We start from the raw sequence: 115,343 nt of genomic DNA on the forward strand, positions 1-115,343 counted from the left end.
CCTCTGCAGGTTCGGGTGGGACGCCCCCCGGCCCGGCATGGGTGAGGCGTCGAGGGGTCGATACCTGCAGACCCCCCGGGCCCGGGGATGTGCAGATGATGACCTGTCGATGCCCCCGGGGGGGGTGAATCGTGGACGAGCCGCAGCTGGTCCATTCCTGGGGGCTGGTGTGCGGGCTGGCCGGCCGGCCGCTGCGGCTGCCACGGGTGTGGGTTTCGGGGGATGTGAAACACCCCCTCGGGCAGACCCATTACTGGGTCACCCGAGGGGGTGTTGATAAGTCCGGCGGCGTCCTAGTCTCCCACAGGATCCCTCCTGCAGTACCATCGGCGCTGAAAGGCTTAACTTCCGGGTTCGGAATGGAGCCGGGTGTTTCCCTTTCGCCATGGCCACCGAAACACTATTGAGATATCAGCGGAACCATCACCCGCACCCAACCCCGCCAGGGGGTGGTGCAGGGAATGTCTGGTTCCCGACCGTATCCCGGGAACCTCACAGTGGACGCGTAGCATCTTTGTAGTAGACAAGCCCTCGGCCTATTAGTATCGGTCAGCTCCATGCCTCACAGCACTTCCACATCCGACCTATCACCCGGTGGTCTGCCGGGGGCCTTACCAGATTAATCTGTGGGAACCCTCATCTTGAAGCGTGCTTCCCGCTTAGATGCTTTCAGCGGTTATCACTTCCCAACGTAGCCAACCAGCCGTGCTCTTGGCAGAACAACTGGCACACCAGAGGTTAGTCCGTCCCGGTCCTCTCGTACTAAGGACAGCTCTTCTCAAGATTCCTACGCGCGCAGCGGATAGGGACCGAACTGTCTCACGACGTTCTGAACCCAGCTCGCGTGCCGCTTTAATGGGCGAACAGCCCAACCCTTGGGACCGACTACAGCCCCAGGATGCGACGAGCCGACATCGAGGTGCCAAACCATGCCGTCGCTGTGAGCGCTCGGGCAAGATCAGCCTGTTATCCCCGGGGTACCTTTTATCCGTTGAGCGACGGCGCTTCCACATGCCACCGTCGGATCACTAGTCCCGACTTTCGTCCCTGCTCGAGGTGTCCCTCTCACAGTCAAGCTCCCTTGTGCACTTACACTCAACACCTGATTGCCAACCAGGCTGAGGGAACCTTTGGGCGCCTCCGTTACCTTTTGGGAGGCGACCGCCCCAGTCAAACTACCCATCAGGCACTGTCCCTGATCCAGATAATGGACCTAGGTTAGATAACCAGAACGACCAGAGTGGTATTTCAACGATGACTCCACGAACACTGGCGTGCCCGCTTCAAAGTCTCCCACCTATCCTACACAAGTCGTACCGATCACCAATACCAAACTATAGTAAAGGTCCCGGGGTCTTTCCGTCCTGCTGCGCGTAACGAGCATCTTTACTCGTAATGCAATTTCGCCGAGTTCGTGGTGGAGACAGCGCCCAAGTCGTTACTCCATTCGTGCAGGTCGGAACTTACCCGACAAGGAATTTCGCTACCTTAGGATGGTTATAGTTACCACCGCCGTTTACTGGGGCTTAAGTTCAGTGCTTCGCTTGCGCTGACACTTCCCCTTAACCTTCCAGCACCGGGCAGGAGTCAGTCCGTATACATCGTCTTTCGACTTGGCACGGACCTGTGTTTTTGGTAAACAGTCGCTTGGGCCTGGTCTCTGCGACTTTCAGTGCTCAGCCAGCAAGTGGCATCACACGTCCAGTCCCCCTTATCCCGAAGTTACGGGGGCATTTTGCCGAGTTCCTTCACCACGATTGTCTCGATCGCCTTGGTATTCTCTACCTATCCACCTGTGTCGGTTTGGGGTACGGGCGGCTAAGCAATACTCACGAAGCTTTTCTAGGCAGCATAGGATCACCCACTCACAGACCGAAATCTGCTCCCCACGAGTGTCTCAGGCTATATGAGTGGCGGATTTGCCTACCACTCGCCCTACACACCTGGCCCGGGACAACCATCGCCCGGGTTGGGCTACCTTCCTGCGTCCCTCCGCAGCTTACCTACTAGAGACTTGGGTCGCAGAGTCACCGATCTCAGTCCGAAGACCTCCACCAGCTTCCGTGCTCAGCATCATCCCATTCAGTATTGGCTCACTTTCGCCGGTACGGGAATATCAACCCGTTGTCCATCGACTACGCCTGTCGGCCTCGCCTTAGGTCCCGACTTACCCAGGGCAGATTAGCTTGACCCTGGAACCCTTGGATATTCGGCGGACGGGTTTCTCACCCGTCATTCGCTACTCATGCCTGCATTCTCACTCGTGTGCTCTCCACGGCTGGGTCACCCCGCCGCTTCACCGCGCACACGACGCTCCCCTACCCATCCACACAAAATGTGAATGCCATAGCTTCGGCGGATAACTTGAGCCCCGCTAAATTGTCGGCGCAGAATCACTTGACCAGTGAGCTATTACGCACTCTTTCAAGGGTGGCTGCTTCCAAGCCAACCTCCTGGTTGTCTCCGCAACTCCACATCCTTTTCCACTTAGTTATCGCTTAGGGGCCTTAGCTGATGATCTGGGCTGTTTCCCTCTCGACTACGAACCTTATCGCCCGCAGTCTCACTGCTGCGCTCTCACTTACCGGCATTCGGAGTTTGATTGATTTCGGTAAGCTTGTGGGCCCCCTAGACCATTCAGTGCTCTACCTCCGGCAAGAAACACGCAACGCTGCACCTATATGCATTTCGGGGAGAACCAGCTATCACGTAGTTTGATTGGCCTTTCACCCCTATCCACAGCTCATCCCCTCGGTTTTCAACCCAAGTGGGTTCGGTCCTCCACGACGTCTTACCGTCGCTTCAACCTGGCCATGGATAGATCACTACGCTTCGGGTCTAGAGCATGCGACTCAACGCCCTGTTCGGACTCGCTTTCGCTACGGCTCCCCCACACGGGTTAACCTCGCCACATACCACTAACTCGCAGGCTCATTCTTCAAAAGGCACGCCGTCACCCCGAAAGGCTCCGACGGATTGTATGCGACCGGTTTCAGGTACTATTTCACTCCCCTCCCGGGGTACTTTTCACCTTTCCCTCACGGTACTTGTCCGCTATCGGTCACCAAGGAGTATTTAGGCTTAGCGGGTGGTCCCGCCAGATTCACACGGAATTTCAGGGGTTCCGTACTACTTGGGAACACACTCAGGAGTGAACGTCTTACGCCTACGGGAGTCTCACCCTCTGCGCTATGCCTTCCCAGACACTTCGACTTCAACGCTCATTTTTGACTCCTCGCCAGGATGACAGCCCTGGCCGAATGGTCCCACAACCCCGCATGTGAAACACCTGTCAGCTATCACACACATGCGGTTTGGCCTCTTCCGCTTTCGCTCGCCACTACTCACGGAATCACTATTGTTTTCTATTCCTACGGGTACTGAGATGTTTCACTTCCCCGCGTTCCCTCCAACTGCCCTATACATTCAGGCAGAGGTTGCCGGACATGACTCCGGTATTCAAGGTTTCCCTATTCGGAAATCCTCGGATCAAAGCTCGTTTACCAGCTCCCCGAGGCTTATCGCAGGTTACAACGTCCTTCATCGGCTCTTGGTGCCTAGGCATCCACCGATCGCACTTAGTAGCTTGTCAAAAATCTACAAAGATGCTCGCGTCCACTGTGAAGTTCTCAACATACGGGCGAACACACAACCCCAACACCCCAACAAGGGCACCAGGACCATGGCCGCAAAGAAGACCCACCCACACAAACCGTGCAAGCGACCCCTCAGGACCCAACAGCGTGCCCAAGACCCCCACCAGAACCCACCGACTTCCACACCAACCCAAAAGGCCAGCAGTACTGAACGATGAACCCCACCAAGGATCCGCAGGTCAATGCTCCACAAGTTGCCTGCGCCAGCCAGGAACAGGTGCCCTGGAACCAGCAGCTGGACCGTCACCCCACAAGGGCGCCGGCCACACAGACTCCTTAGAAAGGAGGTGATCCAGCCGCACCTTCCGGTACGGCTACCTTGTTACGACTTAGTCCTAATTACCAGTCCCACCTTCGACAGCTCCCCCCAAACGGTTGGGCCACTGGCTTCGGGTGTTACCGACTTTCATGACTTGACGGGCGGTGTGTACAAGCCCCGGGAACGTATTCACCGCAGCGTTGCTGATCTGCGATTACTAGCGACTCCGACTTCATGGGGTCGAGTTGCAGACCCCAATCCGAACTGAGACTGGCTTTTTGGGATTCGCTCACCCTTGCAGGTTCGCAGCCCTTTGTACCAGCCATTGTAGCATGCGTGAAGCCCTGGACATAAGGGGCATGATGACTTGACCTCATCCCCACCTTCCTCCGAGTTGGCCCCGGCGGTCTCCCATGAGTCCCCGGCATTACCCGCTGGCAACATAGGACGAGGGTTGCGCTCGTTGCGGGACTTAACCCAACATCTCACGACACGAGCTGACGACAGCCATGCACCACCTGTGTACCGACCAAAAAGGGGCGCCTGTCTCCAGACGTTACCGGTACATGTCAAACCCAGGTAAGGTTCTTCGCGTTGCATCGAATTAATCCGCATGCTCCGCCGCTTGTGCGGGGCCCCGTCAATTCCTTTGAGTTTTAGCCTTGCGGCCGTACTCCCCAGGCGGGGTACTTAATGCGTTAGCTACGGCACGGAGAACGTGGAAGTCCCCCACACCTAGTACCCACCGTTTACGGCGTGGACTACCAGGGTATCTAAGCCTGTTTGCTCCCCACGCTTTCGCTTCTCAGCGTCAGGAAAAGTCCAGAGAACCGCCTTCGCCACCGGTGTTCCTCCTGATATCTGCGCATTCCACCGCTCCACCAGGAATTCCGTTCTCCCCTACTTCCCTCTAGTCGACCCGTATCAGAAGCAGGCTCAGGGTTAAGCCCTGAGTTTTCACTTCTGACGCAATCAACCGCCTACAAGCTCTTTACGCCCAATAATTCCGGACAACGCTCGCACCCTACGTATCACCGCGGCTGCTGGCACGTAGTTGGCCGGTGCTTCTTCTCCTACTACCGTCACTTTCGCTTCGTCATAGGTGAAAGCGGTTTACAACCCGAAGGCCGTCATCCCGCACGCGGCGTTGCTGCATCAGGCTTGCGCCCATTGTGCAATATTCCCCACTGCTGCCTCCCGTAGGAGTCTGGGCCGTATCTCAGTCCCAGTGTGGCCGGTCGCCCTCTCAGGCCGGCTACCCGTCGAAGCCTTGGTGAGCCACTACCTCACCAACAAGCTGATAGGCCGCGAGTTGATCCAAGACCGCCAGAGCTTTCCACCCAACCCCATGCAGGGCCAGGTCATATCCGGTATTAGCAGCTGTTTCCAACTGTTATCCCAGAGTCAAGGGTACATTACTCACGTGTTACTCACCCGTTCGCCACTCGTGTACCCCGAAGGGCCTTACCGTTCGACTTGCATGTGTTAAGCACGCCGCCAGCGTTCGTCCTGAGCCAGGATCAAACTCTCCGTTGAAAAATATCGCCACACCCCGTCCAAAAACAGGATGAACAGCGTCAACAAGTTCGATGCCCAGCAAAAGACCAGCACTAGCTGATCAAAATGTTGTCCATCAAAGGAATTTCACCCAACCCCAAAAGGGCCGGGCACGGGCCACACCAAAATGGTGTGAACCAAAAAAATTTGCATTGACTTTAGACACGCTGTTGAGTTCTCAAGTTTCGCTTGCAACCCGCACATCAACCTCTCGGCATCCGCTTGGGGCAACCCGCCTAACTTTACTGATCCGCTCCCCGACTGTCAAACCGGAGACCCAGCTCAGCACCCCCACCCAGAAGACCCACCCGAAAGCGTTTCCCCTAGCCAGAGACCAGTTCCGCTGTCTTGCGACAACCTCACCAACACTACCCGGCCAGCCCCTCGGAGTCAAATCCTCGGCACCAGCCACACCAACCGCGCACACAGAGATACCAGGACCTTCAGTGGGTTCTCGCTGAACGCACACCTCGTCCTGCACTGCGTTGGGGTGGTGGCCCCGGGTCCGTCCTGGCCTCTCGGCTCGTCCGTCACACCCTCAGGGCTCGGTAAACATTAGTGACCCGCCCACCAATCGTCAAATCGAGTCGCCGTGATGCTGCTCACAACGACGAAAGCCCTAGTCACCACGACTATGGCGGTCACCAGGGCTTTCGTCCGGCATTCCTCGCGACGTCAACCGCGCCGCAGCACCCCCACAGTCTTCTTGCCGCGACGCAGTACGGCGAACTGGCCATGGATGAAGTCCTCGGCGCCCAATCGCGCCTCGACATCGGTCACCTTCACGTTGTTGACGTAGGCGCCACCCTCTTCGATCGCCCGCCGGCCGGCCGAACGGGACGTCACGACGCCCGACAGCTGCAGCGCCTCAGCGACGTCCGGAAGCTCATCGGCACCCGCCGGCACCTCTGCCCCACCGACCTCACGGGCCACATGCGCCAGGGTCGATGCCGGCAGGTCTGCCAGCTCACCGCGTCCGAACAGGGCAGATGCCGCCAGGGTCGCGGCCTCTCGTTCCGACACCCCGTGCACCAGGTCGGTGATGTCGTCTGCGAGCGCCCGCTGTGCGGGCCTGCGGAACGGCTCTGCTTTCGTCTGCGCCTCCAGGGCCTCGATCTCGTCACGCCCCCGGGGGCTGAAGACCTTGAGGTAGTCGATGACCTTCTCGTCCTCGGCGTTCAGGAAGAACTGGTGGAACGCGTAGGGCGAGGTCATCTCGGGGTCGATCCACACCGCCCCGCCTTCGGTCTTGCCGAACTTGGTGCCATCCGCCTTCGTCAGCAGCGGCGTCGCCAGGGCATGCACGTGCGCCCCCTCGACGCGCCTGATCAGGTCGGCGCCGGCGGTGATGTTGCCCCACTGGTCCGACCCACCCGTCTGCAGCACCACCCGGTGGCGCCTGTACAACTCCAGGAAGTCCATCGACTGCAGCAGCACATAGCTGAACTCCGTGTACGAGATGCCCTGCTCGAGTCTCTTGGCCACGATGTCGCGGGCCAGCATGCGGTTGACCGGGAAGTGCTTGCCGATGTCCCTCAGGAACTCCACGACGTTCATCTCGCCGGTCCAGTCGAGGTTGTTCACCACGATGGCGGCGTTCTCGCCCTCGAACGAGACGAACCGACTCACCTGCCCACGCAGCCGGTCGACCCAACCGGCCACCACGACCGGCGAATTCATCACCCGCTCGCCGGCTTCTTTCGGGTCACCGATCAGGCCGGTTGCCCCGCCCACGAGCAGCACCGGACGATGCCCAGCCTCCTGCAGTCGACGGGCCGTGACGAGCTGGATCAGGTGGCCGATGTGCAGGCTCGGTGCCGTCGGGTCGAAGCCCACATAGAACCGGACGGGCCCCTTGTCCATCTCGGCCCCGAGCGCCTCGAGGTCGGTGGAATGCGCGATCAACCCGCGCCAGGTCAGCTCGTCCAGCATGGAATTCATGCCCATCACCCTAGCGATCCGGGCACACTCGCCGCGAAGGCATCCGCCCGCGCGAGCGCAGCCTCGACCTCGGCCAGCTGCGATCGCACCTGGTCGGGAGCCGTGCCGCCCCGGCCATTGCGTGAGGCCACCGACCCCTCTGCCGTGAGCACCCCCAGCACGTCCGACGTCAGCGCCGGGTCAATCCCTGCCAGCTGCTCCGGGGTCAGGTCCGAGAGTTCGATGGCTGCCGATTCACAGAAGCGGACGGCGTGGCCGGCGATCTCGTGGGCCTTGCTGAACGGCACCCGCTGGCGCACGAGCCAGTCCGCCATGTCGGTGGCCAGCGAGAATCCCCGCGGCGCCAACGAGGCCATCCGCTCGGCGTGGAAGGTGAGCGTGCCCACCATGCCCGCCACTGCCGGCAGCAGCACCAGCAACTGGTCAACGCCGTCGAACAGGGGCTCCTTGTCCTCCTGCAGGTCGCGGTTGTAGGCCAGCGGCAGTCCCTTGAAGGTGGCCAGCAGCCCTGCCAGGTTGCCGATCAGTCGCCCCGCCTTGCCCCTTGCCAGCTCAGCCACGTCCGGGTTCTTCTTCTGCGGCATGATGCTCGAACCGGTCGACCACGCATCGTCGAGGGTGGCGAAGCCGAACTCGTGGGTGCACCACAGGATCACGTCTTCGCTGAGGCGCGACAGGTCGACACCGATCTGGGCGATGACATAGGCCGCCTCGCTGACCAGGTCGCGGGCTGCGGTGCCATCGATCGAGTTGGGCACCGAGTCGCTGAACCCCAGTTCGCGGGCCACCAGCTGCGGGTCGAGACCCAATGAGGTGCCCGCCAGCGCGCCCGAGCCGTAGGGGCTGATGGCCAGCCGCTCGTCCAGCCCCATCAACCTCTGCTGGTCACGCAACAGCGGCCAGGCGTGGGCCAGCAGGTGGTGCGAGAGCAGCACCGGCTGGGCCGACTGCAGGTGGGTACGGCCGGGCATGATCACCCCGACGTGGTCGGCGGCCTGCCGTTGCAGCGCCCGGACGACTCCCGAGAGCTCGAGCGCCAGCAGCCGCACCTGCTCGCGCAGCCACGACCGGATCAGCGTGGCGATCTGGTCATTGCGCGAACGGCCCGCCCGCAGCCGACCACCCAGTTCAGCCCCGACGATCTCGGTCAGCCCGCGTTCGAGGGCACCGTGGACGTCCTCATCGGTGGCCGCCGGGGTGAACCGACCGTCAGCCACCCGGGCGTCCAGCTCGGCGATGCCGGCATGCATGCGCTGCAGTTCGTGATCGGTGAGCAGCCCGGCGGCATGCAGTGCCAGCGCGTGGGCCCGTGAACCGGCCAGGTCGTGGCGCGCCAGGCGCCAGTCGAACTGGGTCGACTTCGACAGGGCGAACATCGCCTCGGCCGGGCCGCCCTCGAACCGGCCGCCCCACAGCTTGCCCTCGTGATCGCTCATCTTGTCCTTCTCCGTTGTGCTGTCGTGTATACCCGTTCAGCGCGGGCGCACACCCGCAGCGTAGGCCCTCAGTGTCCTGGCCACGTCTTCGCCGCCGACGCTGTCGTGGGCAATCAGCAGCACCGTGTCATCCCCGGCGATCGTGCCCAGCACGCCGTCGAGCCCCGACCTGTCGAGCGCCGAGGCGAAGTATTGCGCCGCCCCGGCGGGGGTGTGCACCACCACCAGATTGCCGGACGGCACCACGTCGAGCAGCATCTCGGTGCACAGCTTCGACAGGCGCAGCAGGTGGCTCTGCTCGCCCGTCGGTTCGTCGTCGGGCACCACGTAGCGCATGGTGCCGTCGGCGTCGCGCTGGCGCACGGCGCGCAGTTCGAGCAGGTCCTTCGAGATCGTGCCCTGGGTCACCTGCACACCCTCAACCGCCAGCAAGTCGGCCAGTTCGGTCTGGGACGAGACAGGGCGCGACTCGATCAGGCTCTGCACCAGTGCCCGCCTGGCGGCCCGCGACAGCGGGCGCTCGGCCACCTCGTCGGCGCTGCCCTCAGACATGGCTCACTCCGCCCGTTCGATGCCCGCCAGCACCTCGGCGAGCGCGTCGACGAAGACCAGCGCCTGCTCGGGGGTGAGGATCAGCGGGGGCGCCACCCGGATGACCGAGGGACGCGGTGCATTGGCGATGAACCCGCGCTCGAGCAACTGGGCCACCACCTGTGCGGCGATGTCACTGTCGAGCACCACCCCACGCAGCAGACCAGCACCACGCACGTGGTCGACATGCGGCAGGCCGGTGATCTTCTCGGCGAGCAGGTCGCCCACGCGCTGCACATTCCCGAGCAGTCCGTCACGTTCGATGACCGCCATCACGGCAAGGCCGGCGATGGCTGCGACCGGGTTGCCGCCGAAGGTGGTGCCGTGCTGCCCCGGCTGCAGCAGGTCACCAGCCGCGCCACGGGCCAGCAGCGCCCCGATCGGGAAGCCGTTGCCGAGCCCCTTCGCCAGGGTGACGAGGTCGGCGTCGATGTCGCGGGCGCCGAGCCACTCGCCCGTGCGCCCCATGCCTGTCTGCACTTCGTCGAGCCACAGCAGGGCACCATGTTCGCGGGTGATGTCGCGGGCTGCCTGCAGGTAACCCGCTGGCGGCACCACGATGCCGTTCTCGCCCTGGATCGGCTCGAGCACGACCGCAGCAGTGGTCTCGTCCACGGCGGCGCGCAGCGCGTCGACGTCGCCGTAGGGCACGAACGTGACGTCACCGGGCAGGGGCTCGAACGGCTCGCGGTACTTGGGGTTGTGGGTGATCGCCAGGGCAGCTGCGGTGCGGCCGTGGAAGCTGCCCTCCATGGCGATGATCCGGGTGCGCCCGGTGCGCCGGGTCGCCTTGAATGCTGCCTCGTTGGCCTCGGTGCCCGAGTTGGCGAAGAACACCTTGGCGGTGCCCAGCTCGGCGCCCAGCACCGTGGTCACCAGTCGCTCGGCGAGTGCCACCTGCGCGGGCGTGGCGAAGAAGTTCGAGACATGGCCGAGCGTCGAGAGCTGGCTGGTGATCGCGGACAGGACGGCCGGGTGGGCATGCCCCAGTGCGGTGACCGCCAGCCCGGACAGCATGTCCTGGTAGCGGTTGCCGTCGGCGTCCCAGACGTGGACGCCCTCGCCACGCACGAAGACGCGCTGTGGCCCCCCGAAGGTGTTCATCATGACCTGCTGGTAGCGCGAGGCCAACTCTGCCTGGGCGCCGGTGCCGTGATGGGCCTGGGTGAGCTCGCGAAGGTGGGTCAGTTCGTTGGTGGTGAAGGTGGTGGTCACGTCGTTCACGAGGGTTCCTTCAGGATGCCTGCGAGGGTGCAGGTTGGTTCGGGGTGGTCGGGTCGGGTTCGGGCACCGCAGGGGCATCGGCATCGCCGTACACCATGGTGCCGACGCCGTCGTCGGTGAAGATCTCGAGCAGCAGGCAGTGCTTCACCCTGCCGTCGATGATGGTGGCGCGCGGCACCCCGCTCGTGACGGCCCGCAGGCAGGCCTCCATCTTGGGCACCATGCCGGACGAGAGGGTGGGCAGCATCTGCGCGAGTTCGTCGGCGCTGATCTGGGTGATCACGTCATCGGAGTTCGGCCAGTCGGCATACAGACCCGCCACATCGGTCAGCATGACCAGGCGTTCGGCACCCAGTGCGCTCGCCAGCGCCGCGGCGGCGGTGTCGGCATTGATGTTGTGGATCTGCCCGGTCTCGTCGGGGGCGACCGAGGCAATCACCGGGATGCGGCCGGCGTGCAGCAGGTCGAGGATCGCGCCGGGGTTGACCCTGGTGACGTCGCCGACCAGGCCGATGTCAAGGTCTTCACCATCGACCCTGACGCTGCGGCGGGTCGCCGTGAACAGGCCGCCGTCCTCGCCGGACATGCCGATCGCCAGCGGGCCATGGGCGTTGATCAGCCCGACCAGGTCGCGGCCGACCTTGCCGACGAGCACCATGCGCACCACGTCCATGGTCTCTTCGTCGGTGACCCGGAAGCCGCCCTTGAACTCGGAATTGATGTCGAGTCGGCCGAGCATGGTCGAGATCTGGGGGCCACCGCCGTGCACGACGACGGGCAGCACGCCGCAACGGCGCAGGAAGACCATGTCTTCGGCGAAGGCCCGCTTGAGGTCGTCGTCGATCATCGCGTTGCCGCCGTACTTGATCACCACGACCTTGCCGGCGTATTCGGTGAGCCAGGGCAGCGCCTCGATGAGGATGCTCGCCTTGTTGATCAGTTTGGCCTGGTCGTCCTTGCGAATGGTGCTCATGAGGAGTAGTCCGCGTTCTCGGTCACGTAACCGTGGGTGAGGTCATTGGTCAGGATGGTGGCGGTCTCGTTGCCGGCGTGCAGGTCAACCCGGACGAGCACCTTGCGGCCGGTCAGGTCACAGTTCTCGCGGGGCTCGCCAATGGCCCCGCCCTGGCACACCATGACGCCGTTGAAGCTGACGTCGAGCATGGTGGGGTCGAACTCAGCCCCGGTGGTGCCGATGGCCGCGAGCACTCGACCCCAGTTGGGGTCGTTGCCGGCCACGGCGGTCTTGAACAGGTTGCTGCGGCTGATGGTGCGGCCCACCTCGATCGCATCCTCGATGGACGCGGCGCGCACCACCTCGATGGCGATCTCGTGCTCGGCGCCCTCGGCATCGGCCAGCAGTTGGCGGGCCAGGTCGCCACAGAGGGCGACCAGCACATCGGTCAGCTCCGGTTCGTCCACCGCGATGCCCGAGGCGCCCGAGGCGAGCGCGACCACGGTGTCATTGGTCGACATGCAGCCATCGGAATCGAGCCGGTCAAAGGTGAGCCGGCACGCGGTGGCCAGGGCGCGGTCGAGCTCATCGGGCCTGACAACCGCATCGGTGGTGATCGCCACGAGCATCGTCGCCAGTCCGGGGGCCAACATGCCGGCGCCCTTGGCCATGCCGCCGACGGTCCAGCCATCGTCGGTGGTGATGTCGCAGGTCTTCGCGACGGTATCGGTGGTCATGATGGCCCGCGCGGCCTCGGGGCCACCCCCGGGCGAGAGCGCCGCCGCCGCCGCCGTGATGCCCGCGCGCACCTTGTGCATGGGCAGTTGGACGCCGATCAGGCCCGTGGACGCCACGACGACGTCGTCCGGGTGCAGACCCATCGCCTCGGCAGCGACCGCACCCATCTCGCGCGCATCACCCAGGCCCGCCGACCCGGTGCAGGCGTTGGCCCCGCCGGAGTTGTAGACCAACCCGCGGGCCACGTTGTTGACCAGCACCGCACGGCTGTGCACGACTGGCGCCGCGGTGACCCGGTTGGTCGTGAAGACCCCGGCGGCGTGGGCATCGGGGCCGAGGTTGCGCACCATCGCCAGGTCGGGCTTGCCCGATGCCTTGATGCCGGCGGCCACTCCCGCCGCCTCGAAGCCCTGCGCGGCAGTCACGCCCTGGCCGTCACGGACGAGGTAGTAGCCGGTCACGGTGCGACCCCCACAGTCGTCAGGCCCGTGGTCTCGTCGAGGCCCAGGGCGATGTTCATGGACTGGATGGCACCGCCGGCGGTGCCCTTGGTGAGGTTGTCGAGCGTGGCGACTGCCACGAGCCGGTTGACCGACGCATCGACGGTGACCTGCACCTGCACGGCATTCGAACCGATGACCGACTGACTCATCGGCCACTGGCCCTCGGGCAGCAGGTGCACGAACGGCTCGTCGGCATAGGCCTGCTCATAGGTGGCGCGCACCCGGGCGATGTCGATCCCGGGGTTCAGCGGTGCGGTCACGATCGCCAGGATTCCCCGCGACATCGGCACCAGCATCGGGGTGAAGCTGATCGAGGGTGCCGTGGCACCCAGCACGCGCAGGTTCTGCAGCATTTCGGGGGTGTGACGGTGCATGCCGCCCACACCATAAGCGCTGGCCGAGCCGAACAGCTCGGCACCCAGCAGGTTCGGCTTGGGCGACTTGCCGGCCCCGGACGAGCCACTCGCGGCGGCCACGGTGATGTCGTGGCCGTCGATCAGGCCGCCGGCCACCGCGGGCATGAACGCCAGGGTGGCGGTGGTGGGATAGCACCCCGGCACGGCGACGCGCCGGGTCTCGGCCAGCACCTCGCGCTGGCCGGGAAGCTCTGGCAACCCGTACGGCCAGGTGCCGGCGTGGGGGCTGTGGTAGAACGCCTCCCAGTCGTCGCTGCTGCTCAACCGGTGGTCGGCGCCCGCGTCGATGACGAGCACGTCGTCACCGAGCTGGGCGGCGATCTCGCCGCTGGCCCCGTGCGGCAGGGCCAGGAAGACCACGTCGTGGCCCGAGAGGTTCTCGGCCGTGGTGGCGATGACCTCGCGGTCGGCCAGCGGCACCAGGTGCGGGTGGTGCAGTCCCAACCGCGAACCGGCATTCGAATGCGCCGTCAGGGCACCGATGCTCACCTGCGGGTGGCCCAACAGCAACCGCAGCACCTCACCCCCGGCGTAGCCGGTGCATCCGGCCACAGCAACACTGATCATGGAATAACTATGTCACACCCGGAATAGTTATTCCACCGGGATCACCACACGGCGTCGACTTCAGGACCTCAGGACGGCCCCGAACCGCTCCGCGGCCACGGCCACCGCTGCGTCCCGGGCCTCGGCAGCCTGGGTGTCGGTGAGCGTGGCGGCACCGCGGAAGCGCATGGCGAATGCGAGCGACTTCTTGCCCTCGGGCACCTGCGGGCCGGTGTAGATGTCGAACAGGTGCACCTCTTCGAGCAACTCCCCCGCCCCGTCGACCAGTGCCTGGCGCACGGGCTCGACCGCCACGTCGGCGTCGACCACCAGGGCGACGTCCTCTTTGGCGACCGGGAACGGGCTGAGCGGTGCGATGGTGCCGGGCCCGGGGGCGGCGGCAACCAGCGCGTCGAGGTCGAGTTCGAGGGCAGCAGTGCGCGCGGGCAGGTCATGGCTGTCGATGACCCCGGGGTGCAGTTCACCCACGACGCCGATCACCTCGCCGTTGACGAGCAGTTCTGCGCAGCGGCCGGGGTGCCAGGGCGCCACCGACGCCGTGCGTCGCTCGATGGTGACGCCGACGGCGTTGGCCAGGTGCTCGGTGAGCGCGACCACCTGGGGCCAGCCCGCAGCTTCGCCGGCGCTGATGGCGCCATCAGACCACGCCGGCTGGTGCCACTGGCCGGTCACCACAGCCGCCAGCAGCCGCGGCTGGTCGGGCAGTGCGGCCTGCATGGCCGCCAGGTCGTCGTCGCCGGGACGCTGCGCGACGCCCGGGTTCGGCGCGACCGGCAGGTCGCCACCGATGAACACCCGACCGGCCTCGAACAGGGCGAGGTCGTCATTCGAGCGGCTCGTGTTGCGGGTCACGGCGGCTAACAGTCCCGGCAGCAGGGTGGTGCGCAGGTACGGGTGGGTGTCGTCGAGCGGGTTGGCCAGCTTCACCATGGCGTGGCGCGGGTCGCCCTGGGGCACGCCGAGCTTGTCGACCTCGTGCTCGGCCAGGAACGGCAGGCTGATCTGCTCGACGAACCCGGCGCCGACCGCTGCCGCCAGCGCGGCGCGGCGGTTGCGCTGTTCGCCGGTGAGGCCCGAGCCGACCGTGGTGGGCGGGGTGGCCGACGGGATGTTTTCGTAGCCGAGCTTGGTGCCGACCTCTTCGACGTAGTCATAGGCGTCGACCAGGTCAGGGCGCCAGGTGGGCGGCACGACGGTGAGAACGTCGCCGATCGCGGTGACATGCACCCCCGAGGCCTCGAGCGTGCTGATCACCTGCTCGCGGCCGATCGGGAAGCCCATGATGGTCTGCGGCAGGTCTGCCTGCAGCGTCTGGCGCGGCATCGGGGCGATGCCACCCGCGATGGTCACGCCCGCGCCCACCTCGCCACCCGCCAGTTCGGCGATCAGTTCGGCGGCGCGTCGTCCGGCGGCCTGCGGCAGCGCGACGTCGACGCCGCGGTCGAACCGCTTGGACGCCTCGGAGGGCAGCCGGTGGCGACGGAACCCGCGACCGATCGTGTTGGCGTCGAAATGGGCGCTTTCGAGCACGATGTTGGCGGTCTGGTCGCTGACCTCGGTGGTCTGGCCGCCCATCACGCCCGCGAGCCCGATCGGCCCGGAGTCGTCGGTGATCAGCAGGTCGTCGTCGGCCAGGGTGCGCTCGACGTCGTCGAGGGTGGTGAGCTTCTCGCCCGCGCGTGCCTTGCGGACGACGATCGCGCCCGACAGGCGGTCGGCATCATAGGCGTGCAGCGGCTGCCCTGATTCGAGCATCACGTAGTTGGTGACGTCGACGACCACCGAAATCGAGCGCATGCCGGCCTGCTCGAGGCGGCGGCTCATCCATGCCGGGGTCGGGGCCGTGGGGTCGACACCGGTGATGGTGTGGGTCACGAACAGCGGGCAGGCCGGGTCGTCGAGCACCACGGGGTGACCGCCCTCGCCGCTGACCTCGGCGTCGGTGGGCAGCACCCTGTAGGGGTCGTTGAACCGGACTCCGTAGGCCTGGGCGGCCTCGCGGGCCAACCCCCGGGCCGACAGGCAGTAGCCCATGTCAGTGGTGACCTCGAGGTCGAACACCTCACCGCGGGCACCCAGCACGTCGAGCGCGTCGGCGCCCGGTTCGGCACCCGGGGTGTCGCGGGCGACGACGATGATGCCGTCGTGGTCATCACCAATGCCCAGTTCGTCAGCCGCGCAGATCATGCCGTCGGAGACATGGCCATAGGTCTTGCGCGCGGCGATGGCGAAGTCGCCGGGCAGCACCGCGCCGGGCAGTGCCACGACGACCAGGTCACCGGCCTCGAAATTGTCGGCACCGCAGATCACGCCGCGGCCCTCGACGCCGTCCTCGTGGTTGCGGGGGTCCTGGGCGGCGACGTGGTCAGGGCCAACGTCGACGCGGCACCAGTTGATGGTCTTGCCGTTCTTCTGCGGCTCGGGCTGCTTCGAGAGCACCCGGCCGATGACGACGGGCCCGGTGACGTCGCCGCCCACGGTGTGGACCTTCTCGACGGTCACGCCGGCCGCCGTCAGGCGATCCGCGAGGGCGGCGGTGGTGGCCTCTTCAGGCAGCGTCACCAGCGAGCGCAGCCATTCGACGGGGAGCTTCATCGGGCGCCTCCAACAAGTGAGCGGCTGAAACGGATGTCGCCCTCGACGAAGTCGCGCAGGTCGGTGGCGTTGTTGCGGTTCATGACGGTGCGGTCGACACCCATGCCGAAGGCGAAGCCGGTGTAGACGTCGGGGTCGACACCCGCGGCGGCGAGCACGCGCGGGTTGACGACGCCGCAGCCGCCCCACTCGATCCACCCTTCCGAGCGGCAGGTCGAGCATGGGCGGGCGGGGTTGCCCACCGACTCGCCGTGACAGACGAAGCATTCGAGGTCGACCTCGGCGCTGGGCTCTGTGAACGGGAAGTAGTGCGGGCGCATGCGGGTGCGCACATCGCCGAACATCTCGCGGGCGAAGTGGTCGAGCGTGCCGCGCAGGTGGGCCATGGTGATGCCCTTGTCGACGCAGAGCCCCTCGATCTGGTGGAACACCGGCAGGTGGGTGGAATCGTACTCATCGGCGCGGAACACCTTGCCGGGGCTGACGACATAGACGGGCAGGTCGCGGTTCAGCAGCGTGCGCACCTGCACCGGTGAGGTCGCGGTGCGCAGGCACAGGCCCTGCTCGACGGGGTCGACCCACAGGGTGTCCTGCAGTGCGCGGGCGGGATGGTCGGGACCGAGGTTGAGCGCATCGAAGTTGTACCACTCGGTCTCGAGTTCGGGGCCCTCGGCGACCTCCCAGCCCATGGCGATGAACACGTCCGACATGCGGTCCATCAGCGCGGTGACGGGGTGCGGGGCCCCCACCGGCTGGGTCAGCACCGGCACTGTCAGGTCAAGCGTCTCGGCGGCGAGGCGCTGTTCGAGTTCGAGGGCGCTGAGCTCGGCCTCGCGGTCGGCGATGGCCTTGTTGACGGCGCCGCGCGCCTGGCCGATGCGCTGCCCCACCTCTTTGCGGGCCTGCGGGGGCAGCGCACCGATCTCGCGGTTGGCCAGTGCCAGGGGCGAACGGTCGCCGTTGTGGGCCAGTCGGGCAGCCTTGAGGTCTGCTGTGGTCCCGGCGGCCGAGATCGCCTCGAGCGCGCGGGCGACCATCTGCTCGACCTCGTCGGCGTTCAGCGGCGTCACCTGCACCGGGTCATAGTTCTTGTTCGGCCCGCTCATGGGCTCCCCTCCAGCTCACAACTTCAGAATTCTCACGCCACCCGACGGACGCTCCGCCGCGCAAACATTCCCAGTCTAGGAAGGGGCGCGACGGCGAGCGAATCGATTGCCCGTCGTGGGATCGGGGTCGCGCGTGCCCAGGCGCTGTACGACTCAGATCCTGTACTCGGGGCCGGACTGGGCCGGACCACGCTGCGCGCTGGCCGTGGCGTACAGGCACACAGCAGCGGCGGTCGACAGGTTCAACGATTCGGCCTGGCCCCACATCGGCACACCGACGACCCGGTCGGCCAGCGAGCGTTCCAGCTCGGGCAGGCCCCAGGCCTCGTTGCCCATGATCCAGGCAGTGGGCCGGTTCAGCTGGTCGAGCTTGGCCAGTTCGTCAAGATTGTCGCCCCCGCCGTCGGCCGCCAGCACCTGCAGACCGCGGTCCTTGAGCCAGCCCACGGCGTCGGCGAGTTCGACACCGGTCACCACGGGCAGGTGGAAGATGCTGCCGACGCTTGCGCGCACCGTCTTGGGGTTGTGCAGTTCGACCGACCCCTTGGTCAGGATCACGGCATCGGCGCCGAACGCGTCAGCGCAGCGGATCACGGTGCCGGCGTTGCCCGGGTCGCGCACCTGGGCGCAGATCACGACGAGTTTGGGGTCGACCACGTCGTCCCAGGTCGCCTGCACCTGGTCGGCGACGGCAAAGACGCCCTGGCTGGTGACGGTGTCGCTCAACTGGGCGGCATCCTCGTCGTCGACCTGCCACACGACGGCCGGGTTGCCCACGGTCAGCAGGTCGGCGTGGCGCTGGGGGTCGGTGGTGATGAGGGATTCGACCCTGCCGTGCAGCAGCGCCTCGCGGACGGCCTGCACACCCTCGACGAGGAATCGTCCGGATTCATCGCGCCCACGGCGCTGCAATAGACGACGGGCCGTCCTCAGCTGGGCGCGCGGGATGAACTCGATGTCATCCGCGCCGCCCGCTGGGATCGGCCCGTCCGTGGTCACGTGCAACAGCTCAGGCCGCTGCGACGGTCTGGTTGTCCTTGGCGGTCTGCACCAGCGCCGCGAAGGTCGCCTGGTCGTTGACAGCCAGGTCAGCCAGGATCTTGCGGTCGACCTCGATGCCGGCATTCTTCAGGCCGCTGATGAAGCGGTTGTAGGTCATGCCCTCGGCGCGGGCGGCCGCGTTGATGCGCTGGATCCAGAGCGCACGGAAGTCGCCCTTCTTGGCGCGACGGTCGCGGTAGGCGTAGGTCATCGAGTGGAGCATCTGCTCCTTCGCCTTGCGGTACAGCCGCGAGCGCTGGCCGCGGTAGCCGCTGGCGAGTTCGAGCACCTCGCGGCGCTTCTTCTGGGCATTCACAGAACGCTTGACGCGTGCCATGGTGGTTCTCCTTGTGTGGGGCGCGGCCGGGGGCCGCAGGACGAGTGGGGGTCAGCGGGCCTGGTGCAACAGGCCTGGTCAGCGGGCCTTGTAGGGGCCCAGGAGCTTGAGGACCTTCTTCTCGTCGCCCTTCTCCATCGTGGTGTCGCCGGCGAGGCGGCGGGTGCGGTTCGAGGTCTTGTGCTCGAGGAGGTGCTTGCGACCTGCCTTGCGATGCATGACCTTGCCCGAACCGGTCACGCGGAAGCGCTTCTTGGCGCCCGAGTGGCTCTTCATCTTCGGCATGTTGCCGCTCCTTAGTGTTCGCAGTCGAACGTGTTGGCTGGTGGAACCCCACTTTGTGAGGGGCGGGGCGGGGTCGCTGGGCGGCCCCTGCTGAGTTCCGAACGGGTTCGGGCTCAGAGGTCGATGTCGGGGTCCATGTTGTCGGCTGGCCCCTTCTTCTTCTTGACCGGCGACGGCTGGTGTGACGCGCGCAGCTCTGCCTCGGCGGCACGGTCGGCGTCCTGGCTGGCCTTGCGCTCGGCCATCTTGCGTTCCCGCTCGGCGGCCTGGTCGACGCGGGCGTCGGTCTTCTTGCGGGTCGGCCCCAGCACCATGAGCATGTTGCGCCCATCCAGCTTGGGTGCCGACTCGACGAAACCGAACTCGGCAACGTCCTCGGCGAGCTTGTTCAGCAGGTTGACACCCAGTTCAGGGCGCGACTGCTCGCGACCACGGAACATGATGGTGATCTTGACCTTGTCGCCGGCCTTGAGGAAGCGGACGACGTGGCCCTTCTTCGTCTCGTAGTCGTGATCGTCGATCTTGGGACGAAGCTTCATCTCCTTGATGACGGTGTTGGTCTGGTTGCGACGGGAATCACGCGCCTTCTGGGCGTTCTCGTACTTGTACTTCCCGTAGTCCATGAGCTTGGCGACAGGCGGACGTGCCTGCGGCGCGACCTCGACCAGATCCAGGTCATGTTCCCGCGCAAGCTGCAGGGCCTGCTCGATCTTGACGATGCCCACCTGTTCGCCGGCAGGGCCGACCAGACGGACTTCGGGAACCCGGATCCGTTCGTTGATGCGCTCTTCGGTGCTGATGGTGCCTCCCATGTTGGTACTGATGTCACTGGTGTCACTGGACGAGGCAGGCTCGGGCCGGTCTGCCCCCGGAAACAACAAAGGCCCCCGCGGGACGCGAAGGCCTGACGAATCCCCCGGGCGAACCCGGGCACACATGCCTGACGGCATGGACGGCGCCACCCTGCATGCCCCATGATGGGCACGCCGCAGCGCGGAAATACCGACCCGTCGAGCGTTCCCGAACGGGTGGGAGGTCAGGCCTCCACTTGACCGAACCGGGTTGCCCCGATCACGAACGGACACTTTACCTGATCACACCCGCCCGCGCGAAATCCAGCAGTTCTGCCAGTCCCCTGCTCACTCGTCGCGCTGCACGAACATCCAGCCGAAGCCACCGTCCTCGAGTTCGACGAGCCGACGTCCCTGGGCCAACTGCTCGACCACGTCGCCGCCGACCACCAGTGGCGCCGGGCCCGCGGCGTCAACCAGCAGCAGGTCGCAGCCGGCCTCGCCCACCGTCGCCGCCACCTCGGACAGGTCGCCGGGCACTGGACGGGCACCGGTCTGCCACAGGTTCATGGCGTCCGCGCCGGTGAACGCCAGCAACGCCTGTTGCCCCGCCGCGTTGCGCACGCTGACGGCAGCCATCTCGGCGTGCCGGTCGGGGTCCGGCCCGTCCATCGACTCATCGCCCGACGCGACAATCGGCATCAGCAACCGGGCCCCGCCGAGCGCGGCGACCGCGCGCAGGTACGCGGTGGTCGGGTTGGGGTCGTCCACGGCCGCCTTCGCGAGGGCTGCCCGGACGGCGGGGTCCGCCTCGCCACGGTCGCCGAGCCAGCGCTGGTTGGGCTGGGCAAGCGTGCGTCCCGGGGTCTGCGCTGCGGTGTTGTCGTGGGTGTGTTCGGCCATGGGACCACGCTATCGCCCGCCCGCACCGGTCGGACGCGGGGACAACCGGGGTGGCGTTCAGGGGTGTGTGGCCGCAATTCCGGACGCCAGGCTGACCCTGCTGTGGAAAGCTGGGGTCATGGACAACGCCACCCTCGCCATCATCGTCACGGCCGTACTGTCGGTCGCCGCGCTCGCCTGGACCATGCTCGGGGTGAAGCGCCTGCGCGGCAACCGGCACCTGCTGCAGGGCGCGGGTGCGGTGCTGATCCCCATCGGGCTGTGGCTGACCGGGATCATGGAACTGCTCGTTGAGGGCGCCAAGGCCATCTACCGGTTCTTCACCGACAACCCGCTGGACGCCATGACCATCGCGGGCATCATCGTCGGCGGCCTCGGGGTGCTGCTGGTGCTGGCGGCCCTGGTGGTCAAGCCCGTGACGCGCGCCGAGTCGAAGCAGCGCCGCCTGGCTGCCCGTCAGTCGCAGCCGACCGGTGCCCCCGGTGGGGCGTCGAAGGGTGCCGCCACCCCGCAGGTCGGACGAGGCCCGGCCGCAGGCAGCGCTGCGCAGAAGTCGGGCGCACCGGCCCCCACGACGCAGACCCCCGCCGTGGCCCCGAAGGGTGGCGGCAAGGGCCTGAGTGATGAAGACCTCGAGATCGAGGCGCTGCTCAAGAAGCGCGGTATCGAGTGAGGACTACCCGCCGTAGAGGTTGATGTATTCCCGCACCTCGCGCACGCGGCGGATCGCCTCGTCACCCTCGGTGCTCTGGATGCCGAGCACCATCTGGTTGCGACCCTCGGGGTGGTCCGGGGTGGCGCTGAGCTGCAGGTAGGGCCAGGAGTCGCCCGGGCCGTAGCTGATGCCCTTGACCTCTGCCCACGGGTAGTGCCGGGTGATGACCAGCGTGCGCACCGTGACGCCCTCGTTGGTGATGGTGAGCTGCGACAGCCCCACCGCCATGATGCCGACGATCATGAAGACCAGGAAGAAGATCAGCGTGCCGAGCTGGGGCCAGGTGAACAGCTGGCGCAGCTCGGTGTCCAGCAGCAACCACAGGCCGACGAACACGACGAGCAACCCGGTGCTGCCAGAGATGGCCATGCGCAGCACCGGCCCGGAGCGGTAGACCACCTTCTCACCCTCGGCGAGCGGCTCCACGACAGACGGGTCGTTCTGCGGGTTCTGGTCGTTCTGCGGGTTCTGGTCCTCAGTCACCGGGTGCACCTCACAACCTCGCTGCGGCGACTTCGGTCAGCAGGATGCCCCGGGCGCCGACGGCGTACAGGTCATCGAGCAGGCGCTGGCTGCCCTTGCGCGGCACCAGCGAGCGCACGGCCACCCAGCCCTGCCTGGCCAGCGACGAGATGGTGGGACCGGACAGGCCGGGGGTCAGCTCAGTCGCGGCCGCGAGGTCGGACTCGGCGACGTTGTAGTCGACCATCACGTAGTCACGGGCCACCAGCACGCCGTCGAGGCGGTGCAACAGCTGGGTGACAGCGGACGAATTGAGGTCGACATGGCCATTGCTGATGATGATGGCCTCCGACTCGCAGATGGCCTCGCCGAACACCTCGAGCCCCGCCTTGCGCAGGGTCGACCCGGTCTCGACGACGTCGGCGATGGCGTCAGCCACGCCGAGGCGGATGGCCGACTCGACCGCACCGTCCAGGTGGATGAGTCGGGCCTCGATGCCCTTGCCCTGCAGGTACTGGCCCACCAGGCCCGGGTACGAGGTGGCGATCCGCCGACCGGCGAGCGCCGACAGCTGGTCGATGCCACCACCCGCGGGGGCGGCGAAGCGGAACCGTGATCGTCCGAAACCGAGCGCCTTCACCTCAGCCGCGCTGGCACCCGAATCGATCAGCATGTCGCGGCCGGTGATGCCCAGCCCGAGCGTGCCCTCGCCGACGTAGACGGCGATGTCGCGGGGACGCAGGTAGTAGAACTCGACGCCGTTCTCTTCGTCGGCGAGCACCAGCTCTTTGGGATCGGTGCGCTGCCGGTAGCCGGCCTCGCGCAGCATCAGGGCCGCAGCCTCGCTCAGTGCACCCTTGTTGGGCAGGGCGATCTTCAACAGGCCGTTCGACGGGCTGGTGGTTGACAGGTCAGTCATGCGGGGCCTCACAGGTACTTGTAGACATCGTCGAGGTCGAGGTCGAGCGCGAGCATCATGACCTGCAGGTGGTAGAGCAGCTGGCTGATCTCTTCAGCGGCAGCTTCCCTGGATTCGTATTCGGCGGCCATCCAGACCTCGGCGGCCTCTTCGACCACCTTCTTGCCGATGCCATGGACCCCGGCGTCGAGGCGGGCGACGGTCCCGGAGCCCTCGGGCCGGGTACGGGCGGTCTCGGTCAGCTGCTCAAACAGCTCTTCGAACGACTTGCTCACCCGACAACCCTAGCGCCGCCGCGAGGGTGTGCTGCGACGCGCGGTGGCGCCGGACGCCGTGGGCCCGACGTCGACCCGGCCCGGGTGCGTCCGCCCACAGGGGATCGAGAGGTCACTATCTGCAGAACCCGACGCCGGGAATTGCAGATATCGACCTCTCGACGCGGCGGCTCGTGTGACCCCACCCGGGCGGGGTGGGGTCCCACGGGTTGGGCTGTTCAGGACAGCGCGGCCGGTTCAGCCGTGCGCTGGTCGTCGCTGGGCTGGTCGACGGCGGCTGCCTTCTCGTCCTTCTGGATCTTGACCCACTTCGTGAAGCCCCAGATCACGAACGCGGCATAGATCGCGTACATGATGGCCGACGGGTAGTAGCCCGCCATCAGCAGCAACGGCACGCCGACGATGTCGACGCCGACCCAGATGAGCCAGAACTCCGTCCAGCCGCGGGCCATGCCATAGGTGGCCAGGATCGAGCCGGTCAGGATCCAGGCATCAGCCGCCGGACCCCACGACCCGAGGGCCTTGAGCACGAAGTAGAACACCACGAACATCACGACGCCGCCGATCAGCAGCGTGAGGCGTCCGTTGCGTCCGGCCCACTTGGGCTGGACGCCGACGTTCTCGTCACGGTGGCTGTTGCGATAACGGGCCCAGACGACCCAGCCGTAGAGGCTGGTGATCAGGAAGAAGACCTGGCGGCCGGCCTGGCCCCACAGGTCGAGGTTCTGCGGCGTGTGGAACACGCCGCCCAGGAACACGGTGAACAGGATGACGTTGCCGGCGATGCCAATCGGCCAGGCCCAGACCTTGCGCTGGGCCCCAAGGATGGCGGATGCGAGCCCAAAGCCGTTGCCAATGATTTCGCGCCACAGGATGGGCGCACCGAAACCAAGGTCGAGCTGGGCGTTGAGCAACCGGGTGAGAAGGTCGAGCACGTGCGTGCCTCTCTTTCGAGTCGGTCGCCCAGACCCGGGGTGTTGAGGCACGCGCCACTCACGACCCCACGGCAGGGGCACGCCAATGGCACGCGTCGTGTTCCTCCCATCCGGACTTTAACCGTCGGTCCTGGAATTCCACCAGGTCAACCACCGGCCTGGTTCCCGTGGGAACCGCTGGCCGCTGGGTCGCGGACTGTCACCGCCGGTTCGGACTTTCACCGACCCCGGAACACTGAGCTTGCTGTGTGGCAGCTTCTGCTGCCGATGGGCAGTCTAGTCCTGCTGCGCCGCTGCCGCGAGCGTGGCCCCCGGCGGTTGGCCCCGCTTCGCTCAGAGCTGATGGTTCGCTTCGCTCAGAGCTTGATGCCGAGCAGGGAGTCCGTGAGCCTGGTGAACACCGCTGCGCCTTCGGCGTCGTCGCCCTCGATGCTCAGGCTCGCGCCCACCCAGGCGTCGATGGCCGCGATGGCGGCGGGTGCGTCCAGGTCGGTGCGCATGGCCCTGCGCACCTCGGTGACCAGCGCCGTCACGTCGAGCGTCGCCGCAAGGGACGCCGCTGCGCGCCAGGCGGCGAGGCGTTCGGTGGCGGCAGTCAGCTGGTCGGGGGTCCATTCCCAGTTCTCACGCCAGTGGTGGCCCAGCATCGCGAGCCGGATGGCAGCCGGGTCGGCTCCCCCACGTCGCAGGCGCGAGACCAGCTCGAGGTTGCCCTTCGACTTGCTCATCTTCTCGCCGTCCAGTGCCACCAACCCGGAATGCAGGTAGGTGCGGGCGAACGGCGCACCGGTCAGGGCATGGCCCTGCGCCGCACACATCTCGTGGTGCGGGAACACCAGGTCGGCTCCCCCGGCCTGGACGTCGAACGTGGCGCCAAGGGTGTCCAGCGCAATGGCGGTGCACTCGATGTGCCAGCCGGGCCGACCGGTGCCCAGCGGGCTCGGCCACGACGGTTCACCGGGGCGTGCCTGCATCCAGACCAGGCAGTCCATGGGGTTGCGCTTGCCGGCACGGTCCGGGTCGCCGCCGAACTCGACGAACCGGGCCAGGGCGGCGTCGTCCGAGAGCCCGGAGACGTCCATGAACGTGGGGTCCATGCTGACGTCGAAGTACCAGTCGGGGTACTGCGGGTCGTCCAACTGGTAGACGTAGCCGGTGGCCTGCAGCTTCTCGATGACCCCCGCGACCAGGTCGATGGTCTCTGTGGCCCCGACGTAGGCGTCTGGCGGCAGCACCTGCAGGGCGGTCATGTCCTCGCGGAACAGGTCAACCTGCGATGCGGCCAGGTCGCGCCAGTCGAGGCCGTCGCGCGCCGCCCGTTCGAGCAGCGGGTCGTCGACGTCGGTGATGTTCTGGGTGTAGTTGACCTGCAGGCCCAGGTCGCGCCACACGCGGTTGACCAGGTCGAAGCTCAGGTAGGTGTTGGCGTGGCCCAGGTGGGTGGCGTCATAGGGAGTGATGCCGCAGACGTACATGGTCGCGGTGCCTTCGGCGGGCCCCGCGGTCACGAGCCCACCGGTGGCGGTGTCGTGGACCGTCAGCGCACTGGGTGCCTCTGGCGTGTCGACATCAATGGCAGGGACGGCAGGGACAGGCCACGATTGCATGCGCACACGCTATCGGCACTGTTCAAGCCCGGCGCGCGCGGTCCATGCGGTGACAACGGTCACAGCGGTGGCCAGGGGATGACCGGCCAGCGGTCGCCCGGCTCGGGCAGCGTGCCTGCCTCGAGCAGCAGTTCGGCCCGCAGCCGGGTGGCCACCACCTCGGCCTCGTCGAGCCACTCGCCCAGCACGCCAACATGCTCGATCGCAGCGCTGACCAGGGCAACCTCGCCATCGGTCAGCGGCTCACCGGCCCAGCCCCACAACACCGTGCGCAGCTTGTCGTCGATGTGGAACGTCAGGCCGTGGTCGACACCCAGCACCCGTTCGGGCTCATCCGTGCCGGCCTGCGCATGCAGGATGTGGGCACCCTTGCGGTCGGCATTGTTGGCGATCACGTCGAACAGTGCCAGCCGGCGCAACGGCGCCGCATCGGCGTGCACCAGTGCCACGTCACGCTCGTCCTCGTCGACGCCGACCACGATGCCGAACCAGCCCTCGGGCACGTCGTCGGCCAGCACAAGGTTGACGAGGTCGGTGGCCGAACCGTCGACCCACTGTTGCACCGAGCCGGGGCCGGCGGGTCCGTCGAGGTACCAGGTGGGTGGGACGACGCCGAAGCCCGCGGCCTCGGACAGTGCACGCGCGGCGACCTCACGTCGTCCAAGGGTCTGGTCGGGAAAGTCCCAGAGGGGGCGTTCACCGGCGACGGGTTTGTAGATGAAGCGGGCGCCTGCCTCGTCCTCGGCAAGGAACGTGGCATTGCTGGCCTGCACCAGGCGCCCGACCAGCCGCAGGTCACCGGAGGGACCGGTGTGCATGTCAGTCAAGCGCTTCAGGCTCGTCGAACAGCGGCTTGCGGTAACCGTTGGCGCGCGGGCACAGGTGGCCCTCGGGGTTGATCGGCTGCTCGCAGAACGGGCACTCGGGGCGCCCCGAAACGATCAGGGCGCGGGCCCGGCTGATGAACTCGCGGGTGGCCTGCGGGGTGAGGTGCACGTGCATCGAGAACTCGGCGTCGTCGGCGGTCTGGCGCAACGGGTCGACCATCTCGTCGTCATCCTCGAGCTCGACCACGCTGAACAGTTCGAGCGAGACGCAGTCCTGGGCGTTGTCCCAAGCCAATGTCATGGTGCCGACGCGGAAATCCTCGTCGAGGGGTTGTTCCAGCGGGGCCAGGTCGCCTGCCCGGTCGACATGCGCGGGGATGCCGGGGGTGCCCAGCTTGGCCAGCTCGTCGAGCATGCGCTCGAGGTGGTCGACCAGCGTGCCCAACTGCTGTTTCTCGCACACGACGCTGGTGAGCCGGTTGCCGTCGCGCGCCTGCACATAGAACGTGCGCTGGCCGGGCATGCCGATGGTGCCGGCGACGAATCGGCCGGGGAATGAGTACCGGTGTGTGATGCGGGGCATGGTGACCAGCCTAGTCGTCGGTCGCGGGGGTGCCGGTCCCCGTGCTGCCGCCGACGGTCTGTTCGGACGGTGGCGCCAGCCAGCGCGCCAGCGAGCCTTCGACGGAGTTCATGGTGATGATGCGCGGGTGGGGCAGCTGCTCACCGGGCAACACGATGATGCTGGCCGAGGCGGGGTCGACGCCGAGCCGCTGCACATGCCGGAACTCGGCACCGCTCGCCCAGTTCAGCAGCGCCGCGAGTGGGTCGCCATGGCTGGCCATGACCCACACGTCGGTCGGGGCGAGGCGCCGGTTCCAGTCGAGCACGGCGTCAACAACGCGGTCACGCACCGCGAGCATGGACTCACCGCCTGGGAACACGGCCTCGTCGGGACGCTGCTGCACGACCTTCCAGAGCGGCTCGTCGGCGAGGTCTTTGAGCAGGCGCCCCGACCACTGGCCGTAGTCGGTCTCGACGAGCCGGTCGTCGATCTGCGACGTCAGGTCGCTGCTGGCGGCGTCGAGCAGCAGGTCCATCGTCTGTTCGCAGCGCAGCATGGGTGAGGTGACCGCGGCCGCCAGCGTCACGCCGCGAAGGCGCTCACCGAGTGCGACGGCCTGCTGCACACCCGTCTCGTCCAGGGCGATGCCCGGGGTGCGTCCGGCGAGCGTGCCCGCAGCGTTCGAGGTGCTACGCCCGTGGCGGACGGCGATGAGGATGCTCACCCGGCAAGGCTAGCCGGGGCACAAGCTGGTCAAGGCACAATGGGGCCCGTGACCCCCGACCTGCGCGACGACGCCGCCAAACCCGTGGCGGTCATCGTGCGGTCCGCGACGCCCGAGGACGCCGAGCGCATCGCCGCGCTGCACACCCAGGGCTGGCTGAACTACCGCGGCCTGCTGCCCGATCGCTTTCTCGATGACCCCGAACGACCCGGACGCGCGTTGGCGCGGTGGCGCAGCCAGCTGGCAGCGACGACCGACGGCACCGGCACGCGCGAGCCGGTGATGCAGGTCGCAGTCGCCGAAGCGGCCGGCCGGGTGGTGGGCTTCGCCAGCTGGGGGCCGTGCTTCGACCCGGGGCTGCGCGACCACGACGAGATGGTCGACCTGTGGGTCGATGCCGACGAGCGGGGCCGGGGCATCGGGTCGGCGCTGCTGCGCCACGGGCTGGCGTCGTGCCGGCGTCCGGTGGCGTTCTGGGTGCTGCGCGGCAACGACCGGGCCGCAGCGTTGTACCGGCGCTTCGGGGCGGTGGACGGGCGGCTGGACCGCCGCCAACCGCTGGCCACGGGTGCGGGTGGCGAAGACCTCGTCGGCGACATGGTCGACCACCTGTGGGTGATCAGGTGACCCAGCCGCCCAGCCCCAGCTTCACCGGCGTGCTGCGCAAGCTGGCCCTGCCGGTCTATGCCCCCACCCTGCTGCAGGCCTCGGCGCTGACGGCGATCGCGCCGGTGCTGCCGTTGATCGCACTCGACCTGGGCTTCTCGGTCGCCGCGGCGGCGGCGCTGGGCCTGATCACCGGAGTGCTCGGGGTGCTCGGCCCGGTGCCTGCCGGGCGCCTGATCACCGGCCTTGGCGAACGCAGCGCCATGATCATCACCGGCGTGGTGCTCGTGGCCGTGTTCGCCGGCGGCTGGTGGACCGTGCACGATGCCGCAACCCATGGGGCCGGCGGCGCCCACCGGGTCGGACTGGTCGCGACGCTGCTCGGTGCCGGGGTGGGCCAACAGGTCTGGAACCTTGGCCGGCAGTCATATGTCGGCTCGGCGGTCGACCCGCGGTTGCGGGCCAGGGCGATGTCAACATTCGGCGGCATGATGCGCATCGGGCAGGTCATTGGCCCGGTGCTGGGCGCTGGTGCCACCGCCTGGTTCGGTGACGCGTCGGTGTTCGCACTGGCGGGGATGCTGATGGCGGCGGCGACCATGACGGTGACGGTGTTCCTGGTGCCGGTGCCCCGCGGTGGGCTGCCGGGGGGTGGCCGGGCGCCGGGCGCCGCGTCGGCCGCCGACAAGCCGGCGCGACCGTCGTCCCGTGCCTTGCTGCGCGACCCACGGGTGCGGGCCATGGCGAAGGTCGCCCTGGGGGCTGCGCCACTGCAGATGGCCAGGGTGTCGCGACCGATGGTGTTGCCGCTGGTGGGTGCCGGCCTGGGGGTCCCGGCCGAAGTGATCTCGCTGATCTTCGCGGCGGCGGCGCTGGTCGAGATCGCGTTGTTCATTCCGGCGGGCACTTTCATGGACCGCTACGGGCGCGCCGCAGTGCTGGTGCCGTGCCTGCTGATGCTCGGCTTCGGTTATGTGGGGCTGGCGGTGCTGGCCACGGGTGTGGGCACCCGCTCGCCCGCGACGGGGGCGGTCGTGCTGGCGGTCACCGCGGCGTGGCTGGCGCTCGGCAACGGGCTCGGCGCAGGCATCGTGATGACCCTGGGGCTCGACCTGACCCCTGAACAGGACCGAGCCCGCCACCTCGCGGTCTGGATGACCATGACCGGGGTCGGACCGCTCGCCGGGCCGGCGCTGGTGAGCGGCATCAGCCTGGTCGCTCCGGTCGCCGTGGCGGGTGCGGCGATCGGTGTGCTGTGCCTGGGCGGGGGGCTGTGGATGCTGCGGGTGCTGCCCGCGCTGACACCCAACCCGCCGCGTGGGCCTTTCCACCGCGCTGCGCCCATGCAGCCTGCCCCCGGCACGACGACTGACTAGGCTGGTGCATCGCCAGTCCCCCGCCCCGACCCACAGGAGCCCATCATGCGAACCCGCCGCGTCGGTGCCAGCGGACTGCAGGTGTCCCAGTTGGGGCTCGGCACCCTGACGTGGGGTCGCGACACGCCCGTCGCCGAGGCGAAGGCGCTGGTGCGCCGCTTCCACGAGGCCGGGGGCACGCTGGTCGACACCGCTCCCGCGTACGGCAACGGGGTGGCCGAGAAGATCATCGGCCAGCTGATCCACACCGACCTGCAGCGTTCCGACCTGGTGATCGCCACCAAGGGCGGGTTCGGCGTCAAGGACGGCCGCCGCGTCGTCGACACCTCGCGCTCGGCACTGCTGGACGACCTCGCGGCCTCATTGCGCCGGTTGCACACCGACCATGTCGACCTGTGGCAGGTGCATGCCTGGGGTGAGGCGCCGATCGAAGAAACCCTCGAGGCCCTCGACCACGCGGTGCGGGCCGGCATGGCGCGCTACGTGGGCGTGTCGAACTACGTCGGCTGGCAGACCGCGCGAGCCGCGACCTGGCAGGAGGCCGTTCCCGGGCGCACCCCGCTGGTGAGCTCGCAGGTGGAGTACTCACTGCTGGCGCGCCGGTCCGAGATCGAGGTGATCCCGGCCCTGCGGTCGCTGGGCATGGGCCTGTTCCCGTGGTCGCCGTTGGGGCGCGGCGTGCTGACGGGCAAGTACCGCGGCGGGGTGACCCCGCGCGGCAGCCGCGGCGCAGCCGACCACTTCTCGTGGTTCGTGGAGCCCTACCTGGAGGACAAGTCACGGGCCATCACCGATGCCGTGGCCAAGGCGGCCGAAGGACTCGACCTGCTGCCCCACCAGGTCGCGCTGCTGTGGGTGCGCGATGCCCCGGGGGTCACCGCCCCCCTGCTGGGACCGCGCACGGTCGAACAGTTGGACGAACTGCTGGGGCTCGACGACGTGAGCCTGCCGGCACAGATCACCGCGGCGCTCGACGATGTGTCCGGTGGGCCCAACGTGGGCCGCACGAGCACGCCCTGACACGCTGTGCCGTGCTGCTGCCGGCGGCGTCCGGCTCGATTGGTACTGCCCGTTCGAGTGGTGCTATAGTCCAATGGCTGTCCGAGCGAGTCGGACAACACCCTGTCCGGGTGGCGGAATAGGTAGACGCGCTAGCTTGAGGTGCTAGTGGCCGTTAAGGCTGTGGAGGTTCAAGTCCTCTCTCGGACACCAGCAGAACCCCGATCTGACAAGGCGAAATGCCGGTCAGGTCGGGGTTCTTCACATCCCACTGCTCCTCACATCCCACTGCTCCTCACATCCCACTGCTCCTCACATCCCTCTGCTCCTCATCTCCCACTGGCTGCCGAACCCCCACCCCGGCCCTGCCTACACTGGGGCCATGTCCTCGCCCCCTCCGCCCTGGGGCGCTCCCGGAGGTGCCCACGCCGCTCCGCTGAGCCGCCCGGCACCGCGTGTGTCACCGGCGATGGTGACGTCCTGGGTGCTCATGGTCGTGGCCCTTGTCGCGGCGCTCGCCTCTGACATCATCACGCGCCCCTACCGTCCCGTGTTCCTCGGCCAGCCCCCCTGCGTGCCGGGCTGCACCTCGCAGCAGATCGACGCCGCCCAGGACCGGGCCGACTGGGTGATGTTCGTGGCCCTGGTGCTGGCGGTGGTGGGGATGGTGCTCAACCTGGTCGCCACCCCGGGCCGCCGGACACGCCACGGGCTCAGCCTGCAGAGGCCGTGGCTCACCTCAATCGGTGCGGCCTGCATCACGGCATTGCTGTGCCTGGGCGTCGGCACCCTGGCGCTCATGCTGGTCTTCTTGTCGTACGTCGCCACCGTGCTGGTGGCAGCACCGCTGGCGTTGTACGGCGCGGCCCATGTGGCGGGCCTGTTGCACCGCCGGTACTGGACCAGGCCCAGGCTCAACGCGTTCCTGCTGTGCTTCTCGGTACCGCTGGGGTTGGCGGTGACCTTCGTGGTGATGACGACGGTGTCGACCGCCGCCGACAAGGACGTGGTCGTGGAATCCATCGGCACGCTGCTCGGTATTGTCGCCGGGCTGTTGGCGGTGACGCTGCTGCATCGGGGCGTGATCGCCATCGGCACGCCGGCGGCAACCCAATCCGTCGCGTCCCCGCAGCCCGGTGGCGGCCCGCCGGGTTCATACCCCTACCCTGAAGCATGACCTCTTCGTCGGCCACCGAAGTCCCAAGCACAACCCCCGGGGCGCCTGCCCGGGTGTCCGGGTGGACGTACGCCTCATGGCTGGTCATCAGCGCGGGTGTCGCGCTGGCACTGGTCGGAGACTTCTGGGGTGCGCCCTATCGCGCCCGGGGGTTCGAGTCGACACCGGACTGCCTGCCCGGTTGCACACCGGGCGAGATCCTCGCAGCCGAACAACGCTCAACGGTGCTGCTGGTCATTGGTGCCGTGCTGCTGGCGGCAGGTCTGGTCATCAACCTCATCGCCACCCCGGCCAGTCGCCGCCCGACGGTTTCCCGGCCCCATCACCCCTGGCTGGTCGCGCTGGCCTCGGGCCTGATTGCCACCGTGCTGCTCGTTGTTGCAGCAGTGCCCGCCCTGTACTTCTACATGCTGCACCTGCCGGCAGCCGCCATCCTGGCACTGCCGACCGTGGCAGGCATCGGCTGGGTCGCCGCGCTGCCACACCGGCGTTGGTGGACGAGACCACGGCTCAGCACCCTGCTGGCCTGGGCCTCGGTGCCGCTGGCAGTGGCGGGGTACCTCTTGGTGGGCAGGCTGTCCCCGGGCCCCGGCACCTTCACCGGAATGCCGGGCTACGTCGCAAGCCTCGTCACATTCTTCGTGGCCCTGGTGCTCGTGGACTGGGCGATCATCGCCCTGAGCACCCGGCCCAGGGCTGCAGCGCCGCCGCCAGCACCGACCGGCTGGCCCGCTCAGGCGCCCGCCGACAGGTAGGCCAGCGCCGCCGCCAGCTGCGCACGTACCCCCGTGGCGAGCGTCGGGTCGACCACCGGCGCGAACCGCGGCGAATGGTTGCCGGGGAGTGCGTCCACGCTGTCCGATTCCACTGCGATCCGGTAGGTCTCGGGCTCGGTGCTGCCGTAGGCCCAGTAGGTGTAGGGGATGCCGAATGCATCGGGAATGCGGCTGAAATCCTCCGAGGCGGTGTAGCGACCCGCGGTCCGCGCCCGGTCGCCGAACTCCGCGACGAAGGCGTCGTGCACCCGCTGCGTCACCCCAGCGTCGGTGCAGGTGAGCGGGAACGGGGTCGACCATTCGATCTGCGGGGGCCGCACCGCCCCACCGGCGTCGCATTCACCCCGCACGATGCGTTCGACCGCCGACACCATCACGTCGCGCACGGAGTCGCTGTAGGCGCGCAGGTTGAGCTTCAGCTCGGCCGTGTCGGGGATCGTGTTCGGGCTGGTGCCAGCCTGCAGGGCACCGACCGTGACCACGGCGAAGTCGTCCGGCGAGACCTCACGCGCAGCCACCGTCTGCAGCCGCATCACGATGGCGGCGGCGATCACCACAGGGTCGATGACCAGATGCGGAGAGGCACCGTGCCCGCCCCGACCATGGACGGTGACCGTGGCGGTGACACTGGTCGACAGCATCGGCCCACTTGTGGTGTCGAGCGTGCCAGCGGGGGTGGCCATCACATGGCCGCCTATGGCGACATCGGGTCGGGGGACGACACTCGCCAGACCGGCCTCAACCATGGCCAGGGCGCCTGCACCGGTCTCCTCACCCGGCTGGAACACGGCGATGTGCGTGCCTGACCACCTGTCGCGGTGGGAAGCCAGCAGCCGCGAGGCCGCCAGCAGCGCCGTGGTGTGCACGTCGTGGCCACAGGCATGCATCCAGCCCTCATTGGTCGAGGCGTAGTCAAGCCCGGTCGCCTCGGTGATCGGCAACGCATCCATGTCTGCGCGGGCCAGCACCGTTGCCCCCGGCCCGTTGGCCAGCACCCCAACCACGCCGGTGCCCGCGAGTCGCGTCACGTCGTAGCCGAAATCGACCAGGTGCTGGGCGACAAGCGCCGACGTGCGGTGTTCGGCCATGCTCGGCTCGGGGTGGCGGTGCAGGTCGCGGTAGACGTCGCGCGCCCAGACCATCACGTCGTCGAATCCAGCAAGGTCGAGTGCCATGGGTTCCCCTGTCCATCGGTGTCCCACCGACCCTAGACACCACCGGGTCGGGCGCGTGCACATCAGGTGGTGGTGACCACAGCGGCTGCCCCCTTCGGCCTGGCCAGTGCCCACGACCCGTCCGGACGACGCCTGGCCAGGCCCCCGGCTTCCAGCGACGTGAGCGAGCCGAGCACTTCGGGGACGGCGAACCCAGTGCGGGCCGCGAGGTCGTCCACGCTGCGCGACCCCCTTCCCGGCAGTGCCTCACGCACCGCCAGCTCGGTCGGGTCGAGCAGGTCGAGCAGCCGCGGTGCCGCTGCGGGTGGCACCAACTCGGGTTGCAGGCTGCCGACTTGGTCGAGCACGTCGGCTGCGCCGGTCACCAGCACCGCCAGCCCGTCGCGCACCTGCCGGTGCGGGCCCAGCGACAGCGCCGAGGTCACCGGTCCGGGCACGGCCATGACCTGGCGTAGCAGCTTGTGCGCCCACGCCACCGTGTTGAGCGCACCCGAACGCTGGGCCGCCTCAACCAGAACAGTGCCGGTACTCACGGCCGCGAGCAGGCGGTTGCGTCCCAGGAACCCGACCTTGGTGGGCGTGCCACCGGGAGCCACCTCGCTGCAGGCGATGCCCAGGCGCGACACCTGTTCGAGCAGTTGGTGGTTGCCCCGGGGGTACCACTGGTCCAGGCCGTGGGCGAGGATGGCTGCGGTCGTGCCGGGGCCGACGAGGGCCCCCGTGTGGGCGGCCGCGTCGATGCCGTAGGCACCGCCTGAGACCACCGTGCGACCAGCAGCCGACAGTTCGGCACCAAGTGCTGCCGCCACCTGCTGGCCGTAGTGCGTGGCTGCCCGCGAACCGACCACCGCCACCGATCCCGCGAGCACTTCGTCGGGGCGCTGCGGCCCGAGCACCCACAGGCCGAGCGGTGCACCCCCGAGCCCCTCATGCTCAACGTGGGCCAGCGCCTGCAGGCCGGCGGGCCAGTCCTCGTCGGTGGGCACCACGTACCTCAGGTCGTCCCTGGGGCACAGGGCCAGGCTGGCGCGCAGGTCGAACCCGCCCGCGAGTCTCGACCACCGCGACTTGCCGGCATCGCCGCGCTGCAGCGCACCCCAGACGTGGGTGGCCCCGTGGTCGGCGACGAGTCGGGCCAGGTCGAGGCTGGCAGGCTCGACCACGCCGGACAGGTGTGCCCGTGCCAGCCGGTCGTCGTCCCAGGTTGCCCGCACATGCCCGGGGTGGTCGTCAATGTGGGGCGTGTCATGGTCGTTCATGCGGCGGCTCCTGTCTGGTGTTGGCGCATGGCCAGTGCGGTGGCGAGGTGGGATCGACGAATGGTGTCGCTGCCGGCCAGGTCGGCGATGGTCCAGGCCACCTTCCAGACCTTGTCGATGCCGCGCAGGCTCAGCTGGCCACGTTTCAGGGCACCATCGAGCATCTCGAGGCCCTGGGGTATCGGCAGGGTGCGCAGCAGCGGCCCCGGCAGTTCGCCGTTGGTGGTGCAGCCGGTGTGCCGCAGTCGCCGCGCCTGCCGGTCGCGCGCCTCGGCCACCCGGGCCCGGATCACCAGTGAGGACTCCCCCTGTGCCCGCTGTCGCGCGACGGTCGGCGCCTGTTGGTGCAGCGTCTGGTGGATGTCGATGCGGTCGATGACCGGCCCGCTCAGGCGCTGCTGGTAGGTGCGCACCGCGTGGGGTGTGCACCGGCACCGCTGCTGGGTCGAGCCGAAGAAGCCGCAGGGGCACGGGTTGGCTGCCATCACCAGTTGGAACCGTGCCGGGAACCGTGCCCTGGCCTCGGCGCGGGCGATGTAGACCTCGCCGGCTTCGAGGGGGGTGCGCAGTGCCTCGAGCACCCGCGGCGAGAACTCGGGTGCCTCGTCCAGGAACAGCACCCCACGATGCGCCAACGAGATGGCCCCGGGACGAATGCTGCGCGAGCCGCCGCCGACCATCGCGGCCATCGACGCCGCGCGGTGTGGGTCGGCGAACGGCGGGGTGCGCACCAGTCCGTCGATGGCGATGCCGGCCAGGGAGTGGATCGCCGAAACTTCGAGCGCCTCGGAATGCGCCAGCGGCGGCAGGATGCCGGGCAACCGTGAGGCCAGCATCGTCTTGCCCACCCCGGGTGGGCCCTGCAACAGCACGTGGTGGCGCCCCGCGGCCGCGACCTCGAGTGCCCAGCGGGCCTCGGGCTGGCCACTCACCTCGGCGAAATCCGCCACCGGCGCCAGCGGCGTGGCTTCGGCGGTCGGCGGCAGGGGCGGTGCGGTGACCCCCGAGCCACCCTTCAGCACGTCGACGAGGTCAGCCAGCGAGCCCACACCGAACAACTCCAGCCCGTCGACCAGTCGCGCCTCGGCCACCTGTTCAGCGGGCACGATGGCGCGGGTGAACCCTGCCTCGACGGCGGCCAGCAGGGCCGGGAGCACGCCGCGGACGGGTCGCACCACGCCCGAGAGCCCGACCTCGCCGAGCATCACGGTGTCGCGCGTCATCGCATCGGGTGCGGTTCCCTGGCACACCATCACCGCGGCCACGATCGCGATGTCGTAGTGGCTGCCCGACTTGGGAAGGGTCGCCGGGCTCAGGTTGATGGTGAGCAGTTGGTCGGGCCAGACCAGCCCCGAGCCCTTGACCGCGGCCTTGCACCGGTCGCGCGCCTCGTACAGCGAGGCGTCCGGAAGCCCGACCAGCACCGTGCGGGGCAGGCCACCACCCACGTGGGCCTCGACCTGCACGACGGCACCGTCGACACCCACCAGTGCCACGGAATGCGTGATACCGGTCATGCCACACCCCGGACGTGGGTGAGGTGCACGCCGTCGCGGGTGCGCAGCACGCCGATCGCGTCGACGCGCACCCGCCGGGTGCCGCGGTGTTCACGCCACCACCTGATCGCCAGCTCGCGCAGCTTGGCCTGTTTGGCGCGTGTGATTGATTCGAGCGGGTGGCCGTAACCGAGCCCGCTGCGGGTCTTGACCTCGACGAGCACGACTGTGCCCTCGGGGTCGCGCACGACCAGGTCGATCTCGCCCTGGCGGCAGCGCCAGTTGCGGTCCAGCACCTGCCAGCCCAGGGCCTCCAGGTGCGCGGCCGCCCTGGCCTCGCCCCATGCGCCCACCGTGCCGCGGCGCCTGCCTGTGATTGCCATCTCGCACATCACCTCCGCCCCGACCATGGGGCGATATCGGCGATCGGTGCGGTTGTCCACAGGACTTTCTTTTTCGGGGCCGTCGTCCACAATTACGACACAGCCCCTTGACACGCGCCCGACACATGGTTCGCGCTAGGTTGACCCTCATGGAGGCTCTCTACGACGGTTACCCCGTGCGCGACGACGTCTATGACGAGATGGTCGCCGACGCCGACGGCTCGATCCGCGCGCCCTATGAGGGGCTGCGCCGGGCACTCCAGTCATTGAGCCTTGAGGAGTTGCAGCAGCGCTCCGAGTACGTGTCGAACGCCTACCGCAACCAGGGCGTCACGTTCGACATCGGTGGTGAGGAGCGACCCTTCCCGCTCGACATCGTGCCCCGCGTCATCGCCGAGAAGGATTGGCGTGTGGCCGAGGCCGGCGTCAAGCAACGGGTCAAGGCGCTCGAGTTGTTCCTCGACGACATCTACGGCGCGGGCCGCTGCTTCATCGACGGCGTGCTGCCGCGTCACGTCGTGGTCACGTCGCGCTACTTCTACCGGCAGGCCTTCGGCATCAATGCCCACAACGGCGTGCGCATCCACGTCGCGGGCATCGACCTCGTCCGTGACGCCGAGGGCACGTTCAGGGTGCTCGAAGACAACATCCGCATTCCCTCGGGCGTCTCGTACGTGCTGACCAACCGGCGCGCGATGGGTTCGGGCATGCCTGAACTCACCAGCAACCATGCGATCCGCCCCGTCAGCGACTACCCGCAGAAACTGCTGGCTGCCCTGATCGCGGCGGCACCGGGCGGTGAGCGCAACCCGACCGTTGCGGTGCTCACCCCCGGCCCCTACAACTCCGCCTACTTCGAGCATTCCCTGCTCGCGCGCATGATGGGCTGCGAACTCGTCGAGGGTCGCGACCTGGTGGCCCGCGGTGGTCGCGTGATGATCCGCACCACCCGCGGCCTGCGCCCCGTCCATGTCATCTATCGCCGGGTCGATGACGACTACCTCGACCCGGTCTACTTCCGCCACGATTCACTGCTGGGTTGCCCGGGCATCCTCAACGCCGCACGCGCGGGCAACGTGACGATCGCCAACGCCGTCGGCAACGGGGTCGCCGATGACAAGCTGCTCTACACCTATGTGCCCGACCTGATCCGCTACTACCTGGGCGAAGAGCCCATCGTGCCCAATGTCGACACGTGGCGCCTCGAAGACCCCGAATCACGTGAAGAGGTGCTCGACCGGTTGGACGAGCTGGTGCTCAAGCCAGTGGACGGCTCCGGCGGCAAGGGCATCGTCATCGGGCCGAAGGCCACCCCGGCCGAGCTCGATGCGCTGCGCGAGACGATCACGGCCAAGCCCCGCGGCTGGATCGCCCAGCCCGTGGTGCAACTGTCGACCGTGCCCACGATGACTGACGATGGCCTGCGCCCCCGGCACGTCGACCTGCGCCCGTTCGCGATCAACTCCGGCGAGGATGTCTGGGTACTGCCCGGCGGTCTGACGCGGGTGGCGCTGCAGGAGGGGCAGCTCATCGTCAACTCCAGCCAGGGCGGCGGGTCGAAGGACACGTGGGTGCTGCGCGGCGATGGGCGCCGGGTGCGCGTCGAGGTGCGCAGGCCGACAGGTCCCACGACCGTGTCCGAGCCGCAGGTGCAACAGCGCCGCGGCGTCGCCGAGAAGCAGGAGCAGAAGCAGCCACAGCAGCAGGCCGTCTGGGCAGGGAGTGATGAGCGATGCTGAGCCGGATTGCCGAGTCGATGTACTGGATCGGCCGCTACCTGGAGCGCGCCGAGGTCACCGCGCGGCTGCTCGAGGTGCACGTGCAGACGCTGCTCGAAGACCCCGTGACCGATGAGGGCGTGGCCAACGCCAACCTGCTCGCAGTGCTCGGGGTCGAGTCCGGTGATGACATCGACACCGATGCGCTGTTCAAGCTGCTGGGCTGGGACGGCGGCTCACCGGTCTCGATGGTGAGCTCGTTCTGGGGTGCCCGCGAGAGTGCCCGCCGGTCGCGCGAAGTCGTCTCGGTGGAACTCTGGGAAGCCATCAACACCACCTGGAACATGGTGCGCAACAACCGCCTGCAGCGCCAGCGCCCCGCCGACGCGTGCCACATCATCCGTGAACGCTGCGCCACCATCGCCGGGCTCGTCGAGGCCACCATGCCCCACGACCAGGGCTGGCAGTTCCTGGTGCTGGGCCGCAACCTCGAGCGCATCGACATGACCTCGCGCATCATCGAGTCGGCGCTGTTCATGCCGAACGAGGACGCCGCGTGGACCCTGTCGCTGAGGTCATGCTCGGCCTACCATGCGTTCAGGTTGACCCACCAGGGCGCCGAGGCACCCACTGATGCCGCGGAATTCCTGCTTCTCGACCGGCTGTTCCCACGCTCGGTGGTCTTCTGCCTCGACCAGTGCGAGCGGATCGTCAGCCGGCTCGAGCCGGGTGAGGCGATCTCGCAGTTGAACGACATCCTGCGGGTGCTGGGTGCGGCCAGGGCAGAACTTGAGTACCGGCCCCGCAAGCTCATCCTCGAAGGGGTGCGCACCCGCATGAAGTCGTTGCAGAAGACCTGCCTCGACGTCAACGATGCCGTCGCCAGTCGCTACTTCGACGGCTCCGAAGAACTCATCCGCCAGGCAGGAGCGCGCTGATGTTGCTGCGAATCACCCACCGCACCGGCTACCAGTACGAGGGTGGCGCCATGTCGAGCTTCAACGAGGCCCGCATGGCACCCCGGTCGACCCGCGACCAGCAGGTGCTGCACACCAAGCTCGACGTCTCGCCCACCGCGTGGAGCCTGAACTGGACCGACTACTGGGGCACCTCGGTCACCACCTTCGAGGTGCACGAGTTGCACCATGAGCTGTCGGTCACCACCTCGTCCACCGTCGACGTGCGCCGCACCCCCGTCGAGGGCATGGCCATCACCTGGACCGACATGCGCGACGCCGACGTCGTCGACCGTTTTGCTGAGTACCTCGAGCTGGCGCCGAGCGTGCGGCCGCCGGCCGACCTGTCGGCACGCGTGGACGACCTCATCGTCGCCACGTCGACGCCCGGCGAGGTCGCCCGCAGCATCGTCGAGCTGATCACCGCCGAGGTGCGTTACATGCCCGGCTCGACCGAGGTCAACACCCTGGCCGCCGACTCGTGGAATGCGCGCGCCGGTGTCTGCCAGGACATGGCGCACCTGGTGATCGGCTGTCTGCGCCACGCCGGCATCCCGGCCGCGTACGTGTCGGGGTACCTCATGCCACACCAGGACCCTGAGGTCGGCACCGCCTACATGGGCGAGTCGCATGCGTGGGTGCGCTACTGGGACGGGGAATGGGTCGATGTCGACCCGGCCAACGGCAGCCAGCCGGGCGACCGGCACATCGAGGTGGCCCGGGGGCGCGAATACGCCGATGTGGCACCGCTGCGTGGCCTGTTCACAGGATCGACGGACTCGACGATGTTCGTCGAGGTCGAGCTGACCCGCCTAGTCTGAGCCCCGCCTGGTCTGAGCGCCCGACGAGGCAGGGTGCGGCCCCTACTTGCTGTCAGGCACCTGCAGGTCGGAATGGACGATCTCTTCGATCGAGACGTCGCGGAACGTGAGCACCTTCGCTGACTTGACGAAGCGCGCGGGGCGGTACATGTCCCACACCCAGGCGTCGCCCATCGAGACCTCGTAGTACACGTCACCGCCCTCGGTGCGCACCTTGAGGTCGACCTGGTTGCACAGGTAGAACCTGCGCTCGGTCTCGACGGCATAGGTGAAGATGCTGACGACGTCCTTGTACTCGCGGTAGAGCTCCAGCTCCAGGCGCGATTCGTATGCCTCAAGGTCTTCGGTGCTCATGGTGAGAGACTCTAGCCGTTCGCGCGCGACTCGGCCCGCCGCACCAGCTCGAAGCGGCGGCGATGGATCGGGCAGGGCCCGTACTGGGCGAGTTTCGCCTGGTGTTCGGCGGTCACGTAACCCTTGTGCACCTCGAAATCGTAGTGCGGCCACTGCGCTGCCAGTTCGGTCATGATCCGGTCGCGGGTGACCTTGGCGATCACGCTGGCGGCCGCCACGCACGCCGCCACCCGGTCGCCCTTCCACATGGCCAGCCCCGGGGTCTGCAGTCCATCGACGCTGAAGCCGTCCGTGAGGACGAACCCGGGCGGGGTGTGCAGGCGGGCCACGGCACGACGCAGGGCCTGCAGGTCGGCCACGTGCATGCCGAGCCGGTCGCACTCGTCGGCTTCGATGCTGACCACCGCGACGTCGACGGCCTTGGCCATCACCTCGTCGTAGACCCGCTCACGCTGCCTGGCCGTCAGCAGCTTGGAGTCGTTCAACCCCTCGATGCGCCGCGCCGGCGTGTCGGCAAGGATCACCGCCGCCGCGACCAGTGGCCCGGCGCACGCCCCGCGCCCGGCCTCGTCGGCGCCTGCCACCGGCCCCAGCCCGGCCCGCACCAGCGCACGTTCATAGCCGTAGATGCCCTTGCCGGGGCGGATGGTCCGGTCGTCGGTCAGCACCCCACGCCCACAGGTTCGATGACGGGTTTCGCGGGTGCCGGAGCCGTGGGTACCGGCACGCTGTCGAAGACCGCCGGCCGTTTCAGCGTGCCGACCCGGTCGAGCGGGGCCACCCGCAACAGTGCGGGACCGACCACGTCGGACAGGGGCACGAAGGCACCCATGCCCTGCGGCTGGCCGTTGTTCGAGATGTCGCTGAGGTGGCAGCGCGAGTCGCGCGAGGCGTTGCGGTTGTCGCCCAGCACGAAGATGCGATCGGCCGGCACCACGACCTTGAACGGGATGGTGGCCGGGTCGGACCCCGGCCGCAGGTAGCTGGACTCGTCCATCGAGTAGCCGTTGATGGTCAGTCGGCCCTGGGCGTCGCAGCAGACGATGGTGTCGCCCGGCATGCCGATCACCCGCTTGAGCAGGTGGTTGGTCGAGGTGTCGGGCAGCACCCCGATGAACTGGGCAACCTTGCGCATCCCTGTGGGCGGTTCGGCCTGCATGTCGAGCCAGCCACCGGGGTCACGGAAGACGATGATGTCGCCCCGCTGGATGTCGACGAGCTTCACTGCGACCACGCGGTCGCCGACCAGCACCGTGTCCTCCATTGACGCCGACGGGATGACGAACACCTGCCCGATGAAGGCGCGCACACCTGCGGAGATGATCAGCGCCAGCACGACGATGATGACCAGTTCACGCAACCCGCGTGCGAGCCGACGGCCGGCGCTGACCGGTTCGGCGCGGTGTTGGGCGTCGTCCGCTGCCGGCGGGTCATCAGGGGTGGGCCCGGATCGGGGTGCGTCCTCGGGGGGCATGCCTTCGGCGGTCAACAGGACGGGTCCTTCCCAGCTTCAATGATCGGTGCGGGCGGGGCAGCCTGACCGGGGATGCCCTGGAACGGTACACCGCTCGCAGAGATGTCGGTGCGTCGCCAGGGCCACCCCACTCTATCGACGTGGTCGGTGATCCGGTGCCGCGGCACCAGCGCCTCGACACCGAGGGAGGCGAGGTAGCAGTGCGAACTGCCCACACTCGGGGTGTCAGTGCCGACGAAATACCGCTCACCCGGCACGACCACCCGGAAGGTCGTGTCCATGCCCCGGATCGGCACCTGCCGACCATTGACCAACAGGTTGCCCCCCTCGCAGCAGCGCACCTCGTCGCCGGGCAGGCCCACGATGCGCACGAGCATGGTCGAGTTCTGCGGGGGACGATCCAGGCGCACCCAGCGCAACAGCTTGGTCACGGCCCCCGGGTTGTCGGCGACGACGCCGCTCCAGCGGGAATCGGGGGCGATGACGACCACGTCGCCACGTTCCACGTCCGTGACCCCGGTGAGCCACAGTCTGGAGCCTTGAGGGATGGTCGGTTGCATCGCTGCGCTGGCCCGTGCGGGGTAGCCATTCACCGTTGCCAGCACGCCCACGAGCACCAGCGTCAGCAGCACCGCCCCCGCCGACTCGAACACGCCCCAACGGCGCCGCGCCCCAGGGCGTTTCGTCGTCGTCGGCTGTGCCATGCCGTCAGCCTAGCCCCGAGCGTGCACGGATCAGACCAACACGGGCACCCGTAGACGACACGAACCCCGGCCGGGGCCGGGGTTCGTGGGGTGTGCTGGGCAGCAGCTGCGCTCAGTTGGCGCGCTTCTCCTTGATCTTGGCGGCCTTGCCGCGCAGACCGCGCAGGTAGTACAGCTTGGCGCGGCGCACGTCACCGTGACGCTCGACCTCGATCTTCTCGATGATCGGCGAGTGCAGCGGGAAGGTGCGCTCGACGCCGGTGCCGAACGACACCTTGCGCACGACGAACGACTCACGGATGCCGCCACCGGTGCGGGCCAGCACGACGCCGGCGAACACCTGCACACGGGAGCGGTTGCCCTCGACGACGCGCACGTGAACCTTCACGGAGTCGCCGGGACGGAAGCTGGGGATGTCGTCGCGCAGCGAAGCGGCGTCAACGACGTCAAGAACGTGGTTCATGGTGGGTCCTCGTCAGTGCCACAGGTCACCTCGGGTCAATGCGGATTCCGTCCACGAACCCGAACGTTCCCCCTGTGGCAGGTGTCGGGTGGTGTGGCGGGTTGCGTCACACGCAACAGCGCACAATTTTGCCACACGGCATCGCCCCGGCGCCAATCCGGCGCCGGGGCGAGCTGGTGGGGTGCCACGGTCATTCGGCGAGCAGTGCCGCCAGGTCGGCGGCCTTCATGGGGAAGTCGCACATCTCGATCTCTGGGTTGGGCTCGGTCGCGCAGTTGTAGTCCATTCCCCGCACCTGCATGCCCACATACAGGATGCGGTTGCCGGACTTGATCAGCAGGGCGTCATTGAACCAGCCGTCATCTGTGCCGTTGATCAACATGCTCATCCAGTAGTAGGTGCCGACCGCGCTGTTCGGCAGCCCCGTCAGCGGGCGCGACGACCCACCCGGCCGCGAGAACTCATCACTGGTTTCATAGCGCTTGGCGCAGTTGGCCAGCTCGGCCGACAACTGGGCGTAGGCCGCGTCAGCATCGGCCGTGGTGGTGTAGCCACGCACGACGGCGAACTTGGTCGGGGTGTCGACCTCGGCCGAGACGTAGCCGTACTGCCGGACGAGCACCGTGGCGGGCTTGGCATCGGGGCCGGGGTCGCAGAAGCCGAGGGCCGCCTGGCCGAAGCCTTCATGCTGCTCGAACACCTTGCCGAGCTGGGGGTTGTTGCCGAACATCAGGTTGACCGGGGGCACGTTGTCCCAGGTGGGCTGCTGCGCGCCCGCCGGCACGGTGACCGTCGTCGCGGGCGCTGTCGTGATGGCCGAGCTCGTGACCGGCGCGGTGGGGCTCGGCTCACCCGTCGTGGTGGGCTGACTGGTCGTCGAGGGCACCGTGGTGATGTCCGGCGTGCTGGTCGAGTGCACCGGGGTGCCGGCGATGTCTGGACGAAGGCCGGTGTTGGGGCCGCCGCCGAACAGGGACACCGCCCCCACTGCGACGGCCACCACTGCGGCGACGCCCGAGCCGATGGCCACGCGGCGGTTGGTGCGTCGACGGTCGCCCAGTCGACGGATCTCGGTGGCGGGCAGCTTGTTCACGGACCGGGCCTCCTTCTCGAAGCTCTCAAACGGGTTGTTCTGGAAATCAGGCATGGCGCACCTCGGGAACGTCGATCAAGAAGGGGGCGAGCGCTGCTCGTCCACGGGACAGGCGGGCCTTGACGGTGCCCTGCGGGGCACCGATTTCGTGGGCAATCTCGGCGACGCTCATGTCGCACAGGTGGTGCAGCACGACCACCCGGCGCTGCTCGGGCGAGATCTGGGCCAGGGCGGCGTCGATGGCGACGCGGTCGGGGCCGGGTTCATAGGTCCTGATGGGCTCGACGGCACGGTCGGCGTCGCGCCGTGCCCGGCTGTTCCTGCGCCAGCGGCTGACCGACAGGCGGTAGGCCACGGTGCGCACCCAGGCCTCGGGCGACTGCGCCTTGTCGAGCTGGCGACGCTTGTCCCAGGCGCGGATGAAGGCCTCCTGGACGCAGTCCTGCGCTTCTGTGATGTTGCCGCACATGGCATAGATCTGCGCGACAAGCCGGTTGAACGACGTCTGGTAGAACTCGTCGAAGCTTGCCTCGTCCATGGCACCTCGCTTTCGGGTCCGGTCCGCTGGCACGCTGCCCGGCGGTTCATCATGTCTACGCCCGCGGGCACTGTCCCGGTTGCATGCGCTCGTGAAATCTTTGCGCACACACAACGACCCACAGACACAACGGTGCCCCGGGGCGAACCCCGGGGCACCGTCAGTGTGGCAGTTGCGTCAGCGCAACCCTCAGGCTTCTTCCTTGCCGTCACCCTTGAACAGCGACTTGATCAGGTCGCGGTTCAGCTGGCTGATCGACGAGAGCGGGATGCCCTTCGGGCAGACCTGGGCGCATTCGCCGATGTTGGTGCACGCGCCGAATCCTTCGTCATCGTGCTGGGCCACCATCGACTTCACACGGCTGTAACGCTCGGGCTGGCCCTGCGGCAGCATCGCCAGGTGGGTGATCTTCGCCGAGGTGAACAGCATGGCCGAACCGTTCGGGCATGCCGCCACACAGGCACCACAGCCGATGCACGTCGCGTTGTCGAACGCGACGTCGGCCTCACGCTTCGGGGCCGGGGTCGCGTGCGCGTCCGGCGCCGAACCCGTGTTCGCCGAGATGAACCCACCCGCCTGGATGATGCGGTCGAACGCACCGCGGTCGACGACGAGGTCCTTGATGACGGGGAAAGCGCCGGCCTTCCACGGCTCGATGTCGATGGTGGCACCATCGGCGAACGAGCGCATGTGCAGCTGGCAGGTGGTGGTGTGCTGGCCACCGTGGGCGATGCCGTTGATCACCACGCCACACGCACCACAGATGCCCTCGCGGCAGTCGTGGTCGAAGGCCACCGGCTCTTCGTTGCGTTCGGTGAGGTGCTCGTTGAGCATGTCGAGCATTTCGAGGAACGACATGTCCTCGCTGACGCCGTCAAGTGGGTAGCTGACCATCTTGCCGGCGGTCTTGGCGTTTGGCTGGCGCCAGATGCGCAGTGTGACCTTCACTTGTAACTCCGTTGCTTCAGCTCGATGGCCTTGTAGTTGAGGGGCTCCTTGTGCAGCACGGGCGTGTTGCCCTCGCCGGTCCATTCCCAGGCCGCGACGTAGAGGAACTGGTCGTCGTGACGCAGCGCCTCGCCCTCTTCGGTCTGCGACTCGCCGCGGAAGTGGCCACCACAGGACTCGCGACGATGCAGGGCGTCGATGCACATGAGCTCACCCAGTTCGAGGAAGTCGGCCACGCGACCGGCCCGCTCGAGTGCCTGGTTGAAGTCCTCGTTGACACCGGTGACCTTGACGTTGGTCCAGAACTCCTGCTTGAGCGCGCGGATCTTCTCGATCGCGGTCTTCAGGCCGTCCTCCCAACGCTCCATGCCGCAGTACTCCCACATGATGTTGCCGAGTTCCTTGTGGATGGAGTCGACACTGCGGGTGCCGTTGATCGACAGCATCTTGTCGATGCGTGCCTTGGACGACTCCAGCGCCTCGACCACCGCCGGATGCGAAGCGTCAAGCTTGTCGAACGGCGCGCCGGCCAGGTAGTCGTTGATGGTGTTCGGCAGCACGAAGTAGCCGTCGGCCAGGCCCTGCATCAGTGCCGAGGCACCCAGGCGGTTCGCGCCGTGGTCGCTGAAGTTGGCCTCACCCGCGACGTACAGGCCCGTGATCGAGGACTGCAGGTCGTAGTCAACCCACAGGCCACCCATGGTGTAGTGCACCGCCGGGTAGATGCGCATCGGGGTCTCGTACGGGTTCTCGCCGGTGATCTGCGCGTACATGTCGAACAGGTTGCCGTACTTCTTCTCGACAGCCTTGCGGCCCAGACGGCCGATGGCCTCGGCGAAGTCCAGGTAGACACCGCGGCGCCGCTGCTGCGGGTTGCCGTTGTGGTCGACCTCGTTGACCAGCGGTCCGACACCGCGACCCTCGTCGCACATGTACTTGGCCTGGCGTGACGCGATGTCACGGGGCACCAGGTTGCCGAACGACGGGTAGATGCGCTCCAGGTAGTAGTCGCGATCCTCTTCGGGGATCTGACGGGGGTCCTTGGCGCAGTCCTCGGCGTTCTTGGGCACCCAGATGCGGCCGTCATTGCGCAGCGACTCCGACATCAGGGTCAGCTTCGACTGGCCCTCACCGTGCACCGGGATGCAAGTCGGGTGGATCTGCGTATAGCAAGGGTTGCCGAAGTAGGCACCCTTGCGGTGTGCACGCCAGGCGGCGGTCACGTTGCAGCCCATGGCATTGGTCGACAGGAAGAAGACGTTGCCGTAGCCACCCGTGGCGAGCACGACGGCGTCGGCCGTGTGCGCCTCGATCTTGCCGGTGACCATGTCACGGGTGACGATGCCGCGGGCGCGGTCGTCCACCATGATCAGCTCGATCATCTCGTGGCGGGTATGCATCTTCACGGTGCCGGCAGCCACCTGGCGCTCGAGCGCCTGGTAGGCACCGATCAACAGCTGCTGGCCCGTCTGGCCGCGCGCATAGAACGTGCGCTGCACCTGCACACCACCGAACGAGCGGGTGTCGAGCAGGCCACCGTACTCGCGGGCGAAGGGCACGCCCTGGGCCACGCACTGGTCGATGATGTTGGCGCTGACCTCGGCCAGTCGGTAGACGTTGGTCTCGCGGGCGCGGTAGTCGCCGCCCTTGACGGTGTCGTAGAACAGCCGGTAGGTCGAGTCACCGTCATTGCGGTAGTTCTTGGCCGCGTTGATGCCACCCTGGGCAGCGATCGAGTGGGCGCGACGCGGGCTGTCCTGGTAGCAGAAGTTCAGCACGTTGTAGCCCGCCTCGCCCAGCGTGGCGGCGGCAGCGCCACCGGCCAGGCCGGTGCCCACCACGATGACGGTGAGCTTGCGACGGTTGGCGGGGTTGACCAGCTTGGCCGAGAAGACCCGGTTCTTCCAGATCTCGTCGATGGGCAGGTCGAGATTGGCCTTGGTGTCGGCGATCTCCTGGCCGACCTCCCAGTAGCCGCCCACAGTGGTCTCGTTGAGGGTGTCGGTCACGGGATGACTCCAATCAGGATCAGCACGGGCGGGATCATGAAGCCCACGAACAGCAGGACGGCGATGAACTGCGCCAGGCCGCGCAGCAGTCGACGGGCGCCCTTGCTGGTGTTGGCGCCGAGGGTGGCGAAGGCGCTGTAGAAGCCGTGCGAGATGTGCAGGCAGACAGCGACCATCGCGACCGCATAGGCCAGCACGACCCACCACTCGCCAAAGCCGGCCAGCACGCGGTCATAGGGGGCCAGGTTCGTGACGCCCTCGTCGTAGCCGAACCGCAGCACCTGGGCCGTGTACTGCAGGATGTGCATGATCACGAACAGGACGATGATGATGCCACCCCAGATCATGGTGCGAGCGGCATAGCTCGACTCCATGCGACGGACGGTGTTGTAGCGCTGGCCGCCAACGTTGGCGGAGTTGCGCGAGCGCAGGCGGAACGCCGAGACGAGGTGGAGGATGACCGCGGCCAGCAGGACGATCCGGAAGATCCACAGGAACAAGCCGTGCGGCAGGGCTGGGTAGCCCAGCGTCCGCAGCCAGTGCGAGTAGTCGTTGAACTCCAGACCATCGTCAGGCAGCAGCATCTTGAAGTTGCCGAACATGTGCGCAAGCAGGAACGCGACCAGGATCAGGCCCGTGATCGCCATGGTGGCCTTCATTGCCACCGTGGACCGCGTCGCTCGCTGATGATTAGTGAGTGTTGTTGCCACAGACGACACACTAGCCATCTGCTGCCCGAAGTGGCCCACCGGACCCGACGAAGTGGACAAGATACCGATCTCGAATCGATATCACAACATTCAGCTTGTGTTAATGGGGTCGAATTTGGGACGAATGTCACAGCCGGTGCGGTACTGGCCGTGACGGCAGCCCTGCTGGCTGCCACTGGCACTCACGAGCCGCAGCCGTGCTTGGCCACCGCCGGGGACTTGCAGAACGGACGGCCGAACCGGTAGTCCTGCGGCGCGAGTTCAGCCAGGGTCACGAGGGTGTAGCCCTCGGCCTGGAGCGCGTCGATGACCGCCGGCGCCGATGCCCGGCTGTTGGCGTGGATGTCGTGCATCAGCACGACGGCGCCGTTGCCACCCTGCGCGCGGATGTTGCGCAGGATCTCTGCCTGCGCGGCGTCCTGGGACTTGGTCGAGAACTTCCAGTCCAGCGTGTCGACGCTCCACAGCGCCACGGCCATGCCGTGCTTGCCCACGACTGCATCAGAGGCCTTGTTGTGCGCGCCGTAGGGTGGGCGCAGGAACAGCGGGTCCTGGCCGGTGAGCCTGCGCAGCGTCGTGGCGCTGCGGCTCACCTGGGCGTCGAGCTTCGCGCCCGACGTGGCGCTCATCTGGTGGTGCACCTGGTTGTGTGACGCGACCTGCATGCCCATGGCTGCCGTGGTGGTCACCACGTCGGGGTAGTTGTCGGCAGAGGTGCCCAGCACGAAGAATGTGGCCGGTACCTTGCGCTCGTTGAGCACCTTGAGCAGGTCGACCGTCTGGGGCACCGGCCCGTCGTCGTAAGTGATCGCCACGCACTTCTTGACCTCACAGTCGACGCCGAGCACCAACTGCGGACGCGCGTCGGTGACCGGGGTCGATGACGGGGTAGTTGACGGTGCAGGCGTCGTGGGCTCCGTCGACTTCTTCTTCCCGTGCTTGTGGTCCGGTGCCGGCGGCCGGCCCACCAGGGTCGGGTCGGGGTCAGCGAACTTCTGCGGCGCCGTGGCTGGTGTCGGGTAGCGCGAGGCGGCGCGCGCACGGGTACCGAACTCGGTCAGCATGGGCTGGGCCTCGTCCCCGGCGATGAGCACCGGGGTGAGTGCCAGGCCATCAATCGTCTGGAACTGCACCACCAGGTCGCCCGAGGCATTGAACGCGATCGCCGGGCCGTTGCCGTTGGGCCAGCTGGGCTCGGCCAGCTGGGCGAGCGCCGCGTCCTTCTGGTCGCCGCTCAGCGCGGCCACCGCCGCCGTGAGTGCCTGCCACTGGGCAGGGGCCACCAGCACGGGCGATGCCCACGGTGAGTTGGTGGTGGGGTCGTACCAGACGACAGCGGTGTGCCTGCCTGCGTCGCCGTCGGCGCACAGGGCGACACCGACCGCCTTGCCCGAGCTCGCCACCAGTTCGGGGGTCACTGTGAGGTTGCCGCCGCCTGCCCACGCGCGTTGCCGCAACACCTGGCCGCGGACGATGTCCAGGCCCATGGCCAGGCCCGGCAGTTCGTGGGTGACCAGCAGGCTGGTGACCGACAGGCCATCGACGTTCAGCTGGGCGCTCTGCGAGGCGAGCAGCTTGGGGTCCGGCCGGGCGAACACCGCATCAGGTGCGGGCGTCGGGGCCGCGCTGGTCGGCTGCGCGACGCTCGTCCCGGTCGGGCGCGGCGTGGTCGTACCGACCTTCGAACAGGCGGTCAGGCCGACGACCAGCACCAGTGCCGTGACCACCGCCCCGATTGAGCGAAAACGACGTGCGTGACGTGCACTGCGCATGTGCCACTTCTCCCATGGATCGCCTGGACGCTGCCAAAGATACGTCCGTTACGGGTCAGCGGTTGCATGCCCTTGCGGCGTGGGGTGTGGCTCAGTCCTGTCGGGGCAGCAGGTCGGGGCGACGCCTGCGGGTGAGTTCGAGTGCCTGTTGCCTGCGCCAGGAGGCGATCTGGGCATGGTGGCCGCTGAACAGCACCGGCGGCACCTCGAGACCGCGCCACAGCGGCGGTTTGGTGTAGACGGGGTATTCCAGCAACCCCTCGTTGCCCTCGGAATGTGATTCTTCCGACAGCGATTCGGGGTTGCCGATCACGCCGGGGATGAGCCGCACGATGGCCTCGACCATCGCCAGGGTGGCCACCTCTCCCCCGTTCAGCACGTAGTCGCCCAGGCTCAACTCGCGCACCTGCACCCGGGTGCGGGCGTGTTCGATGACGCGGCGGTCGATGCCCTCGTAGCGACCGCAGGCGAAGATGAGCCGCGACTTCTGCGACAGGTCCTGTGCGATGGGCTGGCTGAACCGGTGGCCGCTGGGCGTGGGCACGACGAGCACGGTGTCGTCGAGTGCGGTGTCGTCGCGGCCCCCGTCGCCGCGGTTGTCGTCGGGGTTGTCGTCGGACGACAGCAGCGCATCCAGCGCCTCGCCCCACGGTTCGGGCTTCATCACCATGCCTGCGCCGCCGCCATAGGGGGTGTCGTCGACGGTGTGGTGGCGGTCATGGGTCCAGTGGCGCAGGTCGTGCACGGCCACGTGCAGCAGTCCTGCGCTGATGGCCTTGCCCACCAGCGACAACTGCAGCGGGGCGAAGTAGTCGGGAAAGATCGAGACGACATCAATCCGCATCGCGGCGTCGCCAGTTCGCGGGTCGGCGCTCATTCCTGGCCCTCCGGCGTGGGGTCGACCACGTCTGCCTCGTCATCGAGCAGCCCTGGCACCGGCGCGATCTCGATGGTGCCGGCGCCCAGGTCAACGTGGGGCACGAGTTCGTGGACGAATGGCACGAGGCGTTCGGTGCCGTCGACATCGATCGCGAGCAGGTCCTGCGCGGGCAGGTGGATCACCTGGGCAACCACCCCCACCGGCGTGCCGTCAGCCAGCACGGCCTTGAGCCCCACCAGTTGCCGGTCGAAGTACTCGTCCTCGTCAGAGGGCAGTTCGTCGACTGGCACATCGCAGACGAGCACCCAGCCGCGGGCCCCCTCGACGGCCGTGCGGTCGGGCAGTTCGGCGAAGTTCACGACGAGGCGCCCCGAATGCCAGTACGAACGCGCGACGGTCAGTGTGCGGCGGGTTCCCTCGATGCGCACGGACGCCCCCGCCTCGAAGCGGCGGTCGGGTTCATCGGTGCGCGGCTCGACCAGCACGTCGCCTCGCAGGCCGTGGGCGCGGCCGATCACGCCCACGGTCACCTCGACCAGGTCGTTCTTCGCTGGCATGGGTTCCTCCTGGAATCAACGAAACACCCCGCCCGGTGGTGCCGAACGGGGTGCCTCGAGGGTGGTGTTGTCAGTTGCGGCCACCGCGGCGGTCGACATCGACGAAGTCGACGCGCACCTGCTCGCGGCCGGCGAGGGCACCGATGACGGTGCGCAGCGCCTGCGCGGTGCGACCCTGACGGCCGATGACCTTGCCGACGTCCTCGGGGTGAACGCGCACCTCGAGCATGCGTCCGCGGCGCAGGTCCTTGTCACGCACCCGTACGTCGTCGGGGTGCAGCACAATGCCACGCACCAGGTGCTCGAGTGCCTCGCCCAGCACGATCAGGCCTCGTCGGCCGGGGCCTCGGCGGCCTCGTCAGCGGCGGGGGCCTCGTCCGCAGCCTCGTCGGCAGCGGGTGCCTCGTCAGCGGCAGCCTCGGCCTTCTTGGTGGTGATGGCCGATGCCTTGGGGGCATCGTCCTCTTCGGCCAGGGCAGCGTTGAACAGGTCGAGCTTGTTCGGCTTCTCGGCCTGCTCGGTCACGCCCGACGGCGAGGTGTCGCCCGAGAACTTCTGCCAGTCGCCAGTGCGCTTGAGGATCGCCACGACGGCCTCGGTGGGCTGGGCGCCGACGCCGAGCCAGTACTGCACGCGCTCCGAGTCCACCCGGATGACCGAGGGGTCATTCTTCGGGTGGTAGATGCCGACCTCTTCGATCGCCTTGCCGTCGCGCTTGGCGCGCTCGTCGATGACGATGATGCGGTAGTGGGGCGAGCGAATCTTGCCGAGGCGCTTCAAACGAATCTTGGTTGCCACGTTTGTGGTATCTCCTGTTGGAATGTCCGGGAGTGCTCCCGGCACGAGCGGGTGGTGACTCGGGTCATGTGTGGGGCACATGCCGTTGGCACCGGATGAATCATCGCCCGGCACGGTGAGAGGGCATGCCAAGGCAGAAGACGCATCGTCCAGTGTGCCAGAAAACCTGCCCCGGATGCGAACCGACCGTTCAGGCGCGGCTGCCTGCCACGACCCGCCCACGCAGCACGACCAGCGCGGGCTGCTGCACCGCGGTGATGTCGTCGAGCGGGTTGGTGTCATAGACCACCAGGTCGGCGCTGGCGCCGGTCTCGAGTCCCGGGGCACCCAGCCAGGCGCGCGTCCGCCATGATGCGGCACCCAGGGCAAATGCGTTGTCGCCGATGGTCGCCAGGCGTTCGATCTCGTCGGGCAGGCTTCCGTGGACGACCACACTGCCCGCATCGGTGCCGGCATACATGGGCACGCCGGCCTCGCGGGCCTTGCGCAGCACGTCGAGACGCCCGGCGTGCAGGGCACGCATGTGGGCGCCATAGCGCGGGAACTTCGCCTCGCCGGCCGCCGCATAGGTCGGGAAGTTCTCGAGGTTGATCATGGTCGGCACGAGCGCGACCTGGCGGGCGGCCATCTGGTCGATGACGTCGTCGCTGATGCCGGTGCCGTGCTCGATGCAGTCGATGCCTGCGCCGACGAGTTCGGCGACCGACTGCTCGCCGAAGCAGTGCGCGGTGACGCGGGCGCCGAGTTCATGGACCCGTTCGATGGCCTGCCGCGCGATGTCGACCGGCCACAGGGGGGCCAGGTCGCCGAGGTCGCGGTCGATCCAGTCGCCGATCAGTTTGATCCAGCCATCGCCGCGGGCCACCTGCTTTTCGACGGTGGCGACCAGGTCGGAGGGGTCGATCTCGTCGGCGAAGTAGCGGATGTAGCGCTTCGGCCGGGCGATGTGCTGGCCGGCACGCACGATGCGGGGCAGGTCGGGGCGGTCATCGATCCAGTGGGTGTCGATCGGCGAGCCGGCGTCACGGATGAGTAGGGTGCCCCGGTCGCGGTCGGTGAGGGCCTGGGCCTCGGCCTCGTCCGGGGTGGCGGCGCCGGTCTCGACCAGGCCGATGTGGCAGTGCACGTCGACCAGGCCGGGCACGATCGCACCGCCCTCGCTGATGGTCAGCGCGCCGTCAACGGGTTCGTCGTGCAGCACTCCCCCGCTGATCCACAGGTCGCGCTCGTCGTCGTCGGGAAGGACGAGACCGCGCAGGTGCAGGGGCTGGTCAGTGCTCATGGGAATGATTCAACCGCTGGTCGGCTCAGCGTGGGCCCTTGTTCTGCTGGTTGAACATCTGCTGCAGCTGCGGGGGCAGCTCGAAGTTGGCCATGGCCTTCTGCATGTCGGCTTCGCTGGGCTGGTCGCCCAGGCCCAGGCCGAACGCGTTGGCCCCGTCGAGCGGTGCGGCTTCAACAGCGGGCTGGCCCTTGGCGGCCGCGGCGCGCTTGGCCGGGTTGCCCGACTGGCCCTTCTTGTTCTTGGCCGACTTCTTGGCCTGCTGCTTCTTGGGACGACCGCCGCCCATGCCCGGCATACCGGGCAGGCCACCGCCCATCATGCCGCCGGCCATCGACTGCATCATCTTGCGGGCCTCGACGAAGCGGGTCACGAGCTGGTTGACATCGCTGACCTGCACCCCAGCGCCGCGGGCGATGCGGGCACGGCGCGAGCCGTTGAGGATCGCCACGTCGGCACGCTCGGCCGGCGTCATCGAATAGATGATCGCCTCGATGTGGTCGATCTCCTTCTCATCAATGTTGGCGATCTGGTCCTTCATCTGGCCCATGCCCGGCAGCATGCCGAAGATCTTCGACAGCGGGCCCATCTTGCGCATCTGCTGCATCTGGGCCAGGAAGTCACCCAGGGTGAACTGGTTCTTGCCCGCCAGCAGCTTCTCGGCGGCGAGCTTCGACTGTTCCTGGTCGAACGTCTTCTCGGCCTGCTCGATGAGCGTGAGCATGTCGCCCATGCCCAGGATGCGGCTGGCCATGCGCTCGGGGTGGAAGACGTCGAAGTCCTTCAGGCCCTCGCCCGAGCTGGCGAACATGATGGGCTTGCCGACGACCTTGGCGATCGACAGCGCAGCGCCGCCGCGGGCGTCGCCATCAAGCTTGGTGAGAACGACGCCGTCAAAGCCGACGCCCTCCTGGAAAGCGATGGCGGTGTTGACGGCGTCCTGGCCGATCATCGCGTCGACGACGAACAGCACCTCGTCGGGGTTGACGGCGGCCTTGATGTCGGCGGCCTGGGCCATCAGCTCCTGGTCGATGCCGAGGCGCCCGGCGGTGTCGACGATGACCACGTCATAGAGCCGTTGGTGGGCCACCTGGATGGCTGACCGGGCCGTCTCGACGGGGTCGCCGACGCCGTTGCCGGGGAACGGTGCATGCACGTGCACACCGGCGCGCTGACCCACGACCTGTAGCTGGTTGACGGCATTGGGGCGCTGCAGGTCGGCGGCGACCAGCAGCGGGGAATGTCCCTCGGACTTCAGCCAGTGCGCCAGCTTGCCCGCCAGGGTGGTCTTGCCGGCACCCTGCAGGCCCGCGAGCATGATCACGGTCGGCGGGGTCTTGGCATAGCGGATGGTGCGGGTCTCACCGCCGAGGATCTCGATGAGTTCCTCGTTGACGATCTTGATGATCTGCTGCGACGGGTTCAGCGCCTGGGACAGTTCTGCACCCTGGCACCGGGCCCGCACCTTGGCGATGAACTCCTTGACGACACCGAGGTTGACGTCGGCCTCGAGCAGGGCGATGCGGATCTCGCGCATGGTCGCGTCGATGTCGGCATCGGTCAGCCGGGTCTTGCCACGCAGTCCCTTGAACGTGGCGGCAAGACGGTCCTGGAGTGTGTCGAACACTGGTCATCCTTCGGTCGGGGGCGCACCCATCGTCCAAGGATAGTGGGTGGGCGGACGTGGGCGGTCACGCCTGTGGATGGTGCCCGTCTGCTGCCCCCTCGTCCCGGGGCTGACGGCGTGCCCCCGCAGGGTGACGCCGCTCCCCCACAAATGCACCACGCACCCCTTCGGTGCACGACGCACCGCTTGGATCCGGCCCCACAGGGAGCGGCATGGCCCCAAAGGGTGCTGCGTGCCCTTGACGGGGAGCGACGTGCCCCCGAGGGGTGCGTGGCCCCGCCCGAAGGCCCAGCCACCGCCCGCCACGGCGCTATTCGCCCAGGATGCCCGCCACGAACCCCTCGGTCTCGAACGGCGCCAGGTCGTCCACGCCCTCGCCCAGGCCGATCAGCTTCACCGGCACCCCGAGCTCGCGCTGCACCTGCACCACGATGCCGCCCTTGGCCGAGCCGTCCAGTTTGGTCAGCACGATGCCGGTCACCTCGACGACCTCGCTGAAGATGCGCGCCTGGGTCAGCCCGTTCTGGCCGGTCGTCGCATCGAGCACGAGCAGCACCTCGGTCACGGGCGCCTTGCGCTCGATCACGCGCTTGACCTTGCCGAGTTCGTCCATCAGGCCCGTCTTGGTGTGCAGTCGTCCGGCGGTGTCAACAATCACGACGTCGACGCCCCGGTTGACGCCCTCTTCGACCGTCTGGAACGCCACCGACGCCGGGTCTGCCCCCTCAACGCCACGGATCGTGTCAACCCCGACCCGCTCACCCCAGGTCGTCAGCTGCTCGGCGGCCGCCGCCCGGAACGTGTCCGCGGCACCCAGCAGCACCGTCCTGCCCTCGGCCACCAGCACCCGGGCCAGCTTGCCCACGGTGGTCGTCTTGCCGGTGCCATTGACGCCGACGACCAGCACCACGGCCGGCAGCCCGTTCCCACCGGTCAGGTTGAGCTTGCGGTCGTGGTCGGGGTTGACCAGCTTCACCAGTTCGGTGCGCAGCACACCCTTCGCTGCGGTGGGGTCGCTGACGCCGTCGACGGCGAGTTCCTTGCGCAGGGTGGTCACCAGCTCGGTGGACGGCCCCACGCCAAGGTCCGAACTGATCAGTGTGGCCTCGAAGTCGTCCCAGGTGTCGGCGTCGATGCGGTCACTCGAGAGCAGTTCAGCCAGCCCGCGGGCCAGCGCATTGTTCGAGTTCGCCAGCCGCCGGCGCAGTCGTCCCAGTCGCGAGCTGGCCGATTCGGGCACGTCGAGCGCGGTGATCGTGGGTTCGGCGGTGGGCTCGGCGGTGACGGTGGGTTCCGCGGTGGTCGTTCCGGGGGTGGACGGCGCCTCGCCCTCGACCGGCAGCTGCGGGGTCTGGTCCGACGGCGGCAGCTCACGGCCGCGTCGTGCGACGACGAAGGCCACCGCCGTGGTGACCAGGATCAGCCCGAGGATGACCCAGAAGACAATGGCCCAGACGTTCGCAGGATCGAAAAGGTTCACGGGCTCATCCTAGGCAAAGCCGGTGATGAGCCCGAACACGCCCCACTCAGCGCTGGTCGCTGGTGGCGGGGTGGCGGCGTGCGGCGACCTGGCGCATCCGCTCGGTGCCCTTGTCGTACATCTGCACGAACTGCTCGGGCGCCTCGGCCTCGCCGTTCAGGTGTTTGCCGAGCACACCCAGGCGGTCGGCGACATCGGGGTTGCGGTCGCTCCATTTGCCCCGCATGCCCACGGCCACGACGGCGGTCACGAGCGCCGCGAGGGCGACGATGATGAGCATGGTGATGATGATGGCGGGCATGGGTTGGGCCTCCTCGGGCAATGGCTTCGGATTCGTACCCTTGCGGCCCCCATTATTCCACTCCCGCCCCGCACAGCCCCCGACACGCCGGGTGACAAGGGCAGCCGATCAGCCGATCAGCCGGCAGCCGACTCCCGCAGTCGCTGCGAGACCACCGTCGAGACGCCGTCGCCGCGCATCGTCACGCCATAGAGCGCGTCCGCGATCTCCATCGTCCGTTTCTGGTGGGTGATGACCAGCAGTTGCGAGCGTTCGCGCAGCTCTTCGTAGATGCCCAGCAATCGCCCCAGATTGGTGTCGTCCAACGCTGCCTCGACCTCGTCGAGGATGTAGAACGGGCTCGGCCTGGCCATGAACAGGCTCACCAGGAATGCCACCGCCACCAACGACCGTTCGCCGCCCGACAGCAGCGACAACCGCTTCACCTTCTTGCCGGCCGGGCGTGCCTCGACGTCAACGCCGGTCGTCAGCCACTCCCCCGGGTCGGTGAGCACCAGCCGTCCCTCACCACCCGGGAACAGCCGCGAGAAGACATGCGCGAACATCTGTTCCACGTCGGCGTAGGCCGCCGCGAACACCTCTTCGACGCGCCTGTCGACCTCGGCGATGATGTCGACCAGGTCTTTGCGGGTGCGCTTGAGGTCCTCGAGCTGTTCGGCCAGGAAGGCATGCCGCTCCTGCATCGCGTCGAACTCCTCGAGCGCGAGCGGGTTGACCCGTCCCAACACCTGCAGGTTCTTCTCGGCGGTGCGCAGCCGCTTGTCCTGCTGCTCGCGGACGAACGCCACCGGTTCGGGCTTCTCGTCATCGTCCTCGGCCACGGGGCGACCATCGGCATGCACCAGCACCGGCACCAGCTGGTCCGGCCCGTACTCACGCATCAGCACCTCGGGCGCAAGCCCCAGCTCGGTCATCGCCTTTTCCTGCAATTGCTCAATGCGCATGCGCTGCTCGATGCGGGCCATCTCGTCGCGGTGCGCGCCCTCGACGATCTTCTCGAGCTCGCGGGCGCTGTCCCGGGCCTCCTTGCGCGCCACCCCGAGTTCGGCCTCTGCCTCTTGGCGTGCCTGTTCTGCTGCGGCACGCTCGGACGACGCGATGGCGCGCGCGGCCTCGACCTGCCCCAGCAGCCACACGGCCGCGGTCTGCACCGCCCTGGCCGTCTCGGCCTCACGACGCAACTGCTCTGCCCGGGCGGCGGCCTTCTGCCGCTGGGCCCGCTCATGCGCCGCGGCCCGCAGCAGCGAATCGGCCTTGCCGGCCACCGCCTTCACCCGCTCCTCCGCGGTGCGCAGCGCCAGCCTGGCGTCCATCTCACGCTGGCGGGCCAGCCGCGCCTGCACCTGGCCCTCATCGCGTTCGGTGGGGTCGGGATCGGCCAGGTCGGTCTCGTCCGAGGCGCGCTGCAGCCGGGCCGCCAGTTCGTCCAGGGAGGCCTGGTCGTCGGTGCGCTTCTGCTGGGCCTGTTGGGCGGTCTGTTCCAGCCGTTCGGCCTCGGCCCGTGCCGACCGCGCCGTTTCGGACAGCTGGCCCAACCGCTCCGACAGCGCCGCCCATTCGGCATCCGAGGCGTGCAGCTTCGCCAGCGCCGCCTCTGCGCGCTGGTGGGCCTCATCGCGCGATGCCCCCAGCTGCGCCGACGTGAACCGGCAGCGTTCGAGCTCGTGGTCGGTCTGCTGCAGCTGCGCCCTGGCCTCGTCCACGGCGGCCTGCACCTCGATGAGGCTCGCCGACCCGCCGTTGCCGGCGCTGGCGAACCACTGTGAGAGCAGGTCGCCCTCGCGGGTGACGGCGGTGACCTCAGGCAGTGCGGCCACCAGGTCGGCCGCGGCGGTGAAGTCGTCGACCAATGCCACCTTGTGCAGCACCCGGGTCAGCGACCCGGACAGCCCGGCGTCGACATCGACCACGTCCAGCGCCCACACCGCCGACGCGGGCAGGGTCGGCCAGCCGTCACGCGTCGCGTCGGCCCCACCCAACAACAGCCCCGCGCGTCCAAGGTCTTCGTCACGCACATGCCCCACCGCGGCCAGCGCCGCATCGAGGTCGGCCACCGCCACCGCCTCAGCCGCGGACCCCAGCGCCGACGCCACGGCCGCCTGCCAGCCGTCGCGCACCGCGACCAACGCCGCGACCTGGCCGAGCAGGCCACCGACCTTGTCGCCCGCCGAGAGCAGCGCGGCGTTGGCGTCCTTGCGTTCGAGCCCCAGTGACAGCGCCTCGATGCGCGCCGCGAGCGAGGCCCGGGTCTGCGCGAGTTGCGACTGCTGCGAGGCCACCCCGGCCAGCTTCTCCTCGAACTGGACGACCTCTGCTGCGGCGGTCTCGTAGGCCTCGTCGAGGCCCTCTTCACCGGCATCGAAGCCGGCCATGCTCGACTCGACCCTGGTGAACTCGGCGGTGGCGGCATTGGCGCGGGCCAGGGCATCGTCACGACGCGCCGCCAGCCGTGCGGCCTCTTCGTCGGCGGCCTCGAGGCGTGAGCGCAGCGAGTTGACCTGGCCGTTCAACCGGGCGAGGCCCTCGCGCCGGTCGGCGATGGCCCGCAGGTGCGACGAATAGGCCTGCTCGGCGGCGGCCAGCCGGTTCTCGGCCTCGGCGCGCTGCTCTGACTGACTGGCCAACGCGTCGGCCTTGCGCGTGACGTCGTCGCCGAGCTGGGTTTCCTGTTCCCGCACCAGCTCGGCCTCGCGCTCGAGGGCCTCGGGGTCGCGGCCCTGCTGCCCGGTCGCGGGTTGTGCGTCGGCGTGGCGCATGCGTTCGGCGGCGATCGAGCGGGTCGTGCCGACCCGTTCGGCCAGCGCCGACAGCGCGTACCAGTTCTCCTGGGCGGCATCCAGGCGTGGACGAGCGTCTGCCACGAACTGCTCGGCCTCGTGTTCGCGGCGTCGGGCGGACTCAAGCGCAGCCTCGGCGCGGGCCTTCGCGGCGGCCTGGGCACGCTCATCGGCGAGGTCTGATTCGAGCGCGAGCACCGCCTGGGTCAGGTCGTCGGCCAGCAGCCGCGCCTTGGCGTCGCGCAGTTCGGCCTGGATGACCGCCGCCTTGCGGGCGACCTCGGCCTGGCGCCCCAGCGGTTTGAGCTGGCGGCGGATCTCGCTGATCAGGTCGTTGAGCCGGTCGAGGTTCGCCGCGGTCGACTCGAGCTTGCGCTGGGCCTTCTCTTTGCGCTTGCGGTGCTTCAGCACGCCGGCCGCCTCTTCGATGAAGCCGCGGCGGATCTCGGGGGTCGCCTGCAGGATCGTGTCGAGCTGCCCCTGGCCCACGATGACGTGCATCTCGCGGCCGATGCCCGAGTCGCTCAGCAGTTCCTGCACGTCGAGCAGTCGGGCCGGGTTGCCGTTGATCTGGTATTCGGAGCCGCCGGTGCGGAACATCGTCCGGCTGATGGTGACCTCGGTGTAGTCAATGGGCAGCGCGCCATCGGTGTTGTCGATGGTCAGCACGACCTCGGCGCGCCCCAGCGGGGCACGGCCAGACGTGCCGGCGAAGATGACGTCCTCCATCTTTCCGCCACGCAGGCTCTTGGCCCCCTGCTCGCCCATGACCCAGCTGAGCGCGTCGACGACGTTCGACTTGCCCGACCCGTTGGGGCCGACGATGCAGGTGACGCCGGGCTCGAAGCTCATCGTCGTGGCCGACGCGAACGACTTGAAGCCGCGCAGGGTCAGGGACTTCAGGTACACCGGGTTACTCCCGGGGGGCGGCGCCCGCAGACGCTGACGGACGGGTCGTGGGCTCCTGCGTGGTCGTCGTGCCCGGCTCCGAAGGATCAGCGCCGGTGTCGACCGACTTGCGGAACCGTGCCGAGCGGAAGGTCCACAGCTTGTTGACGACGAAGTTGATCGGCATCGTCACGGCGATCTGGACGAGGGTGGCCCAGTAGAGCTTCGTCCGGAACCCGTTGGCGTCGTCCAGCCAGGAAATCTTGCCGAGGTAGAGCGGCGAATCGACCTTGAGCAGCAGCGTCTGGATGCCGAGGCCGACCACCAGCGCCACCAGCCCCACACTCATGAAGGACGCCAACCCCTTGAGCCACGGCGTGTGGTGCGCGGTGCTCTTGAAGGTCCATGACCGGTTGAGCTGGTAGTTCCAGGTGTTCGCGACGACGAAGGCGGCGACGGCGATCACGTGGTACCAGTACACGCCGAAGGGGGTGCCCGGGATCGGGAACACCCGTTGCTGGTAGCTCGGCACCAGCCACTTCAGCACGATGGTGACCGCGAGGTTGACCAGGATGCCGGACCCGCCGACGACGCCGAACTGGATGAACTGGCGCAGGTGGCGACGGCTGCGCTGAAGGTTGGACTCACTCACAATAGGTCGACTCTAGTCGGGAGCGACCCGCGTGCGGGGTCACCGCGCCTGTTCGCCGCTGACGCGGGGACGGCGCTGGAACCTCGCGGGCTCCACGACTCGACGACGACGGCTTGACGAGCTTGGGGATGCGACCAAGGGTCCGTCCCTCCAACTGGTCCCGCCGCTTGCTTGTAACGACTGACCGGTTCATGACCCTTGACCGCCCCCACCAGAAAAATGTCAGTGGCGTTCACTATGGTGAGCGCATAGTTTCGGAACGAAGCAACAGTGCCGGAGGAGACGACATGCCCAAGGGGCTCTTCATTACGCTGCTGATAGCAGCCCCCATCATTCTCGGTGGAGCGACAGGCAACATCGTCGTCGCGATCGTCTCCATCGTGTTGGTACTGATCGCAAACCCGATCATCTGGAAGGTCCGCAAGGACCGCTACTTCAACTCTGAGCAGTTTCAGACGCTGCGTGCCCACGTCGCCTCGCTCGTGGCCGAGCACAACGACGTCGTCAACTACGTGGCCGAGATCCGCGGCCAGGGTGCGTTCGAGCTGGGTGCGTCCTCCACAGGACAGCACGCCCATCTGGCGACGTTTGAGAACACGTCGGCATGGAACAACCGCCGAGACCGCAACATGGCCGAGTATGCACCACACGTTCACAACGCGTCGCTTCAGGTCGTGCGCAATGCAAGCGTGGAGCCGATCAAGTACCTGATGAAGTACTTCGACATCAAGGCGAACAGGGAGACGCTGGCGGACGTGCAGCGGGTGGCCCAGGATGTCTCGCGTCTGGAGGAGGCCGTCACCAACCTGCAACGTCGCGAGGCGGAAATCGTCGCGATGATCAATCCGCCTGCGTTCATCCTCCATCGGTACGCGGACGAGTTCTGGGGTCTGGTGGGTGTGCACTTGTCCCCCATCACCGTGCCCTATCCCAACTACAAGTTCCAGTACACCTCGGCGGGCGGTAACAGTGGCCAGACCGTCAACATCAACCTGGACACGCAAACGCTCGACGCGCTCTCTGAGACGTTGGCAGAGAAGATTCGCTGGGCCAAGTCCGCCGCAGGGCAGCGCGCGCTCATGACAGCCCGACTTCGCGGCTGGGTCAAGGATCGTGACGGCCACGCCTGCTTGCAGTGTGGCGTGTCGGTGGCGGCCGAGCCTCACCTCTTGCTGGAAGTCGACCACATCATCCCTGTATCCAAGGGTGGTCTCAGCGTGCCCGAGAACCTTCAAACGCTCTGCTGGCGATGCAACCGCGCCAAGGGCGCTCGGATGCCCGCGAACTGACTATCACCAGGGCACCCATCCTCATCCAACCGTGGTAGCCTGAGATCACTACATCCCCCACGCCTCTCCAGGAAGCGCACTTGGGGGATTTTTTCTGCCCGCGCCAGGAGGACACGATGCCTCGATCACCACGGCCTCGAGGCTCGCTCGTCTTCAACAAGCCGCCGCTGAGTCTTGATGATCTCGTGGCACGCCTCGCCGGGCGAGGGCTCGACCTGCCCGACCGCGCCAGAGCCCGAAGGTACCTACGTCACATCGGCTACTACCGACTGTCCCCGTACACGATTCCCTTCCAGCAGTGCGGGTCCGATCACCAACTGCGCCCCGGCACGTCATTCGATGACATCCTCGACCTGTACGTGTTCGATCGTGCCCTGCGGCTCCTGGTGGTGGATGCCCTTGAGCGGATCGAAGTGGCGGTGCGGGCCGCCCTGACGGACCACATGGCGACGACCTACGACGATGCACACTGGTATCTGGCCGCCGCACACTTTCGCGACAGCGGCAGGCACGCGGGACTCCTGAAGATCGTCCGAGACACCTGCAACGAAAGGCTCCGCGGAGCCCCGGACGCGGGCGAGGACTTCCTGGTCCACCGCTCAGCGCTCGAGCACTACCTCACGACCTATGCCTCTCCCGAGCTACCGCCCAGCTGGCTCATGGCGGAAATGCTTACCATCGGACAACTCACAAGCGCCTACCGCAATCTGAACCTACGCGCCGACCGGACCGCCATCGCGAAGAGCGTTGGATTGACCGCACCGGTGCTCGAGTCATGGCTGACGACTTACGTCCGCGTACGCAACATCTGTGCCCACCACGGCCGGCTCTGGAACGTCGGCCTCGGCGTCTACCCGGCAATCCCGAGTTCGCCCTCGATCTCCTGGCTCGAGGGTGACGACGCATTGCCGGAGCGTTCGAAGCGGCAGCTGTATCCCGTACTGGTATCACTGCAGTCGATCCTTGACTCTGTCTCGCCTCGCAGCGGCTGGGCGAAACGGCTCCAGCGGCTGCTCAGCACCCGACCTGCGATGAATCTGCGCGGCATGGGCATCCCCTCGGCATGGGCTGATGACCCATTCTGGCGCCGACACCTGGACTGAGCGAAGGATCAGCCGCAGCGCTTCGAGCCACCGCTCTGGGCCGACTCGTTCATGCCTTCCGTGCGCGCGGCCGTGGCTGGCACCTCGGGCACCGGAACGAACTGCGGTTCATGAACGCCTCCCGCACCATCGCCTCGCCGCACCGCCCACACGGCAGGTCTTCCCGGCCGTAGGCCTGCAACTCCCGCGCGAAATACCCGGACTCACCGTTCACATGCACGTACAGGTCATCGAAGCTCGTGCCACCCACCTCGAGGGCCTCGCCCATCACGTCGTGGCCGTGCTGCAGCACGTCGAGCGCCTTCGCCCGGCTCAGTCGCGCACCCGGCACGTCATAGTGCAGCCGCGCGCGCCACAGCGTCTCGTCCGCATAGATGTTGCCGTAGCCGCTGACCACGGTCTGGTTGAGCAGCAGCCGCTTGATGCCCGCCTGGCTACGCCTGATGCGCGCCGCGACCCGGTCGGGGTCGTAGTCGTCCTCGAACGGGTCGGGGGCGATGTGGGCGACCTCGGACGGCAGCACGGCACCGCCTGGGCTGATCGTCAACCCGCCGAACATGCGCTGGTCGACGAAGCGCAGCTGGGTGCCATCGGACAAGTCGAACAGCACGCGGGTGCTGCGCAGCAGCTCATCGCCCGTGTGGTTGATGCGGAACTGCCCGCTCATGCCCAGGTGCGCCAGCATGGCGTCGCCGTCGTCGAACGCGAACCACAGGTACTTGCCGCGCCGGCGCGGCTCGGCGAACGCCCGTCCCGTGGTGTCGACAGCGAACCCGTCCGGGCCGGTGGCGTGGCTGCGCACCGGACGAGGGTGCAGCACCTGCGTGCGCATGATCGTCCGACCGGTGACGGCCGTGGCCAGACCACGCCGGACCGACTCGACCTCAGGAAGTTCAGGCATCAGTCGCGCACATCAATCGTGCAGCGCGCGGTAGCCGGCCTCGGCGGCCGCGGTCTCGGCATGCCGCTTGGACGAGCCCTCACCGGTGGCCAGGGGCTGGTCGCCGACCATCACGGTGGCGGTGAAGTGGCGCAGGTGGTCCGGCCCGGTCGCCTCGATCACGTACAGGGGCGCGGGGCGCCCGGCGGCGGCGAGCGCCTCTTGCAGCGAGGTCTTCCAGTCCAACCCGGGGCCGAGCGCTGCGGCCTGCTCGACGAGCGGCAGGAACAGGTGGCGCACAAACCGGGACGAGGCCTCCGCACCACCTGCGGACAGGTGGATGGCCCCGATGACAGCCTCCATGGTGTCGGCGAGGATCGAGACCTTTTCGGCGCCGCGGGTGTTGATCTCACCCTGGCCGAGCTTGAGCATGGTGCCCAGGTCGAGGCTGCGGGCGACGTCGGCGCAGCTGTGCGCGTTCACGACGGCGGCACGCATCTTGGCCAGTTGCCCCTCGGGCAGGTCGGGGTAGGCCACATAGAGGTGCTCGGTGATCACGATCTCGAGCACGGCATCACCCAGGAACTCCAGGCGCTCGTTGTGCGGGCCGTTGCCGTTCTCGTACGCCCAGGACCGGTGGGTGACGGCAAGCTCAACGAGCTGGGCGTCCGCAGGGACGCCCAGCTCGTCAAGCAGGGTATGAAGAGTGGTCAGCGCACTCAGGCGTCGAGCACCTGGCGGCGGTCAGCCTTGGGGCCGTACTGGCCGCAGGCCGGGCACGCGGTGTGCTGCAGGTGCTTCTGGCGGCAGGCGGGGTTGACGCACACGACGGTGTTCGCCAGGGTCGCCTTCCACTGCGAGCGGCGGTGACGGGTGTTGCTGCGGGACATCTTCCGCTTCGGGACGGCCACGATTATCTCCTCGGTGACGGGGTGTCAGTCAGTTGGTGCGCCCTGGTCCTCGGCCAGATCCAGGAGCTTGCCCCAGCGGGGGTCGATCCTGTCACCGTGACCGTGGTCAGGGTCGTCGTTCAGGTTGGCGCCACAGACTGGGCACAGACCCGCACAATCTTGCCTGCACAAGGGGGTGAACGGCAAATCGAGCACCACGGCGTCACGGATGAGCGGCTCCAGGTCGACCCGCTCGTCAATGACGAGGAAGGCGTCCTCTTCGGCGTCCTGGTCGTCGTAGAAGTACAGCTCCTGCAGGTCCAGGTCGAGGCCATCCTCGATCGGGCGCAGGCAGCGCGAGCACTCCCCCACCAGGTCCACCTCGGCCGTTCCCGAGACATACACCCCTTCAATCACCGATTCGAGCTTGATGTCGAGGGTGATGTCAGAGCCTTGTGGCACTCGGATCATCTCCAGTCCGAGGCCGTCAGGGGCAGGGGCGGTCCGGGTGACCTGCTTCATCGCCCCGGCACGACGACCCAGCTCATGCACCTCGAAGACGAGGGGCGAGCGGGCATCAATGCTGTGTTGCGACGAGTTCATGTTCCAGACCTTCTGCACCAACGGTTCAGGGGTGTTGATGACCGACGCACAAGTTTACGACGTCGACCCGGCTTCCCCAAATCGGCGCGTTGACTCACCTCAGATGCCCGCGTGGGTGGGCCAGGGCTCCACGACCGCCTCGCCAGGTGCGCGCCGACACCTTTGTGTACACCCCGACACCTGTACAGCGGTGTTAGCGTGCACCCAAGGGTGTCAACGGGCACCAAACTGAGCGCGAGACGACGTCATGACAACCGCGGTCTCCACGTCTTGCCCGGGCGCCTACTGTGCCCCCCGCAGTTCTGCCATGCGCGCCACGATCGCCTCGTTCACCACCGGCGTCAGGAACGTCGACACGTCCCCGCCGTAGTGGGCGATCTGGCGCATCATCGTCGACGACAGCGTGCCCAGCGTGGGGCTCGCCGGCAGGAAGATCGTCTCGACCTTGCCCGCGTGGCTGTTCATGTGCGCCATCTGCAGTTCGTAGTCGAAGTCCGAGGCGAACCTCAGCCCCTTCACGATCGCCGTCGCCCCCACCTCGTGGCAGAAGTTCACCAGCAGGTCGTCGATGATGCCGACGCTCACGCCCTCAAGGTCTGCCACCGACTGCCGCACCAGGTCGACCCGTTCGTCGACGCTGAAGATGTGCTTCTTGGTCGAGTTGCGCCCGACGGCGACCACGACCTCACCGAACAGGTCACGCGAGCGGGTGATCACATCGAGATGCCCCAGCGTGATCGGGTCGAACGATCCCGGGCAGACGACCTTCACAGCTCCTCCTGTCCTGCGGGGCTGCCCGCAGGGTTGTCGTGGGTGGCGTCGGCAGCATTGCCGTCCCCACCACCAGCCTCGCCGTCCGGCGCGAACCAGAACAGCGTGGTCTCACCGTATCGCCGTGACCACGACTCGGCGCCCGGCAGGTCGGGCGCGTCGCCGCGACCCGATCGTTCCAGGATGATCACGCCGTCGTCACGCACCCAGCCGTTCGCGACGATGTTGGCCAGTATCGGGTTGATCGACTCGACGGCCAGCCCATAGGGCGGGTCGAGCCAGACCACGTCATAGGCCGGGTCGGGGTTGCGCGCCGCCACCAGCGTCTCGGCCCGCGCTGCGCGGCTGGTCGCCGGCAGGCCCGTCGTGGCGATGTTGCGCCTGATCAGGTCGTGCGTGCGCCCGTCCTGTTCGACCAACAACACCGGACGCGCGCCGCGGCTGGCAGCCTCGAGCCCCACGGCGCCCGACCCCGCATACAGGTCCAGGAACGACAGCCCCGCCAACTGGTCGTCGGCAGCACGGTCGCCCGTGCCGTTCCAACTGGCCAGCACCGAGAAGAACGCCTCACGCACCCGGTCGGTGGTGGGCCGGGTGTTGGCCCCGGCGGGGGTCTCCAGACGGCGTCCACCGGCGCGTCCGGCCACAATCCTGCTCACGGGGACAGCGTAACAATCCGAGCATGTGAATCCTGTCACAAACCCCTTCCGCAAGCGTCACGGCGGTGTTTGAATGGGGACATGCACCACATTGAGACTGATACAGACCACCCCATCACCGAGCTCGAAGAAGACACGGCGTGGGGCTACCTCGACAGCTCCGAGGTCGGTCGCCTGGCCACCGCGCTGGGCGGACAGCCCGATGTCTTCCCCGTGAACTACGTCGTCGATGGCCAGTCGGTCGTCTTCCGCACCGCCGAGGGCACCAAACTGGCAGAGGTCGTGCTCAACCAGCGTGTCGCCTTCGAGGCTGACGGTTGGGACGAGAGCGCCGGCTGGAGCGTGGTGCTGCGCGGCAACGCCGAGCGCATCACCGACGCCGACGAACTGGCCCTGGCCGAGAAGATGCCGCTGCGCCCGTGGACCAACACGGTCAAGGCCCACTTCGTGCGCATCGTTCCCGACACCATCACCGGGCGGTACTTCCGCTTCGGCAGCTGACCTGACAGCTCAGGCCTTCTCGAGCCAGTCGCCCGCGGCGAGCAGTTCGGTCTGGGCGACCATGTCGGCCAGGTAGGGGTTGCGCCGCTCGGGGTCATCGGCCACGAGCCGCTCGGCAATGTCGCGGGCGATGCCGATGGTCTCGGCATGCTCGAGCACGCGCAGCAGTCTCAGCGTCGACCGGGTGCCCGCCTGGGCGCTGCCCAGGATGTTGCCCTCGCGGCGCGCCTCGAGGTCTGCATCAGCGAGGACGAAGCCGTCGCGGGTTGAGGCCACCGCCTTGAGCCGGTCCGCGGCCGCCTTGCCCGCCGGGGCATGCGAGACCAGCAGGCACAGTCCGGGGTGGGCGCCACGGCCGATGCGGCCGCGCAGCTGGTGCAGCTGCGAGACCCCGAACCGGTCGGCGTCCATCACGACCATCACCGACGCGTTCGGCACGTTGACGCCGACCTCGACGACCGTGGTCGCCACGACGACGTCGATGGACCCAGCCGCGAATGCCGTCATCACCTCGTCCTTGTCGGCGGCCGACATGCGGCCGTGCAACGGGGCCAGCCGCAGCCCGGCCAGCGGGCCGGTGGCGAGATGTTCGGCGAGGTCTTCGACCGTGACCGCCGGCGGCATGCCCTCGTCCGACTCGAACTCGGCCTCAGCGTCGGTCTGGCTGGTGCTGATGCGTGAGCAGACCACGAAGGCCTGCCGGCCCGCGTCCACCTCTTCACGCACGCGCTGCCAGGCCCGGTCGAGCCAGGCAGGGTTCGTGCTGGGGTTGACGATGGTCGTCTGCACCTCGGAACGCCCGGCAGGAACCTCGCGCAGCGTCGAGGTCTCCAGGTCGCCGAAGGCGGTCATCGCCACCGTGCGCGGGATCGGCGTCGCCGTCATGACGAGCGTGTGCGGGCGCAGTTCGGCCTTGTCATTCAGCGCAGAACGTTGCTCGACGCCGAAGCGGTGCTGCTCGTCGATGACGACCAGCCCCAGCGAGGCGAACTGCACCCGGTCGGCCAGCACGGCGTGGGTGCCGACGACGATGCCGGCCTCGCCACTGGCGGCCTTGAGCATGGCGGCCTTCTTCGCGCCGGCGTTCATCGAGCCCGTCAGCAGCACCACCTCGGTGGCCTGGTCGGGGGCGCCGAGGGTGCGTCCGCCGCCCAGGTCGCCCAACAGTTCGCGCAACGATTCCAGGTGCTGGGCGGCGAGCACTTCGGTGGGGGCGAGCAGCACCGCCTGGTGGCCAGAGTCGATCGCCCTCGCCATGGCCCGCAGCGCCACGACCGTCTTGCCCGAGCCGACCTCGCCCTGCAGCAGGCGCATCATCGGGTGGGGCCTGGCCAGGTCGTCGAACAGTTCTGCCGAGACCTGGTGCTGGCCCTCGGTCAGGGCGAAGGGCAGGCGGGCATCGAGGGCCGCCAGCAGGCCGTCGTCCCTGCCCTGCATCGCCCACGCGGCCGCATGGGCGGTGTCGGCGCGGCGATAGGCCATCGTCAGCTGCAGGGCCAGAGCCTCGTCGAAGCGCAGCCGTTCGAGCCCGTTGTCGACCCTTTGGCGGGTCTCGGGCAGGTGCACGTCGTGCCAGGCATCAACCATGCCGGGCAGGTCGAGTTCGTCGAGCACCCACTGCGGCATGGGGTCGGTCAGGTCACCGAGTTGTTCGAGGACGAACTGCACGGTGCCGCTGATGGTCCACGTCGGCAGGCTCTTGGACTGGGGGTAGAAGCCGATCAGGCCGGACCGGGAGACGGCCTCGACCATGTCCTGCATGTCCTCCTTGCCCGTGATGGCACCCTTGGGGCCGATCATCACGAACTTGGGGTGGGCCATCTGCGGGCGGCCGTTGAACTCCTTGACCTTGCCGACGAAGATTCCGGTGCGCCTGTCGTCCTCGGTGCCGAGCGCCTTGTTCCAGTAGGTCAACAGCTGGGCCTTGCCGAAGAAGGTGGCGTTCAGGAACCCGCGGCCGTCGGTCAGCACGACCTCGAGGCGACGCCGCGGTTCGGCGCCCACGATGTTGATCTTGTGCACCTGGGCGAGCACTGCTGCGTCCTCGCCCACTTCGAGGCTGGTCAGGTCGGAATCGCCGATGCCCGACAGGTAGCGGCGCGGCACGTGGCGCAGCAGGTCGCCCACGGTTTGCACCCTGATCCTCTCGAACCGCTTGGCCGAACGATCGCCGATGAACCGGTCCAGCGGGGTGTTCAGCTGGGTGAAGGTCTCGGTCTGCCATCGGTACGCCACCCCAGCAGGCTACCGGGTGGGTATGACACACGGAGCCCACCAGCAGGTGGGCTCCGTGTGAAGAGTCAGGCGAACTGCGCCAGCAGGGTCAGCGCGAGACCTTGCCGGCCTTGAGGCACGAGGTGCACACGTTGACACGCTTGGCGGTGCCGTTGATGGTGGCACGCACGCGCTGGATGTTCGGGTCCCAGCGACGGTTGGTCTTCTTCTTCGACCAGGGCACGTTGTGGCCGAAGCTCGGGCGCTTGGCGCAGACGTCGCACACGGCAGCCATGTGGGTCTCCTTGTGTTGGTCCGCGGTGATGCCGCGGCAAGCGGGTGTATGAAACGGGCTGGGCCGATGAACGGCCGCCCAGCAACCTGAAAAGAATAGCCGCAGGGGCCGGGGATCACCAAACCGGGGTGGTCGGAGGCCTGCCGTCAGCGTTTGCCTGCCCACGGGAACTTTGCACACCGGCGCCGCAGGGCAAAGTTCCCGCCGGGCGGCAAAGTTGCTGCTAGCCCCCGGAACCCTCCTCAGACCGTGATGACCACCGGCACGATCATCGGCCGTCGGCCATGCGTCTTCGACACCCACCGCCCCACGGTGCGCCGCACCACCTGCTGCAGCCGGTAGCCGTCGTCGGCGCCCTCGGCCACGGCGTTCAGCAACGCCCGGCGCACCTCGTCGGTGATGTCGTGGAAGTCGACCTCGCCGAAGCCGCGCCCGGTGATGTCAGGACCCGTGACGATGGTGCCGTCATGCAGGTTCACGGCCGCGACCACCGAGATGAAGCCCTCTTCGCCCAGGATCTTGCGGTCGGTCAGCTCACTCTCGCTGATGTCACCGACCGCCGAGCCGTCCACGAAGATGTAGCTGGCGTCGATCTTGCCGACGAGCTTGGCCTGACCCCTGGCGAGGTCGACCACTCCCCCGTCCTCGGTGATGATGACCCGCTCGGGCGCGATGCCGGTCTTGATCGCCAGCGCGCCGTTGGCCACCAGGTGACGCACCTCGCCATGCACCGGCATCACGTTGCGCGGCCGCAGGATGTTGTAGACGTAGAGCAGCTCGCCGGCCGAGGCGTGCCCCGAGACGTGCACCATCGCATTGCCCTTGTGGACGACGTTTGCGCCGAGTCTGGTCAGGCCGTTGATGACGCGCCCGACGGAGTTCTCATTGCCCGGGATCAACGATGACGCCAGCAGCACGGTGTCACCGGGGGCCAGCTTGATGACGGGGTGCTCGTGGTTGGCCATACGGGCCAGCGCCGACAGCGGCTCGCCCTGTGAACCGGTCGAGATGATCACGACCTGGTCGTCGCGGTAGTTGTCGATCTGCTTGAGGTCGATCAAGGTGTCCTCGGGCACGTGCAGGTAGCCCAGGTCGCGGGCCACACCCATGTTGCGCATCATCGACCGGCCGACGTAGACCACCTTGCGGCCATACTTCACCGCGGCATCCATCACCTGCTGCACGCGGTGCACGTGCGAGGCGAAGCACGCCACGACCAGCTTCTGGGTCGAGGTGGCGAACACCCGCTCCATGGACGGCGCGATGTCACGCTCGGCGGTGGTGAAGCCCGGCACCTCGGCATTGGTCGAGTCGACCAGGAACAGGTCGACGCCCTCTGCGCCCAATCGCGCGAACGAACGCAGGTCGGTGATGCGGCCGTCGAGCGGCAGCTGGTCCATCTTGAAGTCGCCCGTGTGCAGCAACGTGCCGCCCTTGGTGCGCACGAACACGGCCAGGGCATCGGGGATCGAGTGGTTGACGGCGATGAATTCGCAGTCGAATGCGCCCGCCGTGATGCGCTGGCCCTCGGCCACCACGCGCAGGTCTGGATTGCGGATGCGGTGCTCACGCAACTTGCCCTCGAGCAGGGCCAGCGTCAGGCGCGAGCCGAAGACGGGGATGTCGGGGCGGCGGCGCAGCAGGTAGGGCACCGCACCAATGTGGTCCTCATGCCCATGGGTGAGCACCAGGCCCTGCACGTCGTCGAGTCGGTCGGTGATGGCATCCAGCCCCGGAAGGATCAGGTCGACACCGGGGTGGTCGTCCTCGGGGAACAGCACACCGCAGTCGATCAGCAGCAGTTGGCCGTTGATCTCAAGACTGGCCATGTTGCGCCCGACGTCGCCGAGCCCGCCGAGCGGGATCACCCGCAGCGTGTCGTCGGCGAGCTTTCGGGGGGTATGCAAAATAGTTGAAGCCACCCCACCACACTAGTGGGTGACGACGCGGGTGTGGCGCGTGCGCGGGCTGCCACTAGGCTCGGGGCCCATGAGCCATGACCGTCCGTTGACGCCGCAGCTGCCCAGCACGCCCCCCGGGCAGACGCCTGCCTCGGTGCGGTTGGCGATGCCGGTAGAGGCGCTGCAGATCGCCGAGATCCAGCGGCGGGCGTGGCTGGCCGACCCTGCCCAGAAGCCGTTCCTGGCCCAGGTCAGCCTCGACGAGATGGCCGAGGTCTGGCATGCCGCGATCGTGCGCCCGCCGCTCGCCCACTTTCGCGTGCTGGTCGCCACCGAACCGACCGGACGACCTGAGGCCACGGATGCCCCCGACCAGACGAGGCTCGCGCAGCGGGTGGTGGGCTTCGCGGCCATCGGGCCGTCCGACGACCCCGACGCCGGCCCCCGCGACGCCGAGGTGGCCGAGTTCATCATTGACGCCATGGGCCGCGACCGCGGGCACGGGTCACGGTTGATGAATGCCGTGGTCGACACGATGCGTGCCGACGGCTACCTGCGGGCGGTGTGGTGGCTGCGGACCACCGACGACGGCCTGCGCGGGTTCCTGGAGGGTGCGGGCTGGGCCCCGGACGGCGCACACCGGGAGTTGTCGACCGATGACGAGTCGGTGACGATCAAGCAGGTGCGCCTGCACAGTGATATTTCAGAGCACAGTGACATTTCAGAGCCGGGCGCGCACTGACTCAGCCAAGGTCTTTCAGCGGAACATTCGTGCCCGTCACCTGCAGGCTGATGCCTGCGTCGGTGACCTTGAGCTGCTGGTAGGTGATGTGCGGCAGTTCGGGCAGCACCAGCTGCTGGGTCGCCTTGGCGATCGTGTCGTTGATCAGCGCCGCCGGAATGCTCACCTGCGCCGCCCTGGCCTTCGGGTCCTGCAGCACGATGCGCCGCGTGCCGGCATCGATGACCGGCACTGCGGTGACCTGCACACCGATGTCGGCGCCGAAGATGCTGATGGTGCGGTCGACCTGAACGCTTCCGCCCTCGGCCGGCCTGATGTCGACGCCCGAGAGCGTGCGCAGTTCGTCCCACGACATCACGACGGTGGCGTCGAGGCCACCGATGACGGTCTTGTCGGGGTTGGTCGGGTCGGTGATGTTGGTGGCGGTGCCGTCGATGCTCTTGAAGGTGATCGTCTGTTTGTCGCGTGTGATGCGCGAGTCGGGGGCGGCGATGGTGATCTTGCCGAGCCGTCCGCGGGCGAGTGACCAGAGCGCCACGTCGTCGTGCAGCGTGGCGGTGGCGGTGGTGTTGAAGGCCTGCGAGAGCGCCCCGGCGACCCGTCCGTTGACCTCACGTCGGGCGATGACCTCGGCCGAGACGGCGACCACGGCCCCGATCAGCAGCAGCACCAGCAGGCCGATGAACACCACCAGCCCCCAGCGGTGGCGCGTGCGGGCGGGCTTGGCAGCCCTGGACGACAACACGGCGTCACGGTTGAGGTCGACCAGCGTCGCCTCGCCCTCGTCCGGCTCGTCGAACCCGGGGTCTGGCATGGTCACGTCGAGGTAGGGACGCGTGCCCGTCGCGGGGTCGTCGAACTCCTGGGTGGTGATGTCGTCGATGGGGATCTGTTCGGTGGCGTCCGGTTCGACGAAGGGGTTGCCCTCGTCGCGGGAGACCAGGAACCCCTCGCGACCGCGGTCGTGCTGTGTGTTCTGGCCGGGCACCGTGATCAGTCCAGGCCGAGGATCGGCTCGATGCCCAGCGTCAGCCCCGGCCGCTGCGGCACCGCCCGCACCGCGGTGACGACGCCGGGCATGAACGAGACGCGGTCGAACGAGTCGTGGCGGATGGTCAGCTGCTCACCCTGGGTGCCGAGCAGCACCTCCTGGTGGGCGACGAGCCCGGCGAGTCGGACGCTGTGCACGTGGACACCCTCGATGGTGGCTCCGCGGGCCCCGTCGACCTCGTGACGGGTGGCGTCGGGGACGGCACCAAGACCGGCATCGGCGCGGGCGGCGGCGACCTTCTGCGCGGTGGTGGTGGCGGTGCCCGAAGGGGCGTCGGCCTTGTTGGGGTGGTGCAGCTCGATGATCTCGACCGACTCATAGAAGGCGGCGGCGCGGCGGGCGAAGTCCATCATCAGCACGGCACCGACGGAGAAGTTCGGGGCGATGACCACCCCCACGTTCGGGTTGGCAGCGAGCCAGTCCTTGACCTGGGCGAGCCGCTCATCGGTGAAACCGGTGGTGCCGACCACGCAGTGGATGCCCTTGCCGATGGCCCATTCGAGGGTGTCCATGACGGCGTCGGGGTGGGTGAAGTCGATGATCACCTCGGCATCGGCTGCTGCCCCACGGTCGACACCCTCGTCGATTTCGGCGACCAGCTGCATGCCGGCGTTCTTCACCGCCCGGCACGACTCGGCGCCCATGCGCCCCTTGGCTCCGAACACTGCGACGCGGGTCATCCCGGGCCCCCTTCTGGCTGCGAAAGTGTGACGCCTCGAGGTTACCGGGTGGTCAGGGCAGTGGCCGGGTGGTCCCGCCCGGGGCGGGAGTATTCGATGAGCCGGTCAGCTGCCGGCGCTCGACCCAGTCGTCAAACCGTCGTCCGAGCGCTGGCCAGATCACAAACCGCATGGCCAGGCACACCGCCCACACCAGCCCGACAAAGCGCTCACCCGTGTCGTCATGATGACCGTCATCGCGGTCATCATCGGTATCGTCTCTCCCTGGCTTCGACTGACTGTCGGGTCCGAGCCCCATGGCTTGGCAGGGACCCAGAACGGGATTGGGCGGGTGTCCAGTGACTGGAGCGCGGCATTGTCGGGGTACGGTCTGCGCAACAACGTGGGCTGGTTGATGCTCGCATGTGTGCTGATCGGCGCAGCCGTTTTCGCGGCGCGCTTACGTCGCCAGCGCCGCCTCGGTGCTGCTATTGCCGCGCTGTGGACCGCAGCGCTCCTTGTTTTGCTCGGGATCTGCGGAGTTGTGCGAAACGTCGTGATCATCGCTCGCGCCAGCGAGGCCATCGGAAGCCCCCCTGAGGCTGCATTCGGATGGGGTCTCTGGTTTGTGCTCGCCAGCGCGTTGCTCTTAGCGGTGTCGGCCGCCATCACTGTGTCGGGGCATGCTCGGGCGGCAGACTGAACCATCAACGCAGCACCGAGCGTCATGGCTGCAACATGTCAGACTCCGCCGTGGCCCTCAGTGCAGGGCGGCCCGGACGAAGCTGATCGCGCAGCTGACTCACGATCTCTGGTGTGATGGGAGTGCCAGCACTCCCGAGAAGCAGCAATCGCTCCAGGGCGGCAGGCCACACCCACTTTTGCCCCGGGTTGGGCCACACGAACGCCGACAGGCCTGCGAGCCACAAGCCATCGAAACACCGCAGCGAGAACGCTCCGCGGCAGACGACACGCCCACCATACACCGAAATATATAATCAGATCACCCGCGCTCTGCCCAAGAGCTGCGTAAACGTGGCATTGGATGCTACTTGGACCACAAACTCCACAAACGCGACACCAGGGACACTGATGTCCCCCCATCAACCCAGCACAGCAATCAACTGCGCCAGACGGCCGCATTAGAAGCAAGCCTAGGGCATTCGGCACCGCCCTGACCGGATCCGCTGCGTCACTAACGCACAACTATGGACCATCACCCTCGATTAGTTGCGTGGCCTCGCGATCGGTTCCAAGCTGAACGAACGCGCGCACCACCATCACCCAGGCGCGCGGGCTGTGCACGCTCATGATGGGCGCCTCGGCGCTGCTGCCGATGTTCCTTGAACCGCTGGTCTCTGCCTGCCGGGCTGTTCCAACGTTCCTGCAGGCGGTCCCGAGGGTGCGGCGACGGGTTCGGGAGGAATTCTTACCCGATACCGGCGGCTTGATCCCGACCCACGAGCCCAGCACTGAGGTGATATCAGCAGGCTGCCTTGAAGCCGGTCTACAGGCTCCTAATGCCGACGACCCAGGAGCGCCGACAAACGACTTCTCGCCTTCACCGCCGGGGAAGACAACTCGAAAACGGTCCGAGATACTCGAAGACGCCTGGACGAAGTGCATCCCATTCCCAATGTTTCCGCCGATGCTGCGCCGAGTAATCCGCACCACCAACGCGAAGGCCGCCTCGTCGAAGGACAGATGACTGCAAAGTGGAAACAGCCCCGACGCAGCTCGCTATTGCATCGCCCCAAGCACCAACTCGGCAGTTGCGAACTCTTCCTCATCCAACTGCTCAAGAAGATCCGAAGAAGCCGACTCGAACACTTCCCGACCGCGCAACGCACACGCCATAGCAAAATACTCATCTGAATCAGATCCGGAATCCAAACGCAGCCGACGCACAAACGCCTTGAACAACTTCTTCCATCGATTTCGCAATTCCATCCGCTTGCCGCAGCTCAGGCTAGCGATATAGACTATGGGATCAGCCTCACCGATCACCGACCACCACAACTTCAGCGGTGCAACCACCTCCGCCCTGACCACGTCCTCGAAACCACGGCCCCACTTGACATCAATAGCCAAAGCCTCCACATCAGCCAATCGCTCACGACGGGTCATCCGAAACCTGGGCGGAACCCCCAGGCCCAACTCACGAGCCGCCTGATCAACAACCTGCTGAGCCAACAACACCAAAGCCCACGACTGCTCCGCCTCAGAACCCCACACTCCAAATACCACCTGAACCAGAACGAAGATCGACTCGTCATCGGCGTTCACATAATCACACGTCGCCGACGCAAACTCCGGTTCCAACGTCAAATCCACCGACATCATAAAGCGATATGGAGCAGGATTCCAGATCACCCAATCCGGTTCACCAGACTGCCTGCACAAGTCATCACAACGGCCATGCATCTGCATGATTGCAGGATGCTTCTTGTTCTCACAAGCACCACGATCCACCTCCACATAAAAGCTCGTACTTATCATGACATCCCCATCAACCCAGCACAGCAACCAACTGCGCCAGACGGCCGCATTGCCCCACAACCTAGAGCACCCACCCCCCACCCGACACCCCACAAACATCACGATCAGATAACAAACCGCTGCGGGCATCCCCGGCAAGTGCCCACCACCAGCCACCCGTAGCACCCGCACCCACGAAAACCCGACAGGACCAGAAACCCAGCACGCGCAGCCCCTACAGTTGCGCCATGCAGCATGCCACCGCCCCGGCTCCACCAACCGGCGCCTACGACGGGCAGGGGATGCCCAACGGGCAGGCCGGCGTCACTGGCGTGCTGGGCGCCACCGTGGTCGCCTCTGACCGGCACTACAGCTACGACCCGGCCGGACGACTCACCCGGGTGCAGGACTGGACCGGGAACCCCGTTGCTGGGGCTGCGGTGCCGTGCACGGTGCGGACCTACGGCTTCGACACCAACGGCAACCGCACCAGCCAGGGCAGCACCACCGCCGTCGACGGGACTTGTTCCACCCCTGCCCCGACGACGACCACCAGGGTCTATGACGTGGCTGATCGCCCGACCACCGGCGCCAACGGGCAGGGCAGCTACACTTATGACCAGTTCGGACGCCAAACCAGCCTCCCGGCCATCGACAGCCCGGAACCAGCGGGCGGGCCGGTCACACTGGGCTACCACGACAACGACAGCATCGCCTCGATCAACCAGGGCACCACCAGCATCAGCTTCACCCTCGACACGGCGCTGCGCCGCAAGACGCAAACCACCACCACCACGGCTGGTTCCACGACATTGGTGCGGCACTACACCGATGGTTCGGACAACTCGGCCTGGTCGGTGACCACCACCGGCGGACACACCTCGACCACCCGCTACACCGAACTGATCGGCGGTGACCTCGGGCTGAGCATCACCACCACCAGCACCGGCACCACCGCGCAATTGGCCGTCTCCGGGCCCCGCGGCGACATGGTCTCCGAAATCACCCTGCCCACTGACGCGACCACACCAGACACCGGCAGCACCACAACCGGGCTGGACTGGTGGCACGACTACGACGAATACGGACAACCCAAACACCCCACCACCCCCACCACCAGCGGCACCAGCGGGATCGGCTACGGCTGGCTCGGCACCAAACAACGCGCCACCACCACCATCGGCCTCACCCTCATGGGCGCACGCCTCTACAACCCCACCACCGCCACCTTCACCAGCCCCGACCCCATCCACGGCGGCAACGACACAACTTACGGCTACCCCAACGACCCCATCAACCACACCGACCTCAACGGACAGGAAAGCTCTACGAACAAGGCAATTCGCCACGCGGTCACCGTCAAGACCTGTCGCTCTTTCGGGTGGAGAGAATGCGCCCAAATTGTTGCCATCACCGCGCTGGCCGCCCGTCTCGTACCTGCGTCGTTCGGCGGTTCCTCCAACCAGAGCAATGCCGTCCGACACTTTGTATGGATGGGATTGCTCTATCTTGCTGTTGGAGCACGGGCTGCGTCTGCAATGGGCTGGGCACACGAATATAGTCTGGAGTCACGAGGGAGTCCCGCCGAGCGAGCCGATTCACGCCGTGATCGGTTGAATAATGCTCGCAGCCTGCAATACATGTCGCAGACGTTCCCCTATGGGCAAGGCACCTTGAAGTGGAACGTGCACCTGATCGCTCTCGTCCTGCGATCAATCGGCAGCAATCTCTATAATCACCACTATTTCGTGCGTCTATGATGAATGGACTACATGTGGCCACATGCCCCGGTTTTGCGAACCATCACCATTGCGTCCTTGTTTGCTGCCGGCGCCATTGTTGGCGGTTGCTCGGCCGAACTGCCAAGAAGTTGCTCGGATGCAGGGCAGCGCGAGGTGGGCATGGCTGCTCTCTGGGTGCAACATCAAGATGCAAGTTTCGTGGACCTCGGACCGATTTCGGACTGCGACTCAGGTGGCGAGTACATCTGGGTGTTTCGGAGCGCCAGGTCGCCCGCGGAGTTCATGGCGGAGCTTGATCCGGCCGTTTGCACGCTGGTGCACACTCGGCGAGCGACATGTCGACTCCCCTCGAATAGCATAGCTTTCAGGATCGTTGTGGATGCTCAATTCCCCGACGAACATGAATGGCACATCGAAGTGGCCCTGTCGGACGAATGACAGTCTCAACGACGTGATGGGCGCACGCCTCCTTACCTACAAACCATCATGAGAATGGCTGAAAACTTTCGGAGGCGGGACTTGGCTGCGAGCACGGGCGTCTCGTACCGATAGCAAAGACCGGCCACATGATTCACTCCCACCCTTTCCCACGCCTACTGACCAGTGCTCTCGCATCCTGGCTACTACTGATGTCATGGCCACTCGGGCTAAAGGATCGGCGCCACGGCGACCTGGCAGAAGTAGGTCCCGCCGCCTTGATGGCCGTCACCGAAGTGTTGATGTCCATACGCACATGGGTCCGCAAGGGTTGCCCTACGCCCAGGCCGATGGGGGCGCTGGGCAGCTACAGTCACTCTGTGCCAGCTTCGGGTGATCATTGACCTCACCGCCCAGATCGAAGCTTCAGGGTTGGTGGGCCCGCCGCATCCTGGCGGCGGAAGAGTCCGCTCCCCCGGGCGCTGAGGGGCCAGCGACGTGAGGGCACCCTCACCAGCGCAGCGCCGACCTCTCCAACCGCATGAGCGGTGTCTGCGCGCCCGCCAACGCCAGCCGTGGCGGCCTCGACAGCACCTGCCGGGCCACCTCGGTCGCTTCGTCGGGGGTCACCGCCATCAAGTCGTCGATCGCGTCGTCAACGCTGCGGTCATCACCCCGCAGCCCGGCGAGCCCCCAGTGCCCCATCAGGTTGGCGGGCTGGTCCAGGTGCAACAGCAACTGGCCCCGCACCTGCCGTTGCGCGGTCGCCAGCGAGGCCTCGTCCACGCCGCCGTCAAGCAGGTCATGGACGACGCCACGCACCTGTGTGAAGATCTTGCCGGTGCGGCCCGGCAGCGACTGCCACTCGATCAGCGCGGAGCCCGCGCCGTCCCAGCAGTTGTCGCCGGCGTCGATGGTGTAGGCCAGCGCGAGTTCTTCGCGCACCCGCTGGAACAGCAGCGAACTCATGCCACCGCCCAGCATGGTGAGCACCAGCGACAGGGCGTGCCTGCGCGGGTCGTGCCACCCGAATCCTGGCCAGACCAGCGCAGTGGTGGTTTGTTGCATGCCCCAGAACCGACTGGTCGGGGCACCCGGGACGACCTCGCGCACGCTTGCCGGCCCATTGCTGGGTGAATCGGCCACAGGTGCCCCGGGCCAGTCCACGGCCGCCAACTGCTCGGCCAGCTGGTCGTGGTCGACGTCACCCGCGGCGACCACCACGATGTTGTCGCCGCGGTAGTGCCGCCGCCAGAAACCCTCGATGTCGTCGCGGCCCAGCCCCCGGATCGAGGCCTCGGTGCCAATGACGCTGCGCCCCAGCGGCTGGTCACCGAACAGGGCCTGCTGCGCCAGGTCGGCGCACACGTCGACGGGGTCGTCGTCGTGCATGGCGATCTCGTCGAGCACGACCTGGGCCTCGCTCGCCACGTCGTCAGTGCGCAGCAGCGAGTCGGTGAGCATGTCGGCGATCACGGACGCTGCGCCGGGGGCGTCCTCGGGCAGCACCTGGGCGTGGAAGCAGGTGTGGTCGCGGGCGGTCCAGGCGTTGAGGTCTCCCCCGGCCTGTTCGACCTGCGCCGAGATCTGGCGCGCGTCGCGGCTGCGGGTGCCCTTGAACAGCAGGTGTTCGAGCATGTGCGAGCTGCCGTGCTCGTCCGCCGTTTCGTGGCGCGAACCGACGCCCACGAAGAACCCAAGGTTCGTCGAGCGGGCGCCGGGGATGAGTTGCGTCACCAGACGCACACCGCCCGGCAGCACGCTTCGACGTGGGTCGCTGGTCTGCCGGGCGGGGCGCTGGCCTGGGGCCGGGTTGGTCACTCTGCAGCGGGTGCCTCTGCAGCGGGAGCCCCAGCGGCGGCCGCATCGTCGGCGTTCTCGATGACGGGGGTCAGCGAGAGCTTGCCGCGGTCATCGATGTCGCTGATCTCGACCTGCAGCTTCTGGCCGACCGAGAGCACGTCCTCGACGTTCTCGACGCGCTTGCCGTCGTTGAGCTGCTTCAGCTTCGAGATGTGCAGCAGGCCGTCCTTGCCGGGCATCAGCGAGACGAACGCACCGAAGGTGGTGAGCTTCACCACGGTGCCGAGGTAACGCTCACCCTTCTCGGGCATCGTCGGGTTGGCGATGCCGTTGATGATGGCGCGGGCGGCCTCGGCGGCCTCGCCGCTGTCGGCACCGATGTAGATGGTGCCGTCGTCCTCGATGGTGATGTCGGCGCCGGTGTCGTCCTGGATCTGGTTGATCATCTTGCCCTTGGGGCCGATGACCTCGCCGATCTTGTCGACAGGGATCTTCACCGTGATGATCCGCGGTGCGTAGGGGCTCATCTCGTCGGGGGTGTCGATGGCCTCGGCCATCACCTCGAGCAGGGTATGGCGTGCGTCGCGGGCCTGCAGCATGGCCTTGGCCAGCTCATCGGCGGGGATGCCGTCGAGTTTGGTGTCGAGCTGCAGCGCGGTCACGAACTCCGAGGTGCCGGCGACCTTGAAGTCCATGTCGCCCAGCGCGTCCTCGGCACCCAGGATGTCGGTCAGCGCGACGTAGTGGGTCTTGCCGTCGATCGTCTCGCTCATCAGGCCCATGGCGATGCCGGCCACGGGGGCCTTCAGCGGCACACCGGCGTTGAGCAGCGACAGGGTCGAGGCGCACACCGAACCCATCGAGGTCGAGCCGTTCGACCCGAGGGCCTCGCTCACCTGGCGGATCGCGTAGGGGAACTCCTCGCGGCTGGGCAGCACCGGCACCAGCGCACGCTCGGCGAGCGCGCCGTGGCCGATCTCGCGGCGCTTGGGCGAACCCACGCGGCCGGTCTCACCGGTCGAATACGGCGGGAAATTGTAGTGGTGCATGTAGCGCTTGTGGTTCTCGGGCGCCAGGGTGTCGAGCTTCTGCTCGAGGCCCAGCATGTTCAGGGTCGAGACACCCAGGATCTGGGTCTCGCCACGCATGAACAGCGCCGAGCCGTGCACGCGGGGGATCACGCCGACCTCGGCCGACAGCGTGCGGATGTCGGCGACACCGCGGCCGTCGATGCGCACACCCTCGGTGAGGGTGCGGTGGCGCACGATCTTCTTGGTCAGGGCCTTGAAGGCACCGGAGATTTCACCCTCGCGGCCTTCGAACTTCTCGGCGAGCTGCTCGGCGACCTGCTTGCGCAGGGCGTGGGTGGCGTCGTCGCGGTCCTGCTTGCCCGGGATCTGCATGTCCTTGCTGAGCTGGTCGGCGGCGATGCGCTCGACCTCGGCGTAGACGTCGTCCTGGTACTCCTTGAAGACCGGGAAGTCGTAGGTCTCCTTGGGCAGCTTCGCGGCGAGCTCGACCTGCGCGTCGCACAGGGCCTTGATGAACGGCTTGGACGCTTCCAGGCCCTGGCCGACGACCTCTTCGGTGGGGGCCTGGGCACCGGCACGCACCTTCTCGAAGGTGGTCTCGGTCGACTCGGCCTCGACCATCATGATGGCGACATCACCGTCGGGCAGCACGCGACCGGCGACGACCATGTCGAAGACGGCGTCCTCGAGCTGGCTGACGGTCGGGAAGGCCACCCACTGGCCGTCGATCAGCGCGACGCGCACGCCGCCGATGGGGCCGCTGAACGGCAGGCCGGCGAGCTGGGTCGACATCGAGGCGGCGTTGATGGCCACGACGTCGTAGAGCACGTTGGGGTTCAGCGCCATGACGGTGACGACGACCTGCACCTCGTTGCGCAGTCCCTTGACGAACGAGGGACGCAGCGGCCGGTCGATCAGCCGGCAGGCCAGGATGGCGCCCTCGCTGGGACGACCCTCGCGGCGGAAGAACGAGCCAGGGATGCGGCCCGCGGCGTACATGCGCTCTTCGACGTCGACCGTCAACGGGAAGAAGTCGATCGAGTCACGCGGGGTCTTGGCGGCCGTGGTGGCCGAGAGCAGCATGGTGTCTTCATCGAGGTAGACGGCAGCGGAGCCGTCAGCCTGCTGGGCCAGCAGGCCCGACTCGAAGCGCACGACATGCTTGCCGAACTTGCCGTTGTCGAGAACGGCCTCACTGAACTGGATGTCGGATCCCTCCATGGGGGTTCCTCTCTGTGTGTGGGACCGGCCGGCCGCGTCGGGTGCGTGCAGGCGGGACGCCCTGCCCCACGATGCGCACATGCGGCGCGGGGGCGCGTCCCGGTGGCAGCCCGACGCTGCTGGCAGTGACTGTCTGCAGCCGGTCTTCGATCGAGGCCCGCAGGGTGGCGCGCGTGCTGCGCGGCAACCAGAAGGCCACTACCGAGGACCAGACCGAAACTCGGTCACTGGGTCCCGGGTGTACTGGTACGCCCGCCAGTCTAGCCGGGAACGCCTGAAATGGCAGGTCGGGCGGGTGTTCGGCATGCCGCGGGCCCGGGCCCGGCCCGCGACGCCCCGTCCCCCGGCGCCGCCTTCACCGGCCCGCCTTCCCCACCTAGCTGGCGGTAATCGACTTGGCTGGCGCTCTAGAGGCCAGCCAAGTCGATTACCGCCAGCTACGTGGGAGTTTCGGGGCCACGACAGCGCCCCACAGCGTCCCGAAACGGACGACACCTGCACCCTTATCGACAACACCGCCCCCTTCAATGACAACACCTGTTGTGGTCGGCTCGTGATGTGGACGATCTCATCCCCTTCAACGCTGCCGAGAGTTCAGCGCTCGGCTGGAACAACGACACCCTGCGCAACGCTGTCAGACGGGGTGAGGTGACCCGCCTGCGACGAGGCAGTTACCTGTTGGGCAGCACGGACGACGTCACCCGGCTGCACCTCGAGCGGATGAGGGCGACTGCTCCGCTGCTCGAGCCGACCACAGTCTTCTCCCATCTCTCGGCCGCCGTGCTGTGGGGCATCCCCCTGTGGAACATGGTGCCCGACGACCATGTGTGGGTGACCCTGTCCGGCTCGGGTCGTGGCCAGATCCGGGGGCCGGTGCACTCCCACAACTGCCCCTGGACTGATGACGAGGTCACGGTCATCGATGGCATGCCTGTGACAACCCCGGCCCGCACCGTGATCGACCTGGCCCGGCGCTGGGGCCCGGACGCCGGCATCGTCGCTGCAGACTGGGCGCTGGACCACGGCTTGGACAGGCGGGCACTGGAAGAGGTGCTGGCCGTCAACCGACGCCGTCCGGGCATGCGGGCAGCCCGCATGATCGTGCCGCTGGCGAGCCCACGCGCAGAGAGCGAGGCTGAATCAGTGTCGCGACTGCGCATGTACCAGCTCGGGATTCCGCAGCCGCAGGAGCAAGTGGTGATCCGTGACGAGAACGGCGTGTTCGTGGCACGCACCGACTTCGGCTGGCTCGACCTGGGCGTGCTCGGCGAGTGCGACGGGCGGGGTAAATACGACAAGCCGCGCGATGGAGCACGCCCCAGCGACACAGTGCTCGCGGAGAAGACCCGTGAACGGCGACTGCGCGAACTGGGCTGGGGCCTCGTCCGATGGATGCCACAGGAACTGGATCGACCACAAACCTTCGGCCGGATGCTGCGTCGGGCTCTCCGAATCACCACGTAGCTGGCGTTGTTCGACTTAGCTGGTCTCTAGAGCGCCAGCCAAGTCGAACAACGCCAGCTACGTGCGATTGAAGCCCGGCGGCTGAGGTTGCGCCCGCACACAACAAGAATGAACCGGCCCCGCGCATGCGGGGCCGGTCCGAAAGTCACTCAGCGAGTCAGGCTCACCGGCGCAGGCCGAGGCGGGCGATCAGCTCACGGTAGTGGTTGATGTCCTCCTGGGCCACGTAGTTGAGCAGGCGGCGACGCTGGCCGACCATCAGCATCAGGCCGCGACGCGAGTGGTGGTCGCCCTTGTGCTGCTTCAGGTGCTCGGTCAGGTGCGAGATGCGCTTGCTGAGCAGCGCGATCTGCACATCCGGGGAACCGGTGTCGCCGGGCTTGGTCGCGTACTCTTCGATGATCTGCTTCTTGGTCTCGGCATCCATGGATGTCCCCTTCTGTCGTTGCGCGGTGCCTGGACCGACTGGTCCGGCGCTCTCGATCCGCGGGCGTCGTTACGCCAAGGGACCACGATACCTCCGATCGTCCTGCAGCCACAAACGACGCCGCTAGACTGGGTCGCGTGCCTTGTCGGCACGTGCCCGAGGGCCGAATGAGGAGAAACCATGAGTGACATTGACGCCACAGTGCGTGCCGCCACGCAGGACGACCTCGCGACCATCCGCACCTTTCCCCATGGCGACGAGGTCGATGTCATCTTCGCGGCCACGCAGGTCGGCGAGGCCATCATCGCCGTCGTCGAGGCCGACAAGCAGGTCATCGCCTCGGCGGTGCTCGACCTGATCAGCCCGCTGCGTCCCGAGGTCAAGCGCATCTGGGTCACCGAGAAGTCGCGCCGCCGTGGTCTGGGCACGGCCATGACGATGTGGCTCGAGCAGCAGGCCCGCCAGCTCGGATTCGACGCCACCCAGATGGCGATCGACCCGCAGAACGAGAAGGCGATCCCGATGGCGATCGACCTCGGCTATTCCGCCACGGGCGACCACCTGTTCATCGACCAGCCCGACCCGTTCCAGGTCGAGGACCCCGAAGAGGCCAGCGACTTCTTCGCGATCTATCGCAAGTCACTCACGATGAGCTGAGGCCCAGCACTTCGCGGGTGCGTTCCACATCCGCGCCGATCTGGGCGATCAGCGATTCCAGGCCCTCGAACTTGACGTTGCCGCGCAGCCTTTCGACGAAGTCCACGTGCACCGTGCGCCCGTACAGGTTGAGGTCGTCCCGGTCGAGCACGTACGCCTCGACCACCACGTCGGGCACGTCGTCGAACGTTGGGTTCGTGCCCACCGAGATGGACGCCGGCATGCGCTCGGCCTCACCATCGACCGTCAGCCAGCCGGCGTAGACCCCGTCGCCTGGGGCGGCATGCCCGCGCTCGACCGGCAGGTTCGCCGTCGGGAAGCCCAGCTCTCGTCCCCGCTGGTGCCCCATGACCACCACCCCGGAATACCGGAACGGCCGCCCCAGGTGCACCGCGGCCTCGCTGACCTCACCGTGTGACAGCGCCTCGCGCACCAGCGTCGAGCACGTCGCGGCGTCGTGCACTTCACTGAGGTGCACCTCGTGCACCTGGAAGCGCCCCTCACCCAGCTCGCGCAGGGTCTCGACGGTGCCCGCCGCCTTCTTGCCGAATGTGAAGTTGGCGCCGACGCAGACCACCGCGGGGTGCAGCGGCATGAGCGTGCGGTCGACGAACTCGGCGGGGCTCCAGCCCATGACGTCGCGGGTGAACGGCAACACCCGCACCTCGGCGGCGCCGGCGGCCCGCAACAACTCGATGCGGTCGGGCAGGTTGGTCAGCAGCGGCGGCTCGGTGCCGGGCCTGATGATGCTCTGCGGGTGCGGCCAGAACGTCACCACCACCAGCGGCAGCCCCGGGGCCTGCGCCTGCGCCTCGGCGAGCAGGTTCACATGCCCCTGGTGGACGCCGTCGAAGTTGCCGATGACGACAATGCTCTGGCGAGGGGTCGGCTGGGGTGTGGTCGAATCTTGCTGCACGGTCGCTGATTCTAGAGCAGTACGGCCAGTGGCTTCGTCCAGCCGGGACGATCTGGGTCGGGCTCGTGCAGCGCGACCAGTTCTCCCCCGGGCTGGGCAGCCGTCGGGCCGATCAGGGCGGTCGGGTGGCCGGTGACCTGCAATGGCAGCGCGCGACCGTAGCCGACGTCGACGACCTGTTCGGCCGAGACCTCGACCCAGTCGAACGCGGTGCGCCCCACCTCGGCCATCGGCGTGACGTGCACAGGCTCGTCCGAGTCGAGGTTCGGGGGGTCGGCTGGCAGCTCGAAACCGCCGATGCGGGTGCGGCGCAGCATCGTCAGGTGCCCACCCACATCCTGCCCATCCACCACCAGCGCCGCACCAAGGTCGCGCGCCAGCGCCCGGATGTAGGTGCCCGACGAGCAATCGACGACCACGTCGAGGTCAAGGAAGTCCCCCACCATCCGACGACCGGTCACCTCGAACCGGGTCACCTCGACCGAACGGGCCTTCAACTCGACCTCGTGCCCAGCCCTGACAAGGGCATACGCCCGCTTGCCGTCCACCTTGATGGCCGAAACGCTGCTCGGCACCTGCTCGATGCGCCCCCGCAGCGGTGCCATGGCCGCTTCGATGGTCGCATCATCGAGGTGTGCCACCGGCACCACCGGCGACAACTCCCCCTCGGCATCGTCGGTGGTCGACGACTGCCCCAACCGAATCGTCGCGAGGTAGGTCTTGTCATGCCCCGCCAGGTGGCCCAGCAGCCGGGTGGCCCGGTTGACTCCGATGATCAGCAGGCCAGTGGCCATGGGGTCGAGTGTGCCGGCATGACCAATCTTGCGGGTGCCGAGCAGCCGACGCATGCGGCCGACGACCTGGTGTGACGTCCAGCCCTGGGGTTTGTCGACCAGGACGATGCCTGATTCGGTGGGGCTCACCAGCTCAGCGCCCGTCCTCGTCATCAGCCTCGTCCTCGTCATCACGCTTGTACGGGTCAGCCTCACCCGCATAGGACGCGTCGGCCGCCTGCGCCTGCAGTTCGGCATCGCGGCGGCGGGTCTGCGCCAACAGGTCCTCCATGGCGCGGGCGTTGTCCATGGTGGCGTCCAGCACGAACGCCAGCGTCGGCGCGAACCGCAACCCGAGCCGTTTGCCGACGGTCGAGCGCAGCAGCCCGCTGGCCGAGGCGAGCGCCGCCGCGGTGGCGGCACGGTCCTCTTCGGACCCCATGACGGTGTAGAAGATGGTGGCATCACGCGAGTCGCCGGTCAGGCGCACGTCGGTGATGGTGATGAACCCCAGGCGGGGGTCCTTGATGCGCCGCTCGAGGGTCTCGGCGACGACGACCTTGATCTGGTCGGCCAGCTTGGCGACGCGGGGGTTCGAGCTCATGGCTTCCTCCAGAAAATGTGCGTATCGGTGTTGCGGTGGACAGGCGTGGGGCGGGGTTGTCGCCCCGCCCCACAGCCTGTCCGGTTCACATCAGTCGCGCGGCTTCTCGACCATCTCGTAGGTCTCGATCTCGTCGCCGACCTGGATGTCGCCGAAGTGGTCGAGCGTCAAACCACACTCGTAGCCCTCGCGCACCTCGGTGACGTCGTCCTTCTCGCGGCGCAGCGACGCGATGCTGGTCTCTTTGAGCACGACGCCGTCGCGCAGCAGGCGAGCCTTGGCATTGCGCCGCAGCAGGCCCGACGTGACCATACAGCCGGCGATGTTGCCGAACTTGGACGAGCGGAAGACCTCGCGGATCTCGGCACGACCCATCTGCTTCTCTTCGTAGATCGGCTTGAGCATGCCCTTGAGCGCCGCCTCGATCTCGTCGATCGCCGAGTAGATGACCGAGTAGTAGCGGATGTCGACGTTCTCGCGGTCGGCCATCTGGTTGGCGTGGGCCGTGGGGCGCACGTTGAAGCCGATGATCACCGCCTTGGACGCCGCAGCCAGCGATACGTTGGCCTCGGTGATGGCGCCGACGCCGCGGTCGATGACGCGCAGCGACACCTCGTCGCCGACATCGATCTTCGACAGCGCATCTTCGAGGGCTTCGACCGAACCGGCGCCGTCGCCCTTGAGGATGAGCAGCAGCTCCTGGGTCTCGCCCTTCTCGAGCTGTTCGAACAGCTGGTCGAGGGTCTTGCGACGCGAACCGGCGGCCTGGGCCGCGGCACGCATGCGTGCCTCACGCTTGTCAGCGATTTGGCGGGCCTTGCGGTCGTCCTCGACAACCAGGAAGTTGTCGCCGGCGCCGGGAACGCTCGTCAGGCCCAACACCTGCACGGGCATCGACGGCGGGGCCTCGTCCACGTTCTCGCCAAGGTCGTTGATCAGCGCACGCACACGACCGTGTGCCGAGCCGGCCACGATCGAGTCGCCGATGCGCAACGTACCGCGCTGCACCAGGGCGGTGGCCACGGGGCCACGACCCTTGTCGAGGTGCGCCTCGATCGCCACACCCTGGGCGGGCATGTTCGGGTTGGCGCGCAGGTCGAGTGCCGCGTCGGCGGTCAGCACGACCGCCTCGAGCAGTTCGTCCATGCCCTCACCGGTCAGTGCCGAGACGTTGACGAACATGGTGTCGCCGCCGTATTCCTCGGGCACCAGGCCGAATTCGGTCAGCTGGCCACGCACCTTGTCAGGATCGGCGGTCGGCTTGTCGATCTTGTTCACCGCCACCACGACGGGTACGTCAGCGGCCTTGGCGTGGTTGAACGCCTCGATCGTCTGCGGCATCACACCGTCGTCGGCAGCAACCACCAGCACGGCGATGTCGGTCGACTTCGCACCACGGGCACGCATCTGGGTGAACGCCTCGTGGCCGGGGGTGTCGATGAAGGTGATCTTGCGTTCGACCTCGTCGACAACGGTCTCGACCTGGTAGGCGCCGATGGCCTGGGTGATGCCACCCGCCTCTTTGCCGGCCACGTTGGCCGAACGCAGGTAGTCGAGCAGCTTGGTCTTGCCGTGGTCGACGTGGCCCATGACAGTCACGACCGGCGGACGTGCCTCGAGGTCCTCTTCGCCGCCCTCGTCCTCACCGAACTCCAGGTCGAAGCTCTCGAGCAGTTCGCGGTCCTCGTCCTCGGGCGAGACGACCTCGATGCTGTAGTTCAGCTCGGCGCCCAGCACCTGCAGGGTCTCGTCCGAGACCGACTGCGTGGCCGTGACCATCTCACCGAGGTTGAACAACACCTGCACCAACGATGCGGGCTCGACGCCGATCTTCTCAGCGAGGTCGGTCAGTGAAGCTCCGCGGCGCAGGCGAACGGTAGAACCGTCGCCCTGGCGCACGCGCACGCCGCCAATCAGCGGCGCCTCCATCTGGTCGAATTCCTGCCTGCGCTGCTTCTTGGACTTGCGTCCACGGCGACCCCCGGCACCTCCGCGACCGAAGGCACCCTGGGTGCCACCACGACCGCCACGGCCACCGCGACCGGCGCCACCCGCAGGTGCGCCGCCACCGGGACCGCCGGCGAAACCGCCGCCGCCACCGCCGGGGCCACCACGACCGGGTGCGCCACCGGGGCCACCACGTCGGGGGCCACCACGGCCACCGCCGGCCCCGCGCTGCTGCGCCGGGGCAAGGGCAGACGACTGCTGCTTGGGCATCATCGCCGGGTTGGGGCGGGGCATGCCCGACGTTCCACCCGGACGAGGCATGCGCTGGCCGTCACCGGCCGGTGCACCGGCCCCACCGGGACGCGGGCCCGGACGGGCGCCGTCGCGGGCACCGGGACGGGGACCGCCCTGGCCTGCGCCACCCTCGGGGCGGGGACGACGCACGCCCATGCCCTGCGAGCTGGCGAAGGGGTTGTTGCCGGGGCGCGGGGCACCCTGCTGACGGGAACGCCCGCCACCGGGCTGCTGGGTCGGCAGACCGCCCGAACCACCGGGACGGGGGCCGGGGCGGGCACCGGGACGGGGCGCCTGGCCCTCACCGGACGGGCGGCCGGCGGCCTGGCCCGGTCGGGGTGCGGACTGGCCGGGACGCGGGGCACCCTGGCCGGGGCGCGGGGCACCCTGCCCGGGACGCGGCGCGGCGGCTGCGGGGCGGGCGGGCGCGTCGTCCGCACGTGCCGCCTCGGTGCGCGGCACCTCGGTGTTCTCGGCACCGGCGATCTTGGGGGTCGTCGCCGCGGGACGCGGCGCGGCGGGACGGGCACCCGGACGGGGTGCACCGGGGCGGGGTGCGGTCTGCTGACCGGCACCTGCCGCCGCAGGCTTGGGGGCGTCGGCAGACTTGGCCGACGGGGTCGCTGAGCCACCCTTTGCCTCGCCCTCGACGGCATCCTTCAGCCGACGGACGACGGGGGCTTCAACGGTGGAGGAAGCCGAGCGGACGAACTCGCCCATACCCTTCAGCTTCTCCAGGACATCCTTGCTTTCGAGTCCGAGCTCCTTTGCGAGCTCGTAGACACGGACCTTGGCCACTACTCTCCTTCAGGTCCGGTCGTTGACTCACCGGACCAGTTAGTTGTTGTTGCTGCTCATTGCTGGGTACTCATCGAGTGGTCATGAGCGTCAGCCCACCTTCTGGTTTCGCCACCGACGGTTGTTCACCGTGGTGGCGATTGCTTCACACCACACGCCGACCACACCGCGCAGGGCACGGTGGGCACGCAACATGGGGTGTCCGGACAAGCACCGGGCACACGAGGGCCCGATGCATCGCTCAGTTTAGCGCGATTGGGGCGGCAGAAGCCACTCGGATACCTGCCCGCCCAGGCCGGAGGTGTCAGCAGCGTGCCGGAAGCTCCTGGCGAAGCCGCCGCGTTTGACTGCCGCCTCGAGGCACTCGGGGCTCGGGTGCAGCCACGCGCCCCGTCCCGGCCGGGCCTGACGGGGGTCGGGGACGACGCGACTGCCCTCGAGCACGAACCGCACCAGGTCGCCCGCCGGCGCGGTCAACCGGCAGCCGACGCAGGTGCGTACAGGTGCGTTCACGCGGCCGGGTTCATTCGGCCTGGTCGTCGGCGGCGGGCTCGGTGTCGGGACGGATGTCGATGCGCCAGCCCGTCAACCGCGCGGCCAGACGCGCATTCTGCCCCTCGCGGCCGATCGCCAACGACAGCTGGTAGTCGGGCACGACCACCCGGGCGGCACGGGCGGCACGGTCGACGACCGTGACGCTGCTGACCTTGGCGGGTGACAGTGCCTGGGCGACGAACTCGGCCGGATCCTCCGACCAGTCGATGATGTCGATCTTTTCTTCGTTCAGCTCGTGCATCACCGCGCGCACCCGCTGGCCCATCGGGCCGATGCAGGCACCCTTGGCCGAGACATCGGCCCGCTTCGAGATCACCGCGATCTTGGTGCGGTGGCCGGCCTCGCGCGCGATCTCCTTGATCTCGACGACGCCCTGTTCGATCTCGGGAACCTCGAGTGCGAAAAGCTTCTTGACCAGGTTCGGGTGGGTGCGCGAGACGGTGACCTGGGGGCCCTTGAGCTCTTTGCGCACCGCGACGACATAGACTTTGATCCGCTTGCCGTGGCTGTAGTCCTCGCCCGGCACCTGCTCGGCCGCGGGCAGGAACGCCTCGATCTCGCCGAGGTCGACGCGCACCACGCGGGGGTCACGGTCCTGCTGGATGACACCGGTGACGATGTCGCCCTCGACGGCCTGGAACCTGCCGTACTTCTGGTCGTCCTCAGCCTCACGCAGCCGCTGGAAGATCACCTGGCGGGCGGTTGCGGCCGCGACCCGGCCGAAGTCGGCGGGCGTGTCGTCGTACCAGCTGACGATCTCGCCCTCGTCATCGCGCTCAGGTGCCATCACCCGCACGCGGCCGGTCTTGCGGTCGAGCTCGACACGCGCACCGGGGATGTGGTGCTCGGTCTTGTCGTACGCGTTGAGCATCGCGTCCTCGATGGCCCGGATCAGGTAATCAAGGGGAATCTCCTTGTCACGCTCGATCGCGCGCAGTGCAGACAGGTCGATGTCCATCGTTCAGTTCTCCTCGTCGTCCGAATCGTCGCCCGAATCGTCGCCCGAATCGTCGGTCGAATCGTCGCCCTCCACCTCGTCGTCCAGTTCGGGGTCGAACGGCCGGTTCAGCTCCACCTGCACCACGGCCTTGCGCACGTCGGCCAGGGCAATCTCACGGGTCTCTGGCGCAGGGTGCTTGACCTGCTTGGTGGGTTCGGGCGTGAACTCGACGGTCACAGCCTCGTCGGTGGACGAGAGGATGCGCGCGGTCAAAGAACCACCGTCGGCCAGGGACAGCTTGACCAGGCGCCCGCGGTTGCGGCGGTAGTGCTTGGGCTCGGTCAGTGGGGCGCTGGTGCCGCGGCTGGAAACCTCGAGGGTGTAGGGGGCATCACCGGTGGCGGTGGACTCGTCCAGGGCCTCGGAAATCGCGCGCGTCGCCGTGGCGATGTCATCGAGCAGCGGGCCGCGTCCCTTGGGGCCTTCGCCATCAACGGTGATGCGCAGCACACTGCGACGGCCGGCGGGAACGACCTGCAGGTGGTCGAGTTCGAGTCCGCGGGAGTCGAGCAACGGTTCGAGCAAGGCTTTGAGGGCAGCTTCATTCATCACGTTCAGGTCCCTTCTTCGGTTGTAGGTCTGGTTGTTCTGCAGTTGTGTGGTCCCCCATCCTAGCCCGGTCGGTAGGCTCAGCCGCGACCGAATGACGCAGACAACAGGGGCCCACATGCACGCCAACCCGCCCACCCGCATGGGACGACGCCTGCTGCTGTCTGCGGTCGCACTCGGTGCGACCGGGGCACTGGCCGGGTGCGGACGGTTCATCGACCCCGTGGTGCACGGCACGAACTCGATCACCCCGCCGCCGGCACCGCGCCCGGACCCCGAAGTGGTGGCAGCGGTGGCAGAACTGGGCGAACACCTGGCGCTGGTCACCTCGACCGCTGTTGCGGCCCAGCCGTGGGCGGCCGGGGTGGCCGCGATGTTGAACGCCCACCTCGAGGTGCTGCGCTCCCGCGACCCGCTGTCGGGCATGGCCACCCCGGAACCCTGGATCACCCCGGGGCCGGCGACCCTTCCGGCGGCGACCGGCGGTCCACAGGCCGAGGTCAGCGCCAGCGCCGCGAAACTGGCTGACGCCCATGCCGCCCGCGCTGACCAGGCGAGCACGCCGGCCGAGGTCTTGTTGTGGGGGTCACTGTCGCTGGCGACGCGGCTCAATGCCGGGCCCGGTCCCGCGGCCGTCGCTGGGGCACTCCCCCGCCCGGTGATGTTCGCCAGCCAGGCGGATGCCCGCAATGTGGTGCTGGGGCACCTGCATGCCCTGGCGCAGCTGCTCGAGATGGGCGTGGGTCGCCTGACGGGCCAAGCACGTGCCGCCCACGAGACCAGACTCACCCAGGTGCGGGCGCTGGTGGTGGGCGAACAGTCGATGATCCGGCAGCTGGGCGGTGACCCGGTGGCGCCGCTGCCGGGCTATTCATACCCCGGTCCGGTCGGCACCGACGCCCAACTCGGTGCGACCTGGGCCCTGGTGGAACGGCAGGTGTTCACCGCCTGGGGACCGGTGGTCGCCACAGCCGCCGCGAATGCTCGTCCGGGGGTGCTGGGGCTGATGCTCACCCAGGGTGCGGCGGTCAGGGCACGTGGGCTGGGCACCGCGTACTTTCCGGGCTGGGGCGCCTGAGGGGCTGCCGCGGGGTTCAGACGAACAGTTGCACCGTGTCCCAGCCCAGGCGCACCACCAGGATCGCGATGACGACCAGGAACACCCGGCGCACGAAGGCGCTGCCATGCTTGACCGCCATGGTCGCCCCCACGAAGCCGCCGGTCAGGTTGGCTGCAGCCATCGCGAGCCCCACCTGCCAGAAGATGTCGTGGCGCAGCACGGCGATGGCGGCGATGTTGGTGGTGAGGTTGGCCAGTTTGGCCATGGCCGAGGCCTGCAGGAACCCGTAGCCGAGCAGCGCCACCAGGCCGATGACGAAGAAGCTGCCGGTGCCGGGGCCCAGGAACCCGTCATAGACGCCGATCACCAGCCCGATGGCAGCCAGGATCGCCACCAGCTTCGGCCCGGTGTGGCGCACCTGATGCTGCAGCCCGAGCTGGGGTTTGCGCACGGTGTACAGGCCCACCCCGACCAGCGCCACCAGCACCACCGGGGTGAACGCCTCGCGTGGCATCAGGCTGACCAGCCGTGCCCCGATGGTTGACCCGATGTAGGCGGCGATGACAAGGGGTAACGCGTACCACCACCGCACCTGCACCTTGCGCACATAGGTGGCGGTGGCGACCAGCGTGCCGGCAAACGACGAGATCTTGTTGGTGCCGCTGATGGTCGGCACCGAGTGCTCGGGCAGGGCGATCAGCAGCGAGGGCAGCTGGATCAGCCCACCGCCGCCCACCACCGCGTCGACCCAGCCCGCGACCAGCGCCGCGAGCACCAGGAACGCGAGGGTGGTCCAGGCGATGTCCATCAGCGACCGATCTCGCGCAACACCTCACCCACGCCGTCGGCCAGCGCCACCGTGCGCGCCATGCCGGTGCGCCGGTCCCTGATCTCGATGTTGCCGTCTGCCAGCCCTCGTCCCACCACGATGCTCGTGGGGATGCCGAGCACCTCGGCATCGGCGAACTTCACCCCCGGCGAGGCCGTCCGGTCGTCAAGCAGCACGCTGACGTCGGCGACGTCGAGATCGTCGGCCAGTTGGGCGGCGGCAGCGGCGATCTCGTCGCCCTTGCCCGTGGCCAGCACCATCACGTCGAATGGGGCGACTTCGCGGGGCCAGCTCAGGCCCTTCTCATCACAGGTGCCCTCGGCAATGGCAGCGACCGCACGCGAGACACCCACACCGTAGGAGCCCATGGTGACGGTGACGAGCTTGCCGTTCTGGTCGAGCACCTTCAGGCCGAGCGCCTCGGCGTACTTGCGGCCGAGCTGAAAGATGTGGCCCATCTCGATGCCACGCGACAGGCTCATCGGCCCCGAGCCGTCGGGCGCGGGGTCACCCTCGCGCACCTCGGCGACGTCGATGGTGCCGTCGGCGCTGAAGTCACGACCGACGACCAGGTCATAGACGTGCTTGCCGGGCTCATTGGCGCCGGTGATCCAGCGGGTGCCAGCAACCACGCGGGGGTCGAGCAGGTAGCGCACCTTGGTGGTGCCCTCTTCACCGAGCACGGGCTGGGCCGAGCCGTCACCGCCCAGCGTCACGGGGCCGATGTAGCCCTTGACGAGCAGCGGGTTGGCGGCAAAGTCCTCGTCGGTGAACGGGGTCGCCTCAGCCGGCGCCACGGCCACCTCGAGGCGCTTGGGGTCGACCTCACGGTCGCCGGGCAGCCCGACCACCAGGGGTTCGGTGGTGCCGTCCAGGTGGCGCAGCATGAACAGCACGTTCTTGAGGGTGTCGGCCCCGGTCCATGGACGATCAGCGCGCGGCAGGTCGCGGTTGCTGAGCTCGACGAGGGCATCGATGGTGGCCGCATCCGGGGTGCCCTCGACATGGGCGTCGGGCTGGCCCTCGATGGGCAGCGGCTCGGGGGCGGGGGTGACCACGGCCTCGACGTTGGCGGCATAGCCGCCCGGCGAGCGGACGAAGGTGTCCTCACCGTTCTCGGCGACGGCCAGGAACTCCTCGGACGCCGAGCCGCCCATCGCACCGGCGTCGGCCTGGACGATGGCGTAGTCGAAACCGAGGCGGTCGAAAATGCGGATGTAGGCCTCACGGTGGGCCTGGTAGCTGGCCTCGAGCCCGGCATCGTCGATGTCGAAGCTGTAGGAGTCCTTCATGATGAACTCACGCCCACGCAGCAGCCCCGCGCGGGGGCGGGCCTCGTCGCGGTACTTGGTCTGGATCTGGTAGAGGCTCAGCGGCAGGTCCTTGTACGAGCGGTACAGGTCTTTGACCAGCAGCGTGAACATCTCTTCATGCGTGGGCCCGAGCAGCAGGTCATTGCCCTTGCGGTCGGCCAGCGTGAACAGGTTGTCGCCGTACTCGGTCCAGCGGTTGGTCTGCTCATAGGGCTCACGCGGCAGCAGTGCCGGGAAGTGCACCTCTTGCGCACCGATCCGGTTCATCTCTTCGCGGACGATCGCCTCGACCTTCTGCAGCACCGAAAGGCCCAGTGGCAGCCACGAATAGATGCCGGGAGCCGCACGGCGGATGTAGCCGGCGCGCACCAGCCAGCGGTGGCTGGGCACCTCGGCGTCCGCAGGGTCTTCGCGCAGGGTGCGCACGAACAGGGACGACATCCGCGTGATCACGAGGTGGGCCTTTCCAACAGTCAAGGGTCAATCGGTCGACGGTGTGCACGCGTCAGGGCGCAGCACATACCTGTGGCATGTTATCCCCCCGAACCCGGCTGCCCCGCGCCATCAGTCCAGGCAGAACTCGTTGCCCTCGGGGTCGAGCATGATGATGATGTCCTGGTCGAAGGCTTCGAAGCCCGGCCCGTCCGCGGGCCAGGGGTCGCGGCGGGTGGCGCCCAACCCACGCAGGCGCTCACATTCGGCCTCGAGTGCGGCGGTGCGGGCCTCGTCCGTGAGCCCGGGAGCGATGCGGACGTCGAGGTGCAGCCGGTTCTTGACCGTCTTGGGTTCGGGCACCCGCTGGAAGAACAGCCGGGGCCCGACTCCGGTCGGGTCGCTGCAGGCGCTGCGGGCGTTCCACAACACCTCGGGCACCCCTCGCGCGCCAAGGAAGTCGGGCCAGGACTCGAACCCGGGCGGCGGCGGGTCGACCTGGTAGCCCAGCGCCTCGGCCCAGAACCGGGCGAGCCGGTCGGGGTCGGCGCAGTCGAAGGTGACCTGGACTGTCTTGACGTCTGTCATGCGACTAGTACAGCACCGTCGCGTATTCCCCGATGGTGCGGAAACCGACTGCTTCATAGAGCCTGCGCGCCCTGGTGTTGAAGTCATTCACGTACAGCGACTGCCACGGGAACGTGGGTCGGACGAGGTCGACCACCGCCGCCATCGCCGGTTTCGAGACGCCCTGGCCGCGCAGCTCTTCGGCGAGCCACACCCCCTGGATCTGGCAGTAGGGGCCGAACGCCGCCCCGACGTCGGCCTTGAACAGCACCCGGTCGTCCTCGATGATGCCGAAGGCCCGCTGCCGCCTGATCAGGTCGACCACATAGCGCCGGTACGAGCCGCTCGGCTCGACCGGAGAAGTGCCCACCTCTTCGGTGTACATGGCCACCGCGGCCTCGTAGTAGGCGTCGACGTGGCGCATCGTGACCACCTCGACGCGGGGGTCGCCGGCGATCAGCGGCGCACCGTCGATCAGCATCAGGGGCTGGTGTGCCCGAATCTCGCGTGATCGGCGCCAACTGCCCCCCTGCCTGATCAGTGCCTCCCACATCAGCCGCACTTCGTCAGCCCTGCCCATGATCGACGACGAGGCACGGATGCCCCCGAGCCGGTGCGCGAACTGTTCGGCGATCTCGGCGTTGACCCCGACCGGCACGATGTTCGACCCGGCGTGGCACAACGCCACCAACTCGCCGTCGACCTCGTAGCCGTACACGTCGCAGCCAAGCCGCAACCTGTCGAGCCCATGGGCCGACACCCGGGCCAGCACGAACAGGTTCTCGATGGGGTTGGCCGTGAGCAGGCCCATGGCCTGTTCCATGTCGCTGCCCCCAAGCACCCGAACCCGGGTGCGCACCTCAGCCGACCCTGACGTCTGGACTGCCCACTTCGGGCATCTCGGCGGCCAGGCGGTTGGCCTCGGCGATCAGGGTGTCGACGATCTCGGATTCGGGCACCGTCTTGATGACCTCGCCCTTGACGAAGATCTGGCCCTTGCCGTTGCCACTGGCGACACCCAGGTCGGCCTCACGGGCCTCGCCGGGGCCGTTCACGACACAGCCCATGACGGCCACCCGCAGCGGCACGGTCATGCCCTCGAGGCCCTTGGTCACCTGTTCGGCGAGGGTGTAGACATCGACTTGGGCTCGTCCACAGCTGGGGCACGAGACAATCTCGAGGTGCCGCGGGCGCAGGTTCAGCGATTCGAGGATCTTGATGCCGACCTTGACCTCTTCGACGGGCGGTGCCGACAGCGAGACGCGGATGGTGTCGCCGATGCCCTTGGCCAGCAGCGCGCCGAACGCCACAGAGCTCTTGATGGTGCCCTGGAAGGCGGGACCGGCTTCGGTGACACCCAGGTGCAGCGGGTAGTCACATTTGCTGGCCAGCTCTTCATAGGCCTGCACCATCACCACCGGGTCGTGGTGCTTGACCGAGATCTTGAAATCCTGGAACCCGACCTCTTCGAACAGGCTGGCCTCCCACAGCGCCGACTCGACGAGCGCGGCCGGGGTCGGGGCGCCGTACTTGTCGAGCAGGCGCTTGTCGAGCGACCCGGCGTTCACGCCGATGCGGATCGAGACGCCGGCGTCGGTCGCCGCCTTGGCGATGTCGGCGATCTTGTCGTCGAACTGCTTGATGTTGCCCGGGTTAACCCTGACGGCCGCACAGCCGGCCTCGATGGCGGCGAACACGTAGCGCGGCTGGAAGTGGATGTCGGCGATCACCGGGATCTGCGACTTCTTGGCGATGATGGGCAGTGCCTCGGCGTCGTCCTGGCTGGGCACGGCGACGCGGACGATGTCGCACCCCGAGGCGGTGAGCTCGGCGATCTGCTGCAGCGTGGCATTGATGTCGGTCGTCTTGGTGGTGGTCATCGACTGCACCGAGATCGGCGCGTCACCGCCCACCAGGACCTTGCCAACCTTGATCTGTCGGGTCGTGCGTCGAGGGGCCAACACAGGTGCAGGACGTGCAGGCATGCCAAGGTCAATGCTCATGCGCCATAGCGTACCCCCCGCGAAACAGCGTGGGCCCCGTCACACTCGTGACGGGGCCCACGTGGTCAGTTGCGGGTCAGGACTCCACCGGAATCAGGCGAACAGGCGGTCCGTCTCGAAACCGGTCGCCAGCTGGCGGTAGAAGCTCCACCCGCCGCGGCCGTTGTTGGTGTAGCCCCACATGCGGCCCTGGGCGTCGACACCGACCAGGTCGAAGCGGCCGTCCTTGTTGAGGTCGCCGGGTGAGAATGCGGCCTTGAAGCCATGCCAGTTCTGACCGACCTGGCGGGCGTAGCCGATGGACGCGTTGGGCTGGCCGAGGTAGAGCCACAAGGTCGAGTCCGACGCGCGGATGCCCATGAGGTCGGCCAGTCCGTCACCGTTGAAGTCGCCGACAGAGAACAGGAACTTCATCGAGTCCCAGTTCTGGCCGATGACGGTGGCGCCGGTCAGGCCGTTGGCGGTGAGGGTGTAGCGGTACAGCCGGTGGTTGTCCTTGTTGCGGGCCACCACGTACTTGTTGGCCGAACCGTCGAGCGAACCGGCATAGGTGATGACGTCGATGCCCTGCCAGTTGCGGCCCACCTGCTTCCACGGGTTCAGCGCGCCCGAGGCGTCCGAGGTATAGATCCACAGGCTGGCATCACCGGGCCGCACGACCAGCGCGTCAGAACGCTTGTCGCCGTTCCAGTCCCCGATCTGGTTTATCGAGACGACATTGGCCAGCGCGGTGCCGCGCGTGCCGAGCAGGGTGGCCTGGGTGGCTGAACCCTTCCACAGTTCCAGCTGGCCGCCGGCGGTGATCACGTAGATGTCGGCGATGCCGTCACCGTCGTGGTCGCCGAAGACGCCCGATGCCGGGTAGGTGGCCGGCGGGGCCTCGGGGGTGGTGTTGATGCCGACGATGGCCGGGTCGTGGTCGGACGAGGCATACGGCGTCGGCTGGTGGAAGTCGACGACGTTGTAGTTGCGGCGCGAGTACTGCATGGCGATCGACTCATCGCCGTTGATCTCCCAGATCGCCGCACCGGCCACCAGGGCCTTGGCGGCGCTGTTGGCGAGCACATGGTCGAGCGAACCGAGGCGGCCGCTGAACTGGTAGCTGTACTCGTCGGCGGCGGCCAGGTTCTGGAAGCCTGCCTCGCCCAACAGCAGCATCGGCTCTTCCTGGGTGTAGGCGTTGAAGTCACCCAGCAGGAACACGGCCTCGCCGGCGAAGGTCGTGTTCGACCACGTGGCCAGCGCGGTGGCCTGTGCCTTGCGCGACGGGTTCGACAGGCCCTGGCCAGTGCCGTCGTCCTCGCCCGAACCCTTCGACTTGAAGTGGTTGGCAATGGCGATGAACTCAGTGGTCGACCCGTTGGCACGGAACTTCTGCGCCAGCGGCTGGCGGGCATTCGCGAACGCCGGGTCGCTCAGGATCAGGGAACCACCCACCGGGGTGACCTTGCCCTTGCGGTAGATGAAGGCCAGCCGGATGTTGTCCTCGTTCGGCGGCACCTGGCCCGCATTGGTGGGCACGAACTCCCAGCCCTGCGAGGCGTCGGCGGCGTTCAGCGCGGCGACGAGCGCGGCCAGGGCGTGGTCGCGGTCGTGACCGAAGTTGGCCGAGTTCTCGATTTCCATCAGGCCGACGACATCAGCGCCCATGCCATTGATGGCGGCGACGATCTTGGCCTGCTGGTCAGCGAATGCCTCGGGGGTGTAGGCGCCGCGCACCTGGCAGCCGTTGGCGGCCACGGGGGTGCCGTTGCGGTCGGTGTAGGCCTTGCAGTTTGCCTCGTCCTGGCCCAGGTCGACGAAGTAGTTGAGCACGTTGAACGCCGCCAGCTTCACATCGCCGCCGACGGCCGGTGCCGTCGTGGGCCGGTCGTTCTCGCTGGTTAGGAAGTCGACCTCGTGACCGACGACCTGGGTGGTGGGCTGGAAGTTCCACTGGAAGCGGTAGTCCAGGATCACCGGCTTGGTGAACGACACCTGGGAGTTGGTCCGCATCGGGGTGTCCTGCGACAGGTACGGCAGCGGGGTGTTCTTCGCCGTCGTGTTGGTCATGTAGTTCCACGACGAGCCGTCGTCGAGGGTGATCAGCTTCTTGAGGTTCTCGGCCTCGTAGGCGGCAGCCTGCTGGTAGGGCACGGCGTCGGTGGCCTGCACCAGCGGCTTGTCACCGAAGGCGAGCCCCAGCTGGCCGAACTGGTTCAGCTGGTAGTTGTTGGTGATGGTGTAGGTGCCCTTGGGGCTCACCAGCATGCCCTCGTAGACCTCTTTGGCAGCGTCGGTCTCGGGCAGGGTCGCCAGTTCGGTCGGCACGACGGGTGCGCAGTCGGTGGCCTCGGTGATCACCGGGGTGCCCGACAGCTGGGTGAGCCCGTTGAACTCAGCCGGGGCGCCCTCGACGGTCAGGCACTGGCCGATGGTCACGGACGGGGCCGAGCCGGTGTAGACGAAGATGCCGTCCGAGGCGTCACCGGGATTCTTGGCGACGCCGCCCGAACCCGGGGTCTGCAGGTAGAAACCGTTGAAGTTGCCGGTCGGGTAGGTGGCAGTGACGACACCCTTGGTGGTGACCCGGCTGGTCAGCGTGGTGGCCGCACCGGTGCCCTGGATCTGGGCGATCGGGGTGACCTCAGCTGGCGGCGTGGTCGTGGGCGGCGGCGTGGTGGGTGGGGTCGTCGTGGGCGGCGCCGTGGTGCTGCCGCCGGAGTTCGCGGCACCCGGGGTGGGCGTGCTCGAGAACGCGAAGTCGGCAGCGTTGTCGTTCGTGTCGTTGTCGCTGGTGCGGCCGATCGAGCCGGGGTCCGAGTTGGCGCCGGTGTAGGTCACGGCAGTGCCCTCGGGCAGGTTCGAGGTGCCGTAGCCCACCCTGTCGATGATGTTGACATCGCCTGCAGTCGGGGTGATCGCGGTGGTGCCGTTGACGAGGAAGATCGTGCCAGTCGTGCCGCTGGGGGTCAGCGCGCTGGTCTGGTTGACGTTCGGCAGGGCCACGCCGTTGGACCCGTTCGAGTTGGCCTGCAGGACGTAGTAGGCACCGGGTGCCAGGTCGACGTTGTTGAGCACGGCCACGGCGTTGGCCGCACCGGTTCCGGTGGCCGAGCGGTACTGCACGCTCAGGCCGTTCAGGCTGATCGGTGCACTGGTCGGGTTGTACAGCTCGATGAACTTGTGTGTGTACGGCTGGTTGGTCGAGCCGCCGCGGGCGTACACCTCGTTGATGAGCAGGTGGTCGGCAGCAGCAGAAGCAGTGGTGGCGGTGGCCACGAGTCCCGCGGCGACCAGGGCGCCCGCGACGGCGGTCGCGACCACTCCTCTCGCGCGGGTGAGGCTGACGGTCATGGTCGTCCTTCTGGGGTGTCGGTGGAAGACGGACCAGCCAGGCGGTGCGGGGCCCGTCCCCGCCGACGATAGGCCACCCCTACGACATGGCGCTGCTTGTCAGGCGGAGTTCACCACAACTTCGCCAGACATTCGACGTACGTTGTCACAACGACTCAGAACAGCTTGATGGGGCTGACCACATCGGCAATGATCAGCACCGCACCAGAGCTGACCAGGAACGCCCCGACGGCATAGGCCACAGGTAGCATTTTCGCGGTGTCGACATGCCCCGGGTCGGGCCTGCCACGCAGCTTCGCGAACCAGCGCCGGATGCCCTCCCAGATCGCGCCGGCCATGTGCCCGCCGTCGAGTGGCATCAGCGGCACCAGGTTGAGCAGCGCCACGAACAGGTTGACCGAGCCGAGCATCATGAACCAGCTCGCGGCGCGGTCGTTCGCCGGGATCGAGTCCTCTGCCACGATCTCGCCCGCCGTGCGGCTCGCGCCGACGATCGACATCGGGCCGTTCACGTCGCGGGGTTTGCCGGTGACCATGTCAGCGGCGACGTTCCAGACCTTGACGGGAAAGTTCGCCAGACCGACGACCGACTGCTTGGTCATCAGCCAGATGTCCTGGGTGGTGCCGACCGGCCCGGTGCGCTCCCTGGCGTAGTCGGGGCTCACCCCCATGAACCCGGCCTCGATCGTCCGCGACGGGTTGAGCCGGTCAGGCACCCCCGTGATGACGGTGTTGACCGTGGGCAGCGTCACCTGCGCACCCTCGCGCAGCACCACCACGGTCGCGGGCTGGTCGCGGTTGTCACGAATGAGGTCGCTGAAGTTCGTCCAGTTGCTGATCGGGGTGCCGTTGAAACTGACGATGGTGTCGCCGGCCTTCAGGCCCATCTTCGCGGCGGGCGTCTGCGGGTCGCCCGGCTGGCAGGTCTGCTCGGCGCGGGCTGCGGGGACGATGCACTCGCTGACCGCGGCGATGGTCAACTGGGGCCGGTACTGGCCGTGCAGCGCATTGACCGAACCGATGATGAGGAACGCCAGCAGGATGTTCATGGCCGGTCCGCCGAACATGATGATCAGCTTCTGCCAGGTCTTCTTCTGGTGGAACAGCCGGCCGTCATCGGCGGGGGTGATCTCTTCGTACTCGACTTCGCGGGCAGCATCGGCGAGCCGGGTCACCGGCCCCTCCTTGCCGGTGCGGGCACCCTGGGGCGGGTACATGCCGACCAGCCGTACATAGCCGCCGAGCGGGATGGCCTTGAACCCGTACTCGGTCTCGCCGCGCCGCGTTGCCCACAGTGTCTTGCCGAAGCCGACGAAGTACTTGGTGACCTTGACCCCGAAGATCTTCGCGGGCACGAGGTGGCCGACCTCGTGCAGGGCGATCGAGGCCATGATCAGCGCGAAGAACAGGATGGCCGCGCCGATGATCACCAGCACATCGCTCACGCGGCAGCCCCCTTGATGCGTTCGGCAGCTCGGGCACGGGCCCAGGCGTCGGCGGCCAGCACGCCGTCGACGCTCAGCTGGTCGTCGCTGAGGTGGCCGTCGCCGACGCCGTTGACATGGTCATCGACCACGGCGGCGACGGTGTCGACGATGCCCAGGAAGCTCAGCCGGCCGTCACAGAACGCGTCGACGCATTCCTCGTTGGCGGCGTTGAAGACGGCCGGGGCGCTGCCGCCGAGCTGGCCGCAGTGGCGGGCGAGTTCGACGGCCGGGAAGGCGTCGTTGTCGAGGGGTTCGAAGGTCCACTGGCCGGCTTTGGTCCAGTCCATGGGCTGGGCGGCGTTCTCGAGCCGGTCAGGCCAGGTCAGCCCCAGTCCGATGGGCAGGCGCATGTCGGGCGGTGAGACCTGGGCGATGGTCGAGCCGTCGAAGAATTCGACCATCGAGTGGACGATCGACTGCGGGTGCACCACCACCTGCACGGCGTCGAGCGCCACGTCATAGAGCAGCCCGGCCTCGAGCAGTTCGAGGCCCTTGTTGACCAGCGTCGAGGAGTTGATGGTGATCACCCGCCCCATCGCCCACGTCGGGTGGGCCATGGCCTGGTCGGGGGTGACGTCGGTGAGCTCGGCGCGGGAGCGACCCCGGAACGGACCACCCGAGGCAGTCAGCACCAGCTTGCGCACTTCGTCCTTTCGTCCCGCGCGCAGCGCCTGGGCGAACGCCGAATGCTCGGAGTCGACCGCGACGATCTGGTCTGGTGCCGCGGCGCGGGTGACGAGCCGGCCGCCAATGACCAGCGATTCCTTGTTGGCGAGTGCGAGGGTGGTTCCGGCCTTGAGGGTGGCGAGGGTGGGCAGCAGGCCTGCCGAGCCGGTGATGCCGTTGAGGACGACGTCTGCCGGCATGGCTGCGAGCTCGGTCGACGCGTCGGGCCCGGCGATGATCTTGGGCAGCTTGACGTCGCCCTTGTTCCAGCCCTGCTCGGCGGCCTGGGCATAGAGCGCCAGTTGCAGGTCCTGCACCACCGTCGGGCGGGCGAGCGCCACCACCTCGGGCTGCAGTTCGAGCACCTGGGCGGCGAGGGTCTTGATGTCGGACCCGCCTGCCGAGAGCCCCACGACACGGAACTGGTCGCGGCGGGTGCTGATGACATCGACGGCCTGGGTGCCGATGCTGCCGGTCGAGCCGAGCAGGATCACTGAACGCTGGTTGGTCACCGGTCCAGTGTGTCACGCCCCCAATTGCCCCTGAAAACCACAGTTGCCGTTGTGCCGGCACCAGGGCAACCGTGACGTTCAGGGGCAACTTTGGACGAGGCAAATACGCTGGCAGCATGACCCTTCCCACGCGACGCACCACCGGATCCGGCACCTCCGGCCGCGTGGCGCTGCGTGACCGGCCCCAGACCATCCAGGCGGTCATCGTCAACGCCGTCCTCGTCGCCATCATGTGGGTGCTCGAGGTCATCGACACCCTGCTGCGTGGTGCGCTCGACCTGCTCGGCATCCGCCCCCGCGACCCCGACAACCTGTGGTCGATCTTCACCGCGCCCTGGCTGCACTTCGGCTGGGACCACCTGATCAGCAACACGGTGCCGTTCCTGGTGCTCGGCTTCTTCATCCTCAGCTCCAGCTGGAAGGAATGGCTCGTCGCCACCCTCAACGCTGTGCTCGGCAGTGGGCTCGCGGTGTGGCTGTTCGCGCCGCCGAACTCGCTGACGGTCGGGGCATCCGGGGTCATCTTCGGCTGGTTCGGCTACCTGGTCGTGCGCGGCTTCCTCACCCGCAGGACGAGCCAGATCGTCATCAGCGTGCTGGTCGCGGCCATCTACGGCGGCATCATCTTCGGCATCCTGCCCACGGGCAGCGGCGTGTCGTGGCAGGGCCACCTCGGCGGGCTGGTCGGCGGCGTGTTGGCGGCTTTGCTGCTGCACACGGGTTCCAGGGCCGCCAGGTCCTAGGCTCAGAGCGTGCACCTCGAGATCGACTCACTCGACGACTTCGACACCTGGGCCGCCACGCCCGCCCAGACCCCGCAGCGCTGCCTGCGCCCGGGAGCGATGGCAGGGGTCTCCATCCAGTCGCTCGACCTCACCAGCCGTTCCGAGACGCTGCGCAAGGTGCCCGTCAGGGGCGTGCTGTTCCTCGGCTGTGCCCTCACCGAACCCGACGCTGACAGCCTGCTGGCCCGGGGCGCCCTCGTCTTTCCGCAACTGCCCGACCTGCCGTTCAACGCATACCAGAACGGCCTGCACACCGCGGCCGACCTGTACCGAGGTCTCGAGGACGGCTACCCGCACACCCCGGACGCGCAGGTCTATGCCTGGTTCCAGTCCCCCGCCGCGCAGTCCCTGCCCGGTGGGCTCGCCCAGGCCCTGCACGACCACGGCATCAGCGAATCACTCGACGACCTCTTCGCCGACGCCGACCCCGGTGCCAGCGTCGGCATCATGGGTGGTCACGCCGCGCAGCGCGGTGGCCAGACCTACCGGGACGCCGCCCGCGCCGGTGCCCTGCTCGCCGGCAACGACCGGGTCGTGCTCACCGGCGGCGGCCCGGGGGCGATGGAGGCCGCGAACCTCGGCGCCAGGCTCACCCCGATCGGGTCATCCGTGGACGAGCAGACCCTGACCGAGGCGATCGACCTGCTGGCCCAGGTGCCGACCTTCCACGACCCCGAACACAACGGCGCAGGCATCACCCGCTGGGCACGCAGCGCCTTCGAGGTGCTGGAACGCTGGCCGCATGGGGGCCGCTCCCTGGGCATCCCCACCTGGTTCTATGGCCACGAGCCGCCGAACGTGTTCGCCAGCCACATCGCGAAGTACTTTTCGAACGCCATCCGTGAAGACATCCTGCTGCAGCGCTGCCGCGGCGGGGTGGTCTACCTGCCGGGGGCGGCGGGCACGGTGCAGGAGGTGTTCCAGTTCGCGACCGGCAACTACTACCTGCCGGCCGGCGCCGAACCGATGCCGATGGTGCTGGTCGGGCGCGAGCACTGGACCACGACGCTGCCGGCCTTCCCCCTGCTGCAGGCACTGGGCAGGGGTCGTCCGATGGGCGAGCACGTGCACCTGGTCGACGGCGTGGACGAGGCACTGGACGTGCTGCTGGGGTGATCCCTGCCAGCTACAGCCGCGCGATCTCGACCCGAGGCCGCACGGCGATGTCGGTCAGGTGCACATCGGCGGGGGCATCCACGACGAAGCGCACGGTGAGCGCCACTGACTCGGGCCGGATGTAGCGCTCGGGCGCATAGTCGGCCTCGTCCATGCCCTGGCGCAGCATCGGCGTGTCGGTCTGCCCCGGGGCGATGGTGACGACCCGCACCCGGTGCGCCGCCTCGTCGATGCGCAGCACGTCGGCCAACCCGCGCAGCGCGTGCTTGCTGGCGGTGTACAGAGCACTGCCGGGCACCGGACGCGTGCTGGCCCCCGAGCCGATGAACACGACCGTGCCCCGACGGCGGCGCAGGCCCGGCAGCAGCCGGCGGGTCAACTCGGCGGGGGCGACCACGTTGGTGCCGAGCTGTGCCAGCCACGCCGCCCCGGTGGCGTGCTCGACGCTGACGTGGTCGCCGATGGCCGCGGCATGCACCACCACGTCGACCTCACCCACCGCTGCGGCCACCTCGTCCAGGAACTCACCGGAGCGCAGGTCACCGAGGTGGCGCACCACCCCGGTGGGCAGCGCCGCGACCGATTCCGGACGACGCGCCAACGCATGCACCTGGTGGGTGCGGGCGAGCTCGGCCGCGATGGCCGCACCCATGCCCCCACCGGCTCCCGTCACCACCGCAATGGGCGCGCTCATGATGCCCGCCGCTGCTCGTCGGCCTCGTCATCACTGCTGGCCAGCAGGTCGACCAACCGGTCGGCCACTCCCCCGGCCTCACGCAGCGTGGTCGAGTCAATGCCGGGCAGCGGCGCCTGGATGGCGTCACGACGCGCACCGTCGACCGGGATGCCGACGACGAACAGCCCCGGCACCACGGCACCGTCGGCACCGATCGTCTCGCCGGAGGCCGGCACGATGTCGACCGCACCGCTGTTGACGGGACGGCCGTGGCGGTCGGGGCGCGTCAGCGGGCGCACCAGCCCGTCAGCGACCAGACCGGTCACGAGCGGATCGGCGCTGGTCGCGGGGTTGGGGAACCGCATCCACGCGTCAATGAGCACCGTCGAGGCAACTTTCGACCCGGGCACCACCGGCGACCACATCGCGAACCGGTCGTCCTCGACCGCGACGGTCGACGACGGGCCGACGAAGTGCACCAGCCCGACCTCGTACAGCGCCAGCAACTGCTCGTTGCGGAACGCCGGCGGGCCCGAACCGAGCATGCCGCCCCAGCGCATGAGCCGGCGAAGCTCCTTGTCACCCTCGGCATCAACATTGTCGAAGGTGCTGGCCAAGCCCACGAACAGGCGGGCCGTCGAGATGGCCCACAGCCCGGCCTTGAGCGCCGAGTCGTGGCCCAGGTCGGCCTCACCCAGGTCGCGGGCCAGCAGCCCGGCGACGAACTCGTCGAACTGCTCAGGGCTGTCGAACGAGTGCCCCTGCGCCGGGAACTCCCAGTCGTTGGGCTCGAACCGGTCTTCTGGCGCCACATGCGTGGCGACAACCTCGCGCACCTGCGACAGCGGCGCATCGACGGGCAGCGCCTCAAGCGCCGGCACCAGCCCATCGGGGTCAGTGACAGCCTGCGGCCTCGTGCGCACCAGCACGCGGGCATGCTCGGTGATGGCGTCGCGCAGCAGCGCTGGCCACAACGTGTCGACCGGAAGCGGCCGGGGCGCGGTGGCCAGCACCTTGGCCAGGGTGTCCAGTCGCGCCCGCGGCGGCATCGACTGGTACCTGGTCTTCGACAGGAACGGGACGCCGCGGTCGCTGCCGACGTGCAGCACCGGCTCGCGACCACTCGGGCGGTACACCAGCCCCGACCCCGTCGAGAAGTCATCCAGGGCCTCGAACCGGCCGCCACGACCGATCGTCAGCAGGCTCATCGAGTCGAAGAAGCCCATGCCCATGCCACGCACCAGCACATGGTGGCCGGGTTCGACCAGGGACAGGTCCTGGTCGATCGGCGAGTCCGGGGCCACCCAGACGAGGTCGTCGGCATGGCCCGAGGATTCCACCTGCTCGACCAGTGCCGCGTCCGCGGCCCCCGGCACGACCGGCACCCAGCCCAGCGCCAGCACCACGGCCCCCGCATCGAGCTCGGCGCCGTTCGCCAACCCGACGCGATACCCCGAGGATGAGCCCCGCCGGCGCACCGAGACGGCCCGGGTGGGGTGCTCGACCACGCTCACCAGGCCGGTCGCGACCAGCGTGGCCACGGCCTTGCGGAACGCCCAGCTCGCATACTCACCGAACAGCGCCCGGCTCGGGTGCGACCACGGCAGCATCTGCTCGAGCTCGTCCGCGTACCGGTCGAGCGGGACGCCGTCGTCGGTGCGGCGGGACGCCTTCACCTGCTGGGCCCAGCCATAGAACGTCGGCCCCGCCACCACGGGACCAGCCCCGGAATAGGACTGGTCGGTGAAGAACGTCGACGCGTCGGCCAGTGTGTTCATGCACAGGTCGTCGGGCTGGTCGGTGCGCCAGACCGCGCCGGCGCCGAACTGGGTGGGTTCGACCAGGTGCAGCGTGAACGGCTCGACTGCACCCGGTTCGTCGGCCAGCCGTTGCCCGAGCACGGCGGCCAGCCGCTCCAGCACGATCACACCGCGGGGGCCGACACCGACGATGACGACGTCCCTCACGGTGTCCCGCCTGATCACAGCACCCGTCACAGTGCCACCTCGACCGAACTGCGCAGCGCGGTGAACACTTCGGGGTTCGTGTCGGAATGCAGCGTGCAGTTGGGCGCGACAATGATGCGGTCACCGGCAGCGCGGCGTGCATGCAGCACCTGCTGGTGCACATCGTCGGCGGCGAGGTAGGTCGAGGCCAGCTCGTCCAGCCCCAGCATCGGCACCCGCCCCTGGGCCAGCACCTCGGCAATGCTGGGCGACGACGACACGTCAGACCAGCTCGTCACCTCGAACGCGTGGTCTGCGTACAGGTCGAGGTTCAGGTCGTTGCCGTGCAGGTGCCCGATGCGCACCAGCCCCTTGGCCGCATCAAGCACGGTGCGCTCATGGGGGCCGATCCAGGTGCGGTGCGCGGACGCATCGAGCGCGAACGAACTCATGTCGCTCGAGGCGCCCGTGAGCGCCAGGAAGAGCCCGTCGACGCCGAGTGATGGCAGTTCGGCGGCATAGCGTGCCAGCAGGTCGGCGACCCGCCCCAGCACCCGGTTCGCCAGGTCGGGATCGTCCTCGAAGATGTCGACGACGTCCTGGCCGAACGAACGCACCGTGGTCTGGAACGGCGAGAACAGCGTCTCGACAATCGCGACATCGGGTTCGGCCTCGCGGATCGCGCGCAGCACGGCCCGCTGCCGGTCGAAACTCGCCCACTCGGTGCCCAGCGTGCCGAACGCCTCGAGACGCTCACGCAGGTCACCGTCCTGGGGCGTCGGCAACCTGAAGTCGTGCATGACCTTCAGGTAGTCCCAGTCGTACGACGCCAGGAATGCCAGGTGCAGGGTGGCCGCGAGCGACGGGTCGGCCATCGCGGTGCCGAAGTGCACCCACGCACCGACCGGCGGCCGGTCGACCTGTTCGCCGCGGGCGGCGGCGAGGAAGCGCTCACGCTTCGTGATGTCGTTCACAGTGCCGGCGCCCCTCCCAGGTAGGCCTCCTGCACGGCATCGTCGTGCAGCAGGTCGTGCGCCGAACCGCTCAGCGACAGCCGGCCGGTGGTCAGCACGTAACCGCGGTGGGCGATGCTCAGTGCCAGTTCGGCCATCTGCTCGACCATCAGGACGGCCACGCCAAGTTCACGGTTGAGCATGGCGATGGTGTCGAGCACCTCGTCGACCAGCCGGGGCGAGAGGCCCATGGTGGGCTCGTCCATGCAGATCAGGGTCGGTCGGCTCATGCAGGCACGGGCGAACGCCAGCATCTGCTGCTCACCACCCGACAGGGTGCCGGCGGCCTGGTGGCGGCGCTCACGCAGCCGCGGGAACCGCTGCCACTGTTCGGCCAGGTCGGCCTGGATCTGCTTGTCACGGCCGCGGCTCCAGGCCCCGACCAGCAGGTTGTCCTCGACGCTCATCTGCGGGAACACCCGCCGGGCCTCGGGCACCGACGCGATGCCGGCGGCGACGCGCCTGGCGGTCGACCAGCCAGTGATGTCCTCGCCGCGCCACAGCACGCGTCCCCTGGTCGGCCGGACCAGCCCGAGCACCGTCTTCATCGTGGTCGACTTGCCCGACGCATTGCCGCCGAGCAGCGAGACGATCTCGCCCTCGCCGACGCTGATGGTGACCCCGTCGAGCGCCTGGGCCTCGCCATAGAACACGTCGACGCCGTCGAGACGCAACAATTCGGCCTTCTGACCAGTAGTCGGCGATTCAGTCATTGTCGGGCTCCTGTTCTGCGTCGCCGGCGGGCTCGACCTGGTGGCGACGCCCCAGGTAGGCGCTGATCACGCGCGGGTCGTTGCGGACGTCCTCGGGCAGGCCCTGGGCGATGATGTGGCCTTCGTCCATGACGATGACCTTGTCGGACAGCGTCATCACCAGGTCGAGCTTGTGCTCGACCAGCAGGATCGTCTGGCCCGAGGCCTTCAGGTCGAGCAGCTGGCGCAGCACCTCGGCCGTCTCGGACTGGTTCATGCCGGCTGTCGGCTCGTCCAGCACCAGCACGTCGGGTTCGCTGACCAGGGCCCGGGCGATCTCGGTGCGCCGCCGGTTGGCATAGGACAGCGTGTGCGTCAGGTGCTCGGTGCGCGACCCCAACCGGGCCCTGAACCGATCGACCTGACGATCGACCTGCTGCTCGGTCTGGCTGCGTTCGGCCTTGATGGCCGGGGTGGTGACCAACGCAGCGGCCACCTCACCGAGCAGGCTGATCCAGCGCAGCACCGGCAGGTGTGCCAGTTTGCGGAACGGGCGCTGGGCGCTGAGTTCCGAGTGCAGGCCCACGGCGATGTTCTGGCGCACGGTGAGGTTGCCGAAGACGCGCCCGTTCTGGAACGTGCGGGTCAGGCCGTGCTCGGCGACCTCTTCGGGGCTGTGTCCGGCGATCTCGCGGCCGGCCAGCTGCACCGAACCCGAGTCGGGCCTGAGTGTGCCGGTGACCAGGTTGAGCGTGGTCGTCTTGCCCGAACCGTTCGGCCCGATGATGGCCAGGGTCTGGCCGGGCTCGATGGTGAAGCTGACCTGGTTGACGGCGTGGACACCTTCGAACGACTTGTCCAGGTTGGTGACCTGCAGGGCGGGGGTGCTCATGCGCGGGCTCCTTCCAGGTTCGTGTCGATGGTGACCTCGGGACGTGCCGGGGACGCGTCGACGGCGCCGGCAGTCGTCGCAGCGGCTGCGTCGTCACCGGCGTCGCCGTCCCGGTCATTCTTCGCCCGCTTGTCAGAACGAACGAACAGGCCCTGGGGACGGAACCGGACGATGAGCAGCAGCAACAGGCCGTAGCCGAGAATTCGGACATCGGGGGTGACGCGCAGCAGTTCGGGCAGGCCGACCAGCACCACGGCACCGAAGACGGCACCGAGCGGCGAGTTCATGCCACCGAGCACGATGATCGTCAGCGCCAGGACCGAGGTGGCGATCACGAACAGGCTCGGGTCGATGTAGCCGTTCTGGTGGGCCATCAGCGCACCCGAGATACCGGCGAAGAACGCCGCCACCGCATAGGCCAGGGCCTTGTAGTCGCGGGCACGCACACCGAGCGAACGGGCGGCGACCTGGTCGGCACCCACCGAGTTGAGCGTCGGGCCGAGGTGCGACTTGCGGATGCGCATGGTCACCCACAGGGCCAGCAGCAGGAAGAGCAGGTCGAGCAGGTAGAACTCCAGCGGCAGTGTCAGCGTGTGGCCGAACAGGCTGGGTGCCGGGATTCCGGGCAGGCCGTAGGCACCGCGGGTGACCGGTTCGGCCGCCCGGATGATCGCGACCACCACATAGCCGACGCCCAGGGTGGCGATCGAGATGTAGTGGCCGCCCAGGCGCCAGATCGGCAGCGTCAGCAGGGTCACCAGCAGGGCCGAGACCAGACCGGCCAGCGGGATCGCCAGCAGCGGCGGCAGGTTGAGCTGCATCGACAGCAGCGCCGAGGCATAGGCGCCCACGGCGAGCGGTGCGACCTGGCCCAGCGAGACCTGGCCGGCCGACCCGGACAGCAGGGTCAGCGGCACCGCCACGATGGCCATCAGCACGACCTGGTAGGCGACCGCCAGGAACGGTGCGGTCGCCAGTGCCGGGATGAGCACGATCGCGGTGACCGCGAGGGCTATCAATGTCTTCTTGCCGAGCCGCAGGGCATGACCGCCACCGAAGAAGGTGCCGGTCATCGGTTCTGTGGCGATCGCGGATTTTCGTCCGAACAGGCCATAGGGACGCACCACCAGGATGACGAGCAGCGCACCGAACGTGATCAGGTCGCGGATGCCCTCACCGAACCAATAGACGCCGTAGGCCTCGACGATGCCGAGCACGAAGCCCGCGACCACCGCGCCGGTGATCGAACCCAGGCCGCCGATGGTGGCCGCGACGAAGGCGATCATGCCGGTGAGCACATGCGACGTGGGCGAGACGCTCGACGTGTAGAGCGCGACGAACACACCTGCCAGACCACCGAGGGACGAGGCCAGTGCGAACGAGAGCGCCTGCACGCGGCCCACGGGCACGCCCATCTGGCGGGCGGCATCCGGGTCCTGGGCAGTGGCGCGAATGGCCCGGCCATAGCGACCGAAACGCAGGAACAGCGCCAGCGTCACCATGACGACCAGCGTCACGGCGAGCATCACGACGTCGGACGTGCCGAACGTGATGCCGCCGATGCGCAGGTTGTTCGTCGGGATGACGGCCGGAAAGGCACGCACCTCGGGGCCGAAGATGATCTGCGACAGGTTGTCGAGCACCATCGAGACCGCGAAGGTCGCCAGCAACGCCGCGATGGGTGGCGCTTTGGACAGCGGTTTGACCGCGACGGCATTGATGATCAGGCCCAGGATGCCGGTGGCGACGACGACCGCGAGCACGGCCGGCACGAACGACCAGCCGAGCACCGCGATGAACCACCA

103 protein-coding genes, 1 tRNA gene, 3 rRNA genes and 1 riboswitch (1 of these 108 running past the window's edge) are annotated in these 115,343 nt (G+C 67.8%); of the genes, 21 read left to right on the top strand and 86 right to left on the bottom strand.

Going from position 1 to position 115,343, the window contains the following annotated elements:
• Positions 1 to 280: 280 nt before the first annotated feature.
• The 17 genes from rrf to ACQCX5_RS11775 form a co-directional block, all read right to left on the bottom strand.
• Positions 281 to 397: ribosomal RNA gene (gene rrf, locus ACQCX5_RS11695) — 5S ribosomal RNA — on the bottom strand.
• Positions 398 to 519: 122 nt separating this feature from the next.
• A 23S ribosomal RNA gene (locus ACQCX5_RS11700) occupies positions 520 to 3,592 on the bottom strand.
• A gap of 344 nt (positions 3,593 to 3,936) precedes the next feature.
• A 16S ribosomal RNA gene (locus ACQCX5_RS11705) occupies positions 3,937 to 5,451 on the bottom strand.
• The 16S, 23S and 5S rRNA genes sit together here, the layout of an rRNA operon.
• Before the next feature lie 696 nt (positions 5,452 to 6,147).
• A complete protein-coding gene (gene tyrS / locus ACQCX5_RS11710; RefSeq protein ID WP_434542215.1) occupies positions 6,148 to 7,413 on the bottom strand; it encodes a tyrosine--tRNA ligase in 1,266 nt (421 codons plus the stop codon).
• 5 nt (positions 7,414 to 7,418) lie between these two features.
• Positions 7,419 to 8,849: an argininosuccinate lyase gene (gene argH / locus ACQCX5_RS11715; RefSeq protein ID WP_434542216.1), complete on the bottom strand. Its 1,431-nt coding sequence runs from the start codon at positions 8,847 to 8,849 to the stop codon at positions 7,419 to 7,421.
• Between the two features lie 36 nt (positions 8,850 to 8,885).
• On the bottom strand, positions 8,886 to 9,401 hold the full coding sequence (gene argR, locus ACQCX5_RS11720) for an arginine repressor (RefSeq protein ID WP_434542217.1): 516 nt from the start codon (positions 9,399 to 9,401) through the stop codon (positions 8,886 to 8,888).
• A gap of 3 nt (positions 9,402 to 9,404) precedes the next feature.
• Positions 9,405 to 10,628: an acetylornithine transaminase gene (locus ACQCX5_RS11725; protein ID WP_434542408.1), complete on the bottom strand. Its 1,224-nt coding sequence runs from the start codon at positions 10,626 to 10,628 to the stop codon at positions 9,405 to 9,407.
• A 46-nt stretch (positions 10,629 to 10,674) separates the two neighbouring features.
• Positions 10,675 to 11,637, bottom strand: coding sequence for an acetylglutamate kinase (gene argB, locus ACQCX5_RS11730; RefSeq protein WP_434542218.1), 963 nt, complete (start codon positions 11,635 to 11,637; stop codon positions 10,675 to 10,677).
• Positions 11,634 to 12,818 carry a bifunctional glutamate N-acetyltransferase/amino-acid acetyltransferase ArgJ gene (argJ, locus tag ACQCX5_RS11735; protein ID WP_434542219.1) on the bottom strand — a complete coding sequence of 395 codons (1,185 nt, stop codon included), beginning with the start codon at positions 12,816 to 12,818 and terminating at the stop codon, positions 11,634 to 11,636. Before argJ ends, argB begins: the two co-directional genes overlap by 4 nt.
• The gene (argC, locus tag ACQCX5_RS11740) at positions 12,815 to 13,843 is read right to left on the bottom strand and encodes an N-acetyl-gamma-glutamyl-phosphate reductase (protein WP_434542220.1); all 1,029 of its coding nucleotides are present in this window, start codon (positions 13,841 to 13,843) and stop codon (positions 12,815 to 12,817) included. Before argC ends, argJ begins: the two co-directional genes overlap by 4 nt.
• Positions 13,844 to 13,903: 60 nt before the next feature.
• Positions 13,904 to 16,438, bottom strand: coding sequence for a phenylalanine--tRNA ligase subunit beta (gene pheT / locus ACQCX5_RS11745; RefSeq protein ID WP_434542221.1), 2,535 nt, complete (start codon positions 16,436 to 16,438; stop codon positions 13,904 to 13,906).
• Entirely contained in the window at positions 16,435 to 17,544 is a 1,110-nt protein-coding gene (gene pheS, locus ACQCX5_RS11750; protein ID WP_434542222.1) for a phenylalanine--tRNA ligase subunit alpha, read from the bottom strand. The genes pheT and pheS overlap by 4 nt, the downstream gene beginning before the upstream one ends.
• A gap of 153 nt (positions 17,545 to 17,697) precedes the next feature.
• A complete protein-coding gene (locus tag ACQCX5_RS11755; RefSeq protein WP_434542409.1) occupies positions 17,698 to 18,525 on the bottom strand; it encodes a TrmH family RNA methyltransferase in 828 nt (275 codons plus the stop codon).
• Positions 18,526 to 18,553: 28 nt separating this feature from the next.
• Positions 18,554 to 18,922, bottom strand: coding sequence for a 50S ribosomal protein L20 (gene rplT / locus ACQCX5_RS11760; RefSeq protein ID WP_434542223.1), 369 nt, complete (start codon positions 18,920 to 18,922; stop codon positions 18,554 to 18,556).
• Positions 18,923 to 19,000: 78 nt separating this feature from the next.
• The gene (gene rpmI / locus ACQCX5_RS11765; RefSeq protein ID WP_434542224.1) at positions 19,001 to 19,207 is read right to left on the bottom strand and encodes a 50S ribosomal protein L35; all 207 of its coding nucleotides are present in this window, start codon (positions 19,205 to 19,207) and stop codon (positions 19,001 to 19,003) included.
• Positions 19,208 to 19,320: 113 nt separating this feature from the next.
• Positions 19,321 to 20,019 (bottom strand): translation initiation factor IF-3, encoded by a 699-nt coding sequence (infC, locus tag ACQCX5_RS11770; RefSeq protein ID WP_434542225.1) that lies wholly within the window; start codon positions 20,017 to 20,019, stop codon positions 19,321 to 19,323.
• 327 nt (positions 20,020 to 20,346) lie between these two features.
• Entirely contained in the window at positions 20,347 to 20,901 is a 555-nt protein-coding gene (locus ACQCX5_RS11775; protein ID WP_434542226.1) for an SseB family protein, read from the bottom strand.
• A gap of 118 nt (positions 20,902 to 21,019) precedes the next feature.
• On the opposite strand from ACQCX5_RS11775, the gene ACQCX5_RS11780 reads away from it, so the two are divergent.
• Positions 21,020 to 21,574: a hypothetical protein gene (locus ACQCX5_RS11780; protein ID WP_434542227.1), complete on the top strand. Its 555-nt coding sequence runs from the start codon at positions 21,020 to 21,022 to the stop codon at positions 21,572 to 21,574.
• Between the two features lie 3 nt (positions 21,575 to 21,577).
• On the opposite strand, the gene ACQCX5_RS11785 is transcribed toward ACQCX5_RS11780, so the two are convergent.
• The 8 genes from ACQCX5_RS11785 to ACQCX5_RS11820 form a co-directional block, all read right to left on the bottom strand.
• Positions 21,578 to 22,099 (bottom strand): PH domain-containing protein, encoded by a 522-nt coding sequence (locus tag ACQCX5_RS11785; protein ID WP_434542228.1) that lies wholly within the window; start codon positions 22,097 to 22,099, stop codon positions 21,578 to 21,580.
• A gap of 10 nt (positions 22,100 to 22,109) precedes the next feature.
• On the bottom strand, positions 22,110 to 22,997 hold the full coding sequence (gene hisG, locus ACQCX5_RS11790) for an ATP phosphoribosyltransferase (RefSeq protein WP_434542229.1): 888 nt from the start codon (positions 22,995 to 22,997) through the stop codon (positions 22,110 to 22,112).
• An 8-nt stretch (positions 22,998 to 23,005) separates the two neighbouring features.
• A complete protein-coding gene (locus ACQCX5_RS11795; RefSeq protein WP_434542230.1) occupies positions 23,006 to 23,272 on the bottom strand; it encodes a phosphoribosyl-ATP diphosphatase in 267 nt (88 codons plus the stop codon).
• 218 nt (positions 23,273 to 23,490) lie between these two features.
• Complete coding sequence (gene pnuC / locus ACQCX5_RS11800) at positions 23,491 to 24,207, bottom strand: nicotinamide riboside transporter PnuC (protein WP_434542231.1); 717 nt, start codon at positions 24,205 to 24,207, stop codon at positions 23,491 to 23,493.
• Positions 24,208 to 24,301: 94 nt separating this feature from the next.
• Positions 24,302 to 24,446: riboswitch (FMN riboswitch) on the bottom strand.
• Between the two features lie 117 nt (positions 24,447 to 24,563).
• Positions 24,564 to 25,814, bottom strand: coding sequence for a cysteine--1-D-myo-inosityl 2-amino-2-deoxy-alpha-D-glucopyranoside ligase (mshC, locus tag ACQCX5_RS11805; protein ID WP_434542233.1), 1,251 nt, complete (start codon positions 25,812 to 25,814; stop codon positions 24,564 to 24,566).
• Positions 25,815 to 25,873: 59 nt separating this feature from the next.
• Positions 25,874 to 26,632 (bottom strand): SCO1664 family protein, encoded by a 759-nt coding sequence (locus ACQCX5_RS11810; RefSeq protein WP_434542410.1) that lies wholly within the window; start codon positions 26,630 to 26,632, stop codon positions 25,874 to 25,876.
• Between the two features lies 1 nt (position 26,633).
• The gene (locus ACQCX5_RS11815; protein WP_434542234.1) at positions 26,634 to 27,224 is read right to left on the bottom strand and encodes a DUF3090 domain-containing protein; all 591 of its coding nucleotides are present in this window, start codon (positions 27,222 to 27,224) and stop codon (positions 26,634 to 26,636) included.
• 10 nt (positions 27,225 to 27,234) lie between these two features.
• The gene (locus tag ACQCX5_RS11820) at positions 27,235 to 27,930 is read right to left on the bottom strand and encodes an MSMEG_4193 family putative phosphomutase (RefSeq protein ID WP_434542235.1); all 696 of its coding nucleotides are present in this window, start codon (positions 27,928 to 27,930) and stop codon (positions 27,235 to 27,237) included.
• Positions 27,931 to 27,978: 48 nt separating this feature from the next.
• Between ACQCX5_RS11820 and ACQCX5_RS11825 the strand changes: the two genes are divergently transcribed.
• The 6 genes from ACQCX5_RS11825 to ACQCX5_RS11850 all read left to right on the top strand — a co-directional run bounded on the left by ACQCX5_RS11825 (position 27,979) and on the right by ACQCX5_RS11850 (position 32,843).
• Positions 27,979 to 28,557 (top strand): GNAT family N-acetyltransferase, encoded by a 579-nt coding sequence (locus tag ACQCX5_RS11825; RefSeq protein WP_434542236.1) that lies wholly within the window; start codon positions 27,979 to 27,981, stop codon positions 28,555 to 28,557.
• Positions 28,554 to 29,912 (top strand): MFS transporter, encoded by a 1,359-nt coding sequence (locus ACQCX5_RS11830; protein ID WP_434542237.1) that lies wholly within the window; start codon positions 28,554 to 28,556, stop codon positions 29,910 to 29,912. The genes ACQCX5_RS11825 and ACQCX5_RS11830 overlap by 4 nt, the downstream gene beginning before the upstream one ends.
• A gap of 45 nt (positions 29,913 to 29,957) precedes the next feature.
• Positions 29,958 to 30,932 carry an aldo/keto reductase gene (locus ACQCX5_RS11835; protein WP_434542238.1) on the top strand — a complete coding sequence of 325 codons (975 nt, stop codon included), beginning with the start codon at positions 29,958 to 29,960 and terminating at the stop codon, positions 30,930 to 30,932.
• 104 nt (positions 30,933 to 31,036) lie between these two features.
• A tRNA-Leu gene (locus tag ACQCX5_RS11840) sits at positions 31,037 to 31,124 on the top strand.
• A gap of 169 nt (positions 31,125 to 31,293) precedes the next feature.
• The gene (locus ACQCX5_RS11845) at positions 31,294 to 32,088 is read left to right on the top strand and encodes a hypothetical protein (RefSeq protein WP_434542239.1); all 795 of its coding nucleotides are present in this window, start codon (positions 31,294 to 31,296) and stop codon (positions 32,086 to 32,088) included.
• Entirely contained in the window at positions 32,085 to 32,843 is a 759-nt protein-coding gene (locus tag ACQCX5_RS11850) for a hypothetical protein (RefSeq protein WP_434542240.1), read from the top strand. The genes ACQCX5_RS11845 and ACQCX5_RS11850 overlap by 4 nt, the downstream gene beginning before the upstream one ends.
• Here the strand turns inward: ACQCX5_RS11850 and ACQCX5_RS11855 are convergent.
• The 4 genes from ACQCX5_RS11855 to ACQCX5_RS11870 all read right to left on the bottom strand — a co-directional run bounded on the left by ACQCX5_RS11855 (position 32,822) and on the right by ACQCX5_RS11870 (position 37,177).
• Complete coding sequence (locus ACQCX5_RS11855) at positions 32,822 to 34,039, bottom strand: amidohydrolase (RefSeq protein WP_434542241.1); 1,218 nt, start codon at positions 34,037 to 34,039, stop codon at positions 32,822 to 32,824. The two genes, ACQCX5_RS11850 and ACQCX5_RS11855, sit on opposite strands and share 22 nt — an antisense overlap.
• Before the next feature lie 62 nt (positions 34,040 to 34,101).
• On the bottom strand, positions 34,102 to 35,298 hold the full coding sequence (locus ACQCX5_RS11860) for a DNA-processing protein DprA (protein ID WP_434542242.1): 1,197 nt from the start codon (positions 35,296 to 35,298) through the stop codon (positions 34,102 to 34,104).
• Entirely contained in the window at positions 35,295 to 36,815 is a 1,521-nt protein-coding gene (locus tag ACQCX5_RS11865; protein WP_434542243.1) for a YifB family Mg chelatase-like AAA ATPase, read from the bottom strand. The genes ACQCX5_RS11860 and ACQCX5_RS11865 overlap by 4 nt, the downstream gene beginning before the upstream one ends.
• Positions 36,812 to 37,177 (bottom strand): YraN family protein, encoded by a 366-nt coding sequence (locus tag ACQCX5_RS11870; protein WP_434542244.1) that lies wholly within the window; start codon positions 37,175 to 37,177, stop codon positions 36,812 to 36,814. Before ACQCX5_RS11870 ends, ACQCX5_RS11865 begins: the two co-directional genes overlap by 4 nt.
• 149 nt (positions 37,178 to 37,326) lie before the next feature.
• Here ACQCX5_RS11870 and ACQCX5_RS11875 point away from each other — a divergent pair, with 149 nt between their 5' ends.
• Genes ACQCX5_RS11875 through ACQCX5_RS11885 form a run of 3 tightly spaced genes read left to right on the top strand, consistent with a single transcriptional unit; the run spans position 37,327 to position 40,672 of the window.
• Complete coding sequence (locus ACQCX5_RS11875) at positions 37,327 to 38,916, top strand: circularly permuted type 2 ATP-grasp protein (RefSeq protein WP_434542245.1); 1,590 nt, start codon at positions 37,327 to 37,329, stop codon at positions 38,914 to 38,916.
• Positions 38,910 to 39,833, top strand: coding sequence for an alpha-E domain-containing protein (locus tag ACQCX5_RS11880; RefSeq protein WP_434542246.1), 924 nt, complete (start codon positions 38,910 to 38,912; stop codon positions 39,831 to 39,833). Before ACQCX5_RS11875 ends, ACQCX5_RS11880 begins: the two co-directional genes overlap by 7 nt.
• Entirely contained in the window at positions 39,833 to 40,672 is an 840-nt protein-coding gene (locus ACQCX5_RS11885) for a transglutaminase family protein (protein WP_434542247.1), read from the top strand. The genes ACQCX5_RS11880 and ACQCX5_RS11885 overlap by 1 nt, the downstream gene beginning before the upstream one ends.
• Positions 40,673 to 40,714: 42 nt before the next feature.
• Here the strand turns inward: ACQCX5_RS11885 and ACQCX5_RS11890 are convergent, their stop codons facing one another.
• The 21 genes from ACQCX5_RS11890 to ACQCX5_RS11990 all read right to left on the bottom strand — a co-directional run bounded on the left by ACQCX5_RS11890 (position 40,715) and on the right by ACQCX5_RS11990 (position 61,979).
• Positions 40,715 to 41,026, bottom strand: a complete 312-nt coding sequence (locus ACQCX5_RS11890) for a DUF2469 domain-containing protein (protein ID WP_434542248.1) — start codon at positions 41,024 to 41,026, stop codon at positions 40,715 to 40,717.
• Between the two features lie 11 nt (positions 41,027 to 41,037).
• Complete coding sequence (locus ACQCX5_RS11895; RefSeq protein ID WP_434542411.1) at positions 41,038 to 41,691, bottom strand: ribonuclease HII; 654 nt, start codon at positions 41,689 to 41,691, stop codon at positions 41,038 to 41,040.
• On the bottom strand, positions 41,688 to 42,515 hold the full coding sequence (lepB, locus tag ACQCX5_RS11900) for a signal peptidase I (RefSeq protein ID WP_434542249.1): 828 nt from the start codon (positions 42,513 to 42,515) through the stop codon (positions 41,688 to 41,690). The genes ACQCX5_RS11895 and lepB overlap by 4 nt, the downstream gene beginning before the upstream one ends.
• Positions 42,512 to 43,204 carry a S26 family signal peptidase gene (locus ACQCX5_RS11905; RefSeq protein ID WP_434542250.1) on the bottom strand — a complete coding sequence of 231 codons (693 nt, stop codon included), beginning with the start codon at positions 43,202 to 43,204 and terminating at the stop codon, positions 42,512 to 42,514. Before ACQCX5_RS11905 ends, lepB begins: the two co-directional genes overlap by 4 nt.
• 112 nt (positions 43,205 to 43,316) lie before the next feature.
• Positions 43,317 to 43,667, bottom strand: a complete 351-nt coding sequence (gene rplS / locus ACQCX5_RS11910) for a 50S ribosomal protein L19 (RefSeq protein WP_434542251.1) — start codon at positions 43,665 to 43,667, stop codon at positions 43,317 to 43,319.
• Positions 43,668 to 43,857: 190 nt separating this feature from the next.
• Positions 43,858 to 44,814, bottom strand: coding sequence for a hypothetical protein (locus ACQCX5_RS11915; RefSeq protein ID WP_434542252.1), 957 nt, complete (start codon positions 44,812 to 44,814; stop codon positions 43,858 to 43,860).
• On the bottom strand, positions 44,807 to 45,298 hold the full coding sequence (locus ACQCX5_RS11920; RefSeq protein WP_434542253.1) for an RNA polymerase sigma factor: 492 nt from the start codon (positions 45,296 to 45,298) through the stop codon (positions 44,807 to 44,809). Before ACQCX5_RS11920 ends, ACQCX5_RS11915 begins: the two co-directional genes overlap by 8 nt.
• 189 nt (positions 45,299 to 45,487) lie before the next feature.
• Positions 45,488 to 46,246, bottom strand: a complete 759-nt coding sequence (locus ACQCX5_RS11925) for a succinate dehydrogenase/fumarate reductase iron-sulfur subunit (protein ID WP_434542254.1) — start codon at positions 46,244 to 46,246, stop codon at positions 45,488 to 45,490.
• Positions 46,243 to 48,255 carry a fumarate reductase/succinate dehydrogenase flavoprotein subunit gene (locus ACQCX5_RS11930; protein ID WP_434542255.1) on the bottom strand — a complete coding sequence of 671 codons (2,013 nt, stop codon included), beginning with the start codon at positions 48,253 to 48,255 and terminating at the stop codon, positions 46,243 to 46,245. The genes ACQCX5_RS11925 and ACQCX5_RS11930 overlap by 4 nt, the downstream gene beginning before the upstream one ends.
• The gene (locus ACQCX5_RS11935; RefSeq protein ID WP_434542412.1) at positions 48,252 to 48,902 is read right to left on the bottom strand and encodes a succinate dehydrogenase cytochrome b subunit; all 651 of its coding nucleotides are present in this window, start codon (positions 48,900 to 48,902) and stop codon (positions 48,252 to 48,254) included. The genes ACQCX5_RS11930 and ACQCX5_RS11935 overlap by 4 nt, the downstream gene beginning before the upstream one ends.
• A 245-nt stretch (positions 48,903 to 49,147) precedes the next feature.
• A complete protein-coding gene (locus tag ACQCX5_RS11940; protein WP_434542256.1) occupies positions 49,148 to 50,737 on the bottom strand; it encodes a polysaccharide deacetylase family protein in 1,590 nt (529 codons plus the stop codon).
• A gap of 91 nt (positions 50,738 to 50,828) precedes the next feature.
• The gene (trmD, locus tag ACQCX5_RS11945) at positions 50,829 to 51,581 is read right to left on the bottom strand and encodes a tRNA (guanosine(37)-N1)-methyltransferase TrmD (RefSeq protein ID WP_434542413.1); all 753 of its coding nucleotides are present in this window, start codon (positions 51,579 to 51,581) and stop codon (positions 50,829 to 50,831) included.
• A 29-nt stretch (positions 51,582 to 51,610) separates the two neighbouring features.
• Complete coding sequence (gene rimM / locus ACQCX5_RS11950; RefSeq protein WP_434542257.1) at positions 51,611 to 52,174, bottom strand: ribosome maturation factor RimM; 564 nt, start codon at positions 52,172 to 52,174, stop codon at positions 51,611 to 51,613.
• A 70-nt stretch (positions 52,175 to 52,244) separates the two neighbouring features.
• Positions 52,245 to 52,496, bottom strand: a complete 252-nt coding sequence (locus ACQCX5_RS11955) for an RNA-binding protein (protein WP_434542258.1) — start codon at positions 52,494 to 52,496, stop codon at positions 52,245 to 52,247.
• Between the two features lie 2 nt (positions 52,497 to 52,498).
• The gene (rpsP, locus tag ACQCX5_RS11960) at positions 52,499 to 52,972 is read right to left on the bottom strand and encodes a 30S ribosomal protein S16 (protein ID WP_434542259.1); all 474 of its coding nucleotides are present in this window, start codon (positions 52,970 to 52,972) and stop codon (positions 52,499 to 52,501) included.
• 190 nt (positions 52,973 to 53,162) lie between these two features.
• Complete coding sequence (locus ACQCX5_RS11965; protein ID WP_434542260.1) at positions 53,163 to 54,254, bottom strand: amidohydrolase family protein; 1,092 nt, start codon at positions 54,252 to 54,254, stop codon at positions 53,163 to 53,165.
• Positions 54,255 to 54,279: 25 nt separating this feature from the next.
• Positions 54,280 to 55,881, bottom strand: a complete 1,602-nt coding sequence (gene ffh, locus ACQCX5_RS11970; protein WP_434542261.1) for a signal recognition particle protein — start codon at positions 55,879 to 55,881, stop codon at positions 54,280 to 54,282.
• A 310-nt stretch (positions 55,882 to 56,191) separates the two neighbouring features.
• Positions 56,192 to 57,361: a signal recognition particle-docking protein FtsY gene (gene ftsY, locus ACQCX5_RS11975; protein WP_434542262.1), complete on the bottom strand. Its 1,170-nt coding sequence runs from the start codon at positions 57,359 to 57,361 to the stop codon at positions 56,192 to 56,194.
• A 46-nt stretch (positions 57,362 to 57,407) separates the two neighbouring features.
• Positions 57,408 to 57,662 carry a hypothetical protein gene (locus ACQCX5_RS11980; RefSeq protein ID WP_434542263.1) on the bottom strand — a complete coding sequence of 85 codons (255 nt, stop codon included), beginning with the start codon at positions 57,660 to 57,662 and terminating at the stop codon, positions 57,408 to 57,410.
• Between the two features lie 116 nt (positions 57,663 to 57,778).
• The gene (gene smc, locus ACQCX5_RS11985) at positions 57,779 to 61,348 is read right to left on the bottom strand and encodes a chromosome segregation protein SMC (RefSeq protein ID WP_434542264.1); all 3,570 of its coding nucleotides are present in this window, start codon (positions 61,346 to 61,348) and stop codon (positions 57,779 to 57,781) included.
• Between the two features lie 4 nt (positions 61,349 to 61,352).
• Complete coding sequence (locus ACQCX5_RS11990) at positions 61,353 to 61,979, bottom strand: GtrA family protein (protein WP_434542265.1); 627 nt, start codon at positions 61,977 to 61,979, stop codon at positions 61,353 to 61,355.
• Between the two features lie 287 nt (positions 61,980 to 62,266).
• Here ACQCX5_RS11990 and ACQCX5_RS11995 point away from each other — a divergent pair, with 287 nt between their 5' ends.
• The gene (locus ACQCX5_RS11995; RefSeq protein WP_434542266.1) at positions 62,267 to 63,268 is read left to right on the top strand and encodes an HNH endonuclease; all 1,002 of its coding nucleotides are present in this window, start codon (positions 62,267 to 62,269) and stop codon (positions 63,266 to 63,268) included.
• Between the two features lie 185 nt (positions 63,269 to 63,453).
• Positions 63,454 to 64,371: an Abi family protein gene (locus tag ACQCX5_RS12000; RefSeq protein WP_434542267.1), complete on the top strand. Its 918-nt coding sequence runs from the start codon at positions 63,454 to 63,456 to the stop codon at positions 64,369 to 64,371.
• Positions 64,372 to 64,420: 49 nt separating this feature from the next.
• Here ACQCX5_RS12000 and mutM read toward each other — a convergent pair whose 3' ends face one another.
• From mutM to rsmD, 6 genes are all read right to left on the bottom strand, one after another.
• Positions 64,421 to 65,272 (bottom strand): bifunctional DNA-formamidopyrimidine glycosylase/DNA-(apurinic or apyrimidinic site) lyase, encoded by an 852-nt coding sequence (mutM, locus tag ACQCX5_RS12005; protein ID WP_434542268.1) that lies wholly within the window; start codon positions 65,270 to 65,272, stop codon positions 64,421 to 64,423.
• Positions 65,273 to 65,284: 12 nt separating this feature from the next.
• On the bottom strand, positions 65,285 to 65,974 hold the full coding sequence (gene rnc / locus ACQCX5_RS12010) for a ribonuclease III (RefSeq protein ID WP_434542414.1): 690 nt from the start codon (positions 65,972 to 65,974) through the stop codon (positions 65,285 to 65,287).
• Positions 65,971 to 66,162 carry a 50S ribosomal protein L32 gene (rpmF, locus tag ACQCX5_RS12015; protein WP_434542269.1) on the bottom strand — a complete coding sequence of 64 codons (192 nt, stop codon included), beginning with the start codon at positions 66,160 to 66,162 and terminating at the stop codon, positions 65,971 to 65,973. Before rpmF ends, rnc begins: the two co-directional genes overlap by 4 nt.
• A gap of 24 nt (positions 66,163 to 66,186) precedes the next feature.
• Positions 66,187 to 66,744: a YceD family protein gene (locus tag ACQCX5_RS12020; protein ID WP_434542270.1), complete on the bottom strand. Its 558-nt coding sequence runs from the start codon at positions 66,742 to 66,744 to the stop codon at positions 66,187 to 66,189.
• Between the two features lie 282 nt (positions 66,745 to 67,026).
• Positions 67,027 to 67,515: a pantetheine-phosphate adenylyltransferase gene (gene coaD / locus ACQCX5_RS12025; protein WP_434542271.1), complete on the bottom strand. Its 489-nt coding sequence runs from the start codon at positions 67,513 to 67,515 to the stop codon at positions 67,027 to 67,029.
• On the bottom strand, positions 67,512 to 68,174 hold the full coding sequence (gene rsmD / locus ACQCX5_RS12030) for a 16S rRNA (guanine(966)-N(2))-methyltransferase RsmD (protein ID WP_434542272.1): 663 nt from the start codon (positions 68,172 to 68,174) through the stop codon (positions 67,512 to 67,514). Before rsmD ends, coaD begins: the two co-directional genes overlap by 4 nt.
• A gap of 81 nt (positions 68,175 to 68,255) precedes the next feature.
• Here rsmD and ACQCX5_RS12035 point away from each other — a divergent pair, with 81 nt between their 5' ends.
• Complete coding sequence (locus ACQCX5_RS12035) at positions 68,256 to 68,675, top strand: pyridoxamine 5'-phosphate oxidase family protein (RefSeq protein WP_434542273.1); 420 nt, start codon at positions 68,256 to 68,258, stop codon at positions 68,673 to 68,675.
• A 9-nt stretch (positions 68,676 to 68,684) separates the two neighbouring features.
• On the opposite strand, the gene ACQCX5_RS12040 is transcribed toward ACQCX5_RS12035, so the two are convergent.
• The 3 genes from ACQCX5_RS12040 to ACQCX5_RS12050 form a co-directional block, all read right to left on the bottom strand.
• Positions 68,685 to 70,910, bottom strand: a complete 2,226-nt coding sequence (locus ACQCX5_RS12040; protein ID WP_434542274.1) for an ATP-dependent DNA helicase RecG — start codon at positions 70,908 to 70,910, stop codon at positions 68,685 to 68,687.
• Between the two features lie 88 nt (positions 70,911 to 70,998).
• The gene (rpmB, locus tag ACQCX5_RS12045) at positions 70,999 to 71,184 is read right to left on the bottom strand and encodes a 50S ribosomal protein L28 (RefSeq protein WP_434542275.1); all 186 of its coding nucleotides are present in this window, start codon (positions 71,182 to 71,184) and stop codon (positions 70,999 to 71,001) included.
• 242 nt (positions 71,185 to 71,426) lie between these two features.
• Entirely contained in the window at positions 71,427 to 73,106 is a 1,680-nt protein-coding gene (locus ACQCX5_RS12050; protein ID WP_434542276.1) for a ribonuclease J, read from the bottom strand.
• A gap of 67 nt (positions 73,107 to 73,173) precedes the next feature.
• Here ACQCX5_RS12050 and ACQCX5_RS12055 point away from each other — a divergent pair, with 67 nt between their 5' ends.
• Positions 73,174 to 73,827, top strand: coding sequence for a GNAT family N-acetyltransferase (locus ACQCX5_RS12055; protein ID WP_434542277.1), 654 nt, complete (start codon positions 73,174 to 73,176; stop codon positions 73,825 to 73,827).
• A gap of 1 nt (position 73,828) precedes the next feature.
• Here the strand turns inward: ACQCX5_RS12055 and ACQCX5_RS12060 are convergent, their stop codons facing one another.
• Both ACQCX5_RS12060 and dapB read right to left on the bottom strand, forming a co-directional pair.
• The gene (locus ACQCX5_RS12060) at positions 73,829 to 74,815 is read right to left on the bottom strand and encodes a hypothetical protein (protein WP_434542278.1); all 987 of its coding nucleotides are present in this window, start codon (positions 74,813 to 74,815) and stop codon (positions 73,829 to 73,831) included.
• Positions 74,816 to 74,820: 5 nt separating this feature from the next.
• Positions 74,821 to 75,558: a 4-hydroxy-tetrahydrodipicolinate reductase gene (gene dapB, locus ACQCX5_RS12065; protein WP_434542279.1), complete on the bottom strand. Its 738-nt coding sequence runs from the start codon at positions 75,556 to 75,558 to the stop codon at positions 74,821 to 74,823.
• A 223-nt stretch (positions 75,559 to 75,781) separates the two neighbouring features.
• On the opposite strand from dapB, the gene ACQCX5_RS12070 reads away from it, so the two are divergent.
• Complete coding sequence (locus ACQCX5_RS12070) at positions 75,782 to 76,240, top strand: hypothetical protein (RefSeq protein WP_434542280.1); 459 nt, start codon at positions 75,782 to 75,784, stop codon at positions 76,238 to 76,240.
• Between the two features lie 1,037 nt (positions 76,241 to 77,277).
• Here ACQCX5_RS12070 and ACQCX5_RS12075 read toward each other — a convergent pair.
• On the bottom strand, positions 77,278 to 78,036 hold the full coding sequence (locus ACQCX5_RS12075; RefSeq protein WP_434542281.1) for a hypothetical protein: 759 nt from the start codon (positions 78,034 to 78,036) through the stop codon (positions 77,278 to 77,280).
• A gap of 380 nt (positions 78,037 to 78,416) precedes the next feature.
• On the opposite strand from ACQCX5_RS12075, the gene ACQCX5_RS12080 reads away from it, so the two are divergent.
• Complete coding sequence (locus tag ACQCX5_RS12080) at positions 78,417 to 79,775, top strand: RHS repeat-associated core domain-containing protein (protein WP_434542282.1); 1,359 nt, start codon at positions 78,417 to 78,419, stop codon at positions 79,773 to 79,775.
• A 909-nt stretch (positions 79,776 to 80,684) separates the two neighbouring features.
• On the opposite strand, the gene ACQCX5_RS12085 is transcribed toward ACQCX5_RS12080, so the two are convergent.
• Positions 80,685 to 81,911, bottom strand: coding sequence for a M16 family metallopeptidase (locus ACQCX5_RS12085; protein ID WP_434542283.1), 1,227 nt, complete (start codon positions 81,909 to 81,911; stop codon positions 80,685 to 80,687).
• A gap of 80 nt (positions 81,912 to 81,991) precedes the next feature.
• Entirely contained in the window at positions 81,992 to 84,229 is a 2,238-nt protein-coding gene (locus ACQCX5_RS12090) for a polyribonucleotide nucleotidyltransferase (protein ID WP_434542284.1), read from the bottom strand.
• Positions 84,230 to 84,787: 558 nt separating this feature from the next.
• Between ACQCX5_RS12090 and ACQCX5_RS12095 the strand changes: the two genes are divergently transcribed.
• A complete protein-coding gene (locus ACQCX5_RS12095) occupies positions 84,788 to 85,693 on the top strand; it encodes a type IV toxin-antitoxin system AbiEi family antitoxin domain-containing protein (protein WP_434542285.1) in 906 nt (301 codons plus the stop codon).
• Between the two features lie 163 nt (positions 85,694 to 85,856).
• On the opposite strand, the gene rpsO is transcribed toward ACQCX5_RS12095, so the two are convergent.
• Entirely contained in the window at positions 85,857 to 86,120 is a 264-nt protein-coding gene (gene rpsO / locus ACQCX5_RS12100) for a 30S ribosomal protein S15 (RefSeq protein ID WP_207475171.1), read from the bottom strand.
• A gap of 180 nt (positions 86,121 to 86,300) precedes the next feature.
• Here rpsO and ACQCX5_RS12105 point away from each other — a divergent pair, with 180 nt between their 5' ends.
• A complete protein-coding gene (locus tag ACQCX5_RS12105; RefSeq protein WP_434542286.1) occupies positions 86,301 to 86,777 on the top strand; it encodes a GNAT family N-acetyltransferase in 477 nt (158 codons plus the stop codon).
• On the opposite strand, the gene ACQCX5_RS12110 is transcribed toward ACQCX5_RS12105, so the two are convergent.
• From ACQCX5_RS12110 to rimP, 7 genes are all read right to left on the bottom strand, one after another.
• Positions 86,764 to 87,693, bottom strand: coding sequence for a bifunctional riboflavin kinase/FAD synthetase (locus tag ACQCX5_RS12110; RefSeq protein WP_434542288.1), 930 nt, complete (start codon positions 87,691 to 87,693; stop codon positions 86,764 to 86,766). The two genes, ACQCX5_RS12105 and ACQCX5_RS12110, sit on opposite strands and share 14 nt — an antisense overlap.
• An 11-nt stretch (positions 87,694 to 87,704) precedes the next feature.
• Positions 87,705 to 88,616 (bottom strand): tRNA pseudouridine(55) synthase TruB, encoded by a 912-nt coding sequence (gene truB / locus ACQCX5_RS12115; RefSeq protein ID WP_434542415.1) that lies wholly within the window; start codon positions 88,614 to 88,616, stop codon positions 87,705 to 87,707.
• 4 nt (positions 88,617 to 88,620) lie between these two features.
• Complete coding sequence (rbfA, locus tag ACQCX5_RS12120; RefSeq protein WP_434542289.1) at positions 88,621 to 89,070, bottom strand: 30S ribosome-binding factor RbfA; 450 nt, start codon at positions 89,068 to 89,070, stop codon at positions 88,621 to 88,623.
• 90 nt (positions 89,071 to 89,160) lie between these two features.
• Positions 89,161 to 92,109, bottom strand: coding sequence for a translation initiation factor IF-2 (gene infB / locus ACQCX5_RS12125; protein ID WP_434542290.1), 2,949 nt, complete (start codon positions 92,107 to 92,109; stop codon positions 89,161 to 89,163).
• Between the two features lie 246 nt (positions 92,110 to 92,355).
• Positions 92,356 to 92,622: a YlxR family protein gene (locus ACQCX5_RS12130; protein ID WP_434542291.1), complete on the bottom strand. Its 267-nt coding sequence runs from the start codon at positions 92,620 to 92,622 to the stop codon at positions 92,356 to 92,358.
• 10 nt (positions 92,623 to 92,632) lie between these two features.
• Positions 92,633 to 93,622, bottom strand: a complete 990-nt coding sequence (gene nusA, locus ACQCX5_RS12135; RefSeq protein ID WP_434542292.1) for a transcription termination factor NusA — start codon at positions 93,620 to 93,622, stop codon at positions 92,633 to 92,635.
• A 3-nt stretch (positions 93,623 to 93,625) separates the two neighbouring features.
• On the bottom strand, positions 93,626 to 94,213 hold the full coding sequence (gene rimP / locus ACQCX5_RS12140; RefSeq protein WP_434542293.1) for a ribosome maturation factor RimP: 588 nt from the start codon (positions 94,211 to 94,213) through the stop codon (positions 93,626 to 93,628).
• 118 nt (positions 94,214 to 94,331) lie between these two features.
• Between rimP and ACQCX5_RS12145 the strand changes: the two genes are divergently transcribed.
• A complete protein-coding gene (locus ACQCX5_RS12145; RefSeq protein ID WP_434542294.1) occupies positions 94,332 to 95,291 on the top strand; it encodes a DUF4439 domain-containing protein in 960 nt (319 codons plus the stop codon).
• Positions 95,292 to 95,307: 16 nt separating this feature from the next.
• Here the strand turns inward: ACQCX5_RS12145 and ACQCX5_RS12150 are convergent, their stop codons facing one another.
• From ACQCX5_RS12150 to dxr, 8 genes are all read right to left on the bottom strand, one after another.
• Positions 95,308 to 96,081 carry a sulfite exporter TauE/SafE family protein gene (locus ACQCX5_RS12150; protein WP_434542295.1) on the bottom strand — a complete coding sequence of 258 codons (774 nt, stop codon included), beginning with the start codon at positions 96,079 to 96,081 and terminating at the stop codon, positions 95,308 to 95,310.
• Positions 96,081 to 97,856 carry a proline--tRNA ligase gene (locus ACQCX5_RS12155; protein WP_434542416.1) on the bottom strand — a complete coding sequence of 592 codons (1,776 nt, stop codon included), beginning with the start codon at positions 97,854 to 97,856 and terminating at the stop codon, positions 96,081 to 96,083. Before ACQCX5_RS12155 ends, ACQCX5_RS12150 begins: the two co-directional genes overlap by 1 nt.
• Positions 97,857 to 97,979: 123 nt before the next feature.
• Complete coding sequence (locus tag ACQCX5_RS12160; RefSeq protein WP_434542296.1) at positions 97,980 to 98,435, bottom strand: VOC family protein; 456 nt, start codon at positions 98,433 to 98,435, stop codon at positions 97,980 to 97,982.
• A 4-nt stretch (positions 98,436 to 98,439) separates the two neighbouring features.
• Positions 98,440 to 99,273, bottom strand: coding sequence for a GNAT family N-acetyltransferase (locus ACQCX5_RS12165; RefSeq protein ID WP_434542297.1), 834 nt, complete (start codon positions 99,271 to 99,273; stop codon positions 98,440 to 98,442).
• 1 nt (position 99,274) lies between these two features.
• Positions 99,275 to 100,417 (bottom strand): flavodoxin-dependent (E)-4-hydroxy-3-methylbut-2-enyl-diphosphate synthase, encoded by a 1,143-nt coding sequence (gene ispG, locus ACQCX5_RS12170; RefSeq protein ID WP_434542298.1) that lies wholly within the window; start codon positions 100,415 to 100,417, stop codon positions 99,275 to 99,277.
• Between the two features lie 93 nt (positions 100,418 to 100,510).
• A complete protein-coding gene (locus tag ACQCX5_RS12175) occupies positions 100,511 to 103,753 on the bottom strand; it encodes an ExeM/NucH family extracellular endonuclease (protein ID WP_434542299.1) in 3,243 nt (1,080 codons plus the stop codon).
• Between the two features lie 155 nt (positions 103,754 to 103,908).
• A complete protein-coding gene (locus ACQCX5_RS12180; protein WP_434542300.1) occupies positions 103,909 to 105,198 on the bottom strand; it encodes a M50 family metallopeptidase in 1,290 nt (429 codons plus the stop codon).
• Positions 105,195 to 106,418, bottom strand: coding sequence for a 1-deoxy-D-xylulose-5-phosphate reductoisomerase (gene dxr, locus ACQCX5_RS12185; RefSeq protein ID WP_434542301.1), 1,224 nt, complete (start codon positions 106,416 to 106,418; stop codon positions 105,195 to 105,197). Before dxr ends, ACQCX5_RS12180 begins: the two co-directional genes overlap by 4 nt.
• 230 nt (positions 106,419 to 106,648) lie before the next feature.
• Here dxr and ACQCX5_RS12190 point away from each other — a divergent pair, with 230 nt between their 5' ends.
• Complete coding sequence (locus ACQCX5_RS12190) at positions 106,649 to 107,161, top strand: rhomboid family intramembrane serine protease (RefSeq protein WP_434542417.1); 513 nt, start codon at positions 106,649 to 106,651, stop codon at positions 107,159 to 107,161.
• Positions 107,162 to 107,170: 9 nt separating this feature from the next.
• Positions 107,171 to 108,319, top strand: coding sequence for an LOG family protein (locus ACQCX5_RS12195; RefSeq protein ID WP_434542302.1), 1,149 nt, complete (start codon positions 107,171 to 107,173; stop codon positions 108,317 to 108,319).
• Between the two features lie 10 nt (positions 108,320 to 108,329).
• On the opposite strand, the gene ACQCX5_RS12200 is transcribed toward ACQCX5_RS12195, so the two are convergent.
• The 6 genes in view from ACQCX5_RS12200 to ACQCX5_RS12225 are tightly spaced (at most 26 nt apart) and all read right to left on the bottom strand, a layout consistent with a single transcriptional unit that may run on beyond the window.
• Complete coding sequence (locus ACQCX5_RS12200; RefSeq protein WP_434542303.1) at positions 108,330 to 109,013, bottom strand: SDR family oxidoreductase; 684 nt, start codon at positions 109,011 to 109,013, stop codon at positions 108,330 to 108,332.
• A complete protein-coding gene (locus ACQCX5_RS12205) occupies positions 109,010 to 110,962 on the bottom strand; it encodes an FAD/NAD(P)-binding protein (RefSeq protein ID WP_434542304.1) in 1,953 nt (650 codons plus the stop codon). The genes ACQCX5_RS12200 and ACQCX5_RS12205 overlap by 4 nt, the downstream gene beginning before the upstream one ends.
• A gap of 26 nt (positions 110,963 to 110,988) precedes the next feature.
• Entirely contained in the window at positions 110,989 to 111,915 is a 927-nt protein-coding gene (locus ACQCX5_RS12210; RefSeq protein ID WP_434542305.1) for a uroporphyrinogen decarboxylase family protein, read from the bottom strand.
• Positions 111,912 to 112,667, bottom strand: coding sequence for an ABC transporter ATP-binding protein (locus tag ACQCX5_RS12215; protein WP_434542306.1), 756 nt, complete (start codon positions 112,665 to 112,667; stop codon positions 111,912 to 111,914). Before ACQCX5_RS12215 ends, ACQCX5_RS12210 begins: the two co-directional genes overlap by 4 nt.
• Positions 112,660 to 113,538: an ABC transporter ATP-binding protein gene (locus ACQCX5_RS12220; RefSeq protein ID WP_434542307.1), complete on the bottom strand. Its 879-nt coding sequence runs from the start codon at positions 113,536 to 113,538 to the stop codon at positions 112,660 to 112,662. The genes ACQCX5_RS12215 and ACQCX5_RS12220 overlap by 8 nt, the downstream gene beginning before the upstream one ends.
• Positions 113,535 to 115,343, bottom strand: partial view of an ABC transporter permease gene (locus ACQCX5_RS12225; protein WP_434542308.1) — the 3' portion only. It continues 141 nt past the right edge of the window; only the last 1,809 of its 1,950 coding nucleotides appear in the window; its start codon lies beyond the right edge, outside the window; it ends in the stop codon at positions 113,535 to 113,537. The genes ACQCX5_RS12220 and ACQCX5_RS12225 overlap by 4 nt, the downstream gene beginning before the upstream one ends.

This window comes from Aestuariimicrobium sp. G57, from assembly GCF_050110855.1.
Lineage (GTDB): Bacteria > Actinomycetota > Actinomycetes > Propionibacteriales > Propionibacteriaceae > Aestuariimicrobium.

What these genes read in the sequence shown, in the direction of transcription:
- tyrS (WP_434542215.1), bottom strand. Translation starts at nt 7,413, where the DNA reads ATGAATTCCATGCTGGACGAGCTGACCTGGCGCGGGTTGATCGCGCAT.
- argH (WP_434542216.1), bottom strand. Translation starts at nt 8,849, where the DNA reads ATGAGCGATCACGAGGGCAAGCTGTGGGGCGGCCGGTTCGAGGGCGGC.
- argR (WP_434542217.1), bottom strand. Translation starts at nt 9,401, where the DNA reads ATGTCTGAGGGCAGCGCCGACGAGGTGGCCGAGCGCCCGCTGTCGCGG.
- argB (WP_434542218.1), bottom strand. Translation starts at nt 11,637, where the DNA reads ATGAGCACCATTCGCAAGGACGACCAGGCCAAACTGATCAACAAGGCG.
- argC (WP_434542220.1), bottom strand. Translation starts at nt 13,843, where the DNA reads ATGATCAGTGTTGCTGTGGCCGGATGCACCGGCTACGCCGGGGGTGAG.
- pheT (WP_434542221.1), bottom strand. Translation starts at nt 16,438, where the DNA reads ATGAAGCTCCCCGTCGAATGGCTGCGCTCGCTGGTGACGCTGCCTGAA.
- pheS (WP_434542222.1), bottom strand. Translation starts at nt 17,544, where the DNA reads ATGAGCGGGCCGAACAAGAACTATGACCCGGTGCAGGTGACGCCGCTG.
- rplT (WP_434542223.1), bottom strand. Translation starts at nt 18,922, where the DNA reads ATGGCACGCGTCAAGCGTTCTGTGAATGCCCAGAAGAAGCGCCGCGAG.
- rpmI (WP_434542224.1), bottom strand. Translation starts at nt 19,207, where the DNA reads ATGCCGAAGATGAAGAGCCACTCGGGCGCCAAGAAGCGCTTCCGCGTG.
- infC (WP_434542225.1), bottom strand. Translation starts at nt 20,019, where the DNA reads ATGGGAGGCACCATCAGCACCGAAGAGCGCATCAACGAACGGATCCGG.
- ACQCX5_RS11775 (WP_434542226.1), bottom strand. Translation starts at nt 20,901, where the DNA reads ATGGCCGAACACACCCACGACAACACCGCAGCGCAGACCCCGGGACGC.
- ACQCX5_RS11780 (WP_434542227.1), top strand. Translation starts at nt 21,020, where the DNA reads ATGGACAACGCCACCCTCGCCATCATCGTCACGGCCGTACTGTCGGTC.
- hisG (WP_434542229.1), bottom strand. Translation starts at nt 22,997, where the DNA reads ATGACTGACCTGTCAACCACCAGCCCGTCGAACGGCCTGTTGAAGATC.
- mshC (WP_434542233.1), bottom strand. Translation starts at nt 25,814, where the DNA reads ATGCAATCGTGGCCTGTCCCTGCCGTCCCTGCCATTGATGTCGACACG.
- ACQCX5_RS11810 (WP_434542410.1), bottom strand. Translation starts at nt 26,632, where the DNA reads ATGCACACCGGTCCCTCCGGTGACCTGCGGCTGGTCGGGCGCCTGGTG.
- ACQCX5_RS11815 (WP_434542234.1), bottom strand. Translation starts at nt 27,224, where the DNA reads ATGCCCCGCATCACACACCGGTACTCATTCCCCGGCCGATTCGTCGCC.
- ACQCX5_RS11835 (WP_434542238.1), top strand. Translation starts at nt 29,958, where the DNA reads ATGCGAACCCGCCGCGTCGGTGCCAGCGGACTGCAGGTGTCCCAGTTG.
- ACQCX5_RS11845 (WP_434542239.1), top strand. Translation starts at nt 31,294, where the DNA reads ATGTCCTCGCCCCCTCCGCCCTGGGGCGCTCCCGGAGGTGCCCACGCC.
- ACQCX5_RS11850 (WP_434542240.1), top strand. Translation starts at nt 32,085, where the DNA reads ATGACCTCTTCGTCGGCCACCGAAGTCCCAAGCACAACCCCCGGGGCG.
- ACQCX5_RS11855 (WP_434542241.1), bottom strand. Translation starts at nt 34,039, where the DNA reads ATGGCACTCGACCTTGCTGGATTCGACGACGTGATGGTCTGGGCGCGC.
- ACQCX5_RS11860 (WP_434542242.1), bottom strand. Translation starts at nt 35,298, where the DNA reads ATGAACGACCATGACACGCCCCACATTGACGACCACCCCGGGCATGTG.
- ACQCX5_RS11865 (WP_434542243.1), bottom strand. Translation starts at nt 36,815, where the DNA reads ATGACCGGTATCACGCATTCCGTGGCACTGGTGGGTGTCGACGGTGCC.
- ACQCX5_RS11870 (WP_434542244.1), bottom strand. Translation starts at nt 37,177, where the DNA reads ATGGCAATCACAGGCAGGCGCCGCGGCACGGTGGGCGCATGGGGCGAG.
- ACQCX5_RS11875 (WP_434542245.1), top strand. Translation starts at nt 37,327, where the DNA reads ATGGAGGCTCTCTACGACGGTTACCCCGTGCGCGACGACGTCTATGAC.
- ACQCX5_RS11880 (WP_434542246.1), top strand. Translation starts at nt 38,910, where the DNA reads ATGCTGAGCCGGATTGCCGAGTCGATGTACTGGATCGGCCGCTACCTG.
- ACQCX5_RS11885 (WP_434542247.1), top strand. Translation starts at nt 39,833, where the DNA reads ATGTTGCTGCGAATCACCCACCGCACCGGCTACCAGTACGAGGGTGGC.
- ACQCX5_RS11890 (WP_434542248.1), bottom strand. Translation starts at nt 41,026, where the DNA reads ATGAGCACCGAAGACCTTGAGGCATACGAATCGCGCCTGGAGCTGGAG.
- ACQCX5_RS11905 (WP_434542250.1), bottom strand. Translation starts at nt 43,204, where the DNA reads ATGGCACAGCCGACGACGACGAAACGCCCTGGGGCGCGGCGCCGTTGG.
- rplS (WP_434542251.1), bottom strand. Translation starts at nt 43,667, where the DNA reads ATGAACCACGTTCTTGACGTCGTTGACGCCGCTTCGCTGCGCGACGAC.
- ACQCX5_RS11915 (WP_434542252.1), bottom strand. Translation starts at nt 44,814, where the DNA reads ATGCCTGATTTCCAGAACAACCCGTTTGAGAGCTTCGAGAAGGAGGCC.
- ACQCX5_RS11920 (WP_434542253.1), bottom strand. Translation starts at nt 45,298, where the DNA reads ATGGACGAGGCAAGCTTCGACGAGTTCTACCAGACGTCGTTCAACCGG.
- ACQCX5_RS11935 (WP_434542412.1), bottom strand. Translation starts at nt 48,902, where the DNA reads ATGGCGATCACGGGCCTGATCCTGGTCGCGTTCCTGCTTGCGCACATG.
- ACQCX5_RS11940 (WP_434542256.1), bottom strand. Translation starts at nt 50,737, where the DNA reads ATGCGCAGTGCACGTCACGCACGTCGTTTTCGCTCAATCGGGGCGGTG.
- trmD (WP_434542413.1), bottom strand. Translation starts at nt 51,581, where the DNA reads ATGCGGATTGATGTCGTCTCGATCTTTCCCGACTACTTCGCCCCGCTG.
- rimM (WP_434542257.1), bottom strand. Translation starts at nt 52,174, where the DNA reads ATGCCAGCGAAGAACGACCTGGTCGAGGTGACCGTGGGCGTGATCGGC.
- ACQCX5_RS11965 (WP_434542260.1), bottom strand. Translation starts at nt 54,254, where the DNA reads ATGAGCACTGACCAGCCCCTGCACCTGCGCGGTCTCGTCCTTCCCGAC.
- ACQCX5_RS11980 (WP_434542263.1), bottom strand. Translation starts at nt 57,662, where the DNA reads ATGCCCGCCATCATCATCACCATGCTCATCATCGTCGCCCTCGCGGCG.
- ACQCX5_RS11995 (WP_434542266.1), top strand. Translation starts at nt 62,267, where the DNA reads ATGCCCAAGGGGCTCTTCATTACGCTGCTGATAGCAGCCCCCATCATT.
- mutM (WP_434542268.1), bottom strand. Translation starts at nt 65,272, where the DNA reads ATGCCTGAACTTCCTGAGGTCGAGTCGGTCCGGCGTGGTCTGGCCACG.
- ACQCX5_RS12020 (WP_434542270.1), bottom strand. Translation starts at nt 66,744, where the DNA reads ATGAACTCGTCGCAACACAGCATTGATGCCCGCTCGCCCCTCGTCTTC.
- ACQCX5_RS12035 (WP_434542273.1), top strand. Translation starts at nt 68,256, where the DNA reads ATGCACCACATTGAGACTGATACAGACCACCCCATCACCGAGCTCGAA.
- rpmB (WP_434542275.1), bottom strand. Translation starts at nt 71,184, where the DNA reads ATGGCTGCCGTGTGCGACGTCTGCGCCAAGCGCCCGAGCTTCGGCCAC.
- ACQCX5_RS12055 (WP_434542277.1), top strand. Translation starts at nt 73,174, where the DNA reads ATGAGCCATGACCGTCCGTTGACGCCGCAGCTGCCCAGCACGCCCCCC.
- dapB (WP_434542279.1), bottom strand. Translation starts at nt 75,558, where the DNA reads ATGACCCGCGTCGCAGTGTTCGGAGCCAAGGGGCGCATGGGCGCCGAG.
- ACQCX5_RS12070 (WP_434542280.1), top strand. Translation starts at nt 75,782, where the DNA reads ATGATGACCGTCATCGCGGTCATCATCGGTATCGTCTCTCCCTGGCTT.
- ACQCX5_RS12075 (WP_434542281.1), bottom strand. Translation starts at nt 78,036, where the DNA reads ATGATAAGTACGAGCTTTTATGTGGAGGTGGATCGTGGTGCTTGTGAG.
- ACQCX5_RS12090 (WP_434542284.1), bottom strand. Translation starts at nt 84,229, where the DNA reads ATGGAGGGATCCGACATCCAGTTCAGTGAGGCCGTTCTCGACAACGGC.
- rpsO (WP_207475171.1), bottom strand. Translation starts at nt 86,120, where the DNA reads ATGGATGCCGAGACCAAGAAGCAGATCATCGAAGAGTACGCGACCAAG.
- ACQCX5_RS12105 (WP_434542286.1), top strand. Translation starts at nt 86,301, where the DNA reads ATGAGTGACATTGACGCCACAGTGCGTGCCGCCACGCAGGACGACCTC.
- rbfA (WP_434542289.1), bottom strand. Translation starts at nt 89,070, where the DNA reads ATGAGCTCGAACCCCCGCGTCGCCAAGCTGGCCGACCAGATCAAGGTC.
- nusA (WP_434542292.1), bottom strand. Translation starts at nt 93,622, where the DNA reads ATGGACATCGACCTGTCTGCACTGCGCGCGATCGAGCGTGACAAGGAG.
- rimP (WP_434542293.1), bottom strand. Translation starts at nt 94,213, where the DNA reads ATGAATGAAGCTGCCCTCAAAGCCTTGCTCGAACCGTTGCTCGACTCC.
- ACQCX5_RS12145 (WP_434542294.1), top strand. Translation starts at nt 94,332, where the DNA reads ATGCACGCCAACCCGCCCACCCGCATGGGACGACGCCTGCTGCTGTCT.
- ACQCX5_RS12150 (WP_434542295.1), bottom strand. Translation starts at nt 96,081, where the DNA reads ATGGACATCGCCTGGACCACCCTCGCGTTCCTGGTGCTCGCGGCGCTG.
- ACQCX5_RS12155 (WP_434542416.1), bottom strand. Translation starts at nt 97,856, where the DNA reads ATGTCGTCCCTGTTCGTGCGCACCCTGCGCGAAGACCCTGCGGACGCC.
- ACQCX5_RS12160 (WP_434542296.1), bottom strand. Translation starts at nt 98,435, where the DNA reads ATGACAGACGTCAAGACAGTCCAGGTCACCTTCGACTGCGCCGACCCC.
- ispG (WP_434542298.1), bottom strand. Translation starts at nt 100,417, where the DNA reads ATGAGCATTGACCTTGGCATGCCTGCACGTCCTGCACCTGTGTTGGCC.
- ACQCX5_RS12175 (WP_434542299.1), bottom strand. Translation starts at nt 103,753, where the DNA reads ATGACCGTCAGCCTCACCCGCGCGAGAGGAGTGGTCGCGACCGCCGTC.
- ACQCX5_RS12190 (WP_434542417.1), top strand. Translation starts at nt 106,649, where the DNA reads ATGTGGGTGCTCGAGGTCATCGACACCCTGCTGCGTGGTGCGCTCGAC.
- ACQCX5_RS12200 (WP_434542303.1), bottom strand. Translation starts at nt 109,013, where the DNA reads ATGAGCGCGCCCATTGCGGTGGTGACGGGAGCCGGTGGGGGCATGGGT.
- ACQCX5_RS12215 (WP_434542306.1), bottom strand. Translation starts at nt 112,667, where the DNA reads ATGACTGAATCGCCGACTACTGGTCAGAAGGCCGAATTGTTGCGTCTC.
- ACQCX5_RS12220 (WP_434542307.1), bottom strand. Translation starts at nt 113,538, where the DNA reads ATGAGCACCCCCGCCCTGCAGGTCACCAACCTGGACAAGTCGTTCGAA.